The sequence below is a fragment of the Pseudomonas sp. CFBP 13719 genome (genome assembly GCF_014842095.1).
GTDB lineage: Bacteria > Pseudomonadota > Gammaproteobacteria > Pseudomonadales > Pseudomonadaceae > Aquipseudomonas.
The window spans coordinates 1-115,343 of record NZ_JACYVB010000007.1; the positions used below are offsets into that span (position 1 = coordinate 1).

The 115,343-nt window shown below is 63.0% G+C and carries 75 protein-coding genes and 3 pseudogenes; 38 read left to right on the forward strand and 40 right to left on the reverse strand.

Features of this window, described 5'->3' with window-relative positions; translation table 11 throughout:
* Window positions 1-68 precede the first annotated feature (68 nt).
* The 9 genes from IFT57_RS19800 to IFT57_RS19840 form a co-directional block, all read right to left on the reverse strand.
* Complete coding sequence (locus tag IFT57_RS19800; RefSeq protein ID WP_192152579.1) at window positions 69-1,025, reverse strand: glycosyltransferase family protein; 957 nt, start codon at window positions 1,023-1,025, stop codon at window positions 69-71.
* A gap of 18 nt (window positions 1,026-1,043) precedes the next feature.
* Window positions 1,044-2,447, reverse strand: a complete 1,404-nt coding sequence (locus tag IFT57_RS19805) for a PIG-L family deacetylase (protein WP_192152423.1) — start codon at window positions 2,445-2,447, stop codon at window positions 1,044-1,046.
* The gene (locus IFT57_RS19810) at window positions 2,444-3,340 is read right to left on the reverse strand and encodes an antimicrobial resistance protein Mig-14 (protein WP_122714964.1); all 897 of its coding nucleotides are present in this window, start codon (window positions 3,338-3,340) and stop codon (window positions 2,444-2,446) included. Before IFT57_RS19810 ends, IFT57_RS19805 begins: the two co-directional genes overlap by 4 nt.
* Window positions 3,340-4,470 (reverse strand): glycosyltransferase, encoded by a 1,131-nt coding sequence (locus IFT57_RS19815; RefSeq protein WP_192152424.1) that lies wholly within the window; start codon window positions 4,468-4,470, stop codon window positions 3,340-3,342. The genes IFT57_RS19810 and IFT57_RS19815 overlap by 1 nt, the downstream gene beginning before the upstream one ends.
* Window positions 4,454-6,211, reverse strand: a complete 1,758-nt coding sequence (locus IFT57_RS19820; RefSeq protein ID WP_122714890.1) for a carbamoyltransferase family protein — start codon at window positions 6,209-6,211, stop codon at window positions 4,454-4,456. The genes IFT57_RS19815 and IFT57_RS19820 overlap by 17 nt, the downstream gene beginning before the upstream one ends.
* 385 nt (window positions 6,212-6,596) lie before the next feature.
* On the reverse strand, window positions 6,597-6,863 hold the full coding sequence (locus tag IFT57_RS19825; RefSeq protein WP_192152425.1) for a hypothetical protein: 267 nt from the start codon (window positions 6,861-6,863) through the stop codon (window positions 6,597-6,599).
* A gap of 62 nt (window positions 6,864-6,925) precedes the next feature.
* Complete coding sequence (locus tag IFT57_RS19830) at window positions 6,926-7,135, reverse strand: hypothetical protein (RefSeq protein WP_192152426.1); 210 nt, start codon at window positions 7,133-7,135, stop codon at window positions 6,926-6,928.
* Between the two features lie 526 nt (window positions 7,136-7,661).
* Window positions 7,662-11,225, reverse strand: a complete 3,564-nt coding sequence (locus IFT57_RS19835; RefSeq protein ID WP_192152427.1) for an Ig-like domain-containing protein — start codon at window positions 11,223-11,225, stop codon at window positions 7,662-7,664.
* A 560-nt stretch (window positions 11,226-11,785) separates the two neighbouring features.
* Window positions 11,786-13,780: a hypothetical protein gene (locus IFT57_RS19840; RefSeq protein ID WP_192152428.1), complete on the reverse strand. Its 1,995-nt coding sequence runs from the start codon at window positions 13,778-13,780 to the stop codon at window positions 11,786-11,788.
* Window positions 13,781-14,195: 415 nt separating this feature from the next.
* On the opposite strand from IFT57_RS19840, the gene IFT57_RS19845 reads away from it, so the two are divergent.
* Both IFT57_RS19845 and IFT57_RS19850 read left to right on the forward strand, forming a co-directional pair.
* Window positions 14,196-16,844, forward strand: a complete 2,649-nt coding sequence (locus tag IFT57_RS19845) for an autotransporter outer membrane beta-barrel domain-containing protein (RefSeq protein WP_244657389.1) — start codon at window positions 14,196-14,198, stop codon at window positions 16,842-16,844.
* A 150-nt stretch (window positions 16,845-16,994) separates the two neighbouring features.
* Window positions 16,995-19,202 carry an autotransporter outer membrane beta-barrel domain-containing protein gene (locus tag IFT57_RS19850; RefSeq protein WP_207106057.1) on the forward strand — a complete coding sequence of 736 codons (2,208 nt, stop codon included), beginning with the start codon at window positions 16,995-16,997 and terminating at the stop codon, window positions 19,200-19,202.
* 20 nt (window positions 19,203-19,222) lie between these two features.
* On the opposite strand, the gene IFT57_RS19855 is transcribed toward IFT57_RS19850, so the two are convergent.
* From IFT57_RS19855 to glnE, 10 genes are all read right to left on the reverse strand, one after another.
* Window positions 19,223-22,270, reverse strand: a complete 3,048-nt coding sequence (locus IFT57_RS19855) for a glycosyltransferase family 32 protein (protein ID WP_192152429.1) — start codon at window positions 22,268-22,270, stop codon at window positions 19,223-19,225.
* Between the two features lie 58 nt (window positions 22,271-22,328).
* Complete coding sequence (locus IFT57_RS19860) at window positions 22,329-23,318, reverse strand: PAAR domain-containing protein (protein ID WP_192152430.1); 990 nt, start codon at window positions 23,316-23,318, stop codon at window positions 22,329-22,331.
* Between the two features lie 162 nt (window positions 23,319-23,480).
* Entirely contained in the window at window positions 23,481-24,911 is a 1,431-nt protein-coding gene (locus IFT57_RS19865; RefSeq protein WP_192152431.1) for a lipopolysaccharide kinase InaA family protein, read from the reverse strand.
* Window positions 24,911-25,663, reverse strand: a complete 753-nt coding sequence (locus IFT57_RS19870) for a lipopolysaccharide kinase InaA family protein (protein WP_192152432.1) — start codon at window positions 25,661-25,663, stop codon at window positions 24,911-24,913. The genes IFT57_RS19865 and IFT57_RS19870 overlap by 1 nt, the downstream gene beginning before the upstream one ends.
* Entirely contained in the window at window positions 25,660-26,394 is a 735-nt protein-coding gene (locus tag IFT57_RS19875; RefSeq protein ID WP_192152433.1) for a lipopolysaccharide kinase InaA family protein, read from the reverse strand. Before IFT57_RS19875 ends, IFT57_RS19870 begins: the two co-directional genes overlap by 4 nt.
* Window positions 26,394-27,200 carry a lipopolysaccharide core heptose(I) kinase RfaP gene (gene rfaP, locus IFT57_RS19880; RefSeq protein WP_192152434.1) on the reverse strand — a complete coding sequence of 269 codons (807 nt, stop codon included), beginning with the start codon at window positions 27,198-27,200 and terminating at the stop codon, window positions 26,394-26,396. Before rfaP ends, IFT57_RS19875 begins: the two co-directional genes overlap by 1 nt.
* Entirely contained in the window at window positions 27,197-28,318 is a 1,122-nt protein-coding gene (locus IFT57_RS19885) for a glycosyltransferase family 4 protein (RefSeq protein WP_192152435.1), read from the reverse strand. The genes rfaP and IFT57_RS19885 overlap by 4 nt, the downstream gene beginning before the upstream one ends.
* The gene (gene waaC / locus IFT57_RS19890; protein ID WP_192152436.1) at window positions 28,318-29,382 is read right to left on the reverse strand and encodes a lipopolysaccharide heptosyltransferase I; all 1,065 of its coding nucleotides are present in this window, start codon (window positions 29,380-29,382) and stop codon (window positions 28,318-28,320) included. The genes IFT57_RS19885 and waaC overlap by 1 nt, the downstream gene beginning before the upstream one ends.
* 1 nt (window position 29,383) lies before the next feature.
* Window positions 29,384-30,433: a lipopolysaccharide heptosyltransferase II gene (gene waaF, locus IFT57_RS19895; protein WP_192152437.1), complete on the reverse strand. Its 1,050-nt coding sequence runs from the start codon at window positions 30,431-30,433 to the stop codon at window positions 29,384-29,386.
* A 212-nt stretch (window positions 30,434-30,645) separates the two neighbouring features.
* Window positions 30,646-33,675, reverse strand: coding sequence for a bifunctional [glutamate--ammonia ligase]-adenylyl-L-tyrosine phosphorylase/[glutamate--ammonia-ligase] adenylyltransferase (gene glnE, locus IFT57_RS19900; protein WP_446731217.1), 3,030 nt, complete (start codon window positions 33,673-33,675; stop codon window positions 30,646-30,648).
* Window positions 33,676-34,057: 382 nt separating this feature from the next.
* Between glnE and aceE the strand changes: the two genes are divergently transcribed.
* The 3 genes from aceE to IFT57_RS19915 all read left to right on the forward strand — a co-directional run bounded on the left by aceE (window position 34,058) and on the right by IFT57_RS19915 (window position 41,663).
* The gene (gene aceE / locus IFT57_RS19905; protein WP_122715866.1) at window positions 34,058-36,703 is read left to right on the forward strand and encodes a pyruvate dehydrogenase (acetyl-transferring), homodimeric type; all 2,646 of its coding nucleotides are present in this window, start codon (window positions 34,058-34,060) and stop codon (window positions 36,701-36,703) included.
* 11 nt (window positions 36,704-36,714) lie between these two features.
* On the forward strand, window positions 36,715-38,676 hold the full coding sequence (gene aceF, locus IFT57_RS19910; protein WP_192152438.1) for a dihydrolipoyllysine-residue acetyltransferase: 1,962 nt from the start codon (window positions 36,715-36,717) through the stop codon (window positions 38,674-38,676).
* A gap of 296 nt (window positions 38,677-38,972) precedes the next feature.
* A complete protein-coding gene (locus tag IFT57_RS19915; protein WP_192152439.1) occupies window positions 38,973-41,663 on the forward strand; it encodes a sensor domain-containing phosphodiesterase in 2,691 nt (896 codons plus the stop codon).
* A 90-nt stretch (window positions 41,664-41,753) separates the two neighbouring features.
* Here the strand turns inward: IFT57_RS19915 and IFT57_RS19920 are convergent, their stop codons facing one another.
* Both IFT57_RS19920 and putP read right to left on the reverse strand, forming a co-directional pair.
* Window positions 41,754-42,593 (reverse strand): 23S rRNA (adenine(2030)-N(6))-methyltransferase RlmJ, encoded by an 840-nt coding sequence (locus tag IFT57_RS19920; RefSeq protein ID WP_192152440.1) that lies wholly within the window; start codon window positions 42,591-42,593, stop codon window positions 41,754-41,756.
* A 219-nt stretch (window positions 42,594-42,812) separates the two neighbouring features.
* Window positions 42,813-44,300: a sodium/proline symporter PutP gene (gene putP / locus IFT57_RS19925; RefSeq protein ID WP_192152441.1), complete on the reverse strand. Its 1,488-nt coding sequence runs from the start codon at window positions 44,298-44,300 to the stop codon at window positions 42,813-42,815.
* Window positions 44,301-44,693: 393 nt separating this feature from the next.
* Between putP and putA the strand changes: the two genes are divergently transcribed.
* Window positions 44,694-48,647 (forward strand): trifunctional transcriptional regulator/proline dehydrogenase/L-glutamate gamma-semialdehyde dehydrogenase, encoded by a 3,954-nt coding sequence (gene putA, locus IFT57_RS19930; protein ID WP_192152442.1) that lies wholly within the window; start codon window positions 44,694-44,696, stop codon window positions 48,645-48,647.
* 83 nt (window positions 48,648-48,730) lie between these two features.
* On the opposite strand, the gene IFT57_RS19935 is transcribed toward putA, so the two are convergent.
* The 3 genes and pseudogenes from IFT57_RS19935 to IFT57_RS19940 all read right to left on the reverse strand — a co-directional run bounded on the left by IFT57_RS19935 (window position 48,731) and on the right by IFT57_RS19940 (window position 53,439).
* Window positions 48,731-51,730: a membrane-targeted effector domain-containing toxin gene (locus IFT57_RS19935; protein ID WP_192152443.1), complete on the reverse strand. Its 3,000-nt coding sequence runs from the start codon at window positions 51,728-51,730 to the stop codon at window positions 48,731-48,733.
* A 1,127-nt stretch (window positions 51,731-52,857) separates the two neighbouring features.
* Window positions 52,858-53,196, reverse strand: a pseudogene (locus tag IFT57_RS27170) (dermonecrotic toxin domain-containing protein); the annotation flags it as partial.
* A gap of 33 nt (window positions 53,197-53,229) precedes the next feature.
* Window positions 53,230-53,439, reverse strand: a complete 210-nt coding sequence (locus tag IFT57_RS19940; RefSeq protein WP_192152444.1) for a hypothetical protein — start codon at window positions 53,437-53,439, stop codon at window positions 53,230-53,232.
* Between the two features lie 212 nt (window positions 53,440-53,651).
* Here IFT57_RS19940 and IFT57_RS19945 point away from each other — a divergent pair, with 212 nt between their 5' ends.
* The 7 genes from IFT57_RS19945 (at window position 53,652) to trxC (ending at window position 63,790) form a co-directional block, all read left to right on the forward strand.
* Window positions 53,652-55,394, forward strand: a complete 1,743-nt coding sequence (locus IFT57_RS19945) for a potassium/proton antiporter (protein WP_192152445.1) — start codon at window positions 53,652-53,654, stop codon at window positions 55,392-55,394.
* A gap of 276 nt (window positions 55,395-55,670) precedes the next feature.
* Window positions 55,671-57,344 (forward strand): M60 family metallopeptidase, encoded by a 1,674-nt coding sequence (locus tag IFT57_RS19950; protein WP_192152446.1) that lies wholly within the window; start codon window positions 55,671-55,673, stop codon window positions 57,342-57,344.
* 251 nt (window positions 57,345-57,595) lie between these two features.
* Window positions 57,596-60,976 (forward strand): mechanosensitive channel MscK, encoded by a 3,381-nt coding sequence (gene mscK / locus IFT57_RS19955; protein WP_192152447.1) that lies wholly within the window; start codon window positions 57,596-57,598, stop codon window positions 60,974-60,976.
* Window positions 60,977-61,002: 26 nt separating this feature from the next.
* Window positions 61,003-62,448 (forward strand): protein adenylyltransferase SelO, encoded by a 1,446-nt coding sequence (gene selO / locus IFT57_RS19960; protein WP_192152448.1) that lies wholly within the window; start codon window positions 61,003-61,005, stop codon window positions 62,446-62,448.
* Between the two features lie 169 nt (window positions 62,449-62,617).
* On the forward strand, window positions 62,618-62,881 hold the full coding sequence (locus tag IFT57_RS19965; protein ID WP_049861461.1) for a type II toxin-antitoxin system HicA family toxin: 264 nt from the start codon (window positions 62,618-62,620) through the stop codon (window positions 62,879-62,881).
* A complete protein-coding gene (locus IFT57_RS19970; protein WP_192051006.1) occupies window positions 62,878-63,222 on the forward strand; it encodes a type II toxin-antitoxin system HicB family antitoxin in 345 nt (114 codons plus the stop codon). The genes IFT57_RS19965 and IFT57_RS19970 overlap by 4 nt, the downstream gene beginning before the upstream one ends.
* Before the next feature lie 124 nt (window positions 63,223-63,346).
* On the forward strand, window positions 63,347-63,790 hold the full coding sequence (gene trxC / locus IFT57_RS19975) for a thioredoxin TrxC (RefSeq protein WP_192152449.1): 444 nt from the start codon (window positions 63,347-63,349) through the stop codon (window positions 63,788-63,790).
* A gap of 627 nt (window positions 63,791-64,417) precedes the next feature.
* Here the strand turns inward: trxC and IFT57_RS19980 are convergent.
* Complete coding sequence (locus IFT57_RS19980; protein ID WP_192152450.1) at window positions 64,418-65,188, reverse strand: ParA family protein; 771 nt, start codon at window positions 65,186-65,188, stop codon at window positions 64,418-64,420.
* A gap of 187 nt (window positions 65,189-65,375) precedes the next feature.
* Between IFT57_RS19980 and IFT57_RS19985 the strand changes: the two genes are divergently transcribed.
* Window positions 65,376-66,641 carry an MFS transporter gene (locus IFT57_RS19985; protein ID WP_192152451.1) on the forward strand — a complete coding sequence of 422 codons (1,266 nt, stop codon included), beginning with the start codon at window positions 65,376-65,378 and terminating at the stop codon, window positions 66,639-66,641.
* 204 nt (window positions 66,642-66,845) lie between these two features.
* Here IFT57_RS19985 and hemE read toward each other — a convergent pair whose 3' ends face one another.
* The 3 genes from hemE to IFT57_RS20000 all read right to left on the reverse strand — a co-directional run bounded on the left by hemE (window position 66,846) and on the right by IFT57_RS20000 (window position 68,537).
* Window positions 66,846-67,910, reverse strand: a complete 1,065-nt coding sequence (gene hemE / locus IFT57_RS19990; protein WP_192152452.1) for a uroporphyrinogen decarboxylase — start codon at window positions 67,908-67,910, stop codon at window positions 66,846-66,848.
* Window positions 67,911-68,022: 112 nt separating this feature from the next.
* Window positions 68,023-68,316 (reverse strand): cell division protein ZapA, encoded by a 294-nt coding sequence (locus tag IFT57_RS19995; RefSeq protein WP_122796272.1) that lies wholly within the window; start codon window positions 68,314-68,316, stop codon window positions 68,023-68,025.
* Window positions 68,313-68,537 carry a hypothetical protein gene (locus IFT57_RS20000; RefSeq protein WP_122796271.1) on the reverse strand — a complete coding sequence of 75 codons (225 nt, stop codon included), beginning with the start codon at window positions 68,535-68,537 and terminating at the stop codon, window positions 68,313-68,315. Before IFT57_RS20000 ends, IFT57_RS19995 begins: the two co-directional genes overlap by 4 nt.
* Before the next feature lie 323 nt (window positions 68,538-68,860).
* On the opposite strand from IFT57_RS20000, the pseudogene IFT57_RS27325 reads away from it, so the two are divergent.
* Both IFT57_RS27325 and IFT57_RS27330 read left to right on the forward strand, forming a co-directional pair.
* Window positions 68,861-69,517: pseudogene (locus IFT57_RS27325) on the forward strand (MCP four helix bundle domain-containing protein); the annotation flags it as partial.
* A gap of 303 nt (window positions 69,518-69,820) precedes the next feature.
* Window positions 69,821-70,420, forward strand: a pseudogene (locus tag IFT57_RS27330) (methyl-accepting chemotaxis protein); the annotation flags it as partial.
* Between the two features lie 453 nt (window positions 70,421-70,873).
* Here IFT57_RS27330 and gbcB read toward each other — a convergent pair.
* Window positions 70,874-71,974: a glycine-betaine demethylase subunit GbcB gene (gbcB, locus tag IFT57_RS20010; protein ID WP_122480122.1), complete on the reverse strand. Its 1,101-nt coding sequence runs from the start codon at window positions 71,972-71,974 to the stop codon at window positions 70,874-70,876.
* Window positions 71,975-72,260: 286 nt separating this feature from the next.
* Between gbcB and gbcA the strand changes: the two genes are divergently transcribed.
* The 3 genes from gbcA to IFT57_RS20025 all read left to right on the forward strand — a co-directional run bounded on the left by gbcA (window position 72,261) and on the right by IFT57_RS20025 (window position 78,913).
* A complete protein-coding gene (gene gbcA / locus IFT57_RS20015) occupies window positions 72,261-73,556 on the forward strand; it encodes a glycine-betaine demethylase subunit GbcA (protein ID WP_122716137.1) in 1,296 nt (431 codons plus the stop codon).
* Window positions 73,557-73,753: 197 nt separating this feature from the next.
* Complete coding sequence (locus IFT57_RS20020; RefSeq protein WP_192152453.1) at window positions 73,754-75,754, forward strand: acyltransferase family protein; 2,001 nt, start codon at window positions 73,754-73,756, stop codon at window positions 75,752-75,754.
* 138 nt (window positions 75,755-75,892) lie between these two features.
* The gene (locus IFT57_RS20025) at window positions 75,893-78,913 is read left to right on the forward strand and encodes an RHS repeat domain-containing protein (protein WP_192152454.1); all 3,021 of its coding nucleotides are present in this window, start codon (window positions 75,893-75,895) and stop codon (window positions 78,911-78,913) included.
* 25 nt (window positions 78,914-78,938) lie between these two features.
* On the opposite strand, the gene etfB is transcribed toward IFT57_RS20025, so the two are convergent.
* From etfB to IFT57_RS20055, 6 genes are all read right to left on the reverse strand, one after another.
* On the reverse strand, window positions 78,939-79,712 hold the full coding sequence (etfB, locus tag IFT57_RS20030) for an electron transfer flavoprotein subunit beta (RefSeq protein ID WP_192152455.1): 774 nt from the start codon (window positions 79,710-79,712) through the stop codon (window positions 78,939-78,941).
* A gap of 28 nt (window positions 79,713-79,740) precedes the next feature.
* Entirely contained in the window at window positions 79,741-80,961 is a 1,221-nt protein-coding gene (etfA, locus tag IFT57_RS20035; protein WP_192152456.1) for an electron transfer flavoprotein subunit alpha, read from the reverse strand.
* Entirely contained in the window at window positions 80,961-82,913 is a 1,953-nt protein-coding gene (gene dgcB, locus IFT57_RS20040; RefSeq protein WP_192152457.1) for a dimethylglycine demethylation protein DgcB, read from the reverse strand. Before dgcB ends, etfA begins: the two co-directional genes overlap by 1 nt.
* Window positions 82,914-83,032: 119 nt before the next feature.
* The gene (dgcA, locus tag IFT57_RS20045) at window positions 83,033-85,093 is read right to left on the reverse strand and encodes a dimethylglycine demethylation protein DgcA (protein ID WP_192152458.1); all 2,061 of its coding nucleotides are present in this window, start codon (window positions 85,091-85,093) and stop codon (window positions 83,033-83,035) included.
* Window positions 85,094-85,111: 18 nt separating this feature from the next.
* Window positions 85,112-85,642 carry a DUF5943 domain-containing protein gene (locus tag IFT57_RS20050; RefSeq protein ID WP_122479786.1) on the reverse strand — a complete coding sequence of 177 codons (531 nt, stop codon included), beginning with the start codon at window positions 85,640-85,642 and terminating at the stop codon, window positions 85,112-85,114.
* Window positions 85,643-85,762: 120 nt separating this feature from the next.
* A complete protein-coding gene (locus IFT57_RS20055; RefSeq protein ID WP_122479787.1) occupies window positions 85,763-86,740 on the reverse strand; it encodes a dipeptidase in 978 nt (325 codons plus the stop codon).
* Window positions 86,741-87,110: 370 nt separating this feature from the next.
* Between IFT57_RS20055 and IFT57_RS20060 the strand changes: the two genes are divergently transcribed.
* Both IFT57_RS20060 and IFT57_RS20065 read left to right on the forward strand, forming a co-directional pair.
* Entirely contained in the window at window positions 87,111-87,512 is a 402-nt protein-coding gene (locus IFT57_RS20060) for a lysozyme inhibitor LprI family protein (RefSeq protein ID WP_122796263.1), read from the forward strand.
* A 2-nt stretch (window positions 87,513-87,514) separates the two neighbouring features.
* Window positions 87,515-87,931: a DUF3010 family protein gene (locus tag IFT57_RS20065; protein WP_192152459.1), complete on the forward strand. Its 417-nt coding sequence runs from the start codon at window positions 87,515-87,517 to the stop codon at window positions 87,929-87,931.
* A 19-nt stretch (window positions 87,932-87,950) separates the two neighbouring features.
* Here IFT57_RS20065 and IFT57_RS20070 read toward each other — a convergent pair whose 3' ends face one another.
* Both IFT57_RS20070 and IFT57_RS20075 read right to left on the reverse strand, forming a co-directional pair.
* A complete protein-coding gene (locus IFT57_RS20070; protein ID WP_192152460.1) occupies window positions 87,951-88,211 on the reverse strand; it encodes a hypothetical protein in 261 nt (86 codons plus the stop codon).
* A 332-nt stretch (window positions 88,212-88,543) separates the two neighbouring features.
* Entirely contained in the window at window positions 88,544-89,491 is a 948-nt protein-coding gene (locus tag IFT57_RS20075) for a GlxA family transcriptional regulator (RefSeq protein ID WP_192152461.1), read from the reverse strand.
* A 230-nt stretch (window positions 89,492-89,721) separates the two neighbouring features.
* Here IFT57_RS20075 and choX point away from each other — a divergent pair, with 230 nt between their 5' ends.
* The 4 genes from choX (at window position 89,722) to IFT57_RS20095 (ending at window position 93,244) form a co-directional block, all read left to right on the forward strand.
* Window positions 89,722-90,645 carry a choline ABC transporter substrate-binding protein gene (gene choX, locus IFT57_RS20080; protein ID WP_192152462.1) on the forward strand — a complete coding sequence of 308 codons (924 nt, stop codon included), beginning with the start codon at window positions 89,722-89,724 and terminating at the stop codon, window positions 90,643-90,645.
* Between the two features lie 186 nt (window positions 90,646-90,831).
* Entirely contained in the window at window positions 90,832-91,716 is an 885-nt protein-coding gene (locus tag IFT57_RS20085; RefSeq protein WP_122796258.1) for a 3-keto-5-aminohexanoate cleavage protein, read from the forward strand.
* A gap of 113 nt (window positions 91,717-91,829) precedes the next feature.
* Window positions 91,830-92,795 carry an L-carnitine dehydrogenase gene (locus IFT57_RS20090; RefSeq protein WP_192152463.1) on the forward strand — a complete coding sequence of 322 codons (966 nt, stop codon included), beginning with the start codon at window positions 91,830-91,832 and terminating at the stop codon, window positions 92,793-92,795.
* A complete protein-coding gene (locus IFT57_RS20095) occupies window positions 92,792-93,244 on the forward strand; it encodes a thioesterase family protein (protein WP_192152464.1) in 453 nt (150 codons plus the stop codon). The genes IFT57_RS20090 and IFT57_RS20095 overlap by 4 nt, the downstream gene beginning before the upstream one ends.
* Window positions 93,245-93,593: 349 nt before the next feature.
* Here the strand turns inward: IFT57_RS20095 and IFT57_RS20100 are convergent, their stop codons facing one another.
* Together IFT57_RS20100 and IFT57_RS20105 are read right to left on the reverse strand one after the other, a co-directional pair.
* Window positions 93,594-94,220, reverse strand: a complete 627-nt coding sequence (locus tag IFT57_RS20100) for a hypothetical protein (RefSeq protein ID WP_192152465.1) — start codon at window positions 94,218-94,220, stop codon at window positions 93,594-93,596.
* Window positions 94,217-95,449 (reverse strand): AAA family ATPase, encoded by a 1,233-nt coding sequence (locus IFT57_RS20105; protein WP_192152466.1) that lies wholly within the window; start codon window positions 95,447-95,449, stop codon window positions 94,217-94,219. The genes IFT57_RS20100 and IFT57_RS20105 overlap by 4 nt, the downstream gene beginning before the upstream one ends.
* 212 nt (window positions 95,450-95,661) lie before the next feature.
* On the opposite strand from IFT57_RS20105, the gene IFT57_RS20110 reads away from it, so the two are divergent.
* The gene (locus IFT57_RS20110) at window positions 95,662-95,919 is read left to right on the forward strand and encodes a hypothetical protein (RefSeq protein WP_122796254.1); all 258 of its coding nucleotides are present in this window, start codon (window positions 95,662-95,664) and stop codon (window positions 95,917-95,919) included.
* Between the two features lie 105 nt (window positions 95,920-96,024).
* Here IFT57_RS20110 and gbdR read toward each other — a convergent pair whose 3' ends face one another.
* Window positions 96,025-97,119, reverse strand: coding sequence for a choline metabolism transcriptional regulator GbdR (gene gbdR, locus IFT57_RS20115; protein WP_122715898.1), 1,095 nt, complete (start codon window positions 97,117-97,119; stop codon window positions 96,025-96,027).
* Window positions 97,120-97,770: 651 nt separating this feature from the next.
* Between gbdR and IFT57_RS20120 the strand changes: the two genes are divergently transcribed.
* The 12 genes from IFT57_RS20120 to yccS all read left to right on the forward strand — a co-directional run bounded on the left by IFT57_RS20120 (window position 97,771) and on the right by yccS (window position 115,343).
* Entirely contained in the window at window positions 97,771-98,718 is a 948-nt protein-coding gene (locus IFT57_RS20120; protein ID WP_122796253.1) for a choline ABC transporter substrate-binding protein, read from the forward strand.
* 75 nt (window positions 98,719-98,793) lie between these two features.
* Window positions 98,794-99,639: a choline ABC transporter permease subunit gene (gene choW / locus IFT57_RS20125; protein ID WP_043192362.1), complete on the forward strand. Its 846-nt coding sequence runs from the start codon at window positions 98,794-98,796 to the stop codon at window positions 99,637-99,639.
* Window positions 99,636-100,817: a choline ABC transporter ATP-binding protein gene (choV, locus tag IFT57_RS20130; protein WP_192152467.1), complete on the forward strand. Its 1,182-nt coding sequence runs from the start codon at window positions 99,636-99,638 to the stop codon at window positions 100,815-100,817. The genes choW and choV overlap by 4 nt, the downstream gene beginning before the upstream one ends.
* Window positions 100,818-101,478: 661 nt before the next feature.
* On the forward strand, window positions 101,479-102,072 hold the full coding sequence (gene betI / locus IFT57_RS20135) for a transcriptional regulator BetI (RefSeq protein ID WP_122479801.1): 594 nt from the start codon (window positions 101,479-101,481) through the stop codon (window positions 102,070-102,072).
* Window positions 102,073-102,120: 48 nt separating this feature from the next.
* Window positions 102,121-103,593 (forward strand): betaine-aldehyde dehydrogenase, encoded by a 1,473-nt coding sequence (gene betB / locus IFT57_RS20140; protein ID WP_192152468.1) that lies wholly within the window; start codon window positions 102,121-102,123, stop codon window positions 103,591-103,593.
* A gap of 91 nt (window positions 103,594-103,684) precedes the next feature.
* Window positions 103,685-105,391 carry a choline dehydrogenase gene (gene betA, locus IFT57_RS20145; RefSeq protein ID WP_122796251.1) on the forward strand — a complete coding sequence of 569 codons (1,707 nt, stop codon included), beginning with the start codon at window positions 103,685-103,687 and terminating at the stop codon, window positions 105,389-105,391.
* Between the two features lie 174 nt (window positions 105,392-105,565).
* On the forward strand, window positions 105,566-107,008 hold the full coding sequence (locus IFT57_RS20150; protein ID WP_192152469.1) for a TldD/PmbA family protein: 1,443 nt from the start codon (window positions 105,566-105,568) through the stop codon (window positions 107,006-107,008).
* Window positions 107,005-108,333, forward strand: a complete 1,329-nt coding sequence (locus tag IFT57_RS20155) for a TldD/PmbA family protein (protein ID WP_192152470.1) — start codon at window positions 107,005-107,007, stop codon at window positions 108,331-108,333. The genes IFT57_RS20150 and IFT57_RS20155 overlap by 4 nt, the downstream gene beginning before the upstream one ends.
* Window positions 108,334-108,780: 447 nt before the next feature.
* A complete protein-coding gene (mdtD, locus tag IFT57_RS20160) occupies window positions 108,781-110,208 on the forward strand; it encodes a multidrug transporter subunit MdtD (protein WP_122796248.1) in 1,428 nt (475 codons plus the stop codon).
* 115 nt (window positions 110,209-110,323) lie between these two features.
* Complete coding sequence (gene dbpA, locus IFT57_RS20165) at window positions 110,324-111,661, forward strand: ATP-dependent RNA helicase DbpA (protein WP_240998843.1); 1,338 nt, start codon at window positions 110,324-110,326, stop codon at window positions 111,659-111,661.
* Window positions 111,662-111,773: 112 nt separating this feature from the next.
* A complete protein-coding gene (locus IFT57_RS20170; protein ID WP_192152471.1) occupies window positions 111,774-112,952 on the forward strand; it encodes an aminoacetone oxidase family FAD-binding enzyme in 1,179 nt (392 codons plus the stop codon).
* Window positions 112,953-113,150: 198 nt separating this feature from the next.
* Entirely contained in the window at window positions 113,151-115,343 is a 2,193-nt protein-coding gene (gene yccS / locus IFT57_RS20175; RefSeq protein ID WP_122796246.1) for a YccS family putative transporter, read from the forward strand.

Below are 115,343 nucleotides of genomic sequence, written 5' to 3' on the forward strand. Positions count from 1 at the left end.
CCTACAGGTACCCCGCAATCCCCCGTAGGAGCGGTCCGTGGCCGCGAAGGTAAAACCGCGGTTCANGGTTACAAGGGCAGGGCCAACCGCAGGCGCTGCCACATCGTCAGGGGCGGATGCGGGCGCAGCGGCGGTTGCATGGCCTGCACGATACGCTCACCAATCCGGTCGAAACCGTACTCCCCCAGCACCAGCCTCTGCCCCGCCACTGCAATGCGCTCGGCCAGTGCCGGCTCGCGGCGCAGCTGCGCCAGCTTGGCCTGCAAGCTCGCCACGCTGTCGTAAAGCACCACCGTGTGCATGTCCACGAACCCCAGCGCGCGATTTTCCGCCTCGCCCTGATCGTAAGTGAACAGCACACACCCACACGCCATGGCTTCGAAGTTCTTGATCATGTACTCGCCCATGCCCACATCGGCACTGACGAAAAAGCGGATGCGGTTCAGCGTATCGCCATATTCCTGGCCGCTGTTGGTCCGCGTCACCAGCAACGGCTCCACCTGGCCGATCGCATCGAGCATCTGCTTGCGGCCACTGTAGGCCACGCTCTTGGTACTGCCCACAAAGGCCAGCTCGATGTCGCGCTCGCGGGTCTGCGGGGTCAGCAGGGCCTGGTCATAGCCCTTGGGCACGAAATACGCATCGAAGCCCTCGGCGCGCAACCGTTCGCTGACCATGAACCCCGAACTGATCACCCTCACCCATGGCAACTGCTGGTAGTGCGCACTGAACTTGCCGGTGTACTTGCACGCAATGTAATTCTGGTAGGCGTCATGCTCCAGAATCACCAGGTTGGGCACCGAACGAATGAACGCCACCTGGCGAATCTCCTGCTTGAAACGCAGGAAGAACAAAATACGGTCGTACCGGGCAACGTCCACTTCGCGCTTGAAATACCCTTTCAGATCGCGCTGCTGCGCGCTGTCCAGCCAGCGCAGATCGCACTCGCAATGCGCGGCAATGCCTTCATAAAGACGATCGAGAATGGCGCGCTGCTCTTTCTGCACCAGGAACAGAACTTTCATCATTGTGCTAACGGCACCTTATAAGTCTTTGCGCCAGAACAGTTCATGGCGGCGCACCGCCTTGCGGAAGAATTCGTTTTCGCCCGTCGCCGGCCAACGTCGGCCAGCCAGCAACCATTGCAGCCAACGCCGCATGCGACGCTTGAACGGCGCCGGCGGTTGCAGATCGTGCATCATGCCCAGCGCCATGGCTTTATCCATCTGCAGCGCCGCACTGACCGGCAGGCTGCACGGCACCAGCCGTTCACGGGCATCGAAAAACGGCGGCAAGGCCACGCCCTCCCCCGCACTGCCCATGGGCCAACGGTCGTTGTCATGCAAATGATTGGCATAGCCCAGCAAATAGCGTGGCTGATGCGCCAGCCCTTGCAGCGCCTGCAGCACGGCTGCCTGGGCGCAGATGTGGTCCGGGTGCGGGTCGATGCTGGCGTGGGGCATCACCAGCACATCCGGCTGCGCCCGTTGCAGCAGCTCACGCAGGTCGGCCAGCAGATTGTTCCAGGTCGGCGCGCCATCGGCATCGGCCGGCAAGGCAAACGGGTTGAGCTGGCGAAACGGCCGGATATCAGTCATGTCCGCCTCGCGCGAGCCACACGGCTGCTCTGGTGCGGCCTGCATCGCTGGCAGTTGCAGGCAGAAATACCCCAACTGCACGCACTGCTCGGCCGGCACCCCGGCCCAGCGCGGCACGGCCAGGCTGTCCCAGGCCCGCAGACGCCCCTTCAAGCGCGCGGCGTCGGCCGGCGCCAGGCCCATCGCCTGATAATGCTCGGCTTCGATCTCGCCTGCCGTCAGGGTCACGATCCAACTGCTCGCCGCGCGGCTGTACAAACCATACGCCGCCAACTCGGCATCGTCGGCATGGGGCGCGATGACCATGACCGTATGCTGGGTGAAATCCGCATGCTGAAAGCGCCACACCCGCGGCTCGCCGACGATGCGGCAGAACCGCCCACGCAAGCGCAAACGCCCCTGATTGAGTTCATCGGCAAAGCCGCTCAGATTCAGGTAGCGCAGGCCATCGACACCGCGCTCGAACGTCTGCCGGTCGCTCAGCTCACCCCCGAGCATCTGCACGTACGGATCGAACAGACGTCCCAGCCAGGACGCCTTCACATCCAGCGCCAGGATCAAGGTATCCGCCGCCTCGACGCGCTCTGCAACCTGCAGCACCTCGCCGTTCAGGCTGACTTTGGCCAGCTCCGCTTCGCTGTCGAAGCTGTAGGCGTAATCATCGCCCGGCGAATAGAACAAATGGTCGGCAAACCATGCCTCATGGGCCACCCAGGCCAGCAACAACAGCGGCAGCGGCAACCACCAGGCGACCAACACACCGGCCAGCAGCATTACCACCAGCCCGGCCAGCAACACGCGGCGCTTGTTGCGTCGGTGCCGCGCAAGCAACGCCTGCTTGCGGCTCATGCCTGGAACACCGGGACAGGGTTGCACCAGCGGTCCTTGTACTCGCGGTCGGCGCGGCCGAACGAGAAGCGCAGTGGCTTGTTCAACGCGCGGGCCTGCTCCCAGGCGCTCTGGGTATTGAGGAAACTGAGCACGCTGCCGGGGCTGAACGCGCGGTTCTCCGGATCCACGCCGCCATTGATGTATTCCACGCTGACCCAGTCCGGGGCCTCGACGCGGTACACCAGTTGAATGGCAACGGGTGCATCGCCCAGCAGCAGCACCGAGCCGATCATCAGCTCGCGCAGCAGCTCGATGACCTCGGCCATGCGCTCGGCGCCGGTCGCGGCAAAGCCCCAGCGGCGCTGGAACAGATCGCAATAGATCGCTGCCAGCTCGGCGCTGGTGAATTCACTGACGGGCTTGGCCACACCACCGGCTTCTTCCAGCAGACGCAGTTCGCGGCGCTGGTTGTAGCGAAACTTCTTCGACAGGTCTTCGGGCGTGCGGGCCATGGCCAGGCTCTCGGCCTGCGCCTTCAAGCCGCTGAAACGCCCCTGATTCAGCTCGGACAGGTAACGCCCGTGATGGCGCAGCGGCACCTGGGCATCGGCAGCCGCCGGCAGGATCAACTCGGCGTTGCCCAGATCGTACAGGCCCTTCTTGCCGGCCTGCTTGAGCACGTCCTTGGACAACGCCAGGTAACGCCCCCAGGTAGGTATCGCCGCGACCAGCTCCCCCGCCTGCTCCCATCCCAGATAGCGCACCGGAATGCCGGCCAGCGCAGCCAACCGCTCGACCACCAGCGGGTGCGTCGCCACACTGCCGCCGAACTGCGTCCAGGCCTGGGCATAGGCGGCGGCATCTAGCGTTTGCCAGCCCCGTTCGCGCACGCTCTGCAATCGGTTGAGCATCATGTGGCCGCCGTCAGTGCAGTGACCATCGGCAGTTGCCAGAAGGCCTTGCGCACCGCGCGGTCGCAGAAACGCGCCTCGAGGCGTTCGGCCATGTGCGCTTCGCACTGTGCACGCTGGTAGCGATCCATCCCGGCCATGTGCTCCAGGCCCTGTGCCAGGCGCTCGGCGTCGCCCAGTGGAAACAGGATACCAACACCCTCGACGATCTCCGGTGCGCCACCGCAGGCCGTGGCCAGCAGCGGCACGTTGGCCGCCATGGCCTCGAGCAGGACCATGCCGAACGGCTCGTGGTCGGAGCTCAGGGCGAACACGTCGAACGCCTTGAAATACAGCCGCGCCTGCGGCACCTGGCCCAGAAAGCGCACCCGCTCGGCAATGCCCAGCTCCACGGCCAGATCCTTGAGACTCTGCTCCAGGCGCCCGGAGCCGATGATCACCAGCAGCGCTTCCTGAGGCAGTTTTGCCCACGCCAGGGCGAAGCCGCGCAGCAAGGTGGCCTGGTCTTTATCCGGGTGCAGGCGGCCGACGTTGCCGACGATCCAGGCATTGGGCGCCAGGCCCAGCGCCAGGCGCGCTTCGGCCGCAGGCAGCAATTGTTGCTGCAAGGTAAAGGTGTTCAAACGGTTGTACAGCGTGGCGATGCGCTCGGACGCCCAGCCGGGCAGGCAGCGGCGCATGTCGTCGCGTACCGCATCGGACACGCCCAGCAGGCTCAAGCGCTTGCGGAACAACTGCGCAAACACCCGGCGCGAACGACGCTGATAGTCGCCGAACGCATGGTGCACGCCGATCACCGGCAGCGAAGTGCCAAGCAGGGCAACATAGATAGGCTTGAACCGGTGCGCGATGCAGAAGGCGAACTTGCGCGCAGCGGTGATCTTGCGCAGCTCGCGAATGGCACCCAGCTTCAAGCCACGGATATCCTTGGAACTGAATTCCATGAACAGCACTTCGTCGCTCTCGCAGCCAGCGGCCACCTGAGCATCGGCCGCACCGGTCAGGAACACCGTGGTCACCCGATAGCCACGGCCCACGAACAGGCTGGCGTACTGACGGGCACAGTCGAGGAACGGCCCGTCATAGCCGTGGCAGAACTGCAGCACATGACGCTCAGTCGAGCGCGTCATAGGCTTGAGCACCCTCTTTGACCACCAGAATGTCTTCCATGACCAGGTACTCGAGGTCCGAGCCGTAGAACATGTTCAACGCATCGGTGGGCGAGCAGATCATCGGCTCGCCACGACGGTTGAGCGAGGTGTTCAACGACACGCCGTTGCCAGTCAGCTCTTCCAGCGCCTTCATCATGTCGTAGTAGCGCGGGTTGTACTCGCGCTTGAGCACCTGGGCGCGCGAGGTGCCGTCTTCGTGGACCACTTCCGGCACGCGGGTTTTCCACTCCTCGGCCACCTCGAAAGTGAACGTCATGAACGGCGCCGGGTGGTCGATCTTGATCATCTGCGGCGCGACAGTGTCGAGCATCGACGGGCAGAAAGGCCTCCAGCGCTCGCGGAACTTGATCTGGTGGTTGATGCGGTCGGCCACGCCCGGCACGCTCGGGCAGCCGATGATCGACCGGCCGCCCAAGGCGCGCGGGCCGAATTCCATGCGCCCCTGGAACCAGGCCACCGGGTTGCCGTCGACCATGATCTGCGCGATCTGCTTGGGCATGTTGCCCAGCATGCGCCCCTTGGGCTTGTTCGGATGACGCGCGCAGGCGGCGATCACGTCTTCGTTGGTGTAGGACGGGCCCAGGTACACGTGTTCCATTTTCTCCACGGGCACGCCGCGGGCATGGGACACGTAGGCCGCCGCGCCCACCGCCGTACCGGCGTCGCCGGAAGCAGGCTGCACGAACAGCTCCTTCACGTCCGGGCGGGCGATGATCTTCTGGTTCAGCTTGACGTTCAGCGCACAGCCGCCGGCAAAGGCCAGCTTGCCGGTCTGCTTGAGCACGTCGCCCAGGTAGTGGTCGATCATCTGCAGGGCAAGTTTTTCGAACAACGCCTGCATGCTGGCCGCGTAGTGGATGTACGGCTCGTCGGCGATGTCGCCTTCGCGTTTCGGGCCCAGCCACTCGATCAGCTTGGGCGAGAAATAGAAGCCCTTGCCCTTCTCTTTATAGCGGCGCAGGCCGATGACGTTGGCGTAGTCGGTGTTGATCACCAACTCACCGTTCTCGAACGAGGCCAGGCGCGAGAAATCGTATTTGCTGGCGTCGCCATAGGGCGCCATGCCCATGACCTTGAACTCGCCGTCGAGCATTTCGAAACCGAGGAATTCGGTGATCGCGCCGTACAGGCCGCCCAGCGAATCCGGGTCGAAAAACTCCTTGATCTTGTGGATCTTGCCGTTCTCGCCGTAGCCGAAAAAGGTGGTTGCGTACTCACCCTTGCCGTCGATACCGAGGATCGCGGTTTTTTCCTGGAAGCCCGAGCAGTGGTAGGCACTGGAGGCATGCGCCAGGTGGTGCTCGACCGGTTCGATCTTGATCTTCTTCGCGTCGAAGCCCAGTTGCTCGAGGCAGAAGACGATCTTGTTGCGGTAGCGCTTGTAGCGGCGGTTGCCCATCAGCAGCGCATCGAGGGCGCGGTCCGGGGCATACCAGTAGCGCTTGGCGTAGTGCCAACGGGCCTTGCCGAACAGACTGATGGGCGCGAACGGAATCGCCACCACATCGACGTCCGACGGCTTGATGCCGGCTTGTTCCAGGCAGAACTTGGCCGATTCGTAGGGCATGCGGTTCTTTGCATGTTTGTCGCGCACGAAGCGCTCTTCTTCGGCGGCGGCAATCAGCTTGCCGTCGATGTACAGCGCCGCGGAAGGGTCATGGCTAAGGGCGCCGGACAGGCCAAGAATCGTCAATGCCAAGGGTCTAGCCTCTTTGAGCGGAATGGGTGCGCGCGCGGTGATCGGGCACGGCGGGCGGCGAAAGGCGGGGATTATAGCGTAATAAGGCATGGCTCAACACCGGGACAAAGGTGGGTGGATGACGGGGCCATGCGGTGAATGGCCCCCTCAACCCAGCCTCAACATGCAGCACACACCCCTGTGGGAGCGGGGCGGGCAGCCAAGCCCTCCCATGTGGGAGCGGGTCTCTGCCCGCGAAGAGGCCCCAACTGTCGCTGCACATCTCAGATCCTGCGCTGAATGTACTGTGGGAGCGAGGCTCTGCCCGCGAAGAGGCCCGAACTATCGTTGCACAATTCAGATCCAGCGCTGAATGTACTGACGCCTTCGCGGCTTCACGCCGCTCCTACAGGGGTGCTGTGTACGGCTGGGGTGACAGCAGCGCCTGCACCACCGCCTGCGCGCTTTCGATGCAATGCAACGTCACGCCCAACAACCTCCGATCCGGCGCATCGCACAATTCATTCGCCGACAACTGAGCGCATTCCAGCAACACGCCGAGTTGCGCCAAGGCATCCTCCAGCGCGATGCCCGCGTTCACACTGAACAGCGCCGGCCTGTCTGCGGCGCTGAGGCCTACAGGTACGGCTTGAGTCTGGGTAATTTCAACCATGGTCAAAGTCCTTTTGATCGCTTTCGAGCACAGGCGGCCGAACCGCCTGCGCGGTAGGGGTTTCAGCCTCGGCGCCAGAACGGCCACCAGTGTCGCGGTGGTGGTGTGGGCATCTGGGCATTGCGACCAGCAGCCGCCATCTTGGCACGCTGCTGGGCAAATCGAGCGACCAGGGTATCGCCGTCGACGCGTTCGAAGACGCCGGGGTAATGGAACAGGGGGTGATCGGGTGACAGAGGGACGATGGGCGGATCGGGGGTCGGCTTGACCATGGTGGAGCTCCCTTGATTAGTGGAGTCGCCACGTTCGTGACCAAACGAATGGGTGGCGGCTGTAACGCAGGTTGGTCAACCGGGAATCAAGGAACCCGGCAGGGCCAAAGCCCTCCCGCGCACAGCCGCCATGAAGCATTGCAGCAGGCATGAAAAAACGCCGACATTGCTCATGGGGCGCTTGTGCGCCTTGATATTCTCGGGTGACCAAACCCGGCCGCTGATTTGGCAGCGGCTGAAAAAGACTACCTAATCGCTTCCCTGAAGACAACATCCAGTGGGGTAGGCAGTATGCCTCCTTGGGCGGCAAAGCATGGCGTGTCCAGCCTCTACGGTGAAAGCGTTCCCCTCGCTATCAAAGGGCACGTAAACGCGATCTGCTCGGACCAGTTGCTTAGCATGCGTATTTAATACTGTGTAAAAAGAGGTGCGCAAGCCAGCAGCCGCGAAGCGGCTCACACTATTGTGCGATGAGTACCACTTCTACAGCCGCTGGATAAATTTATGGTTGCCACTTCAGAATAAATTAACTCCTCCAAACAAAATTAAAATTATCCATCCCTAATGAGTTACCCGCGGTTACTACCACGAGTAATCGAGTACACGGACGGTCATTAGAGAATGCTTGTACTATTGAACCCCAACCCCCTACACGTTCGCTTCTGAGCCATCCTCCGTCGGCCGCATAGTATTCAACACTTGCATCATAATTATTTTTCGCGGTATTGTATGCAATATTCGTTGCTCCGGCATGAAGTTCTATTGTACATACTCCAGCCTCCTTTGAAACCCCTAAGAACGTGCCCCGCATAGCCTGCCACACTGGCTGGTCTTCTCTATACCTACCCGTGGAGCAGTAATATACAGTCATTGTTGGCGTTCTATACCCTTCTGATCCAATGGTAATATTTGGTGGAACGCTCTCAAACCCTTCGAAAGTCGGGAAAGTCGCAACTGCCGCCCGAGTAAACCTACGCACATTTGAAACCGGCTCCGAACCGTACAAGGCTTTGGCCGTCAGCGAATGCGACCCTGTCGCCAGCCCCGCTACGCTCGTCGTCCAGGTTCCATTGGCTTTAACAGTTAAGAGCGCGACCGAAACATTTTTGTCGAGCAACTCTAGTGGCTTGCCGGCGGCTGCCGTACCTTTGACAGTCACACTGCTGTCATGCGTGGTACCTCCCTGGCTCACTTCGCCTTTCGAGTCCTTCACACTGGTAATCACTGGCCTCACATCGGCCAACCTGTCGAACGTGCGGGTCGTCGAAACCAGTTCACTTCCATACAGTGCCTTGGCCGTCAGCGAGTGAGACCCGGTGCTGAGTCCCGTCAGGCTGAACGTCCACGTCCCGCTGGCGTTCACCGTCGCATTGCCCTTGGAAGCAGCACCGTCGAAAATTTCCACCGTTTGGTTAGCAGATGCCGTACCCGACAGCGTCACGCTGGTGTCGGACGTGGTACCGCCGTTACTGACCTCGCCTTTGCTATCCCGCACGCTAACTATCACCGGCCTGACATCCGCTACCGCCTTGACCGTATAAACCTTCGCCCCGAACGTCACTGCGTTCGCCTCCGTCAACCCCCCGTCCATCCCTACCTTGAACGTAACGGTCAGGGCACTGCCATCCTTGAGTCCTTTCAGTTCGTCGGCCGACACGGGTACCGTTTTGCTCCCTGAATTCACCCACGTGGCATCTGCAGTTGTGGGTGCAGCCATGAGTTGCCTGGTATAGGCACTGCCGTCCTGTTTCGTGCCCGTCAGGGTCAACCACACGGATTGTCCCGCCGCGATCAGCGGCCAGCGCCCGACTCGAACATTTGCATTTGCGCTCAATGCAGTGACATCCAACTCCGGCCCAGCCCCGCCATTGGCCGCTTCCACGATGAACAGCTCGCTGAGCGCCGATGCCGGCAACGTTCCGATCTGGAAGTACGTAGGCGTCGATGAGCCCACCGTCTCGCCGTTGCGGGAGATGACATAGACCACCAGCACGGTTTTTCCCAGGCTTTTTGCCAGCACGTCCTCCGGTATCGCCACGCGTGCTACACCGGCGGTTTCATCATCCAGCCACGGTATGGTCAGGTCGGTTTGATCGGGCAGACGCCACACCAGGACCACGATATCGTGCTGTTGGATCCGGCTGTCGGTGATGACCAGGGTAGCGGTGTTGCTGTCGTACGAAGTACCCGGTTTCACCGGCTGCCAGGTACTGACCTCGCTGTTGGTCGCATCCACCAGCTTGGGCAGCGGCCAGGGCTGTTCCGCCGCCGCCCCCACATGCAGTTGCAGCACCTGCGAACTGCCCACCGGTTGCCCGTTGCGTCGAGCTTCGTAGCTGACGTCCACATAACCATTGGTGTTGCCATCGATGTAAGGGGTCTTGCCGATACTGATTTCCAGGTTGCCCGTGCCCGGGAAGACCTGGTCGGCCAGTATGATGCTGGCAGCGGACCGGCCTAGCCATTTCACGGTCAGCAAATCACCGGGTGCGAGGCTGGAGTTGCGCTCCACCACCACCTTGATGCTCGGACCGACCACATCAGGGTCGATCTCGCCGCCTGCAAAAAACGGCTCGGTGGTGGGTTTGGGCAGGTTGCTCGCAACGCCCACCACGGTCAGCTCCAGGGCCGGTGAGGTATAGGTCGTGCCCTCGGCGGTAATCCGGTAATACACCTTGAGCGATGTATTGGTGCCCAGGCCGTCGGCATACACCCGGTCGATCATGAAGCGCAGATCCTGCGGGGTGTCGTTGGTCAAGTCTTGCTGTTGCAGTGCGTACAAGGGGCCCCCACTGGCCGTGCGACCTTCCCAGTACAGGGTCACCGTCTGCCCGCTGGCCATGAAACCGTAGGCTGGCACGGTCACTTCCTGGTGGGTGCCGATGAGCAGTGCCGGGTTGTAGGTGTCGCCGCTCACCCTGCTGAGCAGGGGTTTTTCCAGGGTGACCGGCTGACCGATCACCGCCACGCTGATACGTCGCGAAGGAGTGCTCACGCCATTGAGGGTGGCGGTGTAATACACCGTGGCCGTGCTGCCTACCAAGGCGGTAGCCTTGTCGTTGGGTACGTAGAGCGTGATACGGGTGCCCGTCTTCACGATCTCGAAGTCCAGGTTGAAGGTCACCCGTGGCCCCAGCACCGGGATACCGGTCCAGGTCAGCACGCCTCTGGTGCCGACGGGCAGGTTGCCGTTCACAGGAATCTGAACGGCCACTTTGGCGCCGTCCAGTGGGTCCATGTCCAGTTCGTCGTCGTCGGAGGCCTGAGGCAAGGCCGGGGCATGCAAGGCTCCTGGAGGCTCGACGTCAGCAAGCGCTTCGAGGCTGTAGAGCGACCAGTTCTGCACGTCGTCATGGATGCCGTAGCGCACCATCAAGCCCTGGCCAGGGGCGCTGTCAATGACGTCGGCGGGTACGGTAATGGTCAGGGGCAGGCTGGCGTTGTTCGCCTCTTCAGCGGTGACGATTTTTTCAACCTCCCGATTTGACCAGTACAGCACGATCACGTCGTTCTCGGCGATGTTCACATAACGTGGAATGGTCACCGTCAGCGGACGGCCTGGCGGCACCACGTCGGGAATGCCGGTGGGCGGGGTCAGGCGTTCGTTGACATAGGGCGTGGACGGATCCGGATCGGGATTGCCTGGTACGGTCTGCTTGACCAGGAAGGGGCCGACGTCTTCGGACACACTGAACGAGGTGGAAAGCGGCACCCGGTGGTGATAGTGCAACGTGACCAGGCCCTCCTGGGGAAACACGGAGGGCAGCAGGTAGAAGGTGACGATACCGCTTTGCAGATGCTCAGGGCGCAGGGTCTCGACGGCCACGGCGGTGTCGCCCAGGTACAAGGTGAGGTCGTCGTTTTCCAGCATGTCGCGGCCGAGCACCACTTGCACGGCCACCGGCACGGTGGGGTCGTGCAGATCGCTCTTGTTCAGGCCGTTGTGTACCAGCAGCGCAGGCACCTGCGGGGCCGGCAAGGTCGGGGTGCCGGGATGATGCGTGGTAGCGCCGAAGGCACCGAAGGCAGGCGCCTGGCTTTGCTGGATTTGCAGTTGCAGCAGACGCAGGGTGTTGTTGAGGGTGGTCATGGCAGAACTCCTGGTGATAGTCAGGCGGGGATAGCTGCTATGACGGTAGAAGTAGTTTCGATAATTAACCGGTCGAAAATATAGGCGTTTAATATGGACGCAACAGGTGTAATATTCAGTACCAACCAAAGATGAATATTATTGTTCAGCAGAGAGCACTATATTAAAGTTATTACAACTGTGACGTTATTCAGACGTGCCAAACGTCAACGTTCGACAGCCTGACACAATCAACGTCTTGAGATCGATGCCTATTGGCCTCAGGGATAGTGGGAACCTGAAGGGCAGGCAACATGGGATGGCCGGGGTGCCACTGAATGGCGAAGTTGACGGTGCTAATGGAGGGTGGCTAAGCGAGGGAAAGTGATGATTGCAGTTTACTGAGAACAACATCCAGATTCGTCACTGCGCAGTGTTCGGATCGCGAGATGTTCAGGCAACGCTATTGAGACGAGTCCATTGGGCTACGGTCACTCAAAGATCAAGGGCAGGAAAAGGCGTGCCCTCCACCCCGAGCTGGCTTGAACCAACTCGGAGTGGAAGGAAGGCCGTGGTTGCTGTCAATCTGTCGGGCACACTTGCCCGATCATGGTCACCAGAGTGTAACTAGGGGGGTTGGTGCTGCCCTCACCGTGGGCATTCCTCGCGGTATGGCTCACCTGCGCCCTGTTGCGACGCAATGGATAAAAGTCGGGGTTCAGGACAGTGGCTGGAATCCGGAAGTCCAGATAGCCATCGGCAAGCTCCTTATTACCCACATCATCCGTGGCAGTGTAGGACGTGCCAGGCAGCTCGACAGTGCCGGTGGTTCCCTCCAGGCCACGAAACTCGATCGTGATATCGTCTCCGTAAGCAACGTTCGCATAAGTGAGAGGTACGCGATAAACCATGCCATTCACGGTATTGCAGCGGTCAATGTACCCCGATGGATTCAACCCTTGGAAAGCACCAAGGGGCAAGCTGTTGCCGCCCCCTGGCAGCTCGGCAGGTGAAGTCACTTGCACGATCTGGTCGCCAGACTGGCTGGTATTTTCCACTGGGGGGTAGCCATTGCTTGATCCAATGCGGCGGGTCACGGTGTACGACAACGGAACTTCCCCCGCGCCTCCGGTGGCGATCTGCGCCGCACTCAATGGGAAAGGCTGCAGCGTTTTGCTGGTGAACTCAGCTTGCGTGACCGCGTGCGGCTGCGTATTGACCGGCCCCCCTTTCCACAAGACGGTCACCAGATCTCCAATGGCGAAATCTTCCGTGGCAGGCCAAGGCACTGTGACGTTGGCCGGCTGGGTGTACTGTGTGGCCGAGATGACGTTCACTACAGCACCCGCGGCGGTGCTCAGCACACTGGCGTTCAACAACGCACCGTGCTCGGGATCGGTGGGGTCAGGATCTGGGCCACCCGGCAGGGTGATGTCGACAAAGACGTTGACCAGCTTCTGCGAAGTGGTCAGAAAGACGCCGCCACGCCTTACATCGTAGTCCACCACAGTGGTATAGCGCGTAGGGTTGCCGGCGCCGCCACCGCTGACGACCGCATCATAGGGGATAGACAAAGTGAGCAAGGGGTCAGCCGCCGTGTTGGCTATGAGCCCACTTGCCACTACTTGAGAACCCCACCGCAGCACAATCTCATCATCCACATGCACGGGGGTAAAGGGAGGAATCTCGGCCGTGAGTACTCGAGCATCGGCTTCATCGACAATGCCGCCATCAGTGAACAGAGGGACCACGGGAGCGGGCACGTTGATAGGAACATCGTTCAATACGAAGCGTGCAGCCACTTGCTGGGACAATCCGGAAACGTTGCCCGCCAAGTCCGTAACGCGGTAACCCAGCAGGTGCACTGTCTGGTCTCCCGCCGCCTCCAGAGCAGCCAGGGGAAAAAGAACCTGCGGTGGTTGAGCACCAACTTGCCCAGGAGGTAGTCGCGTTCCTGGAGTGAGCCAGGTCTTGGTTCCGTTGGTTTCGATGTAGACCTCGATCAGGTCACCTTGGAATTCACCATTGTAGCTCGGGACCTCGCCGACCAGGTTCTGGTTGGCGTCGAGCAAATCCCGCGTGATAACCAGCGGGTCAGCCGGTGGCACACCTGGGAAAGTCAACCGACCCAGAATGGGGTTGCCAGGGGCGGTGGTATCGACCCAGGAATCCTGGGATTCACCGAAGTCTTCAGCGCCGCTGTCAGACCAGTCGATGATGTAACGCAGTCGATGCGGCGTCTGGTCGAAGTTGTCCGCGGCAGTCAATGGCAGATCCAGCAGCAGCGCAATCCCAGCTTGTTCGTCTTGTGCGGTGATGGTGTAACTGGATGAGGAGATCCGGGTGCCGTCCCACTCGAGTATGATCACGTCGTCTGCGTAGAAATCATTGTTCCAAGGCACGCTGACCTTGACGATGGCCGGCAGTGGTGTGGTTTGTAGAACATTGTTCGGATAGCCCGGACCTGGCGCGGTGATTTTATTCACGAACTCCGCCGGCAGATATGGCGCCACACGGACCGACCTGCTGTACGGCACGTTGCGACCAGAGGAGCCTAAACCTTTGTAAGCAGTCATGTGCATTCTCCTAGCATTCAAACGATGGCATGATAAAAATACCGCCTGCGCACAATATATCCCGCTCTAGCGCACACTAACGCGCGCTTCGAAACTTCAGTAAATCGGTAATATTTGCGACAGCACGGGCGCTGCTCAACCAACGCTAGCACCCCAACTAAAAAGCACAAGTACAGGTTTGAATTTTAGATCAACGGCTTGACTTTATAATGTATCAACGCCTTCAAAACTCACAGACGTGAACATTTATTTTCATCCATAAGCTTAGTCTTGTAGTACGGCCAACATGCACACTCTGAAAACAGGCTTACACTTTTCCTAAAATAAAAAAACCGGTACATGGACTTCTTTCCCGCGATGAACTTTATTGATTAACGTCATCCTCCGTTCCTCTTTCAAGTTCCGAGGCCGTGCCATGAACCTGCCGAACTGCGCTCAGATCACCGCTCGTTATGCCGTCACCGTCGCACTGTTGAGTCATACGACTATCGGTGCCCAGGCTGCGACGTTAGTGGGGCCTGCCACAGCAACCGTCAACGCAGGTGATACACCGACCTTCTGGAACCTCACCCAAGCAGCGGCTCTGACGTTGAACCCAGGAGCGCAAAGCCTGGAGATTTTTGCCGAGACCTCCACCGTCAGCCTGAACGGTGCTTCGGCCACAGCCACCACTGGGCGGGTGCTGGAGCTGGACCAGGGGGCGGAGGCCACAGTAGTGAACAGCACCTTGATCAATACGTCCGATAGCGGTGTCACGGTTCGACGTGGATCGTTGCTCTCACTGTTGGACAGCCAGGTCACGGCGGTACAACGGGGTTTGAATCTGCTGGCGGGCGGCGAGGCAATCGCGCGCAACAGCCAGATAACGGTCACAGGCCGCGGCGGTACCACTCCACTGGTCGATGGCGCAGGCATCGTCATGCTCGGGGGCGCGTTGACTGTGGCCGAGGGTTCACAGGTGGTGGGTTCGAGCAACGCCGCGGTGTTCGGTGGTGACCGCTTCACCCCAGGTGATGATGGTCACGTATCGACACTGGTGGTGGACAATTCCAGCTTGCAATCCCGGTTTGGCAGCGGGATAGCGCTGGTGCCATTGCGTGGCGCCGAGTTGCCGGTGGCGCAGGTGACGCTGCGCAACGGATCGACCCTGGCAGGAGGCAACGGCACTGCCATGGACCTGGCCGCTGGTACCACGGCGGTAGTGGACGTGGACGCAAGCACGGTGCAAGGCGGCATCAATGCCGCGACCGGCGCGGCGGCAAGCGTGGCCTTGCGCAACGCCAGCAGCCTGGCAGGCAACAGTACGATCGCTGCTCTGGCGGCGCTGCAGTTGGAGGTGGACAGCAGCACGCTGGCCGGCGACATCAACCTGCAAGACCAATCCGAAGCGGTACTTGCCTTTCGCAACGGTGCAACGTTGCAAGGTTCGTTGACTGCCAGCAACCCCACCGGCGCCATCCTGTCGCTTGATGGCAGCACGATGCGAGGCAACGTCGACGCTACCGGCACAACTACCCAAGTGACTCTGGACAATGCGTCTACCTTGACAGGTCAAGTACTCGGGGCCGGCCAGATGGCACTCAATGCCGGGTCTGTCTGGAATATCACAGGGAGTTCCCAGGTGGGTGCACTGGCTGTCAACGCCAGTCGCGTGAATCTAGCGGGCACTGGCGGGGCCTTCCGCACACTGACCATGGCCAGCCTGACTGGCGCGGGTACATTCGAGCTGAATACCGATATCGCCAGTGGTCTGGGTGACCTGCTGGTAGTGACCGGGCAGGCCGAAGGCAGCCATGGTTTACAGATCGCCAACAGTGGGGCCGAGCCTCAGGCGAGCAACACCGGGCTGACCGTGGTGGAAACCGGCGGTGGGCCAGCGACCTTTGCCCTGGCGGGCGGAAAAGTGGATGCGGGCACCTTCGTGTACGAGCTGGCCCATCAGGGAAATGACTGGGCGCTGGTGCGAAGCATCGTCGAAGAGCCCGGCGGGCCGGGTGAACCTGAGGTACCAGGTGGACCCGGTGAACCCGGTGAACCCGAACTACCAGGCGGGCCCGGCGAACCTGAGGTGCCCGGTGGGCCGGGTGAACCTGAGGTGCCCGGTGAACCCGAAATACCAGGTGAGCCTGGGGAGCCAGGTGGCCCGATTGTCAGCCCCAGTGCCAGGGCGGTGCTTGGGCTATTCAACGCGGCACCGACAGTCTGGTACGGAGAAACCGCTACCTTGCGCAGTCGCATGGGTGAACTGCGCGCAGGGCGCGGCGCCAGTGGGCCGTGGGTGCGAGCCTTTGGCGGCAAGTATGATCTATCCGCCGCTGGCGGGGTTGCCTACCATCAACGCCAACAGGGGTTGAGTTTTGGTGTGGACACACCGCTGCCCTTGGCCGATGGCCAATGGATGCTTGGGATAATGGGCGGCTACAGCCGCTCCGACCTGGACATGGCAGCCGGCACCGATGGCCATGTCGACAGTTACTACCTGGGCGCCTATACCACCTGGCTCAGTGAGTCGGGTTATTACGTGGATGCGCTGATCAAGGCCAACCGCTTCCAAAACGGATCCGACGTTCTGATGAGCGATGGTCGGCGAACCGGCGGCAACTACGATACCCACGGGGTGGGCGGTTCGGTAGAAGTGGGCAAGCACATCAAACTGGCCGACGGTTGGTTTGTAGAACCCTACGCGCAATTATCGGCGCTGTGGGTACAGGGCAAAAAGTATGATCTGAATAATGGCATGCAAGCGCGCAGCAACCATGCGGACTCGTTGCTGGGAAAAGTAGGCAGCCATGTCGGAAGACAGTTCTCGCTGCCCGGCGGGGGAAGTGTACAGCCCTATGTAAAAGTCGCAATCGCTCAGGAGTTCGCCAAGACGAACCGGGTGAAGATCAATGACACCTATTCATTCAGCAATGACCTGTCGGGCGGTCGCGGTGAGTTGGGCGCCGGCGTCATTGCGCAACTTTCAGAGGCATTGCAACTGCACGCAGACTTTGATTACAGCAACGGTAAAAATATTGAACAGCCGTGGGCAGGTAGCTTCGGAGTACGCTACGCCTGGTAAAGTAAATCTGAGTACGACGGATACTAGGACGGTTCTTACAGTTATGTAGGAACCGTCCTACGCGAAATATTCTGCATCGGATCTAGAATAGTTGATCGCAAATGTCGGGGCATCAAGCCCCGCATGATCACTGTCTTCGAGATAACTTGCATGAACCCGCGCTTCTCCCGAAAACTCGGCACGCCTGCCCTGTTGACTGCCCTGTTGTTACCAGGCTACACGCTCGCCGACCGGCAACACCTCAGCGGTCCCGATACGTCTGCCGATGTGGGACCCGACAGCGGTAACCACTCCTGGCTGATCGAGAACGGTGCCACCCTCAACGTGCTTCCTGGAGGCCAGGTCCAGGAGATCCGTAGCTTCGACTCGACGCTGATCATGGACGGATCGTCGATGGGGCACGACCAGGAAGTCTATCTGAGCAACTCTACGGCGACCATCCGCAACAGCACGCTGGACGGCGGCACTCGCAGCGCTCTGAACGTCACCGAGGGCAGCAGTGCTCAGGTGTATGACAGCACCATCAGCAGCGTCGGCCGTGGCGTCAACGTGTCGATCGGCGGTTCCGTTGCGCTGGCCAATACTCAGGTGTACGGCGCTGACAACCATGGCAGCGGCAACATGGATGGCGGCGTAGGGATTGCGCTCGTCAATGGCCAGGCAACTGTCACCCAGAAGAGCCATATCGTCGGTGACAACCATGGCGCGGCCATCAGCTCCAACCGTCACGCGGATCCTGCTTCCTGGCGCAATAGCCTGGTGGTGGACGACGCCCACATCGAAGGCAAAAACGGTAGCGCCATCAAGGTGCAGTCCTTTTTCGATAACCGCCCAAGCCAGGCCAGCATTACCGTCAGCAATGGCGGGACCCTCACCGGTGGCAATGGGGTCATTCTTGAAGTGGCCAAGGATGCCAACGTTGACTTTACCGTGATCAACAGCCATTTGAACGGCGATATCGTCGTGGCCGACACCGCGCACACCAACATCAGCCTGTCCGATAAAGCAAGCCTGACCGGTACCCTGACGGGCGTGCAGGCACTGACGATTGAAAACGCACTGTGGAGCCTCACCGGAAATGCCAATGCGCACGAGCTGACCCTCAATAACGGTCGCGTGAATCTGGGCGGTGCCAATGGCAATTTTCATCAACTTTACCTCGACACCCTGCAAGGCAAGGGCACTTTCGGCCTTGGCACCGACCTGGCCGCAGGCGTGGGCGACAAGCTGGTGATCAGCGGCAATGCCAGCGGCGAACATCAACTGGCGATCCAGAATACCGGTACCGACGTCGCCAAAGGCCAAGGCCCGCTTGAAGTGGTCAAGACAGGCGGTGGTGACGCGCAATTTGGCGTCGTTGGCGGCCAGGTGGACCTAGGCACCTTTGTCTACGACCTGCAAAAACAAGGCAATGACTGGGCTCTGGTGCAACGTCCCGGTAACGTGGTCACCCCCGGAACGCGGTCGGTAATCGGCCTGTTCAGCGCTGCACCGACCGTGTGGTACGGCGAACTGTCATCCCTGCGCAGCCGCATGGGCGAATTGCGCATAGGCAATGGTGAAGACGGCGTGTGGAGCCGTGCCTATGGCAACAGGCACAACCTGGCCGCTGGCGCAGACGTTGCCTACCAGCAGACGCAACAAGGCCTGAGCGTGGGTGCCGATGGTAGCCTGTCGATGGCCCATGGCAGCCTCCGGTTAGGTGTAATGAGTGGCTACAGCAAGTCAGACCTGGATATGGCGGCTGGCACCTCGGGGACCGTCGACAGTTACTACGCCGGGGTGTACGGCACTTGGCTGGCCGACAGTGGCTACTATGTCGATGCCCTGATGAAGTTCAACCGTTTCCAGAATGAATCCGACGTACGCATGAGCGATGGCCAGCGTTCCGGTAGTCGCTACGACAACTACGGCATGGGAGGCTCGGTAGAGGCTGGCAAGCGGTACGAACTGGCTCACGGTCTTTTCATCAGCCCCTTCATCCAGTGGTCGGCACTGTGGGTCCAAGGCGAACGCTATAGTTTGGACAACGGCATGCAGGCCCGCAGCAACCAAGCCGATTCACTGCTGGGCAAGGTGGGTACGCAAGTAGGCCAGACCCACGCCCTGGCATCCGGCGGTCGTTGGGACTATTACGGCAAGTTAGCCATCGCTCATGAATTCGCCAATAACAACGACGTGCAGGTCAACGGCAATCGCTTTACCAATGATTTATCGGGCAGCCGGGCCGAGTTTGGCGTGGGCACTGCGGTACAAGTCACCGGCCGTCTGCAGCTCCACGCCGACTTCGACTACGCCAAGGGCCACAACATCGAACAACCCTGGGGGCTGAACTTCGGCGCGCGCTACAGTTTCTAGTGTGCATTGACGAGGTAGGCTCAGCGGGTGGACGTCCAGGAATGCAGGTTGCCCACCTCCACCTCCACTTTGCTGGCAAACGGGAAGTAATGCTCGATGCAGGCTTCCAGTCGCTGTTCATAGGCCTGCGAGCTGATGCCCAGCGATTGCTTGAGGTCGGCGCGTAGCAGCAGGTCGTAGTAGTCGGGGCGGGTTTCGCGCAGCACGTCGTCGAGCACCTGCGGGCCGGTCATTTCGAAGGTGTTTTTCACGTACTGCCAGAAGGTGCGCGTCTCGCTGGCGTTGGCGCCCTTGTTCAGGATGGGCCGGGGCGTGGCATAGAAATCCGGCCTGGCCTGGAAACGCACCTGCATGGCGCGGGTGACGGCCTTGAGCACCGGGTTGTTAGGGTGGCTGGCGAACACATGCCCGTTGTAGCCGCTGTAGGGCACGTCGGCCAGTACCATGGCGTCGTCGAGAAGTACGTCGTCGGGGCCTGCGGGCAACTGCAGGTTGTCATGGACGCCGGTAAAGGTGTTGTCCACGTCCATGTACACGCCACCGTAGGCGTCGATCAGCGGGTAGCGCAATACGTCGCTGGCGGCAGCGTAGTTTTTCGCAAGGCCTGTGCGGCAGGCACGGTACTGCGGGCCGCTGTCGCCTGCCAGCAGCGTTTTGTAGAAAGCCTGCTCGGCCAGTGGCTTGATCTCGAAACCGGGCTTGCCGCGAAAATGCTCTTCGAGCGCGTCGAGTAACGCTTGGTTGTCCAGGTCGACATGCAGAACGGTGCGCCAACCTTTCATCATTGCGGCATTGGCCAGCACGTTATCGAGCAGCTCGGGCGCAGGCAGTGCTTCGCCCACCCACAGGTAATGCAGCATCTGCGGAATGGCCGGGGCGCTGACCACTGGCGCGGGCAGTGGCGGCAGTACGACGCTCTTGATCACCCGTGGTGTGGCTGTGTGAGCGCTCGCCGCCAGCCACTGCCCGCGATCACCGCTGCGCCACTGCCCTTCGGGCGTGCGCCACAGGTAATCGGTGTTGCCCAAATGATTGAGGCGCCAGGTCTGCTCCTGCGCGTCGTACATCGCCAACAGCGAGCCGCGCGGTGTAAGGCGAACCATGTAGCGATCCAGGATCTTTTCCACGCCGTCCATGGGCACGGCTACGCGGATGGGCGCGGCCAACGGCGGCAGGCCGACGGTGCTGGCCAGTTCGGTGCGCGGAACATCCCAGGTGATGGCGGGCTGCGCATCCAGTGGTGAGCCCAACGTGGTCCGCTGCCCTGATTGCCAGTGACCCTTGGCATCCAGTGTCAGTGGAATGCAGGTATCGGCGGCATAGGGGTTGAGCGGATCGACCACGGCCCATTGCTTGAGGGACGGCACATAGCGCACGCGATACAACACGCCCTGGATCTGGGCGTAGACCTGCGACCCGAGACGCACGTACAACCCGCTCAGCGCGCCCTGGGTTCGGGCCTGGAAGTCGCGACCGCGAACCACGGCCGGACGCCAGTCGTGCAGATCGGCATGATCGGAGCCGCCTTGGATAGGGGATGGCTCACTGGAAGCCGAGGCGCTGGATTCGCCATCGTGATGGCTCAGTTCCAGTGGCTCGAAGTCGGTGTGGCTGTCGCTGCTGGTGGTACTGAAAGTGTCGTCGGCGTCACCGATCGCAAGGTCCAGTTCGCTGCCCCAGGTGGCTTCCGCCTCCATGTGTACGCTGGCTTCTTCGTAGTCGCCGAAGGACGTGACATCGCCCAGCAGGGGCAGTGTGAGGAATACGTTCAAGGCTTGCAGCACCGCACCGCGGATGGCCTCGGTGCGCTCGCGCTCGTCGACCGCGTTGATGGCCTTGTCGGTGTACAGACCCACCGCCCCCAGGCCTGCGGCGATCGACAGCGCGGCGATGGGCCAGCCCATTACGCTGAAGATGCCGTACAGCTTGAGCGAGGCTTCCAGATAGCCCAGCCACAACCCTTTGCTCAGTTGGTTGTTGGAAACCAGCAGGTAGCGGGCATCGCGCTCCATGTCGGCTTGCAGGTGGTCGGTCAGGAAGGTGAAGGCGTGCCCGTCGAGCACTTGCTCCTGAACATTGAACCGGGTCTTGCGTTGGTGCCAGGGGGTGCTGGCAATAGTGCGCAGGTGGCCTTGCAGGGTGCTCCACTGGCCGTGCTGGTCATGCTCGGGCCGCAGGAACTGCAGGCCGAAACGGGTGCGGTCATCGTCGGTCTGCAGATAGCCTTGCACCCAGGTGTACATCTGCTCGGCATCGTTAAAGGCGACGAAGGCCGGATCCTGCATGGCGCAGTAGATGATTTCGCGCCCCGCCGTCGTGCGAAACCGCAGCATGGTGTGGCTGACGATGCCTTCGATGTCGAAGCTGAGCAGGGTGGTCGAGGACACCATCGACACATCGCCGCTGAGCTTTTCCGGTCGGAAGGGGCTGCTCGAATCGTTGACCACCACGGCGTATATCTCCATGAAATCTTCGATGCGCAGCACACCTCTTTGGCAATTGAGCGTGGCGTTGCACAGCATGCTGAGCTTGGAGACCGTGCAATAGAGGCTATGGTTGTTGAACCAGAACCCACGCAGCCGAGAGGCGTAGTACGCAGAGAAATCGATCTGCCAGAAATACGCGAGCACCTTGCGCGGATCCAGGCGGATCTCGTTGTGCTCGTTGAACGCATGTGCCGACTTGCCGATGCGGTAGAAGCCGCCCATCTGTGCCAGCAGGTCGCTGTTGCGTTGCTGGTCGAGATCGAAGCGACGCATGACCAATTCGACCAGATTCATCGACTGTTTGGGCGGCCCGTAATGCTCCCAGCCGGTGTAGGTGCGCGAGCTGCTGTTGGCCGAATCGAACCAGTGCCAGTACACCTGATAGGGATCCAGGTTCAGCAGCCCAGCCTGCTCCAGCACCTGCCGGGCGATCTGCAGCGCGGCGCGTTCGATGTCGGGGTATTGCTGCATCAACGTGGCGATCTTGCCTTCCCAATAGCGGATGTTGGAAACGATCGGGTCGAGCTGTACGGTGTTGTTGTCGGTGATGGTCGTTGGCGGAGTGGGTTTTGCGTCGCTCATGGTCTTGCCTCGCAGGTTCGGGAGGCCTAGCTTAAGCAGCCGCGCGAGCAAGGCTCGCCTACATGGTTGGCACCTGCGGCGCGCACCAGGGCAAGGCATGAATCGACGCGGCGGGCTGCCGGACGCTACCCGCGCAGCGATGCTCGCGCCTGCCCGCGCCCCAGTTCTCCTGCTCGGCAGCGAGCACTGCATTGATCATGGCCTTGGCCGTGAGCAAGCCTTCGGGATGGCGCTTGTGCAGCTCCACGCCGATGTTGATCGCCAGGCGCTCGGCTGTGGTACGGCAGTGGCGCAGGGTGCGACGCTGTTCCAGCGGCGTGTGGGCGTCGATGCCGTCGACCAGCACACCGGGACGAAAGCCCGCCGCCATGCCCAGATAGCCGTAGTGAACACCTGCCCACAGACCGACGTGATAGAGATAGCGGCCCTGCTTGTGCCACGTGGAGCTCTGCAGTTGCGCGACCTTGGCGCGGTAATTCCACTCGCGGTTGTTGTCCATCTGCACGACCCATAGAGCCACGGCTTCGTCCTTGCACGCCTTGGCTACGTGCTGTGGATCGCGTGCCCACCAACGCGCGTGCCAGGGCAGCGCGTTGTAGGTGCGGGTGGCCTGGGTGACATCGTAGCGATTGAGCTGCCTGATCCTGGCCACGGTGGCATGACGAACGTTGCGGTTGATCTCGCCGGCCATGTAGGTGGTGATCGACAGCAACTGGTCCGGGTGACCGCAGTTGCGCGCCGTCTGCGCGCGGGGCACGGCGGCAAGCCGCGGTTTGATCTGACGCAGAGACTCGTACTGGGTGCTGAACGAGGACGGGATGAGCAGCGCATTGCAGCTACAGCTGCTGGTGCTGTCGAGGCTGCCAGCAACGCGCCTGCCGTTGCTCTTGAGCTGCTCCACGCCGCCGACGATGTGGAATTCGCCGCTGTGTTGTCCGCACGACACGCGATCGCCTTCGCACGACACCGTAACGCCGCGCTCGCCGCCAAGGACCGTGCCGCCGCACGATGTCTTGTCACCCAACCGTATGAAGTACCCTACTGTCATGTCCAAGTCCCTCTGCTCTGCCGTTGGCCCGCAAGGGGGCCGCCAAGCGACAGGAGTTTCCGGGAGTAATGGAAGTAAGTCTGTAGGACCTGTCCCACGGCGACGCGGGAAATGTCCTGATCTACGGTCGCACGTTACACCTCGACGCCTCGGCAAACGCCCTCAGGGCAGGCGCAGATCCAGCAGGGTGCGCAGGGCGCTACCTTCGGGCCAGTTGCGCAGCAACCGTTCACGGTCGCGCTGGTGGGCGGGTGCGAAGCTGCTGTCGCTGGCGTGTTGCTGCATGGCGTCCAGGTCGATCAGCGCCCAGCGGCCGTCGTGCCAGAACAGGTTGTGGCCCTTGAGGTCGCCGTGGCTGATGCGTTCGCGAATCAGGTCGGCGAACAGCTGGTCCAGGGCCTGGAGCTGATCCTCGGGAACGTCACCTGTGTCGACATGTTCGGCGAAGGCTTCGATCAGGTCCGGGCCGCTCAGGTGTTCGGTCACCAGAAAGGCCTCGCGGCGCAACCACAACGTGCGCTTCTCAAGCACACCCAAGGGCTTGGGCGTGGCGATGCCGAGGAACAGCAGGCGGTTGCCCTCGACCCACGAATGCCAGGCACGGCTCGGCCGCCAGAAGCGCTTGGCCCAGTGCAGCAGATTCTTGATGTTGTAGCGCTTGATCAGCAGGTCGCGGCCTTGGCTGTGCACGCGGCCGACCGTGGCGGCGCCGCCGGTCTTGTAGATATGACCCTGTTCGAGCAGGGCATCGGCATCGCGCAACACTGGCAGCAGGGCCGCCTCTTCTTCGCGGCGAATGGCGCGCAGGCTGGAGGCGCTGTCCTGCACGCTGAACAGGCTGCAGTCGCGGCCCACTTTGCTCAGATAGTCCTTCAGGCGCCAGGCGCGGACCTTGTCGATCTGCTTCTGCAGCGCTTCCATGGGCAGGCCGTGTTCGCCGTTGGCCAGCAGGTAATACACCAGCAGCTCTTCGGTGAAGGGTTCAAGGTGCTTGGGCAGTTGGGCGAAGAACACGCCAAGGTTTTCCAGGACCTTCTGCCGTGACAGCGGCTTGCCGACCTGTTCGGCCTGAATGCCAGCGCCGTCGATGAGGAACACCTGGCCGCTGTGGCGCAGCAGGTTGTCCAGGTGCAGGTCTTGTTGCCACAGGCCCTTGCCGTGCATCTGGCCGATGACACCGAGGGCTTCGCCGAGCACGGCGGTTTGTTCGTCAGCCAGAGGTGGCAGGGTTTCCACGCGGGCCCATTCGTCGGCCAGGCTGTGGGCATTTTCCAGGTACTCGAACAGCAGCCAGCCACCCTCGCCTTCCTGCAGGCCGTCGGCGAGCAGTTGCGGGGTGGTCAGGCGTTGTTCGGCAAGCAGACGCACGCCCTCCAGTTCGCGCTGGAAATGCCGGGCGGCCTTGCTGCCGACCAGCAGTTTGGCGAGCACGGTGCGGCCACGCCAGATACCGGCGCCGACGTAGCGCTGGCCGGGCAGGACGCGCAGGAGGGTCAGCAGTTGCAGCTCGGCAGGGCCGGCGGCATCGGCCAGCGTGATGCTCAGGGGCAACGCGGGGGTGCGGCCGGCTTGGGTCAGTTCAGACAGGCGCATCAGCGGCCTTCCTTGTGGTTGCGACGGCGGCTCAAACGTTGAAGCCAGGCATCGACCAGAGGGCTGGCTTCGGGCTGGGCCAGGTACGCGGCCAGTAATACGCGAATGTCTGCAGACTGCCAGCGCGGTGCCCGGCGCAGCAATGGTTCGAGGTCCTTGGCGCGGTCGCGCTGGCCGAACAGCAATGGCCGAGTCTTTTCCAGGTCGATCAATTGCGCCTGATACCCGCTCGCCGTGGCGCGCAGGAAGATGTGCTTGGGGTAGAAGCAGCCATGCACCTGCCCCGCCGAATGCAGAATGCGGCCCAGCTCGCCACAGGCCACCAGCACCGCGCGACGCTCTTCGGGGGCCAGGGTGGGCCACTGCTGCAGCACCGCTTCGAGGTCGGACCAGCCATCCAGCGCTCGGGTCATGAGCATGGCACGGGTTTCACCCTGAACCTGGCGCTGACCGTAGAACACCGCCTGCAACGCCGGGATGCCCTGCTTGCGATAGCGGCTGATGTTGCGAAACTCGCGGGCGAAGGTTGGCTCGCCGAAGGGCCGGGCCAGGGTGCGGGTCAAATAGTTGCTTTGCCGCTTGAGGTAGAAACCGCGGCCTTCCAGGTCCAGGCGATACACGCTGCTCCAGCCGCCACGGCCGGTGTTGGGTTCGTCCACGGCGTCCAGTTGCAGGTTCCACAGTGCATCGAATGTGGCCAGCCCGTGGCGCTCCAGCAAGGCGCGCTCCTCGCTGGCGATGAAGTCGCTCATTCGCGGCCCTCGAAGAATTTGACGATTTTGCGCACACGCAGCTTGTCCGAGGCATTGAGCTTTTCGCGGCGGCGGTACTGCAGGTAGAAGCGCAGGCGCTGGGTGTTGGACAGTTCGCTCTTGCCCAGTTTGTCCAGGCAGGCGAGGTCCTTGATGATGCGATAGCGCAGCATGAAGCTGCGCCAGAAAGCACCATTGGGACAGTCGATGAAGTACAGCACGTCCTTGTCGTCCACCAGCAGGTTGCGCCACTTCAGATCGTTGTGGGTGAAGTGGTTGTCGTGCAGCGTGCGCGTATGCTGCGCCAACTGCCGACTGATGTGGTCGACCCAGGCCCGGTTGCGCAACCGCGGATCGTCGCTCAGCGCCAGTTGGTGCAGGTCTTGGGTGTTGGCCAGTTCGCGGGTGATCAGCGCCCCGCGGTCATAGCTGGCGCCGTTGCGTTCCAGGCCCCAGGCCACCACTTCGGCAGTGGGAATGCCCCACTTGGCGAAGCGCTTGAGGTTCTGCCATTCGGCCTTCACCCGTGGCTTGCCCAAGTGCGCGCGCAGGCCCTTGCCGGCGCCCACGTAGCGTTTGACGTAATAGTTGACCCCACCGCGCTGCACGCGAATCACCTCGGACAGCGGGTCGCGGGTCAGGCGCTCGCCGGTGAGGGCGAACACGCTGTCCAGGCTGCCGAAGTCGGCCTGCAGGTGCGCGTAGCCCCCTTCCAGGTTCCAGCCCGCCATCAGAGAGCATCCCCGTAGCGCAATTTGCGGTCGTACAGTTTATTCGCCTTGCCGTCGAGCCAGCCGAGCAGCACTGCTTCTTCCTTGAGCACACGGCGCAGGGGCTGCTGGAAATAGTCGCGCAGGAAGCGCAGCTTGTCGCGGCGCGTCAGGCCGATGTCCAGCGCCGAGAAATACAGCGCGGCGAGGTCCTTGTCGCGCCAGCGGCGAGTGATGCGCGGACGTACCTGGGCACGGTGCAGATCGATCACCGAGAGCTTGAAATCATCGGCCTTGACCGGCTTGTCGGTGTGCAGCAGAAAGTGGCAGATGTAGCAGTCGCGGTGATTCACTCCAGCGCGGTGCATCATGCCGACCAGGCGCGCCACCTCGGCGATCAGCGCGCGCTTGAGCGCCGGTTGCGGCGGCTGCTTGGCCCAATTCAGGCTCAGCACTTCCAGGTCGATGGTAGGCGCCAGCTCCTGGGTGATGATGAACGAGTGCTGATCGGCCGGGTTGCTGCCGCGCTCGCCGTAGGCCACCGCCGTCATGCTCGGTACACCGGCTTCGCGCAGGCGTTGAATGGCTTTCCATTCCTGGCCGGCGCCGAGCACCGGGAGCTTGGCGGTGAGCAGGTTCTTGGCGATTTCCGCCCAGCCCACGCCACGGTGGATCTTGACGAAATAGCCCTTGCCGTCGACTTCGGTGCGCAGCGTGCGACGTGCTTCGAGTTCGCGGAACACTTCGCCTTGCAGCGCCTCGACGGCCACGAAGGGATCGCGCCCGGCCCACAGCGTCTTGAACGGCTCGTCGAGCACCAGTTTCATGGTCGCGCCTCCAGAATAACGTCGGCGGCATGCTCGGGCATGCTGTAGATGTCGGCGCTGTCGGCGAACGCCAGGCCATTGGCCGACCAGGTCGCGCGGGCGCCGTCGTCTTCGAGCATGCGCTGCAGGTAGCGGTTGAGTTCTTCCTGCTCGAAAGGCTCGCTGAGCACCAGCCCGGCATCGGCCTGGGCAATGTAATGGGCATAGCCGCACACCGCCGAGACCAGCACCGGCAAGCCAGCCACCACCGCTTCGAGCAGCACCGTGCCGGTGTTCTCGTTGTAGGCGGGGTGAATCAGCACATCGGCGCCGAGCAGGAAGCGCGGAATGTCACTGCGGCCCTTGAGGAACTGCACCCGGTCGCCCAGGCCGAGCGCTGCGCTCTGCATCTGGAACAGCTTGGGATCGTCCTGGCCGATGACCATCAGCCGCACGCGCTTGCGCAGCGCCGCTGGCAAGGCTGCCATGGCCTTGAGGCTGCGGTCCACGCCCTTGGTCTTGAAGCCGGAGCCGATCTGCACCAGCAGCAGCTCGTCGTCCTCAAGCATGAATTCGCCACGGAACTCGGCGCGAATCAACGCAGCGTCCGGCGGCGCACGACGGTCGTGGGCAATGCCTGGCGGCAGCAGGTGAAAGCGTGCCAGCGGGGTGTCGTAATGCTTGATGAACAGCGGTTGCTGGACCTCGGAAATCATCAGGATTTCGGTTTTGGCATCGCGGCCGAACACGGCCCGCTCGTAGTCGGCGAAATGCTTGTAGCGCCCCCAGTAGCGGTACAGCGAATGACGCAGGTTCTGCGCCTTGTCTTCGTAGCAGCCGTCGGCCGCGTAGTAGACGTCCAGCCCGGGCATCTTGTTGAAGCCGATCAGGCGGTCTACCGGGCGCTTGGCCAGGTCGGCCTGCATCCAGCTGAGCAGCTTCTCGTTGCGCCGGTGGTTGAAGAACGCCTTGACCGGCGCGACGTGGACCTCGAAACCTTCGGGCACCTCGCCTTCCCAGATCAGCGTATAGACGCGGATGCTGTGGCCACGGCGCTGGCACTCAAGGGCGATGCGCATGAAATCGCGCTGCAGGCCACCGAAGGGAAAATACTTGTAGAGCACGAATGCCAGTTGCATCAGCGGAGATCCTCGGCCAGTAACACGGTGCTCAGTCGGCTTGCCACGCGCTCGGGGTCGAGCCGGGTGAAACACAGCGGCCACTCGCGTTTGAGATCGAACCGACGCTGGTCTTCCGGCGTCGGCTGGTAGGTACAGGTTTTCTGCAGGCACGGCGCGCAGGGGGGGAAGTCGCTGGCCAGGTGAATCTGGCCGCGACCGTAGGCACCGGTCAGGCCAACGTTGGTCGGGCCGAACAGGGAGATGGTCGGCACGTCGAGGGCGGCGGCCAGGTGGCCAAGGCCGGTGTCGACCGCCACGCAGGCGCGCGCCTCGGCCAGGGTCTGCGCCATTCCGGCCAGGTTCAACCGAGGCAGCACCACGCAGTTCTTCAGGCCCGCGGCAATGCGCTGCGCGCGCGCCTGTTCGGCTTCATTGCCCCACGGCAAACGCACCTGAATGTGGGCATGCCCCAGGCGTTCGGCCAGCTCGCGCCAGTAGGCTTCCGGCCAGTGCTTGGTGTCCCAGGTGGTGCCGTGCAGGAACACCACGAACGCCGGGCCGGGAATCAAGTCGCGCCACTGCAGGCGATTGAGGCCGTAGTCGCCAGTGCCCTTGGGCAGGTCATAGCCCAGTGCCAGGGCGAACAGCTGGCGCACGCGTTCGACCGCGTGCTGGCCACGCGCGACGGCCAAACGCCGATGATAGAAACGGCTGGCCAGGCTTTCGCGCGCAGAGCCTTTGTCGAGGCCGGCCACCGGAGCCTTGACCAGACGCGTCAGCCAGGCGCTCTTGAGCAGCCCCTGGGCGTCGATCACCAGGTCGTAACGGTTGGCGCGCAGGCGCTGGCGCAGCTGCTTGAATTCGCCGCTCTTGTAGGTTTGCCAGAGGTTCTTGCGCCAGCGGCGTATGGCCACCGGAATGACCGTGTCCACGGCCGGATGCCATTTCGGGATCTCGGCGAAGCCCTCCTCCACCACCCAGTCGAAACGAATGCCCGGCACGGCCCGCGCCGCATCGGTCAGCGCCGGAAGGGTATGAATAACGTCGCCCATGGACGAGGTCTTGATCAGCAATACCCGCAATTCATTCCGCCTTGACTGTCAGTTCGACCGTGGCCGGCCCTTCCACCTGCTGCAATGCATCGGCAACCCGCTGGGGTTCCAGCAGGCGCAGGCAATTGTAGTGGCCGAAGCGGCAGGTACGGTCGAAGCACGGGCTGCAATCCAGACCCAGGCGCACCACTTCGACTTTTTCTGCCAGGGGTGGCGTGAAGCCGGGCGAGGTCGAGCCGTACACGGCCACCAGCGGCCGGTTGAGCGCGGCGGCCACGTGCATGAGGCCCGAATCGTTGGACACCACGGCGTCGGCGCACGACATCAGGTCGATGGCCTCGGCCAGCGCGGTTTCACCGGACAGGTTGTAGGCTTCCTCGCGCAGGCCGGGAATCAGCCGCTCGCGGATGGCCTCGCCCACCGGGAAGTCTTTCTTGGAGCCGAACAGCCAGACCTGCCAGCCTTCACGGATCTTGATTTCGGCCACTTCGGCGTAGTGCTCGGACGGCCAGCGCTTGGCTTCGCCGAACTCGGCCCCGGGGCACAGGGCAAGCACCGGACGATCCAGGGCCAGGCCGAACTTGGCCAGGGCAGCGTCGCGGCTGGCTGGGTCGATGCGCAGCTCGGGGCGTGGATAGGGTTGCGGCAACAGGGCGCCAGGCTCGAAGGCCAGGGCCATGAAGCGCTCGATCATCAATGGGTAGCGTTGCTTGTCCAGCGTGCGCACATCGTTTAGCAGGCCGTAGCGAAATTCGCCGCGCCAGCCGGTGCGCTGGGGGATGCCGGCGAAGAACGGCACCAGCGCCGACTTCAGTGAGTTGGGCAACAGAATGGCCTGGTCGTACTGACCCTTGAGGCTTTTGCCGATGCGTCGGCGCGTGGCCAGCTCGAGCTCGCCGTGGCCGAGCGGAAAGCTCAAGGCTGCGCGCACTTCGGGCATGCGCTCCAGAATCGGGCGGCTCCATTCAGGCGCCAGCACGTCGATCAGGCAGTCGGGGTGCCGTTGCTTGAGGCTCTGGAACAGGGTCTGTGCCATTACCATGTCACCGACCCAGCTGGGCCCAATGATCAGAATTCTCATAGTTTTCCAGAACAGTCAGTCGGGTGGTGCGGTGGTGCCAGGGATTTCGGTGCCAGCCTTTTCGCGGCCACGGACCGCTCCTACAGGGATCGGGGTCACCCGTAGGAGCGGTCATCGGCCGCGAAACAGGCGCCGCGCAGTGCCTGAAAAACCGCGGAGCCCTGTTCGCGGCCACTGGCCGCTCCTACGGGGCAAATAGGTGGGTACCGCCTTCAGCTCAACCCCAGCTCACCCCAGATCCGCATCACCTCGCGCCGTTCGTCGATGAACTGATTGCCCGGGATCACCCCGGCCTGCTTCTGCAGGGCCTGGCGATGGGCGGCCGAGCGGTAGGCCTTGTAGGCCTCACGCAGCAACCCCGCATCGGCGGCGGGCAACAATCCGGCCTCTTCCAGGCCTTCGAGAATGCGAATGTTGTCGGTGTATCGCAGCAGGTCCGGGTGCTTGCCCGACCACGCCAGAGCCGCGTATTGCACCATAAATTCGATATCGACGATACCACCGGCGTCTTGCTTGACGTCAAAGCGCTGGCCAGCTTCGAAGGCATTGGCGCCTCGTCCCGCTGCGGTCTGGCGCGTACCGAGGTTGTCACGCATCTTCGCGCGCATCTCGCTGACCTCGGTACGCAGCGTATCCAGGTCGCGCGGTTTGGCCAGCACGGCGCCACGCACCTGCTCGAACTCGGCGCCCGTCTGGCGGCAGCCTACCAGCACCCGGGCGCGCACCAGCGCCTGGTGCTCCCAGGTCCACGCCTCGGTCTGCTGGTAGCGCGAGAACGCCGCCACCGAGCTGACCAGCAGCCCCGCCGCACCGGAGGGACGCAGGCGCATGTCGACTTCGTACAGTTGACCGGAGTTGGTCTGCGCGGTCAGCAGGTGAATGATGCGCTGGCCCAGGCGGGTGAAGAACTGAGCGCTGTCGATCGGCTTGGCGCCGTCGGTTTCCAGGCTCGGGTCGCCATCGTGGATGAACACCAGGTCCAGGTCCGAGCCATGGCCCAGCTCGATGCCACCGACCTTGCCATAACCGACGATGACAAAGGCCGGATCGCAATCACTGCCATCGGCCCGCTTGGGCACGCCATGGCGCGCCACGGTCTGCCGCCAGGCCAGGGCCAGCACTTGCGCAAGAATCGCCTCGGCCAGCCAGGTCAGGTAATCGCTGACCTTCATCAGTGGCAAGCCACCGGCGATTTCCGAAGCGGCTACGCGCAGGTTGTGCGCCAGCTTGAAATGGCGCAGCGCTTCCATCTGCTGTTCCAGATCGTCCTCGGGGATGCGCGTGAGCCGTTCACGCAACTCGGCGGCCAGCTCCGGTGCCAACGGCGGGTTGAACAGCCGCGCTTCGTTGAGCAGCTCGTCGAGCAGCAACGGGAATCGCGCAATCTGTTCGGCGATCCACGGGCTGGCCGCGCACAGGGTCAGCAGGCGCCGCAGCGCATCGGGATTCTCCGTCAGCAGCACCAGATACGCCGAACGCCGCGCCACGGCTTCTACCAGCGGCAGCACCCGCTCCAGAATCAGGTCCGGGTCGGCGTGTTCCACCGCCTGGGCCAGCAGGCGCGGAATGAAAGCATCCAGGCGCTCGCGGCTCAGGCGCTGCATGGCGCGAAGTTGCGGACTGCCGCGCAGGTCTTCAAGACGCTTGAGCGCCTGGCGCGCGTCGCTGAAACCGGCTTCCTGCAATTGCCGGCAAGCCGAATCGGCGTCATGGGTTTCTTCCCACAGTGGCAGCCACTCGCCGCCGATCACCATTGCCTCGCTGGTTTCGGCGTCTTCGTCCGGGTCGGCGATCACTTGCGCGAAGTGCCAGGCGGTCCGGCCGCGCCAGTGCATCAGGCGCGTGTGGAACGCTGGCCAATCAGCGAAACCCATCATGAAGGCGATGCGCGCACGGTCCCGTTCATCGTCGGGGAGCATCTGTGTCTGCCGGTCGGCAATGGCCTGGATGGCGTGCTCGGTGTAACGCAGGAATTCATAGCCCTCGCGCAGTTCGTCCACTACCGCAGCAGGCAGATAGCCCTGCCCCTCCAGGGTCTTCAGCACCTTGAGCAAGGGCCGCTGCTGCAGGCTCAGGTCACGCCCGCCGTGGATCAACTGAAATGCCTGGGCGATGAATTCGACTTCACGGATGCCGCCCGAGCCCAGCTTGATATTGTCGGCCATGCCCTTGCGCCGCACTTCCTGCTGGATCAGTTGCTTCATGGTGCGCAAGGCGTCGATGGCGGAGAAATCCAGGTAGCGGCGATAGACGAACGGTCGCAGCATGTCGAGCAACTGCGCACCGGCCTGCTGGTCGCCGGCCACCACCCGCGCCTTGATCATCGCGTAGCGTTCCCAGTCGCGGCCCTGGTCCTGATAGTACTGCTCCAGCGCGTTGAAGCTGAGCACCAGCGCACCGGATGAGCCGTAAGGACGCAGGCGCATGTCGACGCGGAAGACGAAGCCGTCGACGGTGATCGGGTCCAGGGCCTTGATCAGCCGCTGGCCAAGGCGGATGAAGAACTCTTGATTGTCCAGAGGACGCTTGGCCCCCTGGGTTTCGCCGCCTTCGGGATAGCCGAAGATCAGGTCGATGTCGGACGACAGGTTCAGCTCCACTGCGCCCAGCTTGCCCATGCCCAGCACCACCATGTGCTGCTGCTCGCCGCTGCGCCGGCCCATGGGCGTACCCAATTGCTGGCATTGGCGCGGGTACAGCCATTGATAGGCTTGGTCGATGCAGGCGTCGGCCATGTCCGACAGGTCGCGGCAGGTCTGCACCAGGTCGGCGAGGCGGTTCAGGTCGCGCCAGATGATGCGCACCTGCTGCCGCGCACGCTGGCGGCGCAGGGTGCGGGCGAGGTCATCTTCGCCGTCGGTCTGGGCCACGGCGAGGGCGATCTGCTCGCGCAGTTCACCGGGGTTGAAGGGACGGTCGAGGTCGCCGCTGGCGATGAGGTCGAGCAGCATGGCGGGGTTCTGGATGGCCTGCTGCAGGACGAAATCGCTGGCGGTGGTGACGCGGTCCCATTGTTGCCAGCGCTCGGTGGGCCAGTTGAGGGGGGTGGTGACTGGGGAGCCCTCTTCGCGGCCACTGACCGCTCCCACGGGGTCCATGCAGTGTGGGGGTCCACTGTGGGAGCGGTCAGCGGCCGCGAACGGGGCCCCAGCCCCCGCAACAGCCGCCTGGAACGACTCGCGATTGCGCGACACCAACGGCATGAGAACGGCCGGAATTTCGACCAGCAAAGGCAGGTTCATGGTCTATCCTTGTGCAGCGTGAAGAGCCCGGTAAAGGTCTGTATAGACAGGTTCATCTGTCCCTGAACTGTCGAACAAAGGTGATAAATAGCTGACTTTCTTCAGAACTTGGCAGAAGTCACTCACGCTTAGCCCCAAGATGAATACATTCGATCACAGGTAACGATCCAACCCACAACCGGACAGGGGGCCAAAAGCCTGTATCCTGTGTCTACCCGGCTGCCCACCGCCCGCAGGGGCATGAAAAGGGCAGGGATTTGTAGTAAAACTACAGCTCGCCGGAAAAGCTGCCGGTAATCCAAGAATTCAATATCGTCTGCCCACAAGGCCAGTCGCAAACTCAGGCTTCGATTCTGGAAGCCTTTCCGCCCTGGAGCAAGCCATGCAAGACCTCGATCCCGTCGAAACCCAGGAATGGCTGGATGCCCTGGAGTCGGTCCTCGACAAAGAAGGCGAAGACCGCGCTCACTACCTGATGACCCGCATGGGCGAGTTGGCCACCCGCAGTGGTTCACAACTCCCCTACGCCATCACCACGCCGTACCGCAACACCATCCCCGTCACCCACGAAGCACGCATGCCTGGCGACCTGTTCATGGAACGCCGCATTCGCTCGTTGGTGCGTTGGAACGCATTGGCGATGGTGGTGCGCACCAACCTGCGCGACCCGGACCTGGGCGGCCACATTTCCAGCTTCGCCTCCAGCGCGACCCTGTACGACATCGGCTTCAACTACTTCTTCCAGGCTCCGACCGACGAACACGGCGGCGACCTCATCTACTTCCAGGGCCACGCTTCGCCTGGCGTCTACGCACGCGCCTTCATGGAAGGCCGCATCAGCGAAGACCAGATGAACAACTTCCGCCAGGAAGTGGACGGCAAGGGTCTGTCTTCGTATCCGCACCCTTGGCTGATGCCTGATTTCTGGCAGTTCCCGACCGTTTCCATGGGTCTGGGTCCGATCCAGGCGATCTACCAGGCGCGCTTCATGAAGTACATGGAAGCCCGCGGCTACATCCCTGCCGGCAAGCAGAAGATCTGGTGCTTCATGGGCGACGGCGAGTGCGACGAGCCCGAATCCCTGGGCGCGATCTCCCTGGCAGGCCGCGAGAAGCTGGACAACCTGATCTTCGTCATCAACTGCAACCTGCAGCGCCTCGACGGCCCGGTTCGCGGCAACGCCAAGATCATCCAGGAACTGGAAGGCGTGTTCCGTGGCGGTGGCTGGAACGTCAACAAAGTCGTGTGGGGCCGCTTCTGGGACCCACTGCTGGCAAAAGACGTCGACGGCATCCTGCAGCGTCGCATGGACGAAGTCATCGACGGCGAGTACCAGAACTACAAGGCCAAGGACGGCGCGTTCGTCCGTGAGCACTTCTTCAACTCGCCGGAACTCAAGGCCATGGTCGCCGACCTGTCCGACGACGAGATCTGGAAGCTCAACCGTGGTGGCCACGACCCGTACAAGGTCTATGCAGCCTACCATCAGGCGGTGAACCACAAGGATCAGCCGACCGTCATCCTGGCCAAGACCATCAAGGGTTACGGCACCGGTGCAGGCGAAGCCAAGAACACCGCGCACAACACCAAGAAGGTCGACGTCGACAGCCTGCGCAAATTCCGCGACCGCTTCGACGTACCCATCAAGGACGACGAGCTGGAAAGCATGCCGTTCTACAAGCCCGAAGAAGGCAGCGCCGAAGCCCGCTACCTGAGCGAGCGCCGCGCCGCCTTGGGCGGTTTCGTGCCGCAGCGCCGAGCCAAGAGCTTCAGCATTCCGACGCCACCCCTGGAAACGCTCAAGGCGATCCTGGACGGTTCGGGCGACCGTGAAATTTCCACCACCATGGCATTCGTGCGGATTCTGTCGCAGCTGGTCAAGGACAAGGAAATCGGTCAGCGCATCGTTCCGATCATCCCGGACGAGGCCCGTACCTTCGGTATGGAAGGCATGTTCCGCCAGCTGGGCATCTACTCCTCCGTCGGTCAGCTGTACGATCCGGTCGACAAGGACCAGGTGATGTTCTACCGCGAGGACAAGAAAGGCCAGATCCTCGAGGAAGGCATCAACGAAGCCGGCGCCATGTCGTCGTTCATCGCCGCCGGTACGTCGTACAGCAACCACAACCAGCCGATGCTGCCGTTCTACATCTTCTACTCGATGTTCGGTTTCCAGCGTATCGGCGACCTGGCCTGGGCCGCTGGCGACAGCCGCACCCGTGGCTTCATGATCGGCGGCACCGCCGGCCGTACCACCCTGAACGGCGAAGGCCTGCAGCACGAAGACGGCCACAGCCATCTGCTTGCCGCGACCATCCCCAACTGCCGCACCTATGACCCCACCTACGGCTACGAGCTGGCGGTGATCATCCAGGACGGCATGAAGAAGATGACCGAAGAGCAACAGGACATCTTCTACTACATCACCGTGATGAACGAAGCCTACACCCAGCCTGCCATTCCGGCCGGCGCCGAGGAAGGCATCATCAAGGGCATGTACCTGCTCGAGGAAGACACCAAGGAAGCGGCGCACCACGTCCAGTTGCTGGGCTCGGGCACCATCCTGCGTGAAGTCCGCGAAGCGGCGAAGATCCTGCGCGAAGAGTTCAACGTCGGCGCCGACGTGTGGAGCGTCACCAGCTTCAACGAACTGCGCCGCGACGGCCTGGCCGTCGAGCGTTCGAACCGCCTGCACCCTGGGCAGAAGCCGCAGACCACCTACGTCGAAGAGTGCCTGAGCGGCCGCAAGGGTCCGGTCATTGCCTCTACCGACTACATGAAGCTGTTCGCCGAGCAGATTCGTCAGTGGGTTCCTTCCAAGGAATTCAAAGTCCTGGGTACCGATGGCTTCGGTCGCAGCGACAGCCGCAAGAAGCTGCGTCACTTCTTCGAAGTGGACCGCAACTTCGTCGTGCTGGCTGCTCTGGAAGCCTTGGCAGATCGCGGCGATATCGAAGCCAAGGTGGTGGCCGAGGCCATCGTCAAGTTCGGTATCGACCCTGACAAACGCAACCCACTGGACTGCTGAGGAGATTTTTTGTGAGCGAACTCATTCGCGTACCTGACATCGGCAGCGGTGAAGGTGAAGTCATTGAATTGCTGGTCAAGGTCGGCGACCGCATCGAGGCGGAGCAGAGCCTGCTGACCCTCGAGTCGGACAAGGCCAGCATGGAAGTGCCGGCGCCCAAGGCGGGCGTCGTGAAAAGCATCAAGGTCAAGCTGGGCGACCGCCTGAAAGAAGGCGACGAACTGCTGGAGCTGGACGTCGAGGGTGCTGAAGAAGCGCCCCAGGCCTCCGAGCCTGCCGCTGCGCCAAAGCTGGAAGAGAAAGCCGAGGCCGCGCCCGCCGCTGCCCCAGCCGCCGCTCCCGCTGCCGCAGCTTCGAGCCAGGACATCCACGTGCCGGATATCGGTTCGTCGGGCAAGGCGCAGATCATCGAGATCTCGGTGAAGGTCGGTGACACCGTCACCGCCGATCAGTCCTTGATTACCCTGGAGTCGGACAAGGCCAGCATGGAAATTCCATCGCCGGCCGCAGGTGTGGTGGAAAGCATCAGCGTCAAGCTGAACGACGAAGTCGGCACCGGTGACCTGATCCTCAAGCTTGCGGTCGAAGGCGCAGCTCCTGCTGCTGCCCCGGCCGCCGCTGCCCCCGCACCTGCCGCAGCAGCGCCTGCAGCGGCTGAAAAGCCGGCCGCAGCGCCTGCCGGCGACAGCGTGCAGGACATCCACGTGCCGGACATCGGTTCGGCCGGCAAGGCCAAGATCATCGAAGTACTGGTCAAGGCCGGCGACACGGTCGAAGCCGACCAGTCGCTGATCACCCTGGAATCGGACAAGGCCAGCATGGAGATCCCTTCTCCGGCTGCCGGCGTGGTCGAAAGCGTCAGCGTCAAGCTGGAAGACGAAGTGGGTACCGGCGACCTGATTCTCAAGCTGAAAGTGGCCGGTGCAGCCCCCGCAGCGCCTGCCCAGGCGGCTGCCCCTGCCGCAGCGGCGGCTGAATCCAAGCCCGCGCCGGCCCCAGCGGCTGCCGAGAAGCCTGCTGCTGCACCCGCAGCACCAGCCGCACCGGCCGGTGCCAAGGTGCATGCCGGCCCGGCCGTTCGCCAATTGGCGCGCGAGTTCGGTGTCGAGCTGAACGCGGTGAGCCCGACCGGCCCGCACGGTCGCATCCTCAAGGAAGACGTGCAGGTCTACGTCAAGGCGATGATGCTCAAGGCCAAGGAGGCACCGGCCGCTGCTGCCGGCGCCACCGGTGGTGCTGGCATTCCACCGATCCCGGTGGTCGACTTCAGCCGCTTCGGCGAAACCGAAGAAGTGCCGATGACCCGCCTGATGCAGGCCGGTGCCACCAACCTGCACCGCAGCTGGCTGAACGTGCCCCACGTGACGCAGTTCGACCAGGCCGATATCACCGAGCTGGAAGCGTTCCGCGTGGCGCAGAAAGCCGTGGCGGAAAAGGCCGGCGTCAAGCTGACCGTGCTGCCATTGCTGCTCAAGGCCTGTGCGCACCTGCTCAAGGAACTGCCGGACTTCAACGCTTCGCTGGCGCCGAGTGGCAAGGCGATCATTCGCAAGAAGTACGTCAACGTCGGCTTCGCGGTCGATACGCCGGACGGCCTGCTGGTGCCGGTGATCAAGAACGTCGATCAGAAGAGCCTGCTGCAACTGGCTGCCGAAGCCGCCGCCCTGGCCGAAAAGGCCCGGACCAAGAAGCTCTCGGCGGACGACATGCAGGGTGCCTGCTTCACCATCTCCAGCCTCGGGCACATTGGCGGCACCGGCTTCACGCCGATCGTCAACGCGCCGGAAGTGGCGATCCTGGGTGTCTCCAAGGCCACCATCCAGCCTGTCTGGGATGGCAAGGCGTTCCAACCCAAGCTGATGCTGCCGCTGTCGCTGTCCTACGATCACCGTGTGATCAACGGCGCGGCCGCTGCACGTTTCACCAAGCGTCTGGGCGAGTTGCTGACCGATATCCGCACCATGCTGCTGTAAGGCTGGCCGGATGAAAGAAACCCACCGTTACCGGTGGGTTTTTTTTGCCCCGAATTTGCCTCTGAAGCTCACAACCAGTGTGCGACACAGACGCTAATGCCCCCATGAACCCAGTATTTTCGGATCCAATTGCAGAATTTTGTGCGCCTGCCGACAACATGGAAGCACCGAGCCACTGTACCGCTTGTAAGCCCGGGCGCCATGATGCAACCTTGCCTGACGCGCCCGCCTGTAGGGACCCTAGCCTGTAGGGATCGTTGTCTCTGCGCGACCAGTACTCTTGAAGCGAGTTTTCAATGAAAAGCCAGCCCGATGCCGCCAACCGCATGGTGGCCGAGGTAGTGACGCAACTGCCGGTGCCCTCGCGCCTGGGAATGCTGCGTTTCGAACGGCTGAACGAGGCCAACTGGGCGCTGCTTTATCTGGATCCGGCCTGCGAACGAACCTTCGGTCTTCCTGCCGCGCAGCTGTGCTCGCTGACCGGCTCGCCGTACGCCAGCCTGATGGAGCCCGAGGCCCGGCACCGTCTGCACGATGCCATCCAGGCGCAGTTGGTCGACAGTGCCCACTACACCGTGCGTTACACCTTGCACAGCAACCATGGCAGCCTGCACCTGATGGAACTGGGCGAAGCCTTTCGCCAACGCAATCGGCAGTTGTTGCGTGGCTACTTGATGGTCGTCGACGCAGCTGTCGACAGCCTGGTCGAGACCAGCCTGACACCGGCCAACGCGGGCAGTCCGCTGCAGATGGCGCTGGAACTGAACCAGCGGGCGCAACAGGAACAACTGCAGCACATGGAACGTGCCAGCGCCCAGCAGGCATTGATCCTGAGCCTGGCGCAACAGCGCTACGGGACCCACAAGCCGCTGCTTGAGGCAGCCGAACTGATCACGCGCAACGCCTGCGATATCTATGCGGTGGACTGTGCCAGCCTGTGGACGCTGCAAGGCCAGCAGCTGTTGCCCATTACCGCCTACTACGGTGATCGACAGGTCCACGGCTGTCTGCAACCTGTGGACCTGTGTGAGTTTCCCGATTACCTGGCGGCCCTGCACGCCAGCCGCGCCATCGACGCCAGCGACGTGGCCAGCGACCCGCGCACGCGTCAGCTTGCCCAGCAACTGGCGATGCGCGATGTCAGTTCGGTGCTCGATGCCAGCATTCGTATCGACGGCCAGGTGGTCGGCGTGCTGTGCCTGGAGCAGAGTGGCAGCGGGCGTGTCTGGCGTGCGGACGAAATCGCCTTCGCCGGCGAGCTTGCCGACCAGTTCGCCCAGGTGATCAACAACCACGACCGTCGTGCAGCCACCAGCGCCTTGAATCTGTTCCAGCGCGCGGTCGAGCAAAGCGCCAATGCCTTTCTGCTGGTCAACTGCGACGGCGTGGTCGAGTACGTCAACCCCAGCTTCACCGCGATCACCCAATACAGCACCGAGGAAGTCCACGGCAAGCGCCTGGCCGATCTGCCAGCGCTGGAAAACCTCAGCGAGCTGCTGTTCGACGCGCCTTCGAGCCTGGCCAACGGCAACAGCTGGCAAGGCGAATTCAAGAGCCGTCGCAAGAACCTGGAACCCTATTGGGGCCAGCTGTCGATTTCCAAGGTGTACGGCGACGACCGTGAGCTGACCCATTACATCGGCATCTACGAAGACATCACCCAGAGCAAGCTGGCCCAGCAGCGCATCGAGCGCCTGGCCTACACCGACAATCTGACCAACCTGGGCAACCGTCCGGCGTTCATCCGCAGCCTGGACGAAAGCTTCGCCCACAACAGTGACCGGCCGATCAGCATGATGCTGGTGGACATCGACAACTTCAAACGGATCAACGACAGCCTCGGCCACCAGACTGGCGACAAGCTGCTGGTCAGCCTGTCGCGACGGCTGCGCAACAGCCTGAGTCCGGCCGGCAGCCTGGCACGTTTTGCCAGCAACGAGTTCGCCGTGCTGCTTCACGACACCGACCTGGAAGCTGGCCAGCGCATTGCCCAGCAGGTGCTGCTGACGCTGGACAAGCCGATGTTCGTGGATAACCAGTTGATCAACGTCACCGGCTCCGTGGGCCTTGCCTGTGCGCCGCTGCATGGATGCGACCCGCAGACCCTGATGAAGAACGCAGGCCTTGCGCTGCACAAGGCCAAGGCCAACGGCAAGCATCAGGTGCAGGTGTTCACCGAGGCGCTGAACGCCGAGGCCAGCTACAAGCTGTTCGTGGAGAACAACCTGCGCCGCGCCCTGACCCAGAACGAACTGGATGTGTTCTACCAGCCCAAGCTGTGCCTGCGCTCGGGTCGCCTGCTGGGCATGGAGGCGCTGCTGCGCTGGAACCATCCGGAAAAGGGCATGATTCGTCCCGATCAGTTCATCAGCGTGGCTGAAGAAACCGGTTTGATCATCCCCATCGGCAAATGGATCGCGCGTCAGGCCTGCCGCATGAGCAAAGCCCTCACCGCGGCCGGGCTGGGTCGCCTGCAGGTGGCGATCAATCTGTCACCCAAGCAGTTTTCCGATCCCGACCTGGTCGCGTCCATCGCCAGTATTCTGCAGGAAGAGGCGCTTGACGCCTCGCTGCTGGAGTTGGAACTGACCGAGGGCCTGCTGCTGGAAGCCACCGTGGATACCCACCAGCAGCTCGAACAGCTCAAGCAGCTAGGCATGACCCTGGCCATGGATGACTTCGGCACGGGGTATTCCTCGCTCAGCTACCTGAAGAAATTCCCCATCGATGTGATCAAGATCGATCGCAGCTTCATCCATGAAATCCCGGACAACCAGGACGATATGGAGATCACCTCGGCGGTGATCGCCATGGCGCACAACCTCAAGCTCAAGGTCGTGGCCGAGGGCATCGAGACCGCCGCACAACTGGCCTTTCTGCGTCGTCAGCGCTGCGACGTCGGCCAGGGCTACCTGTTCGACAAGCCGATTCCCGGCGCTGAGCTGATCGAACGGCTCAAACGCTATCCACGCGGGCCACAGGCCTGACCTTGCACTGTGCCGAGACGGATCAGCCGCAGACCTGACCAACCACTCGCCAGGGTAGTGCGCGACGTGTCGCGCCTCACGCCCTGAAGGTCACTCGGCGATCAGCCAGTCCATCTTCCAGCCGCCCTGGCGCTGGCCGAGCAGGTTGGCCAACCAGGGCATCAGCGCGTTCAGTTCTTCTTCCAGGCCCCACGGCGGGTTGGCAATCACCAGTCCCGAACCGTTCAGGCTCTGCGGTGTGTCCAGCGGGTGCACCAGCAATTCCACGCGCAGCAGCTTCGGCGCGCCGGTGCTGGTCAGGTCCTGATAGAAACGCTTGAGCGAGCGCTCGTCATCCTTGATCGGGTACCAGATGGCCGCCACGGTCTGGCGCATACGGCCGATGGTTTCCTTCAGGGCAGTGGCACAGCGCTTGAGCTCGTCGAGTTGCTCGAACGGCGGATCGATCAGCATCACCGCGCGCTTTTCGGCCACCGGCAGCAGGGCCCGCGGCACGTGCCAGCCCTCGCCCAGGTGCACGGCCACACGCGGGTCCTTCTTCATGTTTTCTTTGAGCAACTGGCCGTCTTCGGGGTGCTTCTCGTTGAGCAGCACACGGTCCTGCTGGCGCATCAGCCGGCGCGCCAGTTCGGGCGAGCCGGGGTAGTAACGCAGTTCGCCTTCGGTATTGAGACGGTTGATGACCTTGACGTAGTCGTCGGTCAGCGCCGGGCGATCGGTGGCCTGCCACAGGCGGGCGATGCCTTCGAGCCATTCGCCGGTGCGCGTGGCCTGGTCACCGTGGAGGTCGTAGAGGCCGAGGCCGGCGTGGGTGTCGATGTAGGTAAACGGCTGTTCCTTGCGCGACATCAGCGCAACCAACCGGGTGAGGACGATATGTTTGAACACGTCGGCGTGATTGCCGGCGTGGAAGGCATGACGATAGTTCATGGGGACTCCTGCAGATGGGCAGGAGTCTAGCATTTCAGATGGGTTTTTTGCGGTGTGGGGAACAGAGCCGTTTTGCAGCCGATGACCGCTCCCACACGAACGCCGTGGGAGCGGTCATCGGCCGCGAAACAGGCAACGCGTGCTCACTGACGCACCGCGGTGTGCTTTTCGCGGCCACGGACCGCTCCCACATTGGCCGCTCCTAGGCAGGACAAAGCATCACTTGCCATGGTGGAACGCCGCCTCGGCGCGTTCGAAGCGACTGACCATGGCCTGCGACGGCCCGCGGCCCAGCTTGCTGACGATCAGGATGGCCAGGCTGGCGAACGCGAAGCCCGGAATGATCTCGTACAACCCCAGCAGCTCGAAGTGTTTCCACACGATCACTGTCGCCGCGCCGACCAGGATGCCAGCCAGAGCACCATTGCGCGTCATGCCCTTCCAGACCACCGAGATCAGCACCACCGGCCCGAACGCTGCGCCGAACCCTGCCCAGGCGTAGCTGACCAGGCCCAGTACGCGGTTGTCGGGATTGGACGCCAGCCAGATAGCGACCAGCGCCACCAGCAGCACCATCATGCGGCCGACCCAGACCAGCTCACGCTGCGAGGCGCCCTTGCGCAGGAACGCCTTGTAGAAGTCTTCGGTCAGGGCGCTGGAGCACACCAGCAACTGGCAGCTCAGGGTACTCATCACCGCGGCCAGAATGGCCGACAGCAGCACCCCGGCGATCCACGGATTGAAGAGGATCTTGGCCAGCTCGATGAATACCCGCTCGTGGTTCTCGGTGACCGGACCGGCCAGCTCGGGGTGCGCCGAGAAGTAGGCAATGCCGAAGAAACCCACGGCCACGGTGCCACCCAGGCAGAGGATCATCCAGGTCATGGAAATGCGCCGCGCCTTGGCAATGGAGCGCACCGAATCGGCCGCCATGAAGCGGGCAAGAATGTGCGGTTGGCCGAAATAGCCCAACCCCCAGCCCAGCAGCGAAACGATGCCGATGAAGGTGGTGCCGCGCAGCATGTCGAAGTTGGCCGGGTTCTGCGCCTCGATGGCCAGAAAGGCCGTGTCGACGCCGCCGGTGGCCAGCACTACGACGATGGGTGTGAGGATCAGGGCGAAGATCATCAGCGTGGCCTGCACCGTGTCGGTCCAGCTGACCGCCAGGAACCCGCCAACGAAGGTGTAGGCAATGGTAGCGGCGGCGCCGGCCCACAACGCGGACTCGTAGGACATGCCGAAAGTGCTTTCGAACAGCCGCGCGCCGGCGACGATGCCTGAAGCGCAGTAGATGGTGAAGAACACCAGGATCACCACCGCCGAGATGATCCGCAGCAGGCCGCTGGTGTCTTCGAAACGCCCGGCGAAATAGTCCGGCAGGGTCAGGGCGTCACCGTTGTGTTCGGTCTGCACGCGCAGCCGGCCAGCGACGAACAGCCAGTTCAGGTAGGCACCGATGATCAGGCCGACGGCGATCCAGCCTTCCGACAGGCCGGACATGTAGATCGCGCCCGGCAGGCCCATGAGCAACCAGCCGCTCATGTCCGAGGCACCGGCGGACAGCGCCGTGACCACGCTGCCAAGGCTGCGACCGCCGAGAATGTAGTCGGAAAGATTGTTGGTGGAACGGTAGGCGAACAGGCCGATCAGGACCATGGCAGCGATGTAGATCACGAAGGTGATCAGAGTGGGATTGCTGACACTCATGGGGTGTCTCCTCGAGTTGTTTTTATGAGCCTGCGGGCGCGTGTCGGCGCCTCTGTGCAGGTCGGCAGATGGCAAGACGTCAGGGCTGACCCAAAGGCGCCGAACTTTAGGCCGGCATTGGAGACGGGCGCAACCCCTTTTGGCAAGCAAGTTGCACCTCTGGAAACATCTGGATAAACGCGGTGCATCTGCTTCCTTTCGGAGCATTCGCCTGCTACTCGCTACTTGGCCGCACCGGCGTTGTGCAGATTCAACCCATGCAAAAAGATTTTCCGTCGAGCGGTGCAACTTTCGTCGATATACAGGTTGCACCTGGTTGCACCCCGCAAAGCGCACGGCTAATCTTGCCGCCGGCTTTATTGCCACGCACCGTGGCCCTGATGAGGACAAGAAATGGCAACCACCACCCTGGGCGTCAAATTGGACGACCCGACCCGCGAACGCCTCAAGGCTTGCGCGCAGTCCATCGACCGCACTCCACACTGGTTGATCAAGCAGGCGATCTTCAACTATCTGGAGAAGCTGGAAGGCGGCGCGACGCTGACCGAACTGACCGGCGCCGGGGTGAGTGGCAGTGACGATGCGGGCGATATCCAGCCCGACCATGCCCATCAGTGCTTCCTCGAATTTGCCGAAAGCATTCTGCCGCAGTCGGTACTGCGCGCCGCGATCACCGGCGCGTACCGCCGTCCGGAGCCTGAAGTGGTGCCGATGCTGCTGGAGCAGGCGCGCCTGCCGGCCGACATGGCCGAAGCCACCAACAAGCTGGCCGCGCGCATTGCCGAGAAGCTGCGCAACCAGAAAAGCGCCGGCGGCCGTGCCGGCATCGTTCAGGGCCTGCTGCAGGAATTCTCGCTCAGCTCCCAGGAAGGCGTGGCCTTGATGTGCCTGGCCGAGGCGCTGCTGCGCATCCCCGACAAGGGCACCCGCGACGCCCTGATCCGCGACAAGATCAGCACCGGCAACTGGCACCCGCACCTGGGCAACAGCCCGTCGCTGTTCGTCAACGCGGCCACCTGGGGCTTGCTGCTGACCGGCAAGCTGGTGTCGACGCACAACGAATCGGGCCTGTCGTCGTCGCTCAGCCGCATCATCGGCAAGAGCGGCGAGCCGATGATCCGCAAGGGCGTCGACATGGCCATGCGCCTGATGGGCGAACAGTTCGTCACCGGTGAAACCATCGGCGAGGCGCTGGCCAACGCCAGCAAGTTCGAGAACAAGGGTTTCCGCTACTCCTACGACATGCTCGGCGAGGCGGCGCTGACCGAGCACGACGCGCAGAAATACCTCGCCTCCTACGAGCAGGCTATCCACTCGATCGGCAAGGCCTCTCACGGTCGCGGCATCTATGAAGGTCCGGGTATCTCGATCAAGCTGTCGGCGCTGCACCCGCGTTACAGCCGCGCGCAGTACGAGCGCGTCATGGAAGAACTGTACCCGCGCCTGCTGTCGCTGACCCTGCTGGCCAAGCACTACGACATCGGCCTGAACATCGACGCCGAGGAAGCCGACCGCCTGGAGCTGTCGCTGGACCTGCTCGAGCGCCTGTGCTTCGAGCCGCAACTGACCGGCTGGAACGGCATCGGTTTCGTCATCCAGGCCTACCAGAAGCGCTGCCCGTACGTGATCGACTACGTCATCGACCTGGCTCGGCGCAGTCGTCATCGCCTGATGATCCGCCTGGTGAAGGGCGCCTACTGGGACAGCGAGATCAAGCGCGCTCAGGTCGAGGGGCTGGAAGGCTACCCGGTGTACACCCGCAAGGTGTACACCGACGTGTCCTACGTGGCCTGCGCGCGCAAGCTGCTGTCGGTGCCGGAAGTCATCTACCCGCAGTTCGCGACCCACAACGCCCACACGCTGGCGGCCATCTACCACATTGCCGGTCAGAACTATTACCCCGGTCAGTATGAATTCCAGTGCCTGCACGGCATGGGTGAACCGCTGTACGAACAGGTCGTAGGCAAAGTGGCCGATGGCAAGCTGAACCGTCCATGCCGTGTGTATGCACCGGTCGGCACCCACGAAACACTGCTCGCGTATCTGGTCCGCCGCCTGCTGGAAAACGGCGCCAACACTTCGTTCGTCAACCGGATCGCCGACCAGTCCATCTCCATCCAGGAACTGGTCGCCGACCCGGTGGCCACCATCGAGCGGATGGCGACCCAGGAGGGCCAGTTCGGTCTGCCTCATCCGCGCATTCCGCTGCCGCGTGATCTGTACGGCAGTGACCGGGCCAACTCGGCCGGCATCGACATGGCCAACGAGCATCGCCTTGCGTCACTGTCGTCAGCCCTGCTGGCCACCGCTCACACCGACTGGAAAGCCCTGCCCATGCTGGGCTGCGAAGCCAGCAACGAACCGGCCCAACCGGTGCTCAACCCGTCCGACCTGCGCGACGTGGTCGGCCATGTGCAAGAAGCCACCGTCACCGACGTCGACAACGCGATCCAGTGCGCAATGATCAACGGCCCGATCTGGCAGGCCACGCCGCCGGCCGAGCGCGCCGCGGTACTGGAGCGTGCCGCAGACCTGATGGAAGCCGAGATCCAGCCACTGATGGGGCTGCTCGCCCGCGAAGCCGGCAAGACCTTCGCCAACGCCATCGCCGAGGTCCGCGAGGCCGTGGACTTCCTGCGCTACTACGCGGTGCAGGCGCGCAACGATTTCAGCAACGATGCCCATCGCCCGCTGGGTCCGGTGGTGTGCATCAGCCCGTGGAACTTCCCGCTGGCGATCTTCAGTGGCCAGGTTGCCGCAGCGCTCGCCGCCGGTAACCCGGTGCTGGCCAAACCTGCGGAGCAGACCCCGCTGGTGGCCGCGCAAGCCGTGCGCCTGCTGCTCGAAGCCGGTATCCCCGAAGGCGTGCTGCAACTGCTGCCAGGCCGCGGTGAAACCGTGGGTGCACGGCTGGTGGGCGACGAGCGGGTCAAGGGCGTGATGTTCACCGGTTCCACCGAAGTGGCGCGGTTGCTGCAGCGCAACATCGCCGGGCGCCTGGACTCGCAAGGTCGTCCGATTCCGCTGATCGCCGAAACCGGTGGCCAGAACGCGATGATCGTCGATTCCTCGGCGCTTACCGAACAGGTGGTGATCGACGTCGTTTCCTCGGCATTCGACTCCGCCGGCCAGCGTTGCTCGGCCCTGCGCGTGCTCTGCCTGCAGGAGGATTCGGCCGACCGTGTGATCGAAATGCTCAAGGGCGCCATGGCCGAAGCGCGCCTGGGCAACCCCGAGCGCCTGAACGTGGACATCGGCCCGGTGATCGACGCCGAGGCCAAGACCGGTATCGAGAAACACATCCAGGGCATGCGTGACAAAGGCCGCGACGTGTACCAGATGGCCATAGCCGACAGTGCCGAGATCAAGCGCGGCACCTTCGTCATGCCGACCCTGATCGAACTGGAAAGCTTCGATGAGCTGCAGCGCGAGATCTTCGGTCCGGTGCTGCACGTGGTGCGCTACAAGCGGCGCGACCTGGACCAGTTGATCGGCCAGATCAATGCGTCCGGCTATGGCCTGACCCTGGGCGTGCACACCCGCATCGACGAAACCATCGCCAAGGTGATCGACAACGTTCATGCCGGTAACGTCTACGTCAACCGCAACATCGTCGGTGCCGTGGTGGGTGTGCAGCCGTTCGGCGGCGAAGGCCTGTCGGGCACCGGCCCGAAAGCCGGTGGCCCGCTGTACCTGTACCGCCTGCTGTCGACGCGGCCAAACGACGCCATCGCCCAGTCCTTCGCCCGCACCGATGCCGGTACGGCGCCGGACGTGCGTCTGCGTGATGCCATGGGCAAGCCGTTGCAGGCCCTGCAAGCCTGGGCTTCGAGCAATCAGCAGACCGAACTGGCGCAACTGTGCGGCGAATTCGCCGCCCAGTCGCAGAGTGGCGTGAGCCGTCTGCTCGATGGCCCCACCGGTGAACGCAACAGCTACACCATCCTGCCGCGCGAGCACGTGCTGTGCCTGGCCGACACCGAAGCCGACCTGCTGGCGCAGCTGGCAGCGGTGATGGCCGTGGGCTCCCGCGCGGTGGTGCCCGACAACGAGCTGGGCAAGGCCGTGCGCATGCGTTTGCCCAAGGAAGTGCAGGCGCGTATCCAGCTGGTACCGGAGTGGAACAAGGACGAGGTGCACTTCGATGCTGTGCTGCATCACGGTGACAGCGACCAACTGCGTGCCGTCTGCGAGCAGATCGCCAAGCGCAGCGGCGCCATCGTCGGTGTGCATGGCCTGTCTCAGGGTGAAACCGGCATCTGCCTGGAGCGCCTGGTGATCGAGCGAGCGCTGAGCGTCAATACCGCCGCCGCGGGTGGCAATGCGAGCTTGATGAGCATCGGCTGAGCCCTCGGGCCACAGCAGAACGCCACTCCGGCTCGCGCCGCAGTGGCGTTTTTTTTGCTCCGGCTCAGTCCGGCCGCTGTGAATCAGGACTGTACATGGGTCAGATTCTGCTCGGCCATCGCTGCCAGCAATGCCTGCAAGGTCCAGAATTTACGCCCATGCACTTTGTCCCAGCTGGGTCGCGACAGCGAGTAGCGGCCCAGCTGCTTCTCGACGGCCGTACGATAGATATTGCCATCACGACTCAGGTGCACCACCTGGCGCTTGCCCTCTACCTTTTCGATGTAGAACGAACCGGGGTGCACCAGCCGGGGTCTGCCAAGCTGCAGTTGCGCCGGGCGCGCGCCCAGGAAATCCTGGACATCGGCATGCAGGGCCTCAAGGGCCGCAGAGGATGTTGACGTGGGGGAGGATGACGCCTGCCGGTGCGTTGGCACCTCGACCTCCAGAAAGAAATCGGCTTTGACTCGCGCCTCCCCAAACGATGGGTCATAGCCGGGGTCCACGCGCCAGCGCGGCCGGATGCCGCCCTCCGGTTCAGCCACGCGTACGCCGACAGCCCTGTTCAGTTCGGCCAGCCCCGGCGTGCTGCGGTAGGTGTTGGAGTGGCTGTTGCCCACCAGCGCTACCCACTTGTGCTCGCCGGCGCTGGCCTGGTGAGCCTGGATCACTCGGCTGGCCAGATAGCTGAACATGCGCTGGCGTGCGCCGATCCCATTGTCGGCCACGCCCTTTGCATACCAACTGGCTGCACAGTCCAGGCCTATCACCTGCAGCCCCTGCTTGCGGGCCTGGACCACTACATTCTCAAACGTGAACGGCTGCCCGGCGTCCACCCAGTGACCTTTGTCGACGCTGGCCAGATGCTGTTTCAGAGCAGGTGTCATAACCCCAGTCTCGTTCAGGGTCTTGAGGTCCCTGGCGAGAAAGTCCATATGCAGATGCTCGAAGTACAAGGTCTTGACCCCCTGCGCCTTGAGCGTGGCGAAATTGTCTATCAGGAACCGCTTGGACGCAGAGGTGGCATGCGACTCGCCGATCACCAGGCCGTTGCTCTTCTGGTACACCTGGGCGATCAGCGCGGCGTGGGAGACGTGCTCCGCAAGTGGGGGCAGTTCCACCCGGGCAGGAACGACCACCTCGCGCAGATAATCATCTGCGTCGCGCAGCAGTTGCTTGCGCTTGGTGAAAAAACGCTGCTTGGCCTGATCGCTTGGCTTGGGCGCACGCAGCGCGCCCTGCTCATCGAGCGCATACCCATGGGCGCGGGGCAACAGCTCACTCATCAGCGCGCGGTCTTCAGCGGCGATGAGGTAGTCGGCCATCACCGAGTCATCGGCACTTGCACTACTGCCCGCCCGGGAGCGCCCTCCGGCGCGCAGGCCAGTGTCCAGGTGGGTCACGAAGCGCCCATCGGGACCCTGGCGCACCGGGTGCTCATGGCTGTTGGTAGACGTCCGGCGCAGGCGCAGGGTCAGTTCGCCGCTGCGCCGAAACACCTCATAAACGTTGCCGTCCTGGCGCACGTACAGCTTGCCGCCATGCTTCCAAGTGCCGGCATCCAAACCGTGCTGACGCACGGCCGTCGTCAGGTCGATGTCCACCGCGTGCCCGGCAAAGCCGTCCAGGCGTGCGCCCTTGCGGCCGATATGCACGCTGGGCGACGACGCGCGCTGGCGTGGCGCCAGGGACTGACGGGCCACCTTGGCGGCTGCTATCCCCGGAATGAACGACACCAGGGCGAAACCGAAGTTGAGCTCCGCAGAGGCCATACGGCGCAGCCCCAGAGCGGTATCGCCACGACTGAAGGCGTTGACCGCTGCCTGGGCATCGGCCCAACCGTCATACAATTGCAGCGCCGTGCCGATACCCGGCAAATAGTACAAGCCGGACATCGCCAGCTGCTTGCCGCCGTCGCGCAATTGCTGGGCGAATGCCTGGCGCACCTCCTCACGGCTTCGAGAAATCAACTGGGCATCGTTGAGCAACTGCTGCTGACGGTGATGCAGCAAGGCCGCCGCCACTGGCCAGACCGGATAGGGCGACACGGCAAAGTGGATAAATCCGCTGTAGTCACACTGGCGAGCTTGCTCCAGGTAGTGTTCTCGGCTGGCGCTAGCCTGCCCCACCCCGCCCAACCCCGCCAGCCAGGTGCGCATCGAGGTCGAACTCAGGCGACGAAGCAGCGCGGCCTTGACCGCATCGATGGACGCGCCCTGGATGAAGCTGGCGCCCTCGGCAACCTTGGGCAGGTACAGCCAGCACTCACCGGTACCGCAGTGCTCGAACAACAGCAAGCCACTGACCAATCGCTCGCTGCCGACGCCCAGGCTCAGGGTGGTCGTGCTCAGGCGCGCCGCCAGCGACCCTTGCGCCAATTGCTCGGCGCTGCGTGCCTGCAGTGCCTTTTCCAACAACGCCCAACCGTCCTTGCTCAGCAAGCCGCGCTGGTGATCGCCGAAAGCCTGCAGGCGCAGCGCCGAGAGGTAGGGCGCGCTCAGCAACTGCGAGCGAACGTCATCGCCGCTGTTGACCGGGAGGCTGTAGAGCGTTTGAACCTTGCGACGGTACTGCCCTGCCACGTCCAGCTCGATGATCAGGCGCCGCACTCGGTCGACGGTCAGCCCGGGTACTGCCAGAGGCTGCCGTGTGGCGCTGTCGAGCAGCGTCGCGTAACGCATGCGCAGGGTGACCTGGCGGTCGACATTGAGCAGGGCCAGTTCGACCAGGCTCAAGGTTTGCTGCCTGCTGCTGGGCACCAGCACCTCGGACGGGATGGTGGGCACCGCTTTCACCTCCACCGACTCGGGCAGCTTCAACAACACCTGCTGGGGATCGAGTTCGACATTGAGCACAGTGCGCAGATGCGCCTTGAGCAGCGCATGGGCGAACGGCTGGATCAGCGGTGGCTCACGCTGCAGGAAGCTTTCCTGCGCCGTCGCCACCTGATTGTAATGCTCAAGCAACTCGGCGAACTGCTGACGCACCGCTGGTGACGCACTGCCGATCCAGGCAGGCAAGCCTTGCAGCGTCGCCTGCAGGCGCCGTTGCTCGGCGACCCGAGCGATCGCCACTTCACGCACATCGTGGACCGGCGACTCAGGGCGCTGGCCAGTTCTTCGAGCAATCGAGCACGGGCAGCGTCATCGCTGGCGAGCGCAACACGGTCGGCGTGGCTGTCGATTTCAGAGCCCACGTAGTCATCCAGCCAGTCGGCAGTCACTACAGTGGTGACCCATGGCAGCGAGGCCTGCTGCACAAAGCGCATGATGGCTGCTTGCGCGCTCGTCGAATATCGCGCCCACACCGGCGTGAACGAGAGATCCTGAAGGCTCGCGGTCAAGCTTTGCAGCAGTTCAGTCAGCGACCCGAAACGACGAATCCCCCCGTCGATACCTGCCATCACCAACAGGCACGGCTGGCGACGTTGCTCATCGTTCCAGGCGCGCGCCGAAGCGACGACATAGGCGCCGGGCAGGCGATAGGAGAATGTCGCCAGGCCTACCGCCAATTGTGCGACCACGTTGCCGCTGGCTTGACGTTGAGCCGCGGCAGGGTGGCCAAGTACCTCATTGATGAGTGTCAGATCAACGCTCGAAAGCGTCCCTTCGTAGACCTGCAATTGGGCATCATGGCGTAGGAAAGTGCCCAGGCCCGCGACAATGGACTGGCGCGGGGTCATGCCGTGTTCGTCCCGCTGTCCCCAGAAAACCTCCTGCGATGACACCGGTTGTGCCATGAGCTGATCGACCTGCCGTTGCACCTTACCTTGCGTCGCCTGCCAGGCGGCATGCACCTGCCGATAACGCTGCTGTTCGGAACTGGCCAGGTTGTCACCGATGTAGCGCTGAATGCCCATCTCGCACGTCGCGATTTTTTGCGCGACAAGGACGCTGGACATGCTGGGGTTGATGCTGGCGAAGGTAACCAGATGCGCTTGACGCTCAGCATCGGCCGCAAGGGCCGCAGTCAAACATGCTTGAAGCGCGGACGGCAGTGCAAGCCAGAAGCGTTCCACGCGCCGCTGTGGCCAGTTTTCGTCAGGTGCCGACCGGGCATTGATCTGGGCGTTCAGCTCGCTGGCAATGCTGCTGTCAAGCCCGTGGTTCAGTGGTGGCTTGTCGAGCAGGCCGAAATGGGCCTTGACCCCCAGCCCGGCGAAGGGGGGCTGGTGCCAGTGGGCGGCGACGTCCGCGCTGAAGCGGCTCCAGAACTCGTCGCCGTGCGGCCCCAGCATGAACTCGATCAGGGCATGGCCGGCCTGCGCACGGCTGTCGAACTCGAACAACTGCTGACCCAGGCCTGGAAACACCATCAGGCAGCGATCGCTGGACGGGGCCTGGAGCAGTTCTACGCCAGGCAGGGTCAGACGGGTGCCGTCCGAAGTTTCAAGGGCAACAGCGTAGACGCTGGGCGCATCGCGCTGAGCGCCCGACTGCAAAGCATCGTCGAGCAGCTGCTGGCCGGCATCGCTGATCTGTCCCAACGCTGCCAACAGCTGGGCGCGCAAAGCCAGGTCTTCGGCGCGCAACGCCTTGCTGTGATCCAGGCGCGACCCTTCGGTACCCGGCGCGAGGTCGCCTCAATATTGCGCCGAAGCGGCCCTTAGCTGCGCCGAGGTCTGCCCTTCCAGCAGCGGAGCATGCCGAGCCAGCGCCTGCAAGCGTGTGCAGAGGTCGGCCAAGGCATCGGTCAGAACGCCCAGGTTATTGAGCAAGGGCGTGCGCTGGTGACCGGTGCCCACATGAGCTTGCAGCAGGACGTCGAGTGTTTCCTCGAGGGGGGTATTCATGAATAAACTCGTTTGAGAAAAGCAACCACAGTGCACACCCTTTGAACGCGTGCGGTGGTAGATAAACGCCACCCGAAACTCGATGCTTTTCACCCAACCCTTTGACACCACAAGCTTTGCACAGGTTATTATCCTTGGCACGCAGCCTGCATGACGCGGCTGTGTGCTGCAGACACTCGAAACCCCATGCCAGTCCAAACGGAGTACCGCCCTTGAACGCCACCTTCATCAACAGCCTGTTCTTGATCGGCGCGTTGCTGGTGGGTGCAAGTATTCTGGTCAGCTCGCTGTCATCGCGCCTGGGCATTCCCATTCTGGTGATCATCCTGGCCGTGGGCATGGCCGCCGGAGTGGACGGCGGCGGCATCATCTTCAACAACTACCCCACGGCCTATCTGGTCGGGAACCTGGCGCTGGCGGTAATCCTGCTCGATGGCGGACTGCGCACGCGGGTCTCGAGCTTTCGCGTGGCGCTGTGGCCCGCCCTGTCGCTGGCCACGGTCGGGGTGCTGATCACCACCGCATTGACCGGCGCGGTCGCCGCCTGGCTGTTCAACCTGAGCATGATTCAGGGGCTGTTGATCGGCGCCATCGTCGGTTCCACCGATGCGGCGGCGGTGTTCTCGCTGCTGGGCGGCAAGGGCCTGAACGAGCGGGTGACCGCCACGCTCGAGATCGAATCGGGCAGCAACGACCCCATGGCGGTGTTCCTCACCGTGACCCTGATCGACATGATCGCCAGCGGCCAGACCGGCCTGCATTGGGGCCTGCTGGGGCACCTGCTGCGCGAGTTCGGCATTGGCGGCGTCATCGGCCTGGGCGGTGGCTGGGTCATGCTGCAACTGGTCAACCGCATCAACCTGGCCGCCGGCCTGTACCCGATCCTGGTGGTGGCCGGCGGCCTGCTGGTGTTCGCCCTGACCAACGCCCTGCACGGCAGCGGATTCCTGGCTGTCTACCTGTGCGGCCTGGTGATGGGCAACAAGCCGATCCGCAGCCGCCACGGCATTCTGCACATGCTCGACGGCATGGCCTGGCTGGCGCAGATCGGCATGTTCCTGGTACTGGGGCTGCTGGTCACGCCGCATGACCTGTTGCCCATCGCCCTGCCCGCCCTCGCCTTGGCCCTTTGGATGATCCTGGTCGCGCGACCGCTGTCGGTGATGGTTGGGCTGTTGCCGTTCAAGGCGTTCCATGGCCGCGAAAAAGCCTTCATCTCGTGGGTGGGCCTGCGCGGCGCGGTACCGATCATCCTCGCGGTGTTTCCATTGATGGCCGGGCTGCCGGATGCGCAGCTGTTCTTCAACCTGGCGTTCTTCATCGTGCTGGTATCGCTGCTGGTACAGGGCACCAGCCTGCCGTGGGTGGCCAAGTTGCTCAAGGTCACCGTACCGCCGGACCCTGCACCGATCTCGCGCTCCGCCCTCGAAGTACACATCACCAGCGAATGGGAGCTGTTCGTGTACCGCCTGGGCGCGGAAAAGTGGTGCATCGGCGCGGCCCTGCGCGAGCTGAAAATGCCCGAGGGCACACGTATCGCCGCGCTGTTCCGCGGCCAGCAACTGCTCCACCCGTCCGGCAGTACGGTGCTGGAAGTGGACGACCTGCTGTGCGTGATCGGCCACGAGCACAACCTGCCAGCCTTGGGCAAATTGTTCAGCCAGGCGCCGCAGCGCGGTCTGGACCTGCGTTTCTTCGGCGACTTCGTGCTCGAAGGCGACGCTCAACTGGGCGCGGTGTCAGCGCTCTACGGCCTCAAGCTGGATGGGCTCGACCCGCAGATGCCGCTCAGCCGCTTCATCATTCAGCGGGTTGGCGGCGCGCCGATCGTTGGCGACCACGTGGAGTGGAACGGCACCATCTGGACGGTCGCGGTCATGGACGGGAACCGGATCATGAAAGTGGGCGTCAAATTCCCCGAAGGAAGTCGTCCAGGGCCTGGGCTCTTTCTTTGAATTCCTGGCGGATGAATTCAAGCCTGCTTATGAATGAACTGTCTGCGTACTCACCCACGCCAATACGACCGTTCATCCTGTAAAAAAACATTCAATACCTCCACTTTGTATACACTTTACCCAGTGAAACGGAATACCTTTTCTACTCAGCAAGTTGCGAACGAGGTACAACATCGCGACACTCCTTCCCCTTGGTGCCTGCCGTTTTCCCTGCTGCAACCAATGAATTAGCCCTGCTAGCCTGATTATGTTACCCACTCTTATCAGGCCAATCCCATGCTCCCGGACACCGTACTTTCTTTTCAGGACACAGCGGTAAATGTGCGACTTTACAACGGCTCCCAGTCACAGAGTTTCCTGTTGACCGGGAACGCCGGGGAAGATCAATTCTTGCAAAATCGCTATACAGGTTACCGCCTGAGTTCCGACGGCGTTCGACTGTGGGCGCAGCCGGGAGAAGACGTTTACACACAACGTTTCCAAATCAGGCGCTACTCTGATGACACTGTATCGATCCAGTCAGTACTGACTGGCTACGTGCTGACCTTCAATCATCAGACACCCACCATGGAGGTCTTCGTGGCTGGCAATTTGAATCAGCGCTTCCGGCTGGTCACCCAAGGCGATCGCTCCATAGGCATCCGAAGGCACCGCTGGGCGACGTTCGAGGCTACCGTGGATCGTTTCAGGGCCATATATCGACTTGGCACGCGCTACCCCCTGATGAACCGGCAACCAACAGGTTTTTACGCCCCCAAGAACAGGGCCTTCAGAGTGGTTGTCGTACACACTGATACCCCGCCCATCGCGATGAACCTGTTTGTTGGCGCCCCTTACGCAGACACGGACACGCAATACTCCCAGCAACGAACTTATCCCCTCCAAGTTGGCATCAACACCATCACCGATCCTGGTGGAGGGATCATCTATTTCCAACTGGCCAATGAAATAAACACTGCCAACGTCATCATTCTGGGTGCGCAGGAACTTCCCTACTTCGAACACGGCAATACCTCAACAGCGGTCTATCACGCCATGCTCGACGCACGCGCAACCCCATACGTCGAGCTCTACAGCGCCCGGGTCGTTCTGACCGTCGATCGGGCGTCGGCGCAGGCTTACAAAAACAGTGACCTGCCTGGGTTGATGGCAACTTACGAGCGCATCATTGACGTTCAGGAAACATTACTGGGTCTGGACAAGGCGGAAGAACTTCATGCACCGGCTCCGCTGAAATATCATCTTGTACTGGGTAACCACGGTGGCGCTGGATCGGCACATGCCTCCACCGGGTACACGGCATACAACATGGCGTATGCAAGAACACTGCTTGCACCGGAACCCCTCAAAGCGGAGTGGGGAGTGCCTCACGAAATAGGCCATCAGAACCAGATGCGCGCCTACCTGCCCAATGATTTCAGCGAAGTGACCAACAACCTTTCCGCCATGGCAACCCAGCGGGTATTTGGTGTGCGATCGAATTTGACCTACCCCGGTGCGAACGGCAAGGACACCTGGGACAATGCGCTGGAGAAGCAGGCCATGGCCGATCTGGACATAACCCAGCTGTCTGCGTTCGAGCGGCTTGCAGCCCTGGAGCAACTACGCCTCGGGTTCGGCGACGCTTTTTGGCCACGGTTGAACCGGATTGCCCGTGAGCATGGCCCTTGGAGCACAACGCCCTCGCGGGCCCAATCGTTCGATAACTTCGCACTGTTTGGGAGCATGGCCGCTTGGGCTGATCTGCGAGCCTTCGTTCGCGCTTGGGGGATGCCTCTTTCAACGGCAGCCGATCAGCAAATTGCCGAGATGCGCTTGCCTGCCCCGCCTGCAAATCTGCTGACGCTCAGGGAGCCTCGGGCTGGAGCTAGCGCAAGCTGCATGCCTGAGAAAGAGCCGGAATGCGGCACCGAGCTGCCCGGCGATACGTCTCTGGTCGACGATACGTAACAGGCTCGAAGTGCGCTGACACCAATGATCCCAGCGGGGCCGCGGTCTGGCCTCGCAGGCGACAGCACGACGCAAAGAGGCGCATAAACCGGACTGTTCACATGACACAGCTGGCCTGCAACGGGCAATGCGGTCATGGACGGGAACCGGATCATGAAAGTGGGCGTCAAATTCCCCGAAGGAAGTCGTCCAGGGCCTGGGCTCTTCCTCTAAACTGCCCATCTCTCTTCGAGCTGTACGACTTTTAACCTATGCGCAATTTTCTTTCCGCAGCCCTGCTGGGGCTGTGCATGGCTGTCGCCAGCGTTCAGGCTGCCGACCCGCTGAACCGTGAAACGGTGCAACAGAACCTCGACAAGATCGCCGAGCGCAAGCTGCCAGAAGCCGACCAGAAGGCGCTGCAGCAGGTGTTCGAGCAGACCCTGGGGCTGCTTGGCAACCAGACCGACAACGAGCGCAAGCTGGCCGACCTCAAGCAGCAACTGGCCGATGCACCCAAGCAGACTCTCGAGGCGCAGCGTGAGCTGAGCCGTCTCAAGGGCATGCCGATCATCCCCGTGAGCCAGCGCTATGCCACCTTGAGCGTGCCGCAACTGGAGCAGATCTTCAGCGAGCGCACCACCGAACAGGGCGAACTGCAAAAGGCCTTGTCCGATGCCAACAGTCTGATCATCACCGCGCAGACCCGCCCGGAACGCGCGCAGACCGAGATCAGCGCCAGCCAGAACCGTATCCAGCAGATCAACGGCATCCTCAAGCTAGGCAAGAACGACGGCAAGGCGCTAACGCCCGACACACGCAACCAGCTGGCCGCCGAACAGGCCTCCATAGGCGCCTTGATCAACCTGCGCCGCCAGGAACTGGCCGGCAACAGCACCTTGCAGGACCTGGGCAATGCGCGTCACGACCTGGTGCTGGAGAAAACCACCCGCCTGGAGCAGGAAATCCAGGACCTGCAGACGCTGATCAACCAGAAGCGTCTGGCACAGTCCCAGGAAACGGTCACCAAGCAGTCGCTGGAAGCACAGAAAGCCGGCGGCAGCAGCGTGCTGGCCACGGAGAGTGCTACCAACGTCAAGCTGTCCGACTATCTGCTGCGCAGCACCGACCGGCTCAACGAGCTGACCCAGCAGAACCTCAAGACTCGCCAGCAGCTTGATAGCGTGACGCAGAGCGACCAGGCCCTGGACGAGCAGATCAGCGTGCTCAAGGGCAGCCTGTTGCTGTCCAAGATTCTCTACAAACAGAAGCAGGCGTTGCCGCACTTGAAGGTCGATCGCGACCTGGCCGACGAGATCGCCGACATCCGCCTGTATCAGTTCGAAGTCAACCAACAGCGCGAAGCCATCAGCAACCCGGCGGCCTACGTGGACAATCTGCTGGCCAACCAGCAGCAGGATCAGAACACGCCGCAGTTGCGCAAGAGCCTGCTGGAGCTGGCGGTCACCCGCAGCGACCTGCTCGAACGTCTGAACCGGGAACTGAGCGCGCTCCTCAACGAGTCGATCACCCTGCAGCTCAACCAGAAGCAACTGCTCAGCACTGCGCAAGGCCTGCGTGCCACGCTGGACGAGCAGATGTTCTGGATCCCCAGCAACAAGCCGCTGGATGACGAATGGTTCAAGGCCGTGCCGCGGCGCCTGGAGAATCAGGTGACCACCCTGCCCTGGGCATCGAGTGTGAGCGAGCTGACCGATGGCCTGGCGCAGCGACCGTTGCTGTTCCTGCCGCTGCTGCTGGTGATCGGCCTGCTGCAGTGGAAGCGCAAGTTTCTCTACCAGAAGCTCAATGCGGTGCATCAGGACATCGGCCATTTCAAGCGCGACCGGCAATGGCACACGCCCGCCGCCATCCTGATCAACATCCTGCTGGCCATGCCCATGGCCCTGGGCCTGGCGCTGTGCGGATATGCCCTGCTGATCGATGCCCGCGGGCAGAATGCCGGGCTGGGCGCCGCCATGTTGCAGATTGCCCAGGCCTGGCTGGTGTTCTACACCGCGTATCGCATCCTCGCCCCCGGCGGCGTGGCCGAGCTGCATTTTCGCTGGGAGCGGGCGCAAGTGGCCTTCCTGCAGGGCTGGGTGCGCCGGCTGGGCTTCGTCGTGCTGGCGCTGGTATCGGTGGTGGCAGTGGCCGAACTGCAACCCTCGGCGCTGGCGGATGACGTGCTCGGCATTGCCGTGGTGCTGACCTGCTACGCCCTGATGGCCTGGCTGCTGGCGCGGTTGCTGATCAGCAGCCCGACCCACAAGAGCGCTTCGCTGTTCCGCCGCACCATTGGCTTGCTGTTCACCGCACTGCCGATTGCGCTGTTCGTGGCGGTCTGTTTTGGCTACTACTACACGGCGCTCAAGCTCACCGACCGGCTGATCGACACCCTGTATCTGCTGATGATCTGGCTGGTCATCGAAGCGGCGTTCGTGCGTGGCCTGAGCGTCGCCGCCCGACGCCTGGCCTACCAGCGGGCACTGGCCAAGCGGCAGACGGCGAAGGACAGCGGCGAAGGCGAAGCAGTCGCCGAAGAGCCGACTCTGGACATCGAGCAGGTCAACCAGCAGTCCTTGCGCCTGGTGCGGCTGGCCTTGCTGGCCGGTTTCATCGGCGCGCTGTACTGGGTGTGGAGCGATCTGATCAGCGTGTTCGCCTATCTGGACAACATCACCCTGTACGAATACACCAGCGGCACCGGCGCGGCCATGAGCATGGTGCCGATCAGCCTGAGCGACTTCATCGGCGCAGCAGTGATCATCGGCATCACCGTCGTGCTGGCCGGCAACCTGCCGGGGCTGCTCGAGGTGCTGGTGCTGTCCAAGCTCAACCTGGCGCAGGGCAGCGCCTACGCCACCACTACGCTGCTGTCATACGTGATCGCGGGGGTGGGCTTCGTGTCCACGCTGTCGACCCTGGGCGTGAGCTGGGACAAGCTGCAGTGGCTGGTCGCGGCGCTGTCGGTGGGGCTGGGTTTCGGCATGCAGGAAATCTTCGCCAACTTCATTTCCGGCATCATGATTCTGTTCGAGCGCCCGGTGCGCATCGGCGACACCATCACCATCGGCAACCTGTCGGGAACGGTGAGCAAGATCCGCATTCGCGCCACCACCATCACCGACTTCGATCGCAAGGACATCATCGTCCCCAACAAGACCTTCATCACCGGGCAACTGATCAACTGGTCGCTGACCGACACCATCACGAGGGTGACGTTGAAGCTGGGCGTGGACTACGGCTCGGACCTGGACCTGGTGCGCACCCTGCTGCTCAAGGCTGCGCGGGACAACCCGCGGGTGCTCAAGGAACCGGAGCCACTGGTGTATTTCCTCAACTTCGGCGAGAGCACACTGGACCACGAGTTGCGCATGCACGTGCGTGACCTGGGTGACCGCAACCCGGTGCTGGATGAAATAAACCGTTTCATCAACAAGGAATTCAAGCGCCAGAACATCAACATTTCGTTCCGGCAAATGGAGATCTACCTGAAGAACGCCACGGGCCGCGAGTACAAGCTGGTGCCCGCCGAGCCTGGGGAGAGTGCCGGCACTCTGCAGCCAGCAGCGACGCCTGCGGCGGCCGAGCCACCGAGCGCGCCCCAGGCCGTGGAAGCACCCAAGCCACCGCCCTCGAAACTTGATTGAGCGCACCGCGCCAACGGAGAACGCACATGAAAGGCCTCGACGAACTGATCTTCGACAACCGCTTCGCCCGCTTGGGCGACGCTTTCTCCACCCACGTGCTGCCTGAACCGATCGACAACCCGCGACTGGTGGTGGCCAGCAACGCGGCGATGAGCCTGCTGGACCTGGACCCGGCGTGCGCCCAAACGCCGCTGTTCGCCGAGCTGTTCAGCGGACACAAGCTGTGGAGCGAGACCGAACCGCGGGCGATGATCTACTCGGGCCATCAGTTCGGCGGTTACACCCCACAGTTGGGCGACGGCCGCGGGGTGCTGCTGGGCGAGGTGCACAACGACGCCGGTGAGCACTGGGACCTGCACCTCAAGGGTGCCGGGCAGACGCCTTACTCGCGGATGGGCGACGGCCGGGCGGTGCTGCGCTCCTCGATCCGCGAATTTCTCGCTTCCGAAGCCTTGCATGCCTTGGGCATTCCCAGCAGTCGCGCACTGTGCGTGATCGCGTCTGACACCCCGGTGTGGCGCGAGAAACAGGAACGCGCGGCCATGCTTCTGCGGCTTTCGCCCAGCCATGTGCGTTTCGGCCACTTCGAGTATTTCTACTACACGCGCCAACCCGAACTGCAGAAACAACTGGTCGACCATGTGCTGGCGGCGCACTTCCCCGGCTGTGCAACCCAGCCCGAACCCTACCTCGACATGTTCCGCGAAGTCGTCGAGCGCAACGCCGAACTGATCGCACAGTGGCAGGCCTACGGGTTCTGTCATGGGGTGATGAACACCGACAACATGTCGATTCTGGGCATTACCTTCGACTTCGGGCCGTTTGCCTTTCTGGACGATTTCGACGCGAATTTCATCTGCAACCATTCCGATCATCAAGGCCGCTACAGCTTCAGCAACCAGGTGCCCGTGGCGCACTGGAACCTAAGCGCGCTGGCGCAATCGTTGACGCCGCTGATCAGCGTGGAGGCGCTGCAGGAGTCGTTGGGGTTGTTCCTGCCGCTGTACGAGGCGGCCTGGCTGGACATCATGCGGCGGCGACTGGGCTTCACTCTCGCCGAAGAGGGCGACAAGGTGTTGCTCGAACGCCTGCTGGGTCTGATGCAGAACAGCGGTGTGGACTACAACCTGTTTTTCCGCCGCCTGGGCGAGGACGGCTCGCTGGCCGTGCTGCGCGATGATTTCGTCGATATCCAGGGTTTCGATGCCTGGGCAGGCGATTACCAGGCGCGCATGGAGCGCGATGTGGTCGAAGGCCGCACGCAACGCATGAACCGGGTCAACCCGTTGTACATCCTGCGCAATTACCTGGCGCAGAAAGCCATCGATGCGGCCGAAGACGGTGACTATTCGCAAGTGCGTCGCCTGCATCAGGTGCTTTCGAATCCGTTCGAAGCGCAGCCGGGTATGGAAAGTTACGCCGAACGGCCACCGGAGTGGGGCAAGCATCTGGAGATCAGTTGTTCGTCGTGAGGGGTGGCTGACGCTCTATTGTCAACGGCATGCATCGGACACCGCCTACATCGCTTTCAAGCCTGTCCGACTGCCGTTTCGTTGCAACCAGCACATCATCGTGCGCCCCGAAACCTACATCTAAAACGGTACCTATTTTTGGTACCATTTGAGAGCACGGAGCGTTACGATGAACCCTTCAAAGCTCAAACACATTGACGTGCTTGAGGCGATCTACGCTCGCCCTGTGTCAGGAACAATCCGCTGGTCACGCATCGAGAGATTGTTCATCGAATTGGGTGGCAAGGTGCAAGAGCGAGAGGGTTCCCGAGTGGCGGTAGTCCTTTTCGGGACCGTGCGGGTATTCCATCGTCCTCATCCGTCCCCGGAAACCGACAAGGCTGCGGTGGCGAGCATCCGCAATTGGTTGGCAGTCAACGGAATCGAACCATGAACAACATCATGATCATCGACGGCCATCGAGCCGTCATCCAGTACGACCCGGAGGTAGGGAATTTTCGCGGGGAGTTCATCAATCTGAATGGCGGCGCGGACTTTCATGCCGACAGCGTCAGCGCATTGAAGACCGAAGGCGCCGAGTCGCTGCGAGTCTTCCTGCAAGTGTGTGCAGAGGAAGGGATCGAGCCTGTCAAATGCTACTCGGGGAAGTTTCAGCTCCGGCTACCTGAGACGCTGCATGCCCAGGTCACTGAAGCGGCAGCTGCGCTGGGAGTGAGCATCAATCAGTTCGTGCAGCGCAGCCTCGAGCATGAGCTCAAGGCGGTGAAGCCATGATTGACCGTTGCACTATCAAGCAGGGGTATGGGCGATTGAACCTTCAACATTACAAGCCCGATTTGGGTGCAGCTCGAAGAGACGCCACCCGATACTCGACCTACCTGCGCAACCGGAGCCCGGCATGAGCGACTCACTGGTAATCCCCTGCCCGCATTGCAACGGGCTCAATCGCATTCCTGCTTTGCGCCTGACGGACCAGCCCAAATGCGGGCGGTGCAAGGCGGCGGTGTTGCTCGATACACCTTTCGAGCTGACTCAAGGTGACTATGCCAGCCAGATCAAAGGCGATCTGCCGCTGCTGCTGGATGTCTGGGCCGACTGGTGCGGGCCGTGCAAATCCTTTGCTCCCGTGTTCGAGCAGGCGGCGGTGCGACTGCAGGGGCGATGCCGGCTGGCCAAGCTGGACAGCCAGGCCAACCCGCAGCTGTCCACGCAACTTGGCATCCGCTCGATACCAAGCCTGATTCTGTTCAAGAATGGTCGAGAAGTGGCGCGGCAGAGCGGCGCAATGCCGCTGCCGCAGTTACTGGCCTGGCTCGGTACCCAGGGTATCGCCAATCTGTAGCAACCTGATGCACCGCATCGAGGCCAGACGCGGCTTGCACCGCTGCTACAGGGGATTGGCGCAAGCCCCGCCATTGGGTTGCTCGCAGTGCGTGTAGCAGCGGCGCAAGCCGCGTCGGCGAACGCCGCGGTGGATCAGGCAGATCGCGGTGCCCGTAGCAGCGGCGCAAGCCGCGTCAGCGAACGCCGCGGTGGGTCAGACGAACGCAGTGCGTGTAGCAGCGGCGCAAGCCGCGTCAACGAACGCCGCGGTGGGTCAGGCTGATCACCGTGCCCGTAGCAGCGGCGCAAGCCGCGTTAGCGAACGGCGCGGTGGATCAGGCAGATCGCGGTGCCCGTAGCAGCGGCGCAAGCCGCGTCGGCGGACGGCGCGGTGGGCCAGGCGAATCACAGTGCCCGTAGCAGCGGCGCAAGCCGCGTCGGCGAACGGCGCGGTGGGCCAGGCGAATCACAGTGCCCGTAGCAGCGGCGCAAGCCGCGTCAGCGGACGCCGCGGTGGGTCAGACGAACGCAGTGCGTGTAGCAGCGGCGCAAGCCGCGTCGGCGAACGGCGCGGTGGGCCAGGCGAATCACCGTGCCTGATTCGCGGCCGCAGACCGCTCCCACAGTGGATCGCAGGGGTGCGAAATCAGGCTTGTTCGAGCAGGTCGTGCAACTCCACGAATTGCTGGGTCAGCTTGTGTCGCGGGTCCAGGTGGATCAGCGGGATATTCAGCTCATGGGACTCGCGCATCTTGACCGAGCTGTTCAAATACACCGGCAGCACGGGCAAGCCCTCGGCGATCAGTTCGTCGAGCATCTGCTGAGGCAGGCTGGCCCTAGGCTGGAACTGGTTGACGACGATACCTTCGACTTCAAGGCCCTCGTTGTGGTCCTCTTTCAACTCTGCGATTTCACTCAGCAGACCGTAGAGCGCATGCCGGGAGAAGCTGTCGCAATCGAAGGGGATCAACACCCGATCCGCAGCGATCAGCGCCGATACCGCATAGAAATTCAACGCCGGCGGCGTGTCGATATAGATTCGATCATAATCTTCGCTGAGCTCTTCGAGCAGTTTGCGCAGCTTGTTGATCTTGTGCTTGGCTTCCAGCTTGGGCTGCAGATCAGCCAACTCCGCCGAAGCCGTGACCACATGCAGGTTGTCATAGGGCGTGTGATGGATATCCACCTTGCCTTTCTTGCTGGCCGGCCCCGACGACAGGATCTGCTTGAAGAAGTCCGCGATGCCCATCGGGATATCGTTACCCGTCAATCCGGTGAGGTACTGGGTAGAGTTGGCCTGGGCATCGAGGTCGATCAATAACGTGCGAAAGCCCTCGTTGGCACTGACGGCCGCCAGGTTGCAGGCAATACTGGATTTGCCCACGCCGCCCTTCTGATTGAACACCACGCGCCGCATCTAAATCTCTCCATGACAGGCAAAGCCTCGAGTGTAGAGGTCAGAATATTACAGTTGCTAGCGCGCCGGGACGTTCATTCTAGGATTTTTCCTACAATTTCCTACAAGGTGGGCGTGATGTGTTGGCAGAAATCATTAGCCAGCTATATAGTTTTTCAACCCCTGCCGCCCCCCTCCCGAGGTCACTGTGAAAACTGCTGTCGCGCCTGCTGCGCAAGCTGTTGATACCCCTCATCAAAACGCCGCTCAGTGCAACGAGCAGTACATCGAGAAAGGCACGCCGCAGTTCCTGCGCACGGTACTCGCGCTGTTCAGCGGCGGCTTCGCCACCTTTGCCCTGCTGTATTGCGTGCAACCCATGATGCCGATCCTGTCCCAAGAGTTCGGCATCAACGCTGCCCAGAGCAGCCTGGTGCTGTCGGTGGCGACCGGGATGCTGGCCATCGGACTGCTGATTACCGGGCCGATTTCCGACAGCATCGGACGCAAGCCGGTGATGGTGGCAGCACTGTTCTGCGCAGCGCTGTGTACCGTCGGCAGTGCCTTGATGCCCACCTGGGACGGCGTGCTGTTGCTGCGCGCCTTGACCGGATTGAGCCTGAGCGGTTTGGCTGCGGTAGCCATGACCTACCTGAGCGAGGAAATCCACCCGCAACATATTGGCCTGGCGATGGGTTTGTACATTGGCGGCAACGCCATCGGCGGCATGAGTGGACGCCTGATCACCGGCGTGTTGATCGACTTCGTCAGTTGGCACACCGCGCTGTTGGTGGTCGGCGGCCTGGCCTTGGTCGCGGCGGCGGTGTTCGTCAGGATCCTGCCGGAATCGCGTAACTTCCGCCCCCGCAAGATGAACCCCCGCGGTTTGCTGGAAGGCTTCACCATGCACTTCAAGGACGCCGGGCTGCCGTGGCTGTTTCTCGAAGCATTCCTGCTGATGGGCAGCTTCGTGACCTTGTTCAACTACATTGGCTACCGCCTGTTGGCCGAGCCCTACCACATGAGCCAGGCGCTGGTGGGGCTGTTGTCGGTGGTGTACCTGGCCGGCATCTACAGTTCGGCGCAGGTGGGCTCATTGGCTGACAAGCATGGCCGACGCAAGGTGTTCTGGATGAGCATCGTGCTGATGTTCGCAGGCCTGCTGGTGACCCTGTTCAACCCGGTGCCGGTGATCCTGCTGGGGATGCTGATGTTCACCTTCGGCTTTTTCGGTGCGCATTCGGTGGCCAGCAGCTGGATCGGACGGCGTGCGTTGACGGCCAAGGGGCAGGCGTCTTCGTTGTACCTGTTCAGTTATTACGCGGGGTCGAGCGTGGCCGGGACAGCGGGGGGGATGGCCTGGCACTACGGTGGCTGGACGGGTGTGGGCGCATTTATCGCAGGATTGTTGATGGTAGCGTTGGTGGTGGCGGCGAGGCTGGCGAAGTTGCAGCCGGTGGGGTCGTCCAAGTGAACCGCGTGCACCGCCGACGCGGCTTGCGCCGCTGCTACAGGGGTGAGGTGTTTCTGTAGCAGCGGTGCAAGCCGCGTCAGGTTTTCAACGCGAGCGTCCAGATGTACCGCGTGCACCGCCGACGCGGCTTTCGCCGCTGCTACAGGGGTGAGGGGCTTCTGTAGCAGCGGCGCAAGCCGCGTCAAGACTCAACACGGCAGGATGTCAGCCGTGATACTGCGCCGAAAACTCATGCACGGCGTTGATGAACGCACCGGCATGTTCGGGATCGACTTCCGGTGTGATGCCGTGGCCCAGGTTGAAAACGTGGCCGTTGCCGTGCCCATAGCTGGCGAGGATCCGCGCCACTTCGGCGCGAATCGCTTCGGGCTTGGCGTACAGCACGGTGGGGTCCATGTTGCCCTGCAGGGCGACCTTGTGGCCCACGCGGCGACGGGCTTCGCCGATGTCGCAGGTCCAGTCCAGGCCCAACGCGTCGGCGCCGGCATCGGCGATGCTTTCCAGCCACAGACCGCCGTTCTTGGTGAAGAGGATCACCGGCACCTTGCGCCCTTCGTGTTCGCGGATCAGGCCGCTGACGATCTTGCGCATGTAGGCCAGGGAGAATTCCTGATACGCCGCAGCGGACAGGTTGCCGCCCCAGGTATCGAAGATCTGCACCGCCTGGGCCCCGGCCATGATCTGGCCGTTGAGGTAGCTGGTGACCGACTGCGCCAGCTTGTCCAGCAGCAGGTGCATGGCCTGGGGCTGGTCGTAGAGCATGGCTTTGGTCTTGCGGAAGTCCTTCGACGAGCCGCCTTCGACCATGTAGGTGGCCAACGTCCAGGGGCTGCCGGAAAAGCCGATCAGCGGCACCCGGCCGTTGAGTTCGCGGCGGATGGTGCTGACCGCGTCCATGACGTAGCCCAGGTCATGATGCGCATCGGGGATCGGCAACGCTTCGATGTCGGCCAAGGTACTGACGACCTTCTTGAAGCGCGGGCCTTCGCCGGTTTCGAAGTACAGGCCCTGGCCCATGGCATCGGGAATGGTGAGGATGTCGGAGAACAGGATGGCGGCATCCAGCGGGTAGCGTTCCAACGGCTGCATGGTGACTTCGCAGGCGAACGACGGGTTCTTGCACAGGCTCATGAAGTCACCGGCCTTGGCGCGGCTGGCGCGGTACTCGGGCAGGTAGCGTCCGGCCTGGCGCATCATCCACACGGGGGTGACGTCAACGGGCTGCTTGAGCAGGGCACGCAGGAAGCGGTCGTTCTTGAGGGGAGTCATGTCAACATCCGGCAGAAAAGTATGAGGATTTTCGCAGAGCAAAGAACAACAAGCCACCGGCGAGGGCTGGGCGGTGGTCTGCGCAGCAGCACCACCCGGCCGCCTGGCCGAATCAGTCCTGAGTATCGCTGCAGCGATTGACCAGGGCATCGATCCTGCTCTTGCACTGGTCCATGGCATGGGCGTGCCCCTGGCTCAGCTCGACCTGACGCTGGCACAGATTCAGCGCTGCAAGCACCAGCAGACGGTCGCCAATCAATGTCGGATGACTGCGCTTGGTCTGCGCCAGCGTGCGCTCGAGCATGCCGAACGCCTGACGCAACGCCTGCTGTTCGCCGGGCGGTGCTTTCACTGAATATTCGTTGCCCAGGATCGAGAAGACCTCGACCCCGTCGTCAAGGTTCATACCGCCGCCGCGGTAGCACGCTCGACCAGTGCCTGAATGCGCGCGGTGGTCGCGCCCTGCTTCTCTTCCTGCTCCAGCAGGCTGAGCTGCAGCGTGTCGTTGTCATCCTTGGCCTGGGCCAGCTCGCCGGCCAGCTGGGCATTGCGTTCGGCCAGTTCCCGGTTGTGCGTTACCAGGTCGTTTACCAGGCTTTCCAATTGATTCAGGGATGCTTCCAACATTTGCTATTTCCAACACTTTGTCAGGGGCGCGAACGATAAAGAAAAAAACTCGGACGGGCCAGCTTTGATAGGACCCCGATGGACCCACAGATCCTGATTCGGTTCGCCCCGTTCATCGGTCTTCATTGCTTGAGTGCTCACGATGGCGTGACTTACCTGCGGCAATTCGTCCCCTTCAGACTTTTCACATTCGACCGATAAGCCGTGCAGCCCTTTCTTGTGTCGCACGGACGCGCCCTACCTTTCGGTAACCTCACATGTCTTTACGCAACATGAACATCGCCCCGCGCGCCCTGCTCGGTTTCTCTCTCATTGGCCTGCTGATGATCGTGCTCGGGGTATTTTCCCTGATCCAGATGAGCCATATCCGCGCCGCCGGCCAGAACATCGAGAACAACACCGTACCCAGCATCACCAGCCTGGACGAGCTGACTCAGCTCACGCTGCGCCTGCGTGTGCTGTCGTACCGGTTGTTGCTCAATCGCGAAGCCGACATCCAGCAGAAAACCGTGCAGCTGTTTGATCAGCGCAACGAGCAGATCAACCAGGCCCAGGCCCGTTACGAGAAAATGATTTCCAATGGCGAAGAGCAGGCCGCCTACGATGACTACAAGCGTTTGCTGGGCCAGTATCGTCAGCTCGAGTCACGCATGAAGAGCTTCTCGGCCAACGGCCAGGTAGAAGAGCTGCGGACCATGCTCAACAGCGACATGCTGAGCAACTCCGAGCAGGTCAATGCCGTGCTCGAGAAACTGGTCAAGATCAACAATGTGCAAACCCGCGAGATCAACCAGCAGGCAGACGACGAATACCGCTCGGCGTTCGCCTGGGTGGTGGGCATGCTGATCGTGGCGACCCTGCTGACGTTCCTGTTCGCCTGGCTGTTGACCCGCAGCATCGTCAAGCCGATCGACCAGGCACTGGTGGCGGCCGAGGCAATTGCCGAGGGCAATCTGACCCAGCCGATCCACGCAGAAGGACGGGATGAAGCCGCACGGCTGTTGCTGGCCATGCAGAAGATGCAGGGCAAGTTGCGCGACACGCTGCAGCGTATTTCCGGTTCGGCGACCCAATTGGCATCGGCTGCCGAGGAACTCAACAGCGTGACCGACGAAGGCGCCCGTGGCCTGACTCAACAGAACAACGAGATCGAACAGGCCGCCACTGCAGTCAACGAGATGACCAGTGCGGTCGAAGAGGTAGCACGCAACGCCGTGAGCACCTCCGAGGCATCCAAGGACGCGACCACGTCGGCCAGCGATGGCCGTGACCTGGTCATGGAAACCGTGAGCGCCATCGAACGCATGAGCGGCGACGTGCAGAGCACCGCCGAGCTGATTGGCAACCTGGCAACCGAGTCGCGCGACATCGGCAAGGTGCTGGACGTGATCCGTGGCTTGGCCGACCAGACCAACCTGCTGGCGCTCAACGCGGCCATCGAGGCGGCACGTGCCGGCGAGGCAGGCCGCGGGTTTGCCGTGGTGGCCGACGAGGTCCGCGCACTGGCGCACCGCACCCAGCAGTCGACCAGCGAGATCGAGCGCATGATCGGCAGCATCCAGGGTGGCACCGAGCAAGCCGTGGACTCGATGCGCAACAGCACCGAGCGCGCCGAGTCGACCCTCAACATCGCCAAGGGCGCCGGTATGGCGCTGGAGACGATCAATGGCGCCATCGTGCAGATCAACGAGCGCAACCTGGTGATTGCCAGCGCTGCCGAAGAGCAGGCTCAGGTGGCACGCGAAGTGGACCGCAACCTGGTGAACATTCGCGACCTGTCGGTGCAGACCGCTGCAGGTTCGGCGCAGACCACGGCAGCCAGCGGCGAACTGGCGCGCCTTGCAGTGGATTTGAATGGGCTGGTGGCGCGCTTCAAGGTGTAAGCACCAAGCGCCTGGACGCGTTCATTCATAGACACCGCGTGCACCGCCGACGCGGCTCGCGCCGCTGCTACAGAAACACCGCGATCCCCTGTAGCAGCGGCGCAAGCCGCGTCCGGCCGCGACGCAGGCGGCATGGTGGATCAGACAGATCGTGGTGCGCCCTTCGCGGCCACGGACCGCTCCCACACGGGCCAGTGGGAACCTGTGGAGGTTGTGAATATCTGTAGGAGCGGTCAGCGGCCGCGAAGCAGGCGCCGCGGTGCAGCAGACGGATCGTGGTGCACCTTTCGCGGCCACGGACCGCTCCCACACGGGCCAGTGGGAACCTGTGGAGGTTGTGAATACCTGTGGGAGCGGTCAGCGGCCGCGAAGCAGGCGCCGCGGTGCAGCAGACGGATCGCGGTGCGCCTTTCGCGGCCACGGACCGCTCCCACAGGGGCCGTGTGGAAGGGATCAGAACTCGATGCGCACATCTCCCTTCGGCACGCTGCAGCAGGACAGGATGTAACCCTCGGCTTCGTCATCCTCGGTGATGCCGCCGTTGTGCTCCATCTCCACTTCCCCGCCCAGCTTCAACACTTTGCAGGTGCCACAGATACCCATGCCGCAGGCCTTGGGAATCATCATCCCGAGCTTGGAAGCCGCCGCGTGCACGGTTTCGCCCGGCGCCACGCGAATGCTCTTGCCGCTGGCGGTGAACTCCACCAGATGCAGTTCCGAGACGTCCACTTCCGGCGCATCGGCGGCCTGCTCGGCCTGCTCCACGGCGTCGGCGCGCGCCTCTGGCGGCGTGGCGCCGAACGATTCCTCGTGGTAACGGGTCATGTCGAAGCCGGCGGCTTCCAGCAGACGCTTGACCGCGGTCATGTACGGGGTCGGCCCGCAGCAATACACCTCGCGCTCCATGAAGTCGGGCGCGATCAATTCCAGCAGCTTGTGGTTCAGGTAGCCACGGTAGCCCGACCAAGGCTCACCCAGCCCATGCTTTTCGCAGATGATGTGCAGGCTGAAGTTGTCGACCCGCGATGCCATGTGCTCCAGCTCGCGGTGGTAGATGATGTCCTTGGGCGAGCGCGCACTGTGCACGAAGACCATGTCTACGTTGGCGTTGGTGTCGTAGAACCAGCGCGCCATCGACATCACCGGCGTGATACCGACCCCGCCGCTGAGGTAGAGAATCTTCGGCGCGGGGAAATCGATGGCATTGAACAGCCCGACCGGGCCATGCACCGCCAGCTCCTGGCCTTCGTGCAGGGTGTCGTGCAACCAGTTCGAGACGCGCCCGCCCGGCACCCGCTTGATGGTGATGGAAAAGCTGTACGGCACCGACGGCGCGCTGGAGATGGTGTACGAGCGCATCACCGGCTGGCCTTCGATTTCCAGCTCCAAAGTCACGAACTGGCCCGGCTTGAAGAAGAACAGAATCGGCTGGTCGGCCATGAAGCAGAAGGTGCGCACGTCCCAGGTTTCCTGGATCACCTTGACGCAACGAACGATGTGGCGCCCGTTGGCCCAGGTCTGGGTATTGACGGGCATCAGGAAGGGGTTGGACATGCTGGTCTCCAAGGTCGATTGCCGACTGTGCGTGCAGCGATTCTGCGTGTGCACCGCCGCCGCCACATTCCCATCCGCGACATCCACATGCTCATGGCGACCAGCCCCATGCTGCCTAGCCTGCAGCGTCGGGAATGGATTTGGCCATGTCGCCCATGGATAAGGTTCGTGGCGCGGCGAGTCGCACACTCCACCGCATCTGAACGTCGTTTCAGCCGCCTTGCGTCGACAACCGTAACAGCCACTTTTTTCGCGGCCACACTGCCTGGCCATGAGGATGAACACGATGGATGCCACCACTACCCTGAGCCTGGGCGATCCACTGGAACCCGCACGCAAGGCCACTGCCCAGATGCTGCAGGAGCGCGAACGTACCTTCTCCCTGCCGCAGCCGTTCTACAACGATGAGCGCCTGTTCCAGATCGACATGCAGGAGATCTTCAACAAGGAGTGGCTGATCGCCGGCATGACGTGCGAGATCCCGGCCAAGGGCAACTATCTCACCCTGCAGATCGGCAGCAATCCGATCCTCGTGGTGCGCGGCGCCGAAGGGGTGGTGCATGCCTTTCACAACGTCTGCCGCCATCGCGGTTCACGCCTGTGCACCAAGGAAAAAGGCAAGGTGGCCAAGCTGGTCTGCCATTACCACCAATGGACCTACGAGCTGGACGGCCGCCTGCTGTTCGCCGGCACCGAGATGGGCGCCGATTTCGACATGAAGCAGTACGGGCTCAAGCCCGTGCACGTGAAAACGTCAGGCGGTTACATCTTCATCAGCCTGGCCGAGAATCCGCCTGCGATCGACAACTTCCTCAGTACGCTGAACCATTACATGGAACCGTACGACATGGAAAACACCAAGGTCGCGGTGCAGACCGATCTGCTGGAAAAGGCCAACTGGAAACTGGTACTGGAGAACAACCGCGAGTGCTACCACTGCGGCGGCGCCCACCCCGAATTGCTCAAGACCCTGCTGGAATGGGATGACGTCACTGATCCACGCGCCGACCAGGCCTTCAAGGATCACGTGGCCGCCTCGGCTGCCGCCTGGGATGCCGAGAAGATCCCCTACGCCCACGCCAGCCACGGCCTGCGCAACCGCATCGTGCGCATGCCGCTGCTCAAGGGCACGCTGTCGATGACCATGGACGGCCAGGTCGGCTGCAAGAAGCTGATGGGGCGCATCAAGAACCCCGACCTGGGTTCGATGCGCATCCTGCACCTGCCGCATTCCTGGAACCACTGCATGGGTGACCACATCATCGTCTTCACGGTGTGGCCGATCAGCGCCCAGGAAACGGTGGTCACCACCAAGTGGCTGGTGCACAAGGACGCCGTGGAAGGCGTGGACTACGACGTGGCGCGGATGCGCCAGGTGTGGGACGCGACCAACGATCAGGACCGTCGCCTGGCCGAGGAAAACCAGCGCGGCATCAACTCCACCGCCTACCAGCCGGGGCCGTACTCCAAGACCTACGAGTTCGGCGTGGTGAACTTCATCGACTGGTACAGCGAGCGCCTGCTGAGCAACTTGGGGGCGGAGCCTGCGGCGTATCTCAAGGGTGTGGCAGTGCACGAGTAATAGGCGCGGTCATCGGTCGCGAAGGATGGATGCCGTATTCCTGACCCTGCGCGGCGCACCTTTCGCGGCCGCGGACCGCTCCTACGCAGGTGTAAGCACTGGTCGTCCAGCTCGGGATACATTCTGAAAAGATGCAATCTGGCGTTCGCCTGCACTGACATTCTATGGTCGCTGCCCAACAATAAAAGGGCGGCACCATGTCATCCACTCCCGGCTTGCCATACGTTGCGGGCATCGATGGTCTGCGCGCGATCGCGGTACTTGCGGTCATCGTTTTCCATGTCGAGTTCCTGCGCTTTCTACCGGGAGGCTTCACCGGCGTAGACATGTTCTTCGTCATTTCCGGCTACGTGATCAGCCGTTCCCTGGCCGAAAAAGGGCAACGGCCGCTGCGCACCTTCCTGCTGCAGTTCTACCAGCGACGCCTGCTGCGCATTCTTCCGGCGTTGTTGCTTGTGCTCACCGCCAGCGTACTGATCTCGGCGCTGATCATCCCCCCGGTATGGCTCAGCAGCCAGAACGAGGACACCGGGCTGGCCGCCTTCTTCGGTCTGAGCAACCTGGTTCTGGCCTGGCAAACCGACAGCTACTTCTCGCCGAAAGCGGAGTTCAACCCCTACCTGCACACCTGGTCGCTGGGCGTGGAGGAACAGTTTTACCTGATATTCCCCGTGGTCTTCGCACTGTGGCTGCGCTATCGCGAGCACAGCTGGATCGCACGCGGCTTGCTGCCTGCCCTGACCGTTGCCTCGCTGCTCTGGTGCGCAGTACAGACCCAGGCCGCACCGCTGTCGGCGTTCTACCTGCTGCCCAGTCGCTTCTGGGAACTGGCCTGCGGTGCACTGCTGTTTCAGGCCATGGACCAAGGCCGCGGAACACGCCTGCGCCCCTGGCACCTGCAGGCAATGCTGGTGGCCGGGCTGACGCTGCTGGCAACAGGCTTCATCCTGGCCCCGGCCGGACACTTTCCGTATCCATGGGCACTGCTGACGGTGCTGGGCACGCTGCTGCTGATCGCCGCCGTGGTGCAGGGTGGCAACCAACGCTCGGGCCCGTTGCTGGCGCTGCTGCGCTGGCCCGCCCTGACCTATGTCGGACGTCTTTCCTACTCGTTGTATCTGTGGCACTGGCCAGTGGCGGTTTTCCTGCGCTGGACGGTGGGCCTGGAAACGCTATCGGTCCAACTGGCCTACCCTTTGCTGGTGCTGGGCCTGGCAGCTGCGTCCTATCACGCGGTCGAAGAACCCGTACGCCGTGGGCGCACGCTGTGGCATCGGCGTGCGGGCCGGTCGGTCATCGGTGGGCTGAGTGCCATGGGGCTGTGCGCCGGGATTGCGGCGTGGACAATCCACTCTACCGAGCGTTTATCGCTGAGTACCGTCGCCGATAGCTACACCTGGCATGCCTACAGACACTACCCTCGCGAGCCGATCGAAAAGGTCGACCTGCCAGCCCTACACGGGCGCCAGCTTTTCGTGCTGGGCGACTCACACACTGCCGCCTACCGCACGATGCTCAAGATCGTCTCGCTGCGACTGGGCATCGAAGTGGTGGAGTACGAGCGCGGCGGCTGCGCGGTGGTCAGCTTGCTGGATGCCGACCCGCCCGCCTGCGCTACCTGGCAAAGCAGCGCCCTGGCCGATATTCAGGCACGCGCCCAACCGGGCGATGTGGTGTTCCTGGCGTCCTTGCGCATGCCGGAACTGACCGGGCGCGACTGGTGGAAGGGGGAGGATGCAATCTTCGAACAAGCCCGCAGCGAGCGTACCGCGCAACACGCCCAAGCCGCCCGCCAAGCCGCCGACGCCGTGCTCGAACCTTTGCAGGCGGCAGGTTTGACTGTACTGATCGACGCGCCATCACCGGTCTTCAAGGCCCCGGCGAACCGCTGTTCGGACCCATTCAATCGCACGAATCCGATCTGCGCGCCCGGATTGAGCGTGGAACGCGACCGGATATTGCAGCTACGTGCGCCACAAATGCATCTGCTGACGATACTGGCCCGCGAATACTCGGCGCTGAACGTCTGGGACCCGTTACCGATCCTCTGTGCGAGCAACACGTGCTCGGCCTACGACACCAACGCAAAACCACTTTTCGCCGACGCCGACCACCTGAGCGGCCACGGCAACCGTGTGCTCGAGCCCTCTTTCACAGCGCTTTTGATACACCTCTACGCACCAAAGCAACCGCGATGATGGACCCGGTACACCAAGGCCCGACGTGACCGCACCGCCGCTACAATTGTGCGCATCGTTGATACCGTGGGCGTTCATGGCTGGCTGCCGGGCGATCAGAGATAAAGAGGGAAATCTATCCGATCAAGGCAGGACAGCATGTCGCCCCTTCGAAGTGTTTCCGATCAACTCGCCATCCATGCCCGCACCCCGGCGCTGGTGGTGTCCGACCCCCGTGGCCTGGCCGTACGCACCATCGGTTATTACCGACGCGAAGCCGGCACCCCTGCCGAGCCTCGGGTCAGCGCCCAATGGCATGACCACGCCGGCCACCCCGTCGCCCAGTGGGATCCGCGTCAGTTCGCGCACTTCCAAAGCGGGGTGAGCGAGACGCCGAATCAAGCAACAGTGTTCAGCTTCTCGGGTACACCGTTGTTACAGCGCAATGCGGATTCTGGCTGGAAAGCGATGTTGCTCGATGCCCAAGGCTCCAACCGGGAAAGCTGGGACAGCAAGGGCATCCATACAACGCTGCATTATGACCAGCACGCCAGGTTGGTGGCGGTTGCCAAACGCGACGCCGAGGGCCGGCGACGCATCACGCAGCGCGTGGAATACGCACCAGTCGACAGCGAGCACGCTGCTCGCAATCTGTGCGGCACCAGCTATCGGCATGACGATGACGCGGGCAGCAGGATCGCTCATGGGTTCGACATCAATGGCGAAGCGATCAGCTATACGCAGCATTTTCTGAGCGCAGAGGTGCCGCCCGACTGGCCCGCTCTCCTGGTGGAGCGCGATGCCCTGCTGGAGCCTGGGCCAGGTTATCGCACTGCCTATATCCATGATGCAACCGGCATGCTTGTCACCCATAGAGACGCCTTGGGTAATGCGCAATATTTTGGCCATGACATCAGTGGCCTGGAGGCTTCCAGCCGGCTGGTGACTGCCGAGGGGCTGGATTGTGCGCTGCTGTCGGCGGTGGCTCATGATGCAGGCGGGCGAGTCGTTTCGCAAACGATGGGCAGTGGCGTGACAAGCCGAGCCGAGTACGACCCCATCGATCAACGGCTGCTCAGGGCAACGTCCGTACGCGCCGACGCAGCGGTCCTTCAGGACTTGCACTACCTGTATGATCCAGCGGGCAACATCATCAAGGTCAGCGATCAATCTCAACCCACCAAGTACCACGCCAATCGTCGCATCGAAGCGATCAACGAATATCGCTATGACTCGTTTTGCCAGCTGATCGAAGCCACCGGTCGCGAAGCCGCGAATGCGGGCGGCGAAGGCCCATCACTGCCGCCGTTGCTGGTAATGCCCCAGGATCCTTCCTTGCTGCTCAACTACAGGCAGAACATGGAGTATGACCGGTCGGGCAACCTGACAGAGCTTCGCCACGTCAACGGGCAACGGAACCGAACACTGAGAATGGCGGTGGCAAATGCCAGCAACAGATCGCTGCCCGAGCGCGACGGGCAGCTTCCCGATGAAGGCCAGTTGACCGATGGCTTCGACGCCAATGGAAACACTCGCGAACTGCTGCCCGGGCAGGCGCTGACATGGGATGAATACAACCAGCTGCAGCGCGTGGCACCGGTTCAGCGCGACGATGAAGAAGATGATTATGAGCGCTACATCTACGACGCGGCGGGCAGCCGTTTGCGCAAGATATCCCATGCCCAACAACGCAGCGGTTCACGTCGATGCGAGGTTCGCTACCTGCCGGGGTTGGAAATTCGGACGGACAGCCGCAGCGGTGAGCGCTTGCATGTCATCGTTGCGCAAGCGGGCAAGAACGGCGTCCGTCTGCTGCATTGGGCACATGGCAAACCCGAGAATTTGCCCAACGATCAACTGCGCTTCACGCTGAGCAACCATTTGCGCTCTGCCACGTTGGAGCTGGGCAGCGACGGCCAGCTATTGAGCCGGGAAGAATACTATCCGTTCGGAGGCACGGCCTGCTGGGCTGGTCGCAGTGCACTGCAAGCCAAGTACAAAACCATCCGCTACTCTGGCAAGGAACGTGACGCCACCGGTCTTTACTATTACGGCTTGCGCTACTACGCACCCTGGCTGATGCGATGGATCAATCCGGATCCGGCGGGCGATATAGACGGTCTGAACCTCTATGCCATGGTGGGCAACAATCCGATCACTCTGGTGGACGGTGATGGGCGCGCCAAGACAAAATATGACACCCTTGAAGCCATGATCGCAGCGGGCCCTACAGCCGAATACCTCGCAGGGCAGCCGTATTGGGGGCGCGGCTCCGAGCAAGAGCGACGCCGGAAATACGAGAACTGGAAAGATCACTGCAAGACCTGGTTCAACCGCGCCAGAGACAGCCGCACACAGGTACTGCTTTCCGCTTACGAAATCGCTGAAACCAACAGCAAGGGCGTGATTCAGGCGCTGAAAAATATGGAAAGCAATACCGAACTGGCGAAGTCAGTTGGACTTCGAGGGGCAACCATCGTTGTCTCCAACCTGAGTTCTACCGCCACAGGGACGGCCATCGGCGCAGCCGTCGGGGCGATGACATTGGGCCCGGCGGGGGCTCTGGCCGGTGCTGGCCTGGGCATGGTGGTCGGCAAGCTGGCCAGTATCGCCTCGGAAAAGACAATGGAGAAAGCCGGCAATACCGCCACCCTGCATCTGCGCACTGGAAGCCTGGGCGCTTCATCGATCATGCATGACGCGAAGATCCGCAAGAATGGTCTGGCGGGCAAGGTCTACTATAAGGCTCGCGGTTACGTACCCGACAGTCCAAAGAACGCCTTGAACCTCGGCACTGAAGTCGCCAAAACCGCAGGTTCCAAAGCTGCGGGGCCGGCAGGCGTCGTCGTCAAGATCGGCGTTGATGCCATCAAGGCTGGCTATGAAGTGTACAAAACCCAACAAGAAAAAGACCCGGCAAAGCTTGAATGTCTGGAATCCAGTGCGGACGGTGCGTTCGCCGAGCTCTATCGGCGCACACTCCAGGTCGCAACGATGCACGGTGCAACAGCGGACGACGATGAACTGCGTGGGCTGACCGACGGCTTCCTCAGCGGAAAAAACATGACGCTGCGTGACCTCGCGGCCAAATTCGGCGCCGCTGTCGACCACCTGCAAACCGCGGCCGCCGCCACCAGCGCGTTCCGCCAACGACATCAAGCCGACCTGATCACCCTCTAGCTGCGTCTCATGAAAGCCATAGCGATCAAAGCCGCACCACCCCCTCCTCAATCAACGCCTTGAGCACCGCCTGAGCGCCTTCCTCTGCGCTCAGGCCCTTGAGCACCTGCCCTCCTCCGCCACTGGCCTTGGCCGTGGCGGCTTTCATGCGGTCCGCGCCGCTCTTGGCCTTGATCACCTTCAAGCGTTTGGGCCGAGGTTTGGCCGGCTGCAACTCGGCGCTGTCGAACAGCTCATCGTTGATCACCTCCACCTCATCCACCGGCAGCCGCCCGCGCTGCGCCGGGCCGTAGGCGCTTTGTCGTGGCTTGGGTGCGGCGTTGTCGACGGTGGCCAACAGCGGCAGACGCACCTTGAGGCGCCGTCGTTGGCCTCGGGGCAAGGCCTGCAGCACCTGGGCCACGCCGTTGTCGATGGACTCGACCTCGGCCAGGCCGACGATCAACGGCCAGCCGAGTTTTTCCGCCAGCAGAAAGGGCAACATGCCCGAGCCTTCGCCGGTTTCCGCCTGAGTGCCGGTAAGCACCATTTGCGCACCGGCCCCTTGCAGGTAGTCGCACAGTGCCGGCAAGGCATCAGCGCCGTGTGGCTGTTCGAGTACGTGCAACTGTTGCAGGCCCATGCCCAGATACGCACGCAACGCAGGCTCGGCGACATCACCGGCGTGCAGTACCTGCAGGTCATCTCCAGCCAGTTGCAGGCCCAACTCCACGGCGCGAGAGTCATGGTCAGCGCGGCGGGGGCGGCCAGACGTCGGGTGGGCACCGATGGAAACGAGGGTGATGACCTTGGTGTTCATGGCTGTGTCTCTCTCATCGAGGCGCCCATCAGGCCGCGTCGCGCTTGGCTTGGTTGCGATAGGCCTGGATGGCGTCGATCAAGGCGTGCATGATCGCCTGGCCGTCGCCGATCACCGACAGGTCGGCACGCTTGACCATGTCGCAGTTGGCGTCGAGGTTGATGGCAATGACCTTGTCGCAACCGCCAATGCCCTGCAAGTGCTGGATGGCACCGGAAATGCCTACCGCCACGTAGACCCGCGCGGTCACCCAGGTACCACTGGCGCCGACCTGACGGTCGCGCAGCATGAAACCATCGTCCACCGCCACCCGCGAGGCACCTTCCGTCGCACCCAATGCCTGGGCCGTCCGGTGGAACAGTTCCCAGTCCTTGACCCCATTGCCCCCCGAGAATATGAATTCCGATTCGGCCATGGGCACGGCCGCCGGATCGACTGCTACCGCACCAAGGTCTTCGATGCGCGGCAGGCTGCGCGCCGTGGCTGTGGACAACGCCACCGGCAGCGCTTCGTGACGGGTTTCGTCAACCGGTTCGGCGCACTCGGCGGCCGCCAGGATCAAGCGCGGCAGCGGCCGGGCGATGTCCTGCTGGCCGGCACCGGCACGGCTGATGCACTGGCCGTCCTTGACCTGCCACACACGGGTCGCCGGACGTTCACCCAGGCCTGCGGCAAAACGCCGACCCAGTTCACCGCCACCGGTGCGGCTGTCGGGCAGCAGCCAATGGCGAGGGGCGAACTGGTTATCCACAGCGCGCAAGCCCTGGACCCGCTGCTCTGGTGCATACCCTTCGAACTCGGGGCCCTGCAGGATCAGCAGCCGGTCCACGCCGGCGGTGTCGAAAGCGTTTTCCTTGTGCTCGCCAAAGACAATGGCCAATACCGCCCCACCCTCCGCTGCCAGACGATGCGCGAGGCCCAGCACGTCGCGGTCGTGGCTGCTCAGGCGGCCGCCGACCATGTCCGGCACCACGGCGATGTAGAATTGGGGCACCGCCACCTGGTGCAAGGGCAGCTTGACTTCCACGGCTGCCGAACGCTTGCTCGCGCCGCCCTGCTGGGCGCCGCTGCGGTCGATGCGCTTGATCCCGTTGGCGCCGATGAAACCGATGCCATGGGGGTTCTTGCGCATGACGCCATTGGGCCCCATCCAGGTACTGGCCTGAGGCTGCAAGGCACTGTGCAAAGGATGCAGGCGGTTGCGGGCGATCCATTCGGCCCGCGGATCACGACGGATGAGATCGCTCATCAATGCACCTCCTCGGCGACTTCACGTTTGGCCGGTGCGGGCTTGGCGGGGGCAACACTGTCCTCGAGCAGCGCCTCGGCGACCAGTTCGGCGATGTCCTTGACCAATGGCCGCGGTTCCACCACGCCTTCGAGCATGGCGGTGCACTGCGGGCAGCCCACGGCCACGACGTCGGCCTGGGTTTCGCGGATGTCTTCCATGCGCATGTCGGGAATGCGCTGCTTCCCAGGTATGTCGGTGATCGGTGCGCCGCCGCCACCACCGCAGCAGCGGGAACGGAACCCCGAGCGCTGCATTTCCTTGACCTCGATACCCAGCGCTTTGAGCACATCGCGCGGGGCCTGGTACTCGCCGTTGTAGCGGCCCAGGTAGCACGGATCGTGGTAGGTCACGCTGCCGCCCTTGTGTTGCCCCAGATGGAGCTGGCCGGCGGTGACCAGTTCGGCCATGAAGGTGCTGTGGTGCAGCACCTGATAGTTGCCGCCCAGCGCACCGTACTCGTTCTTCAACACATGGAAGCTGTGGGGGTCGCAGGTGACGATGCGCTTGAAGCCGTACTTGGCGAGGGTACCGATATTACGTTTGGCGAGCAGCTGGAAAGTGGCCTCGTCGCCCAGGCGTCGGGCGACGTCGCCGCTGTCACGCTCTTCCAGGCCGAGCACGGCGAAGTCGACCTTGGCCGCTTTCAGCACCTTGACGAAAGCACGCAGGGTGCGCTGATTGCGCATGTCGAAGGCACCGTCACCGACCCAGAACAGCACGTCAGCAGTCTTCCGGTCACCGAACAGGTCCAGGTTGAGGTCGGCGGCCCAGTTCATGCGGCCACCGGGGTTGAAGCCGCCGGGGTTGTCGGTGGCGATCAGGTTATCCAGCACTTCAGCGCCCTTGTTCGGGGTGGCGCCTTTTTCCAGGGTGAGATGGCGGCGCATGTCGACGATGGCATCGACGTGCTCGATCATCATCGGACACTCTTCCACACAGGCGCGGCAGGTGGTGCACGACCACAGGGTGTCGGCGTCTACCAGGCCGTTGACGATCGGCTGGTGCGGGTTGCCCGCGTGTTCGCCAATCGCCTTGCCGGGATAGGGGCTGCCGGCGAAGTTCGCATCGGTGCCACCGGCCAGGCCTACGACCATGTCCTGAATGAGCTTCTTCGGGTTCAGGGGTTGACCGGCGGCGAACGCCGGGCACGCGGCTTCGCATTTGCCGCACTGCACGCAGGCATCGAAGCCCAGCAACTGGTTCCAGGTGAAGTCCTTGGGTTTTTCCACACCCAGCGGTGCAGTGGGGTCGTTCAGGTCCAACGGTTTCAGGCCGGTGGAGCGACCGCCGCCAAAGCGTTCGGCGCGGCGGTGCCACGCCAGGTGCAAGGCGCCCGCGAAAGCGTGCTTCATCGGCCCGCCCCAGGTCAGTCCGAGAAACAGTTCCGACACACCCCACAGCACGCCGATGCCCAGCACCGCAGCCAGTACCCAACCGCCGAAATTCATCGGCAAGATACCGGCCACCGGCAAGGTGGCGATGAAGAAGGTGGCCGAGAACATCAGCAGGCTTTTCGGCAGGCGCATCCATGGGCCCCTGGACAGCCGCGCGGGCGGGTTGCGGCGGCGAGCGTAGACGAAGCACGCCCCGACGAACATCAGCGCGGTGGCGAACAGCAGCGCATAGCCAAGAATGCGATTGTGCAGGCCGAAGCCATGGACCAGCACCGCCAGCACCGCCGCCAGCACAGCGCCACCGGCCGTGGCAACGTGGGTGTTGGCGATGTACTTGTCGCGCGCGACCACATGGTGCAGGTCGACCATGTAGCGCTTGGGCATGGCCAAAAGACCACCGAGCAGGTCGACCTGGGATGGCCGGCCGCGGCGCCACATAGTGATCCGCCGCACGGCGCCCAGAACAGCCAGGGCCAGGGCGGCGAACAGCAGGATGGGAAGCAGTGTATTGAGCATGGTGAAGCCTCTGTGGACCCTCGTAGGAGCGGTCATCGGCCGCGAAACGGTCACTGGGTTGTATCAGGTACACCGCAGTGATTCTTTCGCGGCCGATGACCGCTCCTACGGGAGCAGGGTCAGAAATCCTTGCACAGGCGCAGCGCGTCGTAGATCGCCGCGTGGGTGTTGCGCTGGGCCACGCAGTCGCCGATACGAAACAGCAGATAGTCGTCGCCCGAGGTACTCAACGACGGCTGCGGCTGGATCGCGAACAAGGCGTCGATGTCCATCTGGCCCTTGTTGCGCGACCCCTGTTTGAGCGCGTAGTAGAGCTGTTCGTCGGGACGCACGCCGTTCTCCACCACCACCTGGTCGACCACACGCTCTTCCTTGGCGCCGGTGTATTCGTTCTCCAGCACGGCCACCAGCTTGTCGCCTTCGCGGTAGACCTTGTCCAGCATCATGTCGCCGGTCATGATCACTTCCTTGGGGTACATGCTGCGGTAGTAGGTGGGGAACGACGTACCGCCGATGGCCACGCCCGGCTTGATGTCGTCGGTGACGATCTCCACCTGGCTGCCCTTGTCGGCCAGGAAGTCGGCCACCGACATGCCGGTGAACTCACAGATGGTGTCGTACACCAGCACGTTCTTGCCCGGTGCGACCTTGCCGTCGAGCACGTCCCAGCTGCTGACCACCAGGCCCTCTTCGGCGCCCCAGTGCTCGTTCTGTTCCAGAAACGGGTGGCCACCCACCGCCAGCACGACGATGTCCGGGCGCAGGTCCATGATGGTGTCGGCATCGGCGGCCGTGCCCAGGCGCAGGTCGACCTTCAGGCGCGCCAGCTCCAGCTGGAACCAGCGGGTGATACCGGCGATCTGGTCACGCTGCGGCGCTTTGGACGCGGTGGTGATCTGCCCGCCAATGAATTCCTTCTTCTCGAACAGCGTGACGTCGTGGCCACGTTCGGCCGCCACGCGCGCGGCCTCCATGCCAGCCGGGCCAGCGCCGACCACTACCACCTTGCGCTTCACGCCGGTGGACTTTTCGATGATGTGCGGCACGCCCATGTATTCGCGCGACGTGGCCGCGTTCTGGATGCACAGCACGTCCAGCCCCTGGTACTGCCGATCGATGCAGTAGTTGGCGCCCACGCATTGCTTGATCTGGTCGATCTGGCCCATCTTGATCTTGGCGATCAGGTGCGGGTCGGCGATGTGCGCGCGGGTCATGCCGACCATGTCGACGTAGCCGCCTTCAAGGATGCGCGTCGCCTGGTTCGGATCCTTGATGTTCTGCGCGTGCAGCACCGGGATATTCACCACTTCCTTGATCCCGGCGGCCAGGTGCAGGAACGGCTCGGGCGGGTAGCTCATGTTGGGGATGACGTTGGCCAGGGTGTTGTGGGTGTCGCAACCCGAGCCCACCACGCCGAGGAAATCGAGCATGCCGGTATCGCAGTAGTACTTGGCGATTTCCTTCATGTCCTCGTGGCTGAGGCCATCGGGATGGAATTCGTCGCCGCAGATCCGCAGCCCCACGCAGAAGTCGTCACCGACTTCCTTGCGCACGGCCTTGATCACCTCCATGCCGAAGCGCATGCGGTTCTCGAAGCTACCGCCCCACTCGTCGGTGCGCTTGTTGACCCGCGGGCTCCAGAACTGGTCGATCATGTGCTGGTGCACCGCCGACAGCTCGACGCCGTCCAGGCCGCCGGCCTTGGCGCGGGCCGCAGCACTGGCGTAGTTGCCGATCACGCGCCAGATCTCTTCGGGTTCGATGGTCTTGCAGGTGGCGCGGTGCACAGGCTCGCGGATGCCTGACGGCGACATCAGGGTCGGCCAGTGCTCGCCGTCCCAGCGCGAGCGACGGCCCATGTGGGTGATCTGGATCATGATCTTGGCGCCATGCTTGTGCATGGCGTCGGCCAGGTTCTGGAAGTGCGGAATGATCTTGTCGGTGGCCAGGTTGACCGATTTCCACCAGCCCTGGGGGCTGTCGATGGCCACGCTGGAGGAACCGCCACAGATGGCCAGGCCTATTCCACCCTTGGCTTTCTCTTCGTAGTATTTGACGTAACGATCGGTGGTCATGCCGCCGTCGGTGGCGTAGACCTCGGCGTGCGCGGTGCTGAGCACGCGGTTGCGGATCGTCAGCTTGCCGATCTGGATCGGCTGGAACATCGCTTCGAAAGCCATGACGGTTGATTCCTCGACTTACAACGGTTTCACGGTGAAGAGACCATCTTCGTGGCCTTCTTCGGAGCCGCCGTACACTTGCTCGGCGACGGTACGAATGCTGCTGCCGCGAGCGGCGAGGATCTGGTCCATGGCGCCGGCGAACCAGCCGGTGAACATGTAGTCGACCTTGCGCCCGACCTTGCCGTACACGTAGACGAAGGCGGAATGTTCCAGCTTGACGCTGCAGGTGCCCTGGTCGAGGTCGATGTCCTGGATCTTGAACAGACCCCAGCCGCGTTGCGACAGGCGCTTCATGTAGTGCTCGAACACCGCGACGCCTTCCAGGCCATGGCACTCGGCTTCTTTCTCGCACCAGTGCCAGGCGGACTTGTAGCCCGCCTTGTAGAGAATCTCGGCGTAGGCATCGGCGCCCAGCACCTCTTCGATGCCCATGTGGTTGTTGACGAAGAAGTGACGCGGCACGTACAGCATGGGCAAGGCGTCGGAGGTCCAGATGCCGGTTTCGCTGTCGACTTCGATGGGCAGTTGCGGGGCGATCTTGGCCATGGTTCGGTAACTCCGGAAAACGGTGGTTTGCCCTTGGCCACGGGGGATGGCACCGCGCGGCGGTGTTCGCGGCCGATGACCGCTCCTACAGGGGCAAGGGGTGAATGAGGGATCGAGGGTTTATTCTCCCCACACGTCCTTGAGGACGTTGACCCAGTTCTCGCCCATGATCTTGCGAACCACGCGTTCGCTGTGGCCGCGCTTGAGCAGGGTTTCGGTCAGGTTGGGGAACTCGCCCACGGTGCGGATGCCCAGTGGATTGATGATCTTGCCGAAGCTGGTCAGGCGCCGGGCGTAGCCCTTGTCGTGGGTCAGGTATTCGAAGAAGTCCTGGCCGTGGCCCTGGGTGAAGTCGGTGCCGATGCCGATGGCGTCTTCACCGACGATGTTCATGGTGTATTCGATGGCTTCGGCGTAGTCGTCGATGGTCGAATCGATACCCTTGGCCAGGAACGGCGCGAACATGGTCACGCCGACGAAGCCACCATGGTCGGCGATGAATTTCAGCTCTTCATCGGACTTGTTGCGCGGGTGTTCTTTCAAGCCCGACGGCAGGCAATGGGAGTAGCACACCGGCTTTTTCGATTCGAGGATGACTTCTTCGCTGGTCTTGGAGCCGACGTGGGACAGGTCGCACATCACGCCGACGCGGTTCATCTCGGCGACGATTTCACGGCCGAACCCAGACAGGCCGCCGTCGCGCTCGTAGCAGCCGGTACCGACCAGGTTCTGGGTGTTGTAGCACATCTGCACGATACCCACGCCCAGCTGCTTGAACACTTCCACGTAGCCGATCTGGTCTTCGTAGGCGTGGGCATTCTGGAAGCCGAAGAGGATGCCGGTCTTGCCGGTTTCCTTGGCCTTGCGGATGTCGGCGGTGCTGCGCACGGGCATCACCAGGTCGCTGTTCTCGCGCATCAGCTTCTGGCTCTTGCAGATGCTGTCGATGGTGGCCTGGAAACCTTCCCACACCGACACCGTGCAGTTGGCCATGGTCAGACCGCCCTTGCGCATGTCCTCGAACAGTTCGCGGTTCCATTTGGCAATGATCAGCCCGTCGATGACGATGCTGTCGGCGTGCAGTTCGGCTGGGCTCATCGGGCAGTCCCCATCAGGCAAGTCAGGCGCCGAATCGTATGTCGGCGCTTCATGGGGCCAGCATATGCCTGCGCGACAGGGCGACCGGATGCAAAAACGACAGGGGAATTGCCGAAAGCGTCAACGCGCGATTCTAAACATGACCACACCCCCTCGTAGGAGCGGTCATCGGCCGCGAAAAGATCGCCACGATAAATCAGGTAGCGCGCGGTGCGTCCGTCGCGGCCACGGAGCGCTCCCACGGGTGACCGGCTTGAGCCTGGCACTCCATGAAATAAACAGCCTGCCATCGCTCTGCCCCTATGCTTTCCACGGGCCCTGAGCCAGAATCAGCGGCAATTGTCCTGCTCAACGGGTTAGGTAGATCCTCATGAGATTCACGCTGCTGATGCTTGCCTTGCTGTCCTTCGCCGTCCAGGCCGAAGAGTCCGATGGCCCCACCCCGTGCGATAACGTCGAAACCGATCAGCAGAGCTACGACTGCTCGGCCTACAACCGCAAGACATCGGAAACCGAGATGAGCGAGTCGTACACCGACCTGCTCGACCGCATCAATTCCCAGTTCCCCAAAGGCTCGCCCGAACTCAAGGCGTTCACCGACAGGCTCAAGACTGCCCAGGACCTGTGGGCCAAATCGCGCGATGCCGATTGCGACGTCTACACCGTCAATGCCGGCAAAGGCACCAAGGCCTATGACATTGCCCAGAACGATTGTCGCGCGCAGAAGAGCGACGAGCGTTCCGAGTTCCTGCAATCGGTGGGCCTGGAGTGAGTGTGAAAATAGCTGGAGTCGAGATCAAGGGCAGCGAAGCGATCTTCGCCGTGGTGGAATACGACGGTTCAGCGTTGGCGCATCTTTCCACTTCGCTCAAGAAAATCGCGCTGGAAGACGATGACATCGCGGCGAACGTGCGGCAGTTTCGCGAGCAGGTGGCCGCTTTCGTCGGCGACAACGGGTTGAAGATGCTTGCCATCAAGAAGCGCGGCAAGAAAGGCGAGTTCGCCGGCGGGCCGACCACTTTCAAGATCGAAGGCGTGCTGCAGCTGCTCGAAGGCTGCGAGGCAGTGCTGGTGTCGCCGCAGACCATCAGCGCCCAGGCCAAGAAGTTGGCCGAACTGCCAGGCAGCTTGAACAAATACCAGCACGAAGCCTACAAGGCTGCCTGCGCGGTATTGCTCAAGGCGCGCTGAAACGGTCAACAGCCGTCTTTCATTCCTCCTCGTTCAACCGGCAGTCCAGGCCGATGTCCGTCGGATTGCTGGGGTCCTGCGCCACGAATGCACGGGTCTTGTGCTCGGCATCCGCCAGGCTGTCGGCTTCTACCGGCAGATCCACCAGGGTGTTGTTCCAGGCGTCGTTGGCCTGGTTGTCGATGACCCGGCAGTCGTACCAGGCCGCCGTTGCCGGTCCGGCCAATGCCAGAAGAGCCACTGCTGCCAGGATTGGTGCAACCTTGACTTGCTTGCCCATTTCGATACTTCCTTTATCGCTGAATGAGCGCGCAGGTTAGCGGCCAGCTGGCGTGCAAGAACGGTACATATGCATTGGCCGTGCTGGCGCCTTCGCGGCCACAGACCGCTCCTACAGGGAGAACACGGTCCACCCGCAGGAGCGGTCGGTGGCCCAGGCGGCAGAGGGATCACAGTCCTTCCGTAGGAGCGGCCAGTGGCCCAGGCGGCAGAGGGATCACAGTCCTTACGTAGGAGCGGCCTGTGGCCCAGGCGGCAGGGGGATCACAGTCCATCCGTAGGAGCGGCCAGTGGCCGCGAAGGCGTCGGTACAGCCGCTGCATGGTCAACGACCTACCCCGACTCGCGCCCGCGCCGATCCTCCCGCGGGCAGCGGGCAAACCGCGCCCGGTAGCTGCGGGTGAAATACGACGGCGAGTCGAAACCGCAGGCAATGCTCACCTCCAGCACGCTCATCTGGGTCTGGCGCAGCAGCTGCCGGGCTTTCTCCAGGCGCAGACGCAGGTAGAAGTTGCTCGGCGTATCGTTCAGATGCAGACGGAACAAGCGCTCCAATTGGCGGCGGGTGACCTTAGCCAGTTCCGCCAGCTGCAAGGTGCTCAGCGGCGGTTCGGTGTGCTGTTCCATCTCGCCGATCACCTGCACCAGCTTTTTGTTGCTGAGGCCGTAGCGTGAAGCGATTTCCATGCGTTGGTGGTCCTTGCGCGGCCTGATGCGCCCCACCACGAATTGCTCGGACACCTGGATCGCCAGCTCGCTGCCGTGGGCCTGGCCGATCAGGTCGAGCATCAGGTCGATGCAGGCGGTACCACCGGCGCAGGTGATGCGCGCGCTGTCGGTTTCGAACAGCTCCTGGCTGGCGCTCAGCGCCGGATAAGACTCGCGAAAGGCATCCAGAGCCTCCCAATGCAGCGCCACGCGGTGGCGCTCGAGCAGACCCGCTTCGGCGAGCACGAAACTGCCGGTGTCGATGCCACCCAGGGTCACGCCATCGCGATCCAATCGTCGTAGCCAATCGCGCAGCGTTGCATCAAAGGCTGCCAGCGGCTCGAACCCGGCCACCACCAGCAACGTCGCGCCCTTGGCCAGCGACCCGAGCGCGCCATCGGCATTCACCGACATGCCATTGCTGGCCAGCACCGCGCCGCCATCCATGCTCAACACCTGCCACCGGTACAGCTCGCCGCGAAAGCGGTTGGCCACGCGCAGCGGCTCGATCGCCGAGATGAAACCGATTGCGGAAAAACCGGGCAGCAACAGGAAGTGGAAGTCTTGGGCCATGGTGAGCTCGGTGATTTCTGCGGCGCGATCCTGTGGGAGCGCGGCGGGCGTCGAGCCCTCTGCCCGCGAAGAGGGCCTTTATGAAACACCACTAATACCCACCACGTCGCCACTGTGCAAGAGCCGGTCGCCGCAGTGCGCTTTTTCCCGCAAGGGCCTGCGTACCTTATGCAAACGGCGCGCAGACGCCGCCCCCATAACAATTCGAACTGCCGCCTGAGGGAGCCATCATGAACAGATTGATCAGCTGCTGCCTGCTGATGCTTACCGGTACCGCGCTGTTGACCTGCACGGCCAGCGCCGCGGAGCCGGCCAGTTGCAAGCACGTGCGCCTGGGCGTGGTCAACTGGACCGACGTGATCGCCACCAGCGCCATGACCCAGGTGCTGCTCGACGATCTGGGCTACAGCGTCAAACAGACCAGCGCGTCCCAGCAGATCATCTTCGCCGGCATCCGCGACCAGCGCCTGGACATGTTTCTGGGTTACTGGAACCCATTGATGACCCAGACCATCACCCCCTTCGTGGAACAGAAGCAGGTGCGTGTGCTGGCCGAGCCCAGCCTGAAGGACGCCCGCGCCACCTTGGCCGTGCCGACCTACCTGGCCGACAAGGGCCTGAAAAGCTTCGCTGACATTGCCAAATTCAAGAAAGAGCTGGGCGGCAAGATCTACGGCATCGAACCGGGGTCGGGCGCCAACACGCAGATCAAGGACATGATCGCCAAGAACCGCTTCGGCCTGGGCGACTTTCAATTGGTCGAGTCCAGTGAAGCCGGCATGCTCTCGGCAGTGACGCGCGCGGTAAAGCGCGACGAGGCGATCGTGTTCTTCGGTTGGGCACCGCACCCGATGAACGTCAATCAGGACATGACCTACCTGAGCGGCAGTGAAGATGCCCTGGGCCCGAACGAGGGCATGGCCACGGTGTGGACAGTGACCGCGCCGGACTACGCCAGCCGCTGCCCGAACGTGGACAAACTGCTGGGCAACCTGACCTTCACGGCCGCAGACGAGAGCCGAATGATGCAGCCGCTGCTGGAGCACAAGGACGCCTTCGACTCGGCACGGCAATGGCTCAAGGACCACCCCCAGGACCGCCAGCGCTGGCTGCAGGGCGTCACCACCTTCGACGGCAAGCCCGCCGCCATCTGATCACGGCCGTGCATATTCTGCGTAGGAGCGGTCAGCGGCCGCGAACCAGGCACCGCAGTGCATCAGCCTGATCGCGTGGTCCTTTTCGCGGCCGATGACCGCTCCCACGGGAAACAGACAGCGGCGCAAGCCGCGTCCGGCAACAACCGCGTTACCTCAGACACACACACCTCAAGGATCCCCGCAATGAACCATGACGTCATCATCACCTGCGCTTTGACCGGTGCTGGCGACACCACCGCGAAAAGCCCCCATGTTCCGGTCACGCCGAAACAGATCGCCGCCGCCGCCGTAGAGGCAGCCAAGGCGGGCGCCACGGTCGTGCACTGCCATGTCCGCGATCCACAGACCGGCCGTTTCAGCCGCGACGTGGCGCTGTACCGGGAAGTCATGGAGCGCATTCGCGAGGCCGACATCGACATCATCGTCAACCTCACCGCCGGCATGGGCGGCGACCTCGAGATCGGCCCTGGGGAAACGCCGATGGCGTTCGGCCCCGGCACCGACCTGATCGGCCCGCTGGCGCGCCTGGCTCACGTCGAAGCGTTGCTGCCGGAGATCTGCACCCTGGATTGCGGCACCCTCAATTTCGGCGACGGCAACAGCATCTACGTCTCCACCCCCGCACAATTGCGTGCCGGTGCCAAACGTATCACCGAGCTGGGCGTGAAGGCCGAGCTGGAAATCTTCGACACCGGCCACCTGTGGTTCGCCAAGCAGATGATCAAGGAAGGCTTGCTGCACGATCCGCTGTTCCAGTTGTGCCTGGGCATCCCCTGGGGAGCGCCGGCCGATACCACCACCATGAAGGCCATGGTCGACAACTTGCCGGCAGACGCGGTGTGGGCCGGCTTCGGCATCGGGCGCATGCAGATGCCGATGGCCGCGCAGGCGGTGCTGCTGGGCGGCAACGTACGGGTCGGGCTGGAAGACAACATCTGGCTGGAGAAAGGCGTGCTGGCCACCAATGGTCAATTGGTCGAACGCGCCGGCGAGATCCTTACCCGACTGGGGGCACGGGTGCTGACACCGGCCGAGGGGCGGAAAAAGATGAACCTCGTCAGCCGCTGATTTTCAGCACTGTTCAGGGCCTCTTCGCGGCCACTGGCAGCTATTCCCCTGTAGGAGCGGCCAGTGGCCGCGAAGAGGCCAGCCCAATCACTGCATATTTTCAGGAATGACCCATGACTTTCATCACCCACATAAAAACCTTCGCCGCCCTGGGCAGCGGTGTCATCGGCAGCGGCTGGGTCGCCCGCGCCCTGGCCCATGGCCTGGACGTGGTGGCCTGGGACCCGGCGCCCGGCGCCGAAGCTGCCTTGCGCCAACGCGTCGCCAATGCCTGGCCGGCGCTGGTCAAGCAAGGCCTGGCGGCAGGTGCCGCGCAGTCACGGCTGCGCTTCGTGGCCACGGTCGAGGACTGCGTGCGCGATGCCGACTTCATCCAGGAAAGCGCGCCAGAGCGGCTGGAACTGAAACTGGACCTGCACGCCCGAATCAGCGCCGCCGCCAAGCCCGAAGCCTTGATTGGTTCCAGCACCTCGGGCCTGCTGCCCAGTGAATTCTATGAGGGCGCCACACACCCGGAGCGCTGCGTGGTCGGCCATCCGTTCAATCCGGTCTACCTGCTGCCACTGGTGGAAGTGGTCGGCGGCCGACACACCGCACCCGAGGCGATCCAGGCGGCCATCGCCGTGTACGAAAGCCTGGGCATGCGCCCGTTGCACGTGCGCAAGGAGGTGCCCGGTTTCATCGCCGACCGCCTGCTCGAGGCGCTGTGGCGCGAAGCCTTGCACCTGGTCAACGACGGTGTGGCCACGACGGGCGAGATCGACGACGCCATTCGCTTTGGCGCCGGTTTGCGCTGGTCGTTCATGGGCACGTTTCTGACCTACACCCTGGCGGGCGGCGACGCCGGCATGCGGCACTTCATGAACCAGTTCGGCCCGGCGCTGAAGCTGCCCTGGACCTACCTGCCGGCACCGGAGCTGACCGATTCGCTGATCGACGAGGTGGTCGCGGGCACTTCGGCGCAGTTGGGCGAACACAGCATCGGCGCCCTGGAGCGCTACCGCGATGATTGCCTGCTGGCGGTGCTGGACGCGGTACGAGTGACCAAGGCCCGGCACGGCATGAGCTTCGCCGAATGATCACCTACCAGACGCCGGTGCTCGCGGAGTGGGTGGACTACAACGGGCATCTGCGCGATGCGTTCTATCTGCTGATCTTCAGCTACGCCACCGATGCGTTCATGCCGCATATCGGAGTGGATCCGCAGCGTGACGGGCGCTCGCTGTTCACGCTGGAGTGTCACCTCAACTACCTGCATGAAGTGAAATTGGGCGCCGAGGTTCAGGTGCGTACGCGGGTGCTGGCCCATGACCGCAAACGGGTACAGGTGTACCACACGCTGCACCTGCAAGGCGCGGACGAAGTGCTGGCGGCCAGCGAGCAGATGCTCTTGCATGTGGATTTGAAAGGGCCGAAGTCGGCGGTGTTCGGGGAGGCTTCGTTGGCGGCGCTGGCCGAGGCTTTCGAGGCACAGCGACAACAGCCCAAGGCGGAGTACGCAGGGCGGCGGATTGCGTTGCCAGGCTGAATACCGCGCCGCGGCCTTCGCGGCCACGGACCGCTCCTACGGGGTTTGGGGTGCCTCGTAGGAGCGGTCATCGGCCGCGAAAGCCGCACTGCGGTCTGCCTGATACACCGCGCCGCGCCCTTCGCGGCCACGGACCGCTCCTACAGGAATTCTTGTTCTACCGTGGGAGCGGTCATCGGCCGCGAAAGCCGCACTGCGGTCTGCCTGATATACCGCGCCGCACCTTTCGCGGCCACGGACCGCTCCTACGGGGTTTGGGATGCCTCGTGGGAGCGGTCATCGGCCGCGAAAGCTGCACTGCGGTCTGCCTGATACACCACACCGCGCCCTTCGCGGCCACGGACCGCTCCTACGGGGTTTGGGGTGCCTCGTGGGAGCGGTCATCGGCCGCGAAAGCCGCACTGCGGTCTGCCTGGCGCTCCACCGCCGCTGCAATCAGCGGCGCCATTTCGCGCAGCCCTTCCAGCCCGATCTTGCCCTCTTCGAACAAGCGCAACCATTGCCGGCGCACGCGCATCACCCGCTCGTCATCGCGCAGCGGCAAGTGCTTGAGGGTGTACTCGGCACGCGCCCGCACCGCTTCGGGCACCTTGTCGGTCAACACCAGTTGCAGCGACGGCAGCAGCACCTCGAACCAGCCCTCGCGCACCTCGAACGGATCGAGAAAATCCTCGGCCTTCTTGCTGCCCTTGGCGCTGTTCATCCAGGCGTCGACATAACGGTAATTGCTCCACTCATAGGCCATGCCGCGGTCCTGGTCGCAGCTGATGAAATGTTCCACGGTGCCGCTGGGAATGTACATGGCGCCAAACGCACAGCGGTTGGCGAAGCCCTCGCCAAGCTCTGGACGAAACGGCGACCAGTAGTCGCGTGGCCTGGCAGCGTCGGGATTGTCCTGCAGCCAGGCATTGCCACGCTGACGGCAGCGCTCGTCGAAGGCGTGCGGTTCGGGCAGCGGATTGACGAGCTCGATCATGCCCCTGCTCCAGACTTGGTCACGACCCAGGCGGGCCAGAAATGATCACCGGTGGGCAGTGTGCGCAGCAGCTGCGACTCGATCGCTGCCTCACTGTCCAGCCCCTTGGGCAGCCCTGACCGCTCGCCACGCATCCAGGCTTCGGCGGCGCCGATCGCGGCTTCCGCTTCCACCGAATGCGCCTGGCGCAAGCCGAAGCTCTCGGACACCAGCCAGTTCACAGCATCGCCCTGGGGCGCCCAGACTTGTCGGTGCAGTTGCACGTCACCGGCCTGCACACCCAAGGTGAAGAGTGCATCGCGCGCTTCGACGAACTGCGTCTCCATGGAGGCCAGCACCAGCGGCGAGTGCGTGGCCACGATCATCTGCACCGCCAGGCGTTGGCGGGTCAGCATCCCGACCACGGCCATCAGCGCCGGGACGATACGACGCTGCCACTGAGCGTGCAGATGGCATTCGACCTCATCCACCAGAAACACCAGTTCATCGCTCGGCCGCACACCGGCCAGGCGGCAGGCGCGGCGATGCCCTTCCCAGGTCCAGACCAGCATGTAGGCCAGGGCCACCACACGGCGGATGGCACTGGAGGTTTCGGGCAGGGGCACCTGCCCCTGGGGCCGCTGCAAGGTCGGGTACTGGGTTTCATCCAGCAGACCGATGTGGCACGGTCGACCGGGCAACAACAGCTCTTCGCGCGACGGCGACAAGGCATGCAGTACTTGCTTCAAGGCGGCGAACGCCTTGCAGCCAGGGTTGCGCTGCCAACGCACCCAATCGCTGATCAAACCGTTGCACAAGCGACCCTGTCCCGCCATCGAGGCGCCCTGCCACAGCTGGGTTTCGTCGAAGTGATAGGCCGCCAGCTCGCCTGCGTTGCGTAGCGGATCCCAGATGCTGAAGGTGCCGTTGGCGTGGGCATACACCACCAGCGAGCGGCTCGGCGTGCTGTCGCCCAGCGGCGCCCAGCGGTCTTGCTGCCAGGCCCACTGCCCGGCGCTGCGGTCCGCGCCAGCGAGCCGATAGTCGATGACCGGCAATGCCGACGAGTCGCGCGCCTTGATAGGTTTGCCCGCGGCCCAGGTACGGGTCAGCACCCACCAGGCGGCATCGAGCACGAAGCTCTTGCCCAGACCGTTGTCACCGGTGATGAAGTTCAGCCGCGGCGCCAGCCCGATGGGCCCCAGCGCAGGAGAAGGGCCGACGCCCTTGAAGGAGAGAAAGTCGAGCATGTCCATTGCCGTCCATTGGAAGTGAGCGACAAGGTTATTCAGGGTTGCGTCGCACGGTGCCATACCCCGGTGCTACAGGGCCCGAACGCAGGCATGCGAAAAACGACCTGCCTGTGTGCAATCCGGCCATGGCGACCATCGACGCTTGCCGAGTGCGTGCAGGGCTACCAGAATCGGCACACCGTCACGCCATTTGAAGAAGGATCAGCATCATGATGCATGCAGACTTGATTGATCAGGATGACCTGCTGGGCCAGCTGCGCGCGCTGGGTTTCGAGATGCCCGCAGGCGCCACGGCCGAGCAGGCCTGTGAATGCGCAGTGCGCGGCCTGGACAGCGGACGGGCCCAGGCCCTGCGCAAGATGGTGGAACAGATGCTGATGGGCAGCGCGACCATCCTGCCGGCGGTGCGCCAGGCGATCGACCGGACGCTGTTGCCGGCGTTGGCCCAGCATTCGAAACGGGCCTGAATCTCGGCGGCGCGCTCTTCGCGGCCGCTGACTGCTCCTACGGAAGGTCGCGATGCCTGAACTACCGCAGGAGCGGTCAGCGGCCGCGAAGAGCGCGCCGCGGTATCAGATCCTTACACTGGCAAAGGTCGATTCATTGCGTGCCTGGCTCAACGCCGACAGCGGCCCCGCCAGCACCATGGCCTGCGGAATCGGCAGCATCGCCACCTGCTGGGCGGTATTGGAACCAACCCGCTCGTCACGCGGCGGAATGCCGAAATACTCGCGGTAGCACTTGGAGAAATGCGGCGTGGACACGAAGCCGCACACCGACGCCACTTCGATGATCGACATGGGCGTCTGCTTGAGCAACTGCCGCGCCCGAATCAGACGCAACTTGAGGTAATAGCGCGACGGCGAACAATGCAGGTATTTCTGGAACAACCTTTCCAGCTGGCGCCGTGACACCGCCACATACACCGCCAGCTCGTCCAGATCGATCGGCTCCTCCAGGTTGGCTTCCATCAGCGCGACGATTTCCTGCAACTTCGGCTGGTTGGTGCCCAGCATGTGCTTGAGCGGCACGCGCTGATGATCCTGCTCGTTGCGAATGCGCTCGTAGACGAACATCTCGGAGATCGCCGCCGACAGCTCGCGGCCGTGATCGCGGCTGATCAGGTGCAGCATCATGTCCAGCGGCGCGGTACCGCCCGAACTGGTGAAGCGGTTGCGGTCGAGGGTGAACAGCCGCGTGCTCATGGCCACCCGTGGAAAGGCCTCCTGCATCGAGGCCAGGCATTCCCAGTGCACGCTGCATTCGAAGCCATCCAGCAGACCGGCGCAGGCCAGTGCCCAGCTACCGGTACAGACCGCACCCAGGCGCTTGGACTGCCGCGCCTGGCTTTGCAACCAGCTGACATGGTCACGGCCCACCGCACGCTGGATACCGACACCACCACAAACAATGACCGCATCCAGCGGCGCAGCCTTGTGCATGGCCGCATCCGGGGTGATCTGCAGTCCGTCACTGGCCCATACCTGGCCACCATCGGCGCTCAACGTGGTCCACCGATACAGCTCGCGCCCGGACAACTGGTTGGCCATGCGCAGCGGTTCGACCGCCGAGGCCAGGGAGATGAGCGTGAAGTTGTCGAGCAACAGGAAGCCGATGGACTGAGGGCTGCGAGTCTGCGGTTGAGCGCCGGGGGTGAAGGACGTCATTGCGGTATCTCCTTACGCGAAGCGGATGGTGGCCTCAGGCAGGCTCTTGTTATTGCCCTCTGTTTAACAGGGGCTTTACTTTGCTACGCAAACGCCATGCCGACAATTGGTCGGGAACTCCATGGCACCTGAAAACGACGTCGCGCAGGGCTATGCAGAGCCGTGCGCAGGGTCTTCGCCTGCGGCGTTGGATTCTTGCCAAAAGCATAGCCGCCATGGGGTCTGAGCAATTCGGTAGCAGCCACTGGGGCATTGCGCCGCCAAGTGTCACCGCAAGCACGTCGCCTGCTATTACCGAGCCCTGCAAGCGTGGGTCGATGGATTCCAGGCACCACGCGCGAAAATGAGGCGTGGCGGTCACGCCTGCACGCTCGTGTGGCAACCTCATAGAGGTGGATGTACGTCGATGTCGCGGGTAAGGTCGCTGCTGCAAGCCCCATGAGCTGTAAGCGACGTCATCGACACTGGATACGACTCTGTCCGCACTGGATACGACGCACCCTGTAGGCGGTTGATTTGCGCTGGTACATGATCACTCACGGCTCATCGCCCGGCACCGTGTCGGCGCACCCGCCGCATGCACGGCGATCGAGCATCCAGACAAGCGTGGCGCGCCGTCAGGCCCACGCCGAGAAAAACCGGGAGCACACCATGAAAGGTCCATCATCGATTCTGCTGGCTACCCTGCTGGGCCTGCCTGTAATGGCTCAAGCAGCGGAACCGGCGCGATGCGCCACTGTGAACTTCTCCGATGTCGGCTGGACCGACATCACCGTCACCACCGCGGTCACCAGTGCGGTGCTGCAGTCGCTGGGCTACAAGACCAAGACCACCATGATTTCCGTGCCGGTGACCTACAAGTCCCTGGCCGACGGCAAGAACATGGACGTCTTCCTCGGCAACTGGATGCCGACCATGGAAAACGACATCAAGCCCTACCGCGACGCCGGCACCGTGGAAACGGTGCGGGCCAACCTGGAAAACGCCAAGTACACCCTGGCCGTGCCTCAGGGACTGTACGACAAGGGCCTCAAGGATTTCGCCGACATCGTCAAGTTCAAGAAGGAACTGGACGGCAAGATCTACGGCATCGAACCGGGCAACGACGGCAATCGCCTGATCCAGAGCATGATCGACAAGAACGCGTTCGGCCTCAAGGACGCCGGCTTCAAGGTGGTCGAATCCAGCGAGGCCGGCATGCTGTCGCAGGTCGACCGCGCCCAGCGGCGCAACACCGACGTGGTGTTCCTGGGCTGGGAACCGCACCCGATGAACACTCGCTTCAAGGTGCAGTACCTGACCGGCGGCGATGACTACTTCGGCCCCAACTTCGGCCAGGCAACCATCTACACCAACACCCGCAAGGGCTACACCCAAGAATGCAGCAACGTTGGCCAGTTGCTGAAAAATCTGCAGTTCAGCCTGGCCATGGAAAGCACGCTGATGGGCAATGTCCTGGACGACAAGCAGAAACCCGACGCGGCCGCACGGGCCTGGCTGAAAAACAACCCGCAGGTGCTCGACACCTGGCTGGCTGGCGTCACCACCATTGATGGCAAGCCGGGTCTTGAAGCCGTCAAGGCCAAGCTCGCGCAATAACGCAGGCAAGCGGGCCGGCGGTTGCCGGCCTCACCGGCCGGCACTTTGTTCCCTCGCATGCGGACACTCACTACCATGCTGACAGACCACAAGATCCCCCTGGGCGAGTACATCGCGGCGTTCGTCGACTGGCTCACTCAACACGGGGCCTCGACGTTCGATGCCATCGCATCCACGCTCGAAGCGATCATTCATGGTTTCACCGCCGGCCTCACCTGGTTCAACCCCTACGTACTGACTGCACTGATCGCCGCGCTGGCGCATTTCATCCAGCGCAAATGGGGGCTCACGCTGTTCGTGGCGCTGTCGTTCCTGCTGATCCTCAACCTGGGCTACTGGCAGGAAACCATGGAGACCCTGGCGCAGGTGCTGTTCGCCACCCTGGTCTGCGTGATCATCGGCGTGCCGCTGGGCATCGTGGCCGCGCACAAACCCATGTTCTACACCATGATGCGCCCGGTCCTCGACCTGATGCAGACGGTACCGACCTTCGTCTACCTGATTCCCACGCTTACCCTGTTCGGGCTGGGCGTCGTGCCGGGCCTGATTTCCACGGTGGTATTCGCCATCGCCGCGCCGATTCGCCTCACCTACCTGGGCATCCGCGACGTGCCGCAGGAACTGATGGACGCCGGCAAGGCCTTCGGCTGCTCGCGACGCCAACTGCTGTCGCGCATCGAACTGCCGCATGCCATGCCGAGCATCGCTGCCGGTATTACCCAGTGCATCATGCTGTCGCTGTCGATGGTGGTGATCGCCGCCCTGGTGGGCGCCGATGGCTTGGGCAAGCCGGTGGTCAACGCGCTGAACACTGCCGACATCGCCCTGGGCTTCGAAGCCGGTCTGGCCATCGTGTTGCTGGCGATCATGCTGGACCGGATCTGCAAACAACCTGACGTGAAGATAGGGGGTGATGCATGAGCATTATTCGATTCGACAACGTCGATGTGATCTTCGCCAAGGATCCACGCGAAGCGCTGAAGCTGCTCGACCAGGGCCTGACCCGCAACGAGATCCTGAAGAAGACCGGGCAGATCGTGGGCGTGGAAAAAGCCAGCCTGGATGTCAACAAGGGCGAGATCTGCGTGTTGATGGGGTTGTCCGGGTCGGGCAAGTCGAGCCTGTTGCGCTGCATCAACGGGTTGAACACCGTGAGCCGCGGCAAGCTGTTCGTCGAGCATGAAGATCGCCAGATCGACATCGCCGCCTGCACACCCGCGGAACTGAAGATGATGCGCACCCAGCGTATCGCCATGGTGTTCCAGAAGTTCGCCCTGATGCCTTGGCTGACGGTGCGCGAGAACATCAGCTTTGGCCTGGAGATGCAGGGCCGTCCGGAAAAGGAACGGCGCAAGCTGGTCGACGAGAAACTGGAGCTGGTGGGCCTGACCCAGTGGCGCAACAAGAAACCCGATGAGCTGTCCGGTGGCATGCAGCAGCGTGTGGGCCTGGCTCGGGCGCTGGCCATGGATGCCGACATCCTGCTGATGGACGAGCCCTTCTCGGCGCTCGACCCGTTGATCCGCCAAGGCCTGCAGGACGAGCTGCTGGAGCTGCAACGCAAGTTGAACAAGACCATCGTGTTCGTCAGCCATGACCTGGACGAAGCGCTCAAACTGGGCAGCCGTATCGCCATCATGAAAGACGGGCGGATCATTCAGTACAGCGTGCCCGAGGACATCGTGCTCAACCCGGCCGACGACTACGTGCGGACCTTCGTGGCTCACACCAATCCACTCAATGTGCTGTGCGGGCGCAGCCTGATGCGCACGCTGGACAAGTGCACGCGCGTCAATGGTTCGGTGTGCCTGGACCCAGGCGTGGATTCATGGCTGAACCTGGGCGCCGACAACTCGCTGACCAGCGCACGTCAGGGCGATGCCGTGCTCGACCTGCAAGGCTGGGCCCCGGGGCAAGCCATGGAAGGCCTGGGTCGCAGGCCGACACTGGTGCATGCCGACATCGGCATGCGCGACGCCCTGCAGATCCGCTACCAGACCGGGCACAAGCTGGTGCTGCAGGACAGCGACAAGCAGGTGGTAGGCATTCTCGGGGACACCGAGCTGTACCATGCCCTGCTGGGCAAGAATCTGGGCTGAGCCTCACCATCGCTCCCATATCCATCCCGTGGGAGCGGTCATCGGCCGCGAAGGCCTTGCCGCAGTCCCCCTGATCCACCGCGCTGCCCTTTTCGCGGCCACGGACCGCTCCTACACAACTGTGCGATTCCCTGTAGGAGCGGTCAGCGGCCGCGAAGGCCTTGCCGCAGTCCCCCTGATCCACCGCGCCGCCCTTTTCGCGGCCACGGACCGCTCCTACACGACTGTGCGATTCCCCGTAGGAGCGGTCAGCGGCCGCGAAGGCCTTGCCGCAATTCCCCCTGATCCACCGCGCCGCCCTTTTCGCGGCCACGGACCGCTCCTACACGACTGTGTGATTCCCTGTAGGAGCGGTCAGCGGCCGCGAAGGCCTTGCCGCAATTCCCCTGATCCACCGCGCTGCCCTTTTCGCGGCCACGGACCGCTCCTACACGACTGTGCGATTCCCTGTAGGAGCGGTCAGCGGCCGCGAATGCATCACCGCAATCTACCTCACACCCCTCTCTCGAAGCCCATTGCCTTCCCCTTCCCAATCCTCTAAAACCACGCGCACATTCACCTGCCCTTTTTTATTGATTGATCGTTCAATAAAAATAAACTAGACTGGCTTCAGTCGGCTGTCACTCACTGCCCGTACTGCAGGCCCAAGGAGATTCGCCCAATGCCCAAGGTCGGTATGCAACCCATCCGCCGCCAACAGTTGATCGAAGCCACGCTCCAGGCCGTCGATCAGGTCGGCATGAGTGACGCCAGCATCGCTTTGATTGCCCGCCTGGCGGGTGTGTCGAACGGCATCATCAGCCACTACTTTCAGGACAAGAACGGCCTGATCGCAGCGACCATGCGCCACTTGATGAACGTTCTGATCGACAACGTCGCCACGCGGCGACAGGCCTTGAACGACGACAGTGCCAGGGCGCACCTGCAGGTGATCATCGAAGGCAACTTCGACGCCAGCCAGGTCAACGCTCCGGCCATGAAGACCTGGCTGGCCTTCTGGGCCACCAGCATGCATCAGCCGTCTCTGCACAGGTTGCAGCGGATCAACGATCACCGCCTGTATTCCAACCTGTGCTGCCAGTTTCGCCGTGAATTGCCGGTGGAACAGGCACGCAATGCCGCACGCGGCCTGGCCGCCCTGATCGACGGTCTGTGGTTGCGCGGCGCACTGTCGGGCGATGCCTTCGACACCGCCCAGGCTCACCGCATCGCCTGCGAATACATGGACATGCAACTGGCAAAACAGCAGCGCTGAAGCTTCGCGCCTCGCCTGCTGCCACCTTAACTGCACCGCGAGGATCTTATGGCCCGTTTCCCAACGCAAAAACTCTACATCGATGGCGGCTACGTGGACGCCAGCGGCAGCGGCACCTTCGATGCCGTCAACCCGGCCACCGGTGAAGTGCTGGCGCAGGTTCAGCGCGCCACTGCCCAAGACGTCGAGAAAGCCGTCGCCAGCGCCGAAAAAGGCCAGAAGATCTGGGCCGCGATGACCGCCATGGAGCGCTCGCGAGTGCTGCGCAAAGCCGTCGACCTGCTGCGCGAACGCAACGACGAACTGGCCCTGCTGGAAACCCTGGACACCGGCAAGGCCTATTCGGAAACCCGCTACGTCGACATCGTGACCGGTGCCGACGTGCTGGAATACTACGCCGGCCTGGTGCCCGCCATCGAAGGCGAACAGATCCCGCTGCGCGACACCTCCTTCGTCTACACCCGCCGCGAGCCCCTGGGCGTGACCGCCGGTATCGGTGCCTGGAACTACCCGATCCAGATCGCCTTGTGGAAGTCCGCCCCGGCGCTGGCCGCCGGTAACGCGATGATCTTCAAGCCCAGCGAAGTGACTTCGCTGACCACGCTCAAGCTGGCCGAGATCTACACCGAAGCCGGCCTGCCCGATGGCGTGTTCAACGTGCTGACCGGCAGCGGCAGCGAAGTCGGCGCCTGGCTCACCGAGCATCCGCGTATCGAGAAGATCTCGTTCACCGGCGGCGTCAGCACCGGCAAGAAGGTCATGGCCAGCGCCTCGAGCTCCTCGCTCAAGGAAGTGACCATGGAACTGGGCGGCAAGTCGCCGCTGATCATCTTCGACGATGCCGACCTCGACAAGGCCGCCGACATCGCCATGATGGCCAACTTCTACAGCTCCGGCCAGGTGTGCACCAACGGCACCCGAGTGTTCGTGCCCAACGCGCTGAAGGCCCAGCTGGAGGCGAAGATCCTTGAACGCGTGCAGCGTATCCGCATCGGCAACCCCGAGGACGAGAACACCAATTTCGGTCCGTTGGTGAGCTTCGCCCACATGGAAAACGTGCTGGGCCACATCGCCAAGGGCAAGGCCGAAGGCGCGCGCCTGCTGTGCGGTGGCGAGCGGCTGAGCGAAGGTGAACTGGGCCAGGGTGCGTTCGTCGCACCGACCGTGTTCACCGACTGCAGCGACGAGATGACCATCGTGCGTGAAGAAATCTTCGGCCCGGTGATGAGCATCCTCGGCTACGACAGCGAAGAGGAAGTGATCCGTCGCGCCAACGCCACCGAGATGGGCCTGGCTGCTGGCGTGGTCACCCGCGATCTGAACCGTGCGCACCGTGTGATCCATCAGCTCGAAGCAGGCATTTGCTGGATCAACGCCTGGGGCGAGTCCGACGCGAAGATGCCGGTGGGTGGCTACAAGCAATCCGGTGTGGGCCGCGAGAACGGTATCAGTTCGCTGGCGCAGTACACCCGGATCAAATCGGTACAGGTAGAACTGGGCGATTACGTTTCGGTGTTCTGACCCGGGACCGCAGCGCGCCGTTCGCGGCCGATGATCGCTCCTACAGGGTCATCAGCCCCACCGACCCATTTTTTTCAAAGAGGGAACCTTCATGTCCCAGGAATTCGACTACATCATCATCGGTGCCGGCTCGGCCGGTAACACCTTGGCCACGCGCCTGACCGAAGACCCGGGCGTGACGGTCCTGCTGCTCGAAGCCGGCGGGCCGGACTACCGCCTGGACTTCCGTACCCAGATGCCCGCCGCCCTCGCCTTTCCGCTGCAGGGCCGCCGTTACAACTGGGCCTACGAGACCGAGCCCGAGCCGCACATGGACAACCGTCGCATGGAATGTGGCCGCGGCAAGGGCCTGGGTGGTTCTTCGCTGATCAATGGCATGTGCTACATCCGCGGCAACGCCATGGACTACGACGGCTGGGCCAAGCTGCCAGGCCTGGAAGACTGGAGCTACCTGGACTGCCTGCCGTATTTCCGCAAGGCCGAAACCCGTGACATCGGCCCCAACGACTACCATGGCGGCGAAGGCCCAGTCAGCGTCACCACGCCCAAAGCCGGCAACAACCCATTGTTCGCCGCCATGGTCGAAGCCGGTGTGCAGGCAGGCTTTCCGCGCACCGACGACCTCAACGGCTACCAGCAGGAAGGCTTCGGTCCCATGGACCGCACCGTGACGCCCAAGGGCCGACGCGCCAGTACCGCACGCGGCTACCTGGACCAGGCCAAGCAACGCGACACCCTGACCATCGTCACCCACGCCCTGACCGACAAGATCGTCTTCGACGGCAAGCGCGCGGTCGGCGTCAGCTACCTGGTCGGTGACAGCGACGAGCGTATCCAGGCCCGCGCTCGCAAGGAAGTCCTGCTGTGCGGCGGCGCCATCGCCTCGCCACAGATTCTGCAGCGCTCCGGCGTCGGTCCGGCCGAGGTGCTTCAGCCCCTGGGCATCGACGTCGTGCATGACTTGCCAGGTGTCGGCCAGAACCTGCAGGACCACCTGGAAATGTACCTGCAATACAGCTGCACTCAGCCAGTCTCGCTGTACCCGTCGCTGAAGTGGTGGAACCAGCCGCAGATCGGCGCCGAATGGATGTTCCTGGGCACTGGTATCGGTGCCAGCAACCAGTTCGAGGCCGGCGGTTTCATTCGCTCGCGCCCTGAATTCGAATGGCCGAACATCCAGTACCACTTCCTGCCGGTGGCGATCAATTACAACGGCACCAAGGGCGTTCAGGAACACGGCTTCCAGGCTCACGTGGGCTCGATGCGCTCGCCGAGCCGCGGCCGGGTCAACGTCAAGTCGAAGAACCCGCGCGATTACCCGAGCATCCTGTTCAACTACATGGCCAGCGAGCAGGACTGGCAGGAATTCCGCGACGGTATCCGCCTGACCCGCGAGATCATGCAGCAGCCGGCCCTGGACCAGTACCGTGGCCGCGAGATCAGCCCAGGCATCGAAGTGCAGACGGACGAGCAGTTGGACCAGTTCATCCGCGAGCATGCCGAAACGGCTTATCACCCGTCGTGCTCGTGCAAGATGGGCACCGACGACATGGCCGTGGTCGATGGTCAGGGTCGCGTGCATGGCCTGCAAGGCCTGCGTGTGGTCGACGCCTCGATCATGCCGATCATTACCACCGGCAACCTGAACGCGCCGACCATCATGATCGCCGAGAAGATCGCCGACCGCATTCGTGGCCGCAAGCCCGAAGCGCGTTCGACCGCGGCCTACTATGTTGCCGGCGATGCGCCGGTACGCGGCAAGCCGATGCGCGAAGTGAGTGCGACCACCCACGGCTGATCCCGATTTGCTCCGCGCCGGTGGCAGGCCTAAGCTGTGGGCCTGCCAGATTCCGGGTCGGTCTGCGGGCCCTTTGGCGGCCGCGTGCTGTTCCTACAGGACACTGTAATCCCCTGTAGGAGCGGCCTGCGGCCGCGAAAAGGCCAAGCGCCGACGCCCTCCAGAGGCCCGTCCATGTTCGATTTCACCGCCCCCCTGCAACAACGTTTCGCCGCCTTGCGCACCCGCGCCGAATTCTTCTCCCTGCGCCACGTGCGCCAATCCAGCCAGCACCTGGCCGTGCGCAAGAACATTGCCGAACCGCCGAGCCTGAGCCTCGACGAAGGGGTGATGATCACCGTGCGAGTGAATGGCGTGGAAGCCTATGCCGCCACCGGCGACCTTTCCCTGCGGGGGTTGCAGCAGGCATTGACGCGTGCCGAACAGCAGGCCGGCGCGATCGCCGCCCATGCCCTGCTCGACCTGAATGAGCAACCCGTCAGCAGTGCGCGAAACGACTACCTCTCGCCTGACGTACAGGCTGCCTTTCCGACGCTCGCGCAGTGCTACCAACTGCTCAATGAAGAATCGGCCAGCGTGCCCGACGATCCACGGCTGGTCAGTTGGTATGCCGGCCTGGGCGTCACGGACGTCGAACAGATCTACCTGAACAGTGCCGGCGCGCAGATTCGTCAGGCGCAACGCTTCGTCTTTCCCGGCTTGAGCGTCACTGCTTTCGATGGCAGCGACAGCCAGACGCGCAGCCTGGGCCGCGACAACTTCGGCCAGCAAGGCGGTGTCGACGTCATCGAGCGCTGCGGCATCGTCGGCGCGGCTCGCCAGGTCGCCGACCAGGCCTTGCAGTTGCTGCTGGCGCCCAACGCCCCACAGGGCCCGCGCGACCTCCTGCTGACGCCCGATCAGATGATGCTGCAGATCCACGAATCCATCGGCCATCCGCTGGAGCTTGACCGCATTCTGGGCGACGAGCGCAACTACGCAGGCACCAGCTTCGTCAAGGTCGAGGACTTCGGCCACTTGCAGTATGGCTCGTCGCTGCTGAATGTGACCTTCGACCCGGACATTCCCCACGAGCTGGCCAGTTATGCCCATGACGACGATGGCACGGCGGCCAGCAAGCAATGGCTGATTCGCGATGGCGTACTGGTCCGGCCACTGGGCGGCGCGCTGTCGCAATACCGCAGCGGCATGGACGGCGTGGCCAACAGCCGCGCCAGCAGCTGGAACCGGGCGCCGATCGACCGCATGGCCAACCTCAACATCGAACCGGGCGAGCACAGCCAGGCGCAACTGATCGCCGGCATCGAGCACGGCATCCTGATGTCCACCAACCGTTCCTGGTCGATCGACGATGCGCGCAACAAATTCCAGTTCGGCTGCGAATGGGGCCAGTTGATCGAGAACGGCGAACTCAAGGGCGTGGTCAAGAACCCCAACTATCGCGGTATTTCCGCCAGCTTCTGGAAAAAACTCAGCGCCGTGGGCGACGCCAGCACGCTGCAGGTGCTGGGCACGCCCAACTGCGGCAAGGGCGAGCCCAACCAGGTCATCCGTGTGGGGCACGCTTCGCCCAGCTGCGTGTTCAGCCAGATCGACGTTTTCGGAGGTGACGCATGAGCCATCATGCCGAGCATTTCCAGGCACTGGTGCAGTGGCTGCGCCAGACTGTGGCCCCGACCCAGCGCTTTACCCTGAGCTATAACGCCGAGGCCTCGGATTTCATCCGCTTCAACCACGCCCGGGTACGCCAGGCGGGGCAAGTGGCCCAAGCCAGCGTGTCGCTGAAGCTGATCGAAGACGGTCGTCAGGCCGAGTTGCAACTGACCTTGGCGGAGAACCTGGAGGTGGACCGGCAGCGTCTGATCCAGGCGGTGCACCAGTTGAGCCAGACGCTGCCGCTGCTGCAACCGGATCCGTACCTGCAACTCAATACCTCGCAGTGGCAGACCCATCATGTCGACGACGTGCCCTTGCCCGATGCGGGTCAGGTGGTCGAACAGATCGGCGCGGCCGCCAATGGCCTGGATCTGGTCGGCATCTATGCCGCGGGAACGATCTGCCGCGGTTTCGCCAACAGCGACGGGGCGATCGGCTGGCATCAGGCCAACAGTTTCAATTTCGATTTCAGCCTGTTCCATGCCAACGGCGAGGCAGTAAAGGCGAACTATGCCGGCCAGCAGTGGCAGGCGCAGGCCTTCGCGGACCGCCTGGCTAACGCCCGCGAGCAATTGGACCACCTGAGCCGTCCCCTCAAAGTGCTACCCCCGGGGGCGTACCGCGCCTACCTGGCACCGGCTGCGCTGGATGAAATCATCGGCATGCTGGGCTGGGGTGGGTTCTCCGCACAAGCCATCGCCAGCAAGAACAGTCCCCTGCAACGGCTGTACGCCGGCGAGGCACGCTTGAGTGCGCAGGTGAGCTTCGAGGAGCGCATCAGCGGCTCGTTGACCCCGGCGTTTTCCCAGGAAGGCTATCCGCGCAACGACCTCTCGCTGGTCAGCCACGGGCTGGCCGTGGAGCGCCTGGTGGACTCGCGCAGCGCGGCCGAATACGGCCTGCAAGGCAACGGCGCGGACAACTCGGAAATGCCCGGCGCGCTGCAGATGGCAGCGGGCGACCTGCCTTTGGCCGACGTACTGCAGCGCCTGGGCACCGGGCTGTACATCAGTAACCTGTGGTACCTGAACTACTCGGACATGCCGGCTGCGCGCATGACCGGGCTGACTCGGTTCGCCACTTTCTGGGTGGAGGATGGTCAGATCGTTGCACCGGTCCAGACCATGCGTTTCGACGACAGCGTCTACAGTGTCCTGGGTGACCAGTTGGAAGCGTTGACAGTGGAGCGCGAGCTGATTCTGTCGACCAGCACCTACAGCGAGCGTCAGACCAGCTCCAGCCTGCTGCCGGGCGCGCTGGTCAAACGGTTGCTGTTGACGCTGTAGGAGCGGTCCGTGGCCGCGAAAGGCGCACCGCAGAGTGTCAGGCACACCGCGGTAACCCTTCGCGGCCGATGACCGCTCCTACAATAGGTCGCGGCGCCGCGGTAACCGTAGGAGCGGTCCGTGGCCGCGAAAGGCGCACCGCAGAGTGTCAGGTACACCGCGGCAACCCTTCGCGGCCGATGACCGCTCCTACAGTAGATCGCGGCGCTGCGGTCACTGTAGGAGCGGCCCGTGGCCGCGAAAGGCGCACCGCAGAGCGTCAGGCACACTGCGGCAACCCTTCGCGGCCAATGACCGCTCCTACAATAGGTCGCGGCGCTGCGGTAACCGTAGGAGCGGTCCGTGGCCGCGAAAGGCGCACCGCAGAGCGTCAGGCATACCGCGGCGACCGCTCCCACGGGGTTTGCCACGAACATTCGTCTTCCACCTCAAACAACAAGAGGCCCCATGTCCACGCGCCCAACACTGGATCCTGCTACTGCTCGCTGGCTGCCCTGGGTCATTGCCATTGCCTTCTTCATGCAGGCCCTGGACGGCACCATCCTCAACACCGCGCTGCCGGCCATGGCCAGCGACCTGGCGGAAAACCCGTTGCGCATGCAATCGGTGATCATCGCCTACATGCTGACGGTCGCCCTGCTCATCCCTGCGTCAGGCTGGATTTCCGACCGCTTCGGGACACGCAAGGTGTTCTTCAGCGCCATCATGCTGTTCAGCATCGGCTCGCTGCTGTGTGCACTTTCCCAGAGCCTGGCGATGCTGGTCGCGGCTCGGGTGATTCAGGGCCTGGGCGGTGCCCTGATGCTGCCGGTGGGCCGACTGGTGGTGCTGCGCGCCTACCCGCGCTCGGAACTGGTGCGCATCCTCAGCTTCATCACCGTGCCTGCCTTGCTCGGCCCCCTGCTCGGGCCGACCCTGGGTGGCTGGATGGTCGAATGGCTGAGCTGGCACTGGATCTTCCTCATCAACCTGCCGGTAGGTGCACTGGGCTGCTGGGCGGTATGGCACTTCGTGCCCGACCTGCGCGGCGCCGAACGCACGCGCTTCGATGGCATCGGCTTCCTGCTGTTCGGGGCGGCGATGGTACTCATCACCATCGCCATGGAGGGCCTGGGCGAGCTGCACCTGCCGCACCTGCGGGTGATGCTGCTGCTGTTCGTCGGCATGGCCTGCCTGGCCGCCTACTGGCTGCGGGCGGGGCAGATCGACAATCCGCTGTTCTCGCCGAACCTGTTTCGCACGCGCACCTTTGCCATCGGCATTCTCGGCAATCTGTTCGCCCGCCTGGGCAGCGGCGCCCTGCCGTTCATGGTGCCGTTGCTGCTGCAAGTGGCCCTGGGGCATTCGCCTTCGGAAGCCGGCATGAGCATGATTCCACTGGCGGCAGCCGCCATGGTTTCCAAGTCATTTTCCCGGCCGATCATCGAACGCTTCGGCTATCGCATCGTGCTCACCGGCAACACCTTGCTGCTGGGCGTGTTGCTGGCCAGCCTCGGCCTGGTCTCGGAAACCACCCCCTACTGGTTGCTGTTGACCCAACTGGGCTTGCTCGGCGCGGTCAATTCGCTGCAGTTCGCGGCGATGAACACCGTGACCCTGATCGATCTGGACGATGAAAGCGCCAGCAGTGGCAACGGCCTGCTTTCGGTGGTGGCGCAGCTCTCCCTCGGGCTGGGCGTGGCCTGCGCCGGTGCCTTGCTCGGCGGGTTCACCGCGTCCTTGGGCAATGAAGGTGTGGACACGGTGCTGGGTGCGTTCCAGGCCACGTTCCTGACCATTGGCCTGATGGCGATGCTGGCCGCCGGGATCTTCGTGCAGCTGTCCGACAGCGATGGACGGCGCGCACCTCGTCAGGAACCTCCAGTGGAGCACTAAGCAGGCTTAGGGCGAAAGGCCACGGGGCTGATACACTGCGCGACATTTTGTTTTGCAGGCCCGTCCCGTGACCACCATTGCCACTGCTTTCAACACGCTGCCCCTGTCCGCCGCCATGCTGGCCAACCTGGAATCCCTCGGGTATGCCCAGATGACGCCGATCCAGGCGCAGAGCCTGCCGGTGATTCTCAAGGGCATGGACCTGATCGCCCAGGCCAAGACCGGCAGCGGCAAGACGGCCGCGTTCGGTATCGGCCTGCTGAACCCGATCAATCCGCGCTATTTCGGCTGTCAGGCGCTCATCATGTGCCCCACCCGCGAGCTGGCCGACCAGGTGGCCAAGGAAATCCGCCGCCTGGCCCGCGCCGAAGACAACATCAAGGTGCTGACCCTGTGCGGCGGCGTGTCGTTCGGCCCGCAGATCGCTTCGCTGGAACACGGCGCGCACATCATCGTCGGCACGCCGGGACGCATCCAGCAACACCTGCGCAAAGGTTCGCTGGTGCTCGACGGGCTCAACACGCTGGTGCTCGACGAAGCCGACCGCATGCTCGACATGGGCTTTTACGACTCTATCGCCGACATCATCGAGCAGACCCCGGAACGCCGGCAGACCTTGCTGTTCTCGGCCACCTACCCGGTCGGAATCAAGCAGCTGTCGTCCAAGTTCATGCGCGACCCCCAGCAGGTCAAGGCTGAGGCGCTGCATGCCGACAGCCAGATCGAGCAGCGCTTCTACGAAATCTCGCCGGATGACCGCATGGCCGCCGTGGTGCGCGCCCTGGGCCACTTCCGCCCGCAGTCGTGCGTGGCGTTCTGCTACACCAAGCAGCAGTGCCAGGAAGTGGTCGACCATCTGACCAGCAAGGGCATCAGCGCGGTGGCGCTGCATGGCGACCTGGAGCAACGCGACCGCGACCAGGTTCTGGCGATGTTCGCCAACCGCAGTACGTCGGTGCTGGTGGCCACCGACGTGGCCGCCCGTGGCCTGGACATCGATGCCCTGGACATGGTGATCAACGTCGAGCTGGCGCGTGACTCGGAAATCCACATCCACCGCGTGGGCCGTACCGGTCGCGCTGGCGAGAAAGGCCTGGCGATCAGCTTCGTCGCCCCCGCCGAGGCGCACCGCGCCCAGGCCATCGAGCAACTGCAGAAGTCGCCGCTGGCCTGGGCCGAACTCGACAGCCTGACCTCCAAGGGTGGCGAGCCGCTGCTGCCGCCGATGAGCACGCTGTGCATCGGCGCCGGGCGCAAGGACAAGGTACGGCCGGGCGACATCCTCGGCGCGCTGACCGGCGATGCGGGCATTCCCGGCACCCAGGTCGGCAAGATCGCCATCTTCGATTTCCAGGCGTTCGTGGCCGTGGAGCGCGGAATCGCCAAGCAGGCGCTGCAGCGTCTGAACAGCGGCAAGATCAAGGGCCGTTCGCTGCGCGTACGGATTCTCTGACCGCAGGCCAGGCCTCTTCGCGGTCTGCAGGAACACCGTGTTCCCCTGTAGGAGCGGCCGGTGGCCGCGAAGAGGCCGGCACTGACACCCCACGATGCAAGAGGACCACGCAGTGCGCTCTACCCCCGTCATCATCATCGGCGCCGGTGCCGCCGGCCTCATGTGCGCCCTGAGCGCCGCACAGCGAGGCCGTGAGGTACTGCTGATCGACCACGCCAACAAGCCGGGCAAGAAGATCCTCATGTCCGGCGGCGGTCGCTGCAACTTCACCAACATGTACACCGAACCGGCCAACTTCCTCTCGCAGAATCCGCACTTCTGCAAGTCGGCCCTGGCGCGCTATACCCAGTGGGATTTCATCGCTCTGGTGGCCAAGCACGAAGTGCCCTACCACGAGAAGAAACTCGGCCAACTGTTCTGCGACAACAAGTCCAGCGACATTCTCGGCCTGCTCCTGGCCGAGTGCGACAGCGCCGGCGTCGAGTTGCGCATGGACACCTCGGTGCAGTCCATCGAGAAAACCGCCGACGGCTATCGTTTGCAGACTTCACTGGGCCTGCTGGCGTGCCAGTCGTTGGTGGTTGCCACTGGCGGGCTGTCGATTCCGACCCTGGGCGCCACCGGCTTCGGCTACCAGATCGCCCGCCAGTTCGGTCACAGTGTGCTGCCCACGCGCGCAGGCCTGGTGCCGTTCACCATCACCGACCAGCTCAAGGACATCTGCACCGAGTTGTCCGGCACCTCGGTGGATTGTGTGGCCAGCTGCAACGACCAGGCGTTTCGCGAGAACCTGCTGTTCACCCATCGCGGCCTGAGCGGGCCGGCGATCCTGCAGATTTCCTCGTTCTGGCAGCCCGGTGATGCCGTCGAGATCAATCTGCTGCCCGATCACGATGCGTTGGCGTGGCTGCAGCAACAGCAGGCCGAGCGACCCAATTCGGAGCTCAAGACCCTGCTGGGTGAAGTCTTCACCAAGAAAATGGCCAACCTGCTGGCCGAGCACTGGTTCGTGTCCAAGCCGATGAAGCAGTACACCCCGGCCGAGCTGCAGACGGTTGCAAATACGCTGGGCGCCTGGCAGTTGGTGCCGGCCGGCACCGAAGGCTATCGCACCGCCGAGGTGACGCTGGGCGGCGTCGATACCCGCGAGGTATCGTCCAAGACCCTGGAATCGTTGAAAAGCCCAGGGTTGTATTTCATCGGCGAGGTACTCGATGTCAGCGGGCATCTGGGCGGCTTCAATTTCCAGTGGGCGTGGGCCTCCGGATACGCGGCCGCGCAGTACGTATAGCACGCCGGGGATCTGCGGCGCTGCCGGACACGGCTCGCGCCGCTGCTACAGAGTCCCCACACCCCCTCGATCCACCAACGCCCCCGTAGCAGCGGCGCAAGCCGCGTCAGGGGCCGCCGCGCAGTATCGGGCGTGCGCCGACAATGGTAGATTGACGCCGTTCATCAGCTCCCTTGCCTACAGGTCGACTCCTTTTTCATGGCATCCAGGTCGTTCCGCCAATCGATGCGCCGCTTGTGGGCGCTGGACAAGTTCAGCTACAGCGTGCGGGTGTTCATCGCGCTCTCCGGCAGCATGGCGCTGTGCTGGTATCAAAACGAGATGCGCCTGCTGGTGCCACTGTTCCTGGGCATCATCGCCTGCGCCCTGGCCGAAACCGACGACAACTGGCAAGGCCGCATCCGTGCCCTGGCAGCCACCCTGTCGTGCTTCACCGTCGCCGCCTTCGCCGTGGAACTGCTGTTCCCCTACCCCTACGTGTTCGTCACCGCCCTGGCGCTTGCCAGCTTCGCCCTGACCATGCTCGGCGCGCTCGGCGAGCGTTACGGTGCGATTGCCTACGCCACCCTGATCCTCTCGGTCTACACCATGATCGGCGTCGACCAGCGCGGCGGCGAAGTCAGCAACCTGTGGCGCGAGCCAGTGCTGCTGGTGGCCGGGGCGGCCTGGTATGGCCTGCTGTCGGTGCTGTGGCAGGTACTGTTTTCCAATCAGCCGGTGCAACAGGCCCTGGCGCGGTTGTTCAGCGAGCTGGGGCAGTACCTCAAGCTCAAATCGAGCCTGTTCGAACCGATCCGTCAACTGGACGTGGAAGCCCGCCGCCTGGAGCTCGCCAAACAGAACGGTCGGGTCGTGGCCGCGCTCAACGCGGCCAAGGAAATCATCCTGCACCGCGTCGGCAACGGCCGCCCTGGCTCCAAGGTCAGCCGCTACCTGAAGCTGTACTTCCTGGCCCAGGACATCCACGAGCGCGCCAGCTCCTCGCACTACCCCTACAACGCATTGGCCGACGCCTTTTTCCACAGTGACGTGCTGTTTCGCTGTCAGCGCCTGCTACGCCAGCAGGGCGTGGCCTGCCAGCGGCTGGGCGAGTCGATCCAGTTGCGCCAGCCGTTCATCTACGACGACAGCTTCGCCGAGGCCTTGAGCGACCTGCACGCTTCGCTCGAACACCTGCGGATCCAGAGCAACCCGGCCTGGCGCGGCCTGTTGCGGTCGCTGCGCGCGCTGGCCGCCAACCTCGGCACCCTCGACCGTCTGCTCAGCGACGCCGGCAATCCCGACCGCCTGGCCGATGCCCGCGACAGCAGCCTGCTGGACCGCTCGCCGCACACGCTGAAGGACTTCTGGGGCCGCATCCGGCAGAACCTCACGCCCACGTCGCTGCTGTTTCGCCATGCCCTGCGCCTGCCCCTGGCACTGGTGATCTGCTACGCCATGGTCCACCTGATCCACCCCAGCCAGGGCTACTGGATCATGCTGACGACCTTGTTCGTGTGCCAGCCCAGCTACGGCGCCACCCGCCGCAAGCTGGGCCAGCGGATCATCGGCACCGCCATCGGCCTGACCGTGGGCTGGGCGCTGTTCGACCTGTTCCCCAGCCCCATCGTGCAATCGCTGTTCGCCATCGGCGCAGGTCTGGTGTTCTTCGTCAACCGCACCACGCGCTACACCCTGGCAACCGCCGCCATCACCTTGATGGTGCTGTTCTGCTTCAACCAGACGGGCGACGGCTACGGGCTGTTCCTGCCACGGCTGTTCGACACCCTGCTCGGCAGCCTGATCGCCGGTCTGGCGGTGTTCCTGTTCCTGCCCGACTGGCAAGGCCGCAAGCTGAACAAGGTGCTGGCCAACACGCTGACCTGCAACAGCATCTACCTGCGCCAGATCATGCAGCAATACGCCAACGGCAAGAGCGACGACCTCGCCTATCGCCTGGCACGGCGCAACGCCCACAATGCCGACGCTGCGCTTTCCACCACCTTGGCCAACATGCTCATGGAGCCCGGCCACTTCCGCAAGGAAGCCGACGTCGGCTTTCGCTTCCTGGTGCTGTCGCACACCCTGCTCAGCTACCTGTCCGGGCTGGGTGCGCACCGCGGCACCGAGCTGCCGGCCGAAGCGCGCGAACAATTGATCGGCGGGGCCGGCGAAAGCCTGGCGCGCAGCATCGACGAAATCGCCACCGGCCTGGCCACGCGTGTGCCGGTGCAGGTGCAGAGCGACAGCGAGGAAGCGCTGGCCGACGAACTGGAACAGATGCCGGACGAGGTCGACGAAGGCCAGCGCCTGATGCAGACCCAGCTGGCGCTGATCTGTCGGCAGCTGGGGCCACTGCGCACCCTGGCCGCGCACTTGATCAAAGGCCCGACCTCAGCTGCCGCCAGCTAG

What these genes read in the sequence shown, in the direction of transcription:
- IFT57_RS19800 (WP_192152579.1), bottom strand. Translation starts at nt 1,025, where the DNA reads ATGAAAGTTCTGTTCCTGGTGCAGAAAGAGCAGCGCGCCATTCTCGAT.
- IFT57_RS19805 (WP_192152423.1), bottom strand. Translation starts at nt 2,447, where the DNA reads ATGAGCCGCAAGCAGGCGTTGCTTGCGCGGCACCGACGCAACAAGCGC.
- IFT57_RS19810 (WP_122714964.1), bottom strand. Translation starts at nt 3,340, where the DNA reads ATGCTCAACCGATTGCAGAGCGTGCGCGAACGGGGCTGGCAAACGCTA.
- IFT57_RS19815 (WP_192152424.1), bottom strand. Translation starts at nt 4,470, where the DNA reads ATGACGCGCTCGACTGAGCGTCATGTGCTGCAGTTCTGCCACGGCTAT.
- IFT57_RS19825 (WP_192152425.1), bottom strand. Translation starts at nt 6,863, where the DNA reads ATGGTTGAAATTACCCAGACTCAAGCCGTACCTGTAGGCCTCAGCGCC.
- IFT57_RS19830 (WP_192152426.1), bottom strand. Translation starts at nt 7,135, where the DNA reads ATGGTCAAGCCGACCCCCGATCCGCCCATCGTCCCTCTGTCACCCGAT.
- IFT57_RS19835 (WP_192152427.1), bottom strand. Translation starts at nt 11,225, where the DNA reads ATGACCACCCTCAACAACACCCTGCGTCTGCTGCAACTGCAAATCCAG.
- IFT57_RS19840 (WP_192152428.1), bottom strand. Translation starts at nt 13,780, where the DNA reads ATGACTGCTTACAAAGGTTTAGGCTCCTCTGGTCGCAACGTGCCGTAC.
- IFT57_RS19845 (WP_244657389.1), top strand. Translation starts at nt 14,196, where the DNA reads ATGAACCTGCCGAACTGCGCTCAGATCACCGCTCGTTATGCCGTCACC.
- IFT57_RS19850 (WP_207106057.1), top strand. Translation starts at nt 16,995, where the DNA reads ATGAACCCGCGCTTCTCCCGAAAACTCGGCACGCCTGCCCTGTTGACT.
- IFT57_RS19855 (WP_192152429.1), bottom strand. Translation starts at nt 22,270, where the DNA reads ATGAGCGACGCAAAACCCACTCCGCCAACGACCATCACCGACAACAAC.
- IFT57_RS19860 (WP_192152430.1), bottom strand. Translation starts at nt 23,318, where the DNA reads ATGACAGTAGGGTACTTCATACGGTTGGGTGACAAGACATCGTGCGGC.
- IFT57_RS19865 (WP_192152431.1), bottom strand. Translation starts at nt 24,911, where the DNA reads ATGCGCCTGTCTGAACTGACCCAAGCCGGCCGCACCCCCGCGTTGCCC.
- IFT57_RS19870 (WP_192152432.1), bottom strand. Translation starts at nt 25,663, where the DNA reads ATGAGCGACTTCATCGCCAGCGAGGAGCGCGCCTTGCTGGAGCGCCAC.
- IFT57_RS19875 (WP_192152433.1), bottom strand. Translation starts at nt 26,394, where the DNA reads ATGGCGGGCTGGAACCTGGAAGGGGGCTACGCGCACCTGCAGGCCGAC.
- rfaP (WP_192152434.1), bottom strand. Translation starts at nt 27,200, where the DNA reads ATGAAACTGGTGCTCGACGAGCCGTTCAAGACGCTGTGGGCCGGGCGC.
- IFT57_RS19885 (WP_192152435.1), bottom strand. Translation starts at nt 28,318, where the DNA reads ATGCAACTGGCATTCGTGCTCTACAAGTATTTTCCCTTCGGTGGCCTG.
- waaF (WP_192152437.1), bottom strand. Translation starts at nt 30,433, where the DNA reads ATGAGAATTCTGATCATTGGGCCCAGCTGGGTCGGTGACATGGTAATG.
- glnE (WP_446731217.1), bottom strand. Translation starts at nt 33,675, where the DNA reads ATGAACCTGCCTTTGCTGGTCGAAATTCCGGCCGTTCTCATGCCGTTG.
- aceE (WP_122715866.1), top strand. Translation starts at nt 34,058, where the DNA reads ATGCAAGACCTCGATCCCGTCGAAACCCAGGAATGGCTGGATGCCCTG.
- IFT57_RS19915 (WP_192152439.1), top strand. Translation starts at nt 38,973, where the DNA reads ATGAAAAGCCAGCCCGATGCCGCCAACCGCATGGTGGCCGAGGTAGTG.
- IFT57_RS19920 (WP_192152440.1), bottom strand. Translation starts at nt 42,593, where the DNA reads ATGAACTATCGTCATGCCTTCCACGCCGGCAATCACGCCGACGTGTTC.
- putP (WP_192152441.1), bottom strand. Translation starts at nt 44,300, where the DNA reads ATGAGTGTCAGCAATCCCACTCTGATCACCTTCGTGATCTACATCGCT.
- putA (WP_192152442.1), top strand. Translation starts at nt 44,694, where the DNA reads ATGGCAACCACCACCCTGGGCGTCAAATTGGACGACCCGACCCGCGAA.
- IFT57_RS19940 (WP_192152444.1), bottom strand. Translation starts at nt 53,439, where the DNA reads ATGAATACCCCCCTCGAGGAAACACTCGACGTCCTGCTGCAAGCTCAT.
- IFT57_RS19950 (WP_192152446.1), top strand. Translation starts at nt 55,671, where the DNA reads ATGCTCCCGGACACCGTACTTTCTTTTCAGGACACAGCGGTAAATGTG.
- mscK (WP_192152447.1), top strand. Translation starts at nt 57,596, where the DNA reads ATGCGCAATTTTCTTTCCGCAGCCCTGCTGGGGCTGTGCATGGCTGTC.
- selO (WP_192152448.1), top strand. Translation starts at nt 61,003, where the DNA reads ATGAAAGGCCTCGACGAACTGATCTTCGACAACCGCTTCGCCCGCTTG.
- IFT57_RS19965 (WP_049861461.1), top strand. Translation starts at nt 62,618, where the DNA reads ATGAACCCTTCAAAGCTCAAACACATTGACGTGCTTGAGGCGATCTAC.
- IFT57_RS19970 (WP_192051006.1), top strand. Translation starts at nt 62,878, where the DNA reads ATGAACAACATCATGATCATCGACGGCCATCGAGCCGTCATCCAGTAC.
- trxC (WP_192152449.1), top strand. Translation starts at nt 63,347, where the DNA reads ATGAGCGACTCACTGGTAATCCCCTGCCCGCATTGCAACGGGCTCAAT.
- IFT57_RS19980 (WP_192152450.1), bottom strand. Translation starts at nt 65,188, where the DNA reads ATGCGGCGCGTGGTGTTCAATCAGAAGGGCGGCGTGGGCAAATCCAGT.
- hemE (WP_192152452.1), bottom strand. Translation starts at nt 67,910, where the DNA reads ATGACTCCCCTCAAGAACGACCGCTTCCTGCGTGCCCTGCTCAAGCAG.
- IFT57_RS19995 (WP_122796272.1), bottom strand. Translation starts at nt 68,316, where the DNA reads ATGAACCTTGACGACGGGGTCGAGGTCTTCTCGATCCTGGGCAACGAA.
- IFT57_RS20000 (WP_122796271.1), bottom strand. Translation starts at nt 68,537, where the DNA reads ATGTTGGAAGCATCCCTGAATCAATTGGAAAGCCTGGTAAACGACCTG.
- gbcB (WP_122480122.1), bottom strand. Translation starts at nt 71,974, where the DNA reads ATGTCCAACCCCTTCCTGATGCCCGTCAATACCCAGACCTGGGCCAAC.
- gbcA (WP_122716137.1), top strand. Translation starts at nt 72,261, where the DNA reads ATGGATGCCACCACTACCCTGAGCCTGGGCGATCCACTGGAACCCGCA.
- IFT57_RS20020 (WP_192152453.1), top strand. Translation starts at nt 73,754, where the DNA reads ATGTCATCCACTCCCGGCTTGCCATACGTTGCGGGCATCGATGGTCTG.
- IFT57_RS20025 (WP_192152454.1), top strand. Translation starts at nt 75,893, where the DNA reads ATGTCGCCCCTTCGAAGTGTTTCCGATCAACTCGCCATCCATGCCCGC.
- etfB (WP_192152455.1), bottom strand. Translation starts at nt 79,712, where the DNA reads ATGAACACCAAGGTCATCACCCTCGTTTCCATCGGTGCCCACCCGACG.
- etfA (WP_192152456.1), bottom strand. Translation starts at nt 80,961, where the DNA reads ATGAGCGATCTCATCCGTCGTGATCCGCGGGCCGAATGGATCGCCCGC.
- dgcB (WP_192152457.1), bottom strand. Translation starts at nt 82,913, where the DNA reads ATGCTCAATACACTGCTTCCCATCCTGCTGTTCGCCGCCCTGGCCCTG.
- dgcA (WP_192152458.1), bottom strand. Translation starts at nt 85,093, where the DNA reads ATGGCTTTCGAAGCGATGTTCCAGCCGATCCAGATCGGCAAGCTGACG.
- IFT57_RS20050 (WP_122479786.1), bottom strand. Translation starts at nt 85,642, where the DNA reads ATGGCCAAGATCGCCCCGCAACTGCCCATCGAAGTCGACAGCGAAACC.
- IFT57_RS20055 (WP_122479787.1), bottom strand. Translation starts at nt 86,740, where the DNA reads ATGAGCCCAGCCGAACTGCACGCCGACAGCATCGTCATCGACGGGCTG.
- IFT57_RS20060 (WP_122796263.1), top strand. Translation starts at nt 87,111, where the DNA reads ATGAGATTCACGCTGCTGATGCTTGCCTTGCTGTCCTTCGCCGTCCAG.
- IFT57_RS20070 (WP_192152460.1), bottom strand. Translation starts at nt 88,211, where the DNA reads ATGGGCAAGCAAGTCAAGGTTGCACCAATCCTGGCAGCAGTGGCTCTT.
- IFT57_RS20075 (WP_192152461.1), bottom strand. Translation starts at nt 89,491, where the DNA reads ATGGCCCAAGACTTCCACTTCCTGTTGCTGCCCGGTTTTTCCGCAATC.
- choX (WP_192152462.1), top strand. Translation starts at nt 89,722, where the DNA reads ATGAACAGATTGATCAGCTGCTGCCTGCTGATGCTTACCGGTACCGCG.
- IFT57_RS20085 (WP_122796258.1), top strand. Translation starts at nt 90,832, where the DNA reads ATGAACCATGACGTCATCATCACCTGCGCTTTGACCGGTGCTGGCGAC.
- IFT57_RS20090 (WP_192152463.1), top strand. Translation starts at nt 91,830, where the DNA reads ATGACTTTCATCACCCACATAAAAACCTTCGCCGCCCTGGGCAGCGGT.
- IFT57_RS20095 (WP_192152464.1), top strand. Translation starts at nt 92,792, where the DNA reads ATGATCACCTACCAGACGCCGGTGCTCGCGGAGTGGGTGGACTACAAC.
- IFT57_RS20100 (WP_192152465.1), bottom strand. Translation starts at nt 94,220, where the DNA reads ATGATCGAGCTCGTCAATCCGCTGCCCGAACCGCACGCCTTCGACGAG.
- IFT57_RS20105 (WP_192152466.1), bottom strand. Translation starts at nt 95,449, where the DNA reads ATGCTCGACTTTCTCTCCTTCAAGGGCGTCGGCCCTTCTCCTGCGCTG.
- IFT57_RS20110 (WP_122796254.1), top strand. Translation starts at nt 95,662, where the DNA reads ATGATGCATGCAGACTTGATTGATCAGGATGACCTGCTGGGCCAGCTG.
- gbdR (WP_122715898.1), bottom strand. Translation starts at nt 97,119, where the DNA reads ATGACGTCCTTCACCCCCGGCGCTCAACCGCAGACTCGCAGCCCTCAG.
- IFT57_RS20120 (WP_122796253.1), top strand. Translation starts at nt 97,771, where the DNA reads ATGAAAGGTCCATCATCGATTCTGCTGGCTACCCTGCTGGGCCTGCCT.
- choW (WP_043192362.1), top strand. Translation starts at nt 98,794, where the DNA reads ATGCTGACAGACCACAAGATCCCCCTGGGCGAGTACATCGCGGCGTTC.
- choV (WP_192152467.1), top strand. Translation starts at nt 99,636, where the DNA reads ATGAGCATTATTCGATTCGACAACGTCGATGTGATCTTCGCCAAGGAT.
- betI (WP_122479801.1), top strand. Translation starts at nt 101,479, where the DNA reads ATGCCCAAGGTCGGTATGCAACCCATCCGCCGCCAACAGTTGATCGAA.
- betB (WP_192152468.1), top strand. Translation starts at nt 102,121, where the DNA reads ATGGCCCGTTTCCCAACGCAAAAACTCTACATCGATGGCGGCTACGTG.
- betA (WP_122796251.1), top strand. Translation starts at nt 103,685, where the DNA reads ATGTCCCAGGAATTCGACTACATCATCATCGGTGCCGGCTCGGCCGGT.
- IFT57_RS20150 (WP_192152469.1), top strand. Translation starts at nt 105,566, where the DNA reads ATGTTCGATTTCACCGCCCCCCTGCAACAACGTTTCGCCGCCTTGCGC.
- IFT57_RS20155 (WP_192152470.1), top strand. Translation starts at nt 107,005, where the DNA reads ATGAGCCATCATGCCGAGCATTTCCAGGCACTGGTGCAGTGGCTGCGC.
- mdtD (WP_122796248.1), top strand. Translation starts at nt 108,781, where the DNA reads ATGTCCACGCGCCCAACACTGGATCCTGCTACTGCTCGCTGGCTGCCC.
- dbpA (WP_240998843.1), top strand. Translation starts at nt 110,324, where the DNA reads ATGCTGGCCAACCTGGAATCCCTCGGGTATGCCCAGATGACGCCGATC.
- yccS (WP_122796246.1), top strand. Translation starts at nt 113,151, where the DNA reads ATGGCATCCAGGTCGTTCCGCCAATCGATGCGCCGCTTGTGGGCGCTG.